A 111,623-nucleotide genomic window follows, 5' to 3' on the forward strand; every position below is an offset into this window, starting at 1 on the left:
GCGGCGACCGGCGGTCACAGCCACCGTTCCGCGACGCGGGCGTCGGCGAGCGTGTTGACGTTGACCGCGACCCGTCGGTCCCGCGTGAGCCAGGCGTCGTCGGGGCCGTCGCCGACGACGTTGACGCCCGTCGGCGCGACCTCCCGGCCACCGTCTTCGAACGTCGTGTCGTCGCTCACGCCGAGCCCGCGTTTCAGCGAGGCCGGGACCAGGACCGTCAGCGAGCCGCCGTCGTGTGCGTTGAGTACGCGGTCAACGATTTCGCCGTCGAGCAGCGGCAGGTCCGCGGCGACGGTCAGGGCCGGCCGCGAGAGCCGGTCGTCGGCCAGCGCCGCGTCGAGGTCCGCGACGTACCCCTCGCCCGGCGTCTCGATACAGGGGACGTCGAGATGAGCCTGCGTGTCCGGCGCGTTCGGCGACGTCGCGGCGACGATTCGTCCGACCGAACTCTCCCGGAGCGCACCGACGACCCGGTCGACCATCGGGACGCCGCCGACCCGGAAGAGCGGCTTCTCGGTCTCGGCGTCGAGCCGCGTCCCGCGCCCGCCACACATCACGAGAGCGTCCACGCGAGCACCCCCCAGTCCCCGAGCGGCGTGCCGAACAGTGACCACGCGGCGACGCCGACGTGGAGGGCGACGGCGCGCGTGAGTTCGTTGGCCGCCCCGAAGGCGTCGCCGCCGATACCACCCAGTCGGCGGTCGGCCCACCCCGAGAGGGCGACGGCGAGTAGCGGGCCGGTGAGCACCGCGACAGCGGTCGCCGGAACGGCGACGGCGGCGACCGGGAGCGTGACGGCGAGCGAGGCGAGAAGCCGGCGGGGGTCGTTCCCGTCAATCACCGCTGACCCGAACCCGTCGTGGCTCGGCCGGCCGACGCAGGCCAGCGTCGCCATCGAGAGCTTCGCCCCCACCTCGGCGGAAAGGACCAGCGCGACGGCGACCAGCGGCGGGAGCCCGGCCGCCGCCAGCGCGGCCAGCGCGAGCGCCAGTAGGACCGTCCCCAGCGCGAGGACGGCCCCGACGCCGACAGTCGTGTCCCGCATCACGTCGCGGCGCTCCGCCGGGTCGCCGTGGACGACGGCGGCGTCCCCGAGGTCCGCGAGCCCGTCGGCGTGGTTGACGCCGGTGACGAGGACGACGCTCCCGAGATACGCCGCGGCGATTACCGGGGCCGGGAGCAGGCCGGTGGCGAGGAACGGGACCGCGACGAGGCCGCCGACGACGTAGCCCGCCAGCGGGAACGCCGCCGGCGTCCCGACGAAGGCGTCCCACGCTCGTTCGGTGTGGCCCACCGGAAGCCGCGAGAGGAATCCCAGCGCCCCCCGGACCGCGGTCAGAACCACGCGTACACCCCCAGCCCGGCAAGCAGGTACGCCGCCGCTCCGGCGACGCCGATTCGGGTCACGCTGCGCCGGGCCGTCGCCACGTCGGGGAGCCTCCCAGCGGGGTTCAGCACGTACACGCCCGGCTTTTCGAGTCGAACGCCAAGCGCCGCGGCGGTGGTCCCCATCGGCCACCCGGAGTTCGGCGAGGGGACGCCGTCCAGCCAGGCCCGGGCGCGGGCCACCGACCGCGGCGACCCGCAGGCGAGCGCGAGCAGGAGCGCGCTCACTCGGGCCGGGAGCCACATCGCGGCGTCGTCGAGCCGCGCCGCGGGCGTTCCGACCCGCTTCGACCGGTAGCCCAGCATCGAGTCCATCGTGTTGACGGCCTTGACCCACGCCGCCGCGCCAGCGGCGACGGGAAGCGACGGCAGGCCCAGGCCCCCGGCGACGAGTCCGCCTAGGACGAACGCGGCGAGCGACGCGACGAGGCCGTCGGCGAGGTTCTCCGACGCGCTCTCGACGGCGGCGCTGCGGACCTCGCCCGCGGAGAGTGCGCTGGCGTCGCGGCCAGCGAGGGCAAGCAACCCCTCACGAGCGGTCGGGAGGTCGCCCTCGGTGTCCGCGATAACGCCACGGGCGGTCGAGAGGAGACTGCGAAGGCTCGTGGTCAGAAACAGCACGAGGCCGGCGAGCGCGACGGCCGCTAGCGGCCCGATGCTCCCGGCGAGCGCGACGCTACCGCCGACGATAGCGGCGGCTCCGAGCGGCAACGCCACTGCGGCCAGCCCCCCGACCGCCAGCGGGTGGTCCCACTCGCGGTCGACGGTCCAGACGACTCGCCCGAACCACGCGACGGGGTGAATCCGGGTCGGCGGCTCGCCGACGGCGAGTTCCAGCCCGGCGGCGACGGCCACGGCCAGCGCGCTCAGCACAGGTCGCCCTCCCGTAGCTGCTGGGCTATCGCCGGCAGCGAGCGGTCCTCCAGCAGTACCGACTGCGCGCCCGCACGGCCCGCGCCGCCGTCCGTCCGGGCGTCGTCGCCGACGTGGACGAGGTCGGCGAGCGCCACGCCGAGCGCGTCGGCGGTCTCCTCGAAGATGGTCGGGTGGGGCTTCCGCCAGCCGCAGTCGACGCTGGCGACAACGGCGTCGAAGGAGTGCCCGCTCTGAGTCTCGATGTCAGCCCGTGCGATTGTTCGCTCGACCAGCCCCGGGACGCTGCAGTTCGAACAGACGGCGACCGGCCCCCGCCGCGCTGCGGCGTCCACCGCCTCGATGGCCCCGTTGCGGACCGCTACCGGGCTGTCGAACGCGTCGAGGACGGCATCGGTCGCCGTCTCCGCGGCGACCTCGACCCCGCGGCTGGCGAGCGCCAGCCGAACGTGCTCGTCCAGCGGGGCTTCCCGGCCGCGGTCGTACTCCCGGTGGGCCGAGCGGTAGGCGTCTTCCCAGTCGTCCGGGACCCGGACCGACCGGGCTGTAAGCGACTCCGCGACGGCGTCCCACGGCTCCGACGGCCGGTCCGCCGTCACGAGCGTCCCGAACAGGTCGAACGAGAGTGCCACACCTGTGTGGTTAGTGCAAGCTCACTTGAACGGTGGGGATGGGGTCAGAGAGCGTCCGTGCGATGCGGTACTGCTGTCGGGGCGTTTTGGTGTTCAGGATCCAGCCGCCCCAGCCGAACCCGGCTGTAGCGCGACAGTCACGACGGAGCTGGCTTGCGTCATTCCAAACCGTTTATACCCAAACAGGGGTAATCCGGCGGTATGGCAAGAGAGCAGACCGAAGTTCGAGAGCTCGACGAAGGAAGCTACGTCATGATTGAGGACACGCCGTGTAAGATCAACTCCTACAGCACGGCCAAGCCGGGCAAGCACGGCAGCGCCAAGGCTCGAATCGACGCCAAGGGCGTCTTCGACGGCAAGAAGCGCTCGCTGTCCCAGCCTGTCGACGCGAAGGTCTGGGTCCCGATTGTCAACCGGAAGCAGGGGCAGGTCGTCTCCACGGACGGCAACGACGCGCAGGTGATGGACCTCGACACCTACGACACGTTCACGATGCGTGTCCCCGAAGACATCGACCTCCAGCCTGACGACGAGATCGAGTACCTCCAGTACGAAGAGCAGCGCAAGATCACACGCTCGTAACGATGCTGCCCGGTGCGGGGGCCGACCGCGAGGCGGCCGACTACGCGCTCGTCGGTGCGCCGCTGGACGCCTCGACCTCGTTTCGCCCCGGCGCGCGGTTCGGGCCACGTCGCGTCCGCCAGTTCGGTCAGCAGTTCGACGATTACGACCACCGCACCGACCAGCACTTCACTGACTGTTCCGTCTACGACCACGGCGACATCGGTCCCACGGCCGACGTCGCCGAGTACCTCACCTACCTCCAGGGAACCCTCTCAGATTTCAACAGCGAGGGGGCCGTCCCGCTCATTGTCGGCGGCGAACACACTGTCTCAGTCGCCGGTGTACGTGCGCTCGATCCGGACGTGTTCGTCTGTCTGGATGCGCATCTGGACCTGCGCGAGTCCTACGCCGGTGACGAGAACTCCCACGCGACGGTGACCCGTCACGCGCTCTCGGTGGCCGACGAGGCAATCGTGCTGGGCGCACGCACCGGCTCCGAGGCCGAGTGGGACCGGGCGAACGAGGCCGACGTGACCGTGGTGCCGCCGGAAGACGTGGCCGACTGGACGCCTGCGTTCGACGACGAGCGAGTGTATCTCTCCGTCGACATCGACGCCGCCGACCCCGGGTTCGCGCCCGGAACTGGGACGCCGGAGCCGTTCGGCCTCGAACCGCGCGAGATGCACGACGTGGTCCGGGCCGTCGCACCGCAGGCCGTCGGCTTCGATGTGGTTGAGGTCAACGACCGCGACGACGGCCAGACAGCGACACTGGCCGCAAAACTCCTTCGGGCGTTCGTGTTTGCCAACGCGGACCAGCGCTAACCCGGAATATATCCGGGCCCATGCCCGCCGTCCGCGTCAGCAGACAACTCGTTCGATATCCAGCGGAGACGCTCGCCGAACAACCGCGTCGACCGGGTCCGCGACGGCCGAGAGATTGTCCGAGTCGCCATCGAGTACCAGTAGTGCGGCCCGGCGGCCGGGTTCGATGACACCACAGTCGAGGCCAACTGCTTCGGCTCCGGCGGTCGTCGCCATCTGAAGCACCGTCCGCGAGGGGAGGTCGAACGTCTTCGCGGTGTACTCCATCTCACGGAACATAGATGGGGCATTCAGCATCACGTTGTCCGTCCCGAGCGCTACGTCCGTGTACTCCAGCAGCGTCTCAATCGGCGGCCGGCCGACCCCGAGGACGCGGTTCGCACGGGGACAGACCGCGATGGGAACGTTCTCGTCGGCCACACGCTCGAGGTGCTCCGCCTCGGCATGGACCATGTGGACCAGCAGGTCCGGCTCCAGATCTAGTGCCGGGTGGATATCGGTGGCGTCCGGTTCGCCGGCGTGGATCGCGAACGGGACTGACCGCTCCGAAGCAGCAGCCCGCTGAGCGGTGAAATCGTCGTCATTCGCGCCACTGGCACCGAACCCGTCGGCCACATCCAGCACCGCGGAGTCGTCGCTCCCGAAGATGAACGGCTCGATATCGAGTCCCTCCGCGGCCTTGCGGAGCGCACGTGCCCCGTCGACGCCGAACTCCCGAAAGTCGAGAAACCCCGCGCTGCCGGTTCGCTGCATGAACCGAAGCGTGCGGTGCATCGCGGTAATCAGCGTCTCGTCGTCGGCCGCTGCGATCTGCTGGTGTTTCAGGCTGTCGGGCGGTACCACCGCCTCCTCCAGTCCAAGACCGACGGCCGCCTCCTTCGCAACGGAGTCGCCAACGTGGGTGTGAGCGTTTACGAATGCTGGCAGAACAATGCGGTCGTGGTCGCTTTCGCGGGCCGGCGTCTCCTCGACAGCTGTGATGTACCCGTCTTCGACGACAACGCTCCCGTGGACTGGTTCGAACGACCGCCCGGCAAGGATAGTGCCTTCGATTCGCTCCATGCGATAGCGAGGTGGCGGAGCTATATGTGTCTCATGGAGGCTCTGCTCTGCTCGCCGTGAGCCACGGTACACTGATACGCCCAGAGCCGGACAGCTCGGGTATGTGTAGCGGTACCACAGTTCCCGAGAGCCGTGCGCTGTCGCCAGACGACTGGCCGCATCCGGCTGAACGCCGGTACGCGGACGCCCAGGCCCGCCTCGCCGACCACTACGACCTCGACGTTGAGTCACGAGTGACAGAGACGGAGGCAGCGGGTCGTGTTCACTACCTCGTCGGCGGGGACCCGGATGGCGACCCAGTCTTTCTGCTCCACGGCGTCGGAACGCCGGCGGCGACGTGGCTGCCGCTGTTCCCCTCGCTCACCGACGAGTACCGCGTGTACGCTCCCGACCGACCCGGACTCGGCCTTTCGGCCGCGCCGAGCTACAGGAACCGGGACCTCCGGTCGTTTTTTGTGGCGTACCTGCTGGAGCTGCTCGATGCGCTCGCTATCGACCGGCCCCACGTAGTCGGCAACTCCCACGGCGGCCTCCAGTCGTTCCTGCTCGCCCTCGACCACGACCGCGTGGACCGACTGCAACTGGTCGGTGCGCCGGGCGGCGTCTCGCGGGACTTTCCGCTCCTGTTTCGCCTGCTGACGGTTCGCGGTCTCAACAGAGTCCTGCTGTGGCTGCTTACCCGCGGCGACCCGGTGGAAAACGCGAGGCAGTCGATGCAGCGGGTCAATGTCGTCGACACCGCAGCGATACCGGGCGTGTTCTACGAACTGCTCGCCGCCGGCCAAGGTCTACCTGGGCGTCGGGAAAGCCAGCAGTCGCTGGCGACTGTACAGGGGTCGTACGGCCGCGCTCACCCCCTCTTTGACATCCGGAACGAAATTGTGCGAATAGACCGTCCGACGCAGTTCGTCTGGGGCACGGAGGACGCCTTCTGGTCACCAACCGTGGGCCGTCCTGTCGCCGAAAAGATGCCAAACGCCGCGTTCCACGAACTTCCGGGACACGGCCATACGCCGTGGCTGGAGCCCAGTGCCGAAGTCGCAGAACTGGTTCGTGCGTTCTGCGATGGACGAGAATATACAAAATAATACAGTGTAAACACCGGTCCACCCCCAGTCTTGTTTCGATTGCCATTCGCTAGTTGCCCGGCATCCGATACACCAAGCAGTCTTTTAGTAAACAGGCAATCTCTGTTGCGAGCATGGACCAGCTATCGTCGTGTTACTTCTGTGGCGGCGCCCTTGACGTTTCGCTCTCCGAATATCCGGTTATCCCGAAATCGCTGGATCCGGGCACTGAACAGCAGGGAACTGTCGTTCTCTGCTCGACGTGCCGGGAGAAGCTCGCAACTATCGTCGAACCGGCCGTCGAGGCAGCGAAGGCAGACGCCCGCGAGACAGCGGACCCGGCTGGCGATGCTGAGGCCGCCGAGCCACCGGGACTGCTGGACGAGTCTGGAACGCAGACGACCGGCGAACAGGCGACCACTGACGGCGTGGTCGAGCCGACCGATGACGGTTCGCTGCTGGGTGCCGACAGCGCGAGTTCGGCAGGACAGGAACAGTCGTCGCAGTCGGCTGAGACGGCGGCCGCGGCTACGGAATCGGATGCGACGGACACGGTTCCGCCGAACAGCACGGACACGCAAACAGCGGAGTCGGCTGAGTCGGATGACACACCGGCTACCACTGAAACCCGAGACACTGATCGCGGTACAGACAGCGACGACAGCCCCTCGCTGACGAAACTGGAGTACAACAAAGTGATGCGCTTGCTCCAGAACCGCGAGATGCCCGTCGACAGAGCGGAGATCCGCGAAGTCGCGGTCAACGCCTACGACATCGACGGTGAGCAGTTCGACGCCATCATCGATGCCGCGGTGGAGCGGGACCTCATCGGGCAGGACAAGGGCCGACTGGTCGAATCGGACGGGTAGCCAGACGCGGTAAAGAAAAGCATACCATTGGCCGTCTCGAAGCCCGCGCTATGAACGCAGGAGACATCGCAGCACGTCTCGACGATAGACTCGACATCGAGGCCTACACCGACATCGACGCCAGTCCGAACGGCCTGCAGGTCGGGCCGGCGACCCACCCGGTCGAGCACGTCGCCTTCGCGGTCGATGCGGCCGTCGAGACCATCGACCGCGCCGCCGAGGCGGGCGCTGACCTCCTCGTAACGCACCACGGCATCGTCTGGGGCGGGATGGAGCGCGTGACGGACACCAACTACCGCCGTGTCGCACCGCTGATCGACAACGACCTGGCGCTGTACGTCGCTCATCTCCCGCTGGACGGGCATCAGTCGCTTGGTAACGCCGCCGGTGTTGCTGACTTGCTGGACCTCGATACCCGTGCCCCGTTCGGGGCGATGGGTGGCGAACATATTGGCCAGCAAGGGACCCTTGCAGAGCCACAGACAGTCTCCGAACTCGCAGAATCCCTCGAAGGAAATATAGACACTGGTGGGCAGTCAGTTCAGGTTCTGGACTTCGGTCCGTCGACTGTCGAGGATGTCGCCATCGTCACCGGCAGCGGCGTCGACTGGCTGCAGGAGGCCGTCGAGGCGGACGCTGACGTACTCGTCACTGGCGAGGGGAAACAGAAGGCCTTCCACGAGGCGCGCGAGCAGGGAATCCACGTCATTCTCGCCGGCCATTACGCGACGGAGACGTTCGGCGTCCAGTCGCTCCAGACCGTCGCCGAGGACTGGGGGCTGGAGACGACCTACATCGACTGCCCGACCGGCCTCTGAGGCGATGGCCAATTCTGTTTCGTACGAGGGTATCAAATCGGATGCGGACCTTATCGCTTGGTCGCGGGCGTACTGTCAGCGAGTTCGCCGCGAGTATGGTGTTTCCGTTCGGTTCGATCTCGTCGACTGGGACGTGTCCCACCGGGCCAAGCGCCGAGCCGCTGCGGTCAAGCGACCGAAGCTGGACGACGCCGCCGTCGGCGAGCGGTACGACTGGGGCAGTCTCGACGGGAGCGACGGCCGCCCGCTCCGGTGTACGGTATCGCTGACCTGGGACGCGTTTTCGGCCTTTGACAGGGACACCTGGGAGATGACGCTGCGTCACGAACTCATCCACGTCGAACAGTACCAGCGCGACGGGACGACTGACCACGGGCACGCGTTTCGAGAACGGGCCGACCAGCTCGACACCGACGTTCACTGTCCAGCCTTCACCGACCCGAAGTACGTCCTCATCTGCGGGGCGTGTGGCTGTCTCGTCGCCCGCCGCTATCAAGACTGCAAGCTTGTCGAGCAACGCCAGCAGTACCGCTCTGACTGCTGTGGGGCCTCGCTGAAGCTGGGCTGACTACAGCAGGAACCTGATGGCCCAGAGAACGCCCATCCCGGTCACCATTGTCGCGAACACGTCCTCGGTCTGCCAGGCGACACCGGCCGCGAGCGCGCCAGCGACGAACTTGTCCGCGGCGAAACCGGTGGCATCGAGGGTCACGAACGACGGGAGGACGAGGGCAGCGAGAACGGCAGCGGGGACGAACCGCAATACCCGTTCGACGACCGGCGGAATCTCGTCGAGCCGACCGAACAGCGCGATAAAGGAGAGCCGACAGGCGTACGTCAACACGCCGATGACAGCGATTACGCCGGCGATCTCAACCGGGCCGTAGTTAGTCGCCATCAGTTCCTCCCGTGGCGGATTCCGTGAGAACGCCAGCAGTGATACCAACGCCGGACGCGACGAGCAGTCCGAGATTGAGCGGAAGCCCAGCGCCGACGACAGCGATGGCTCCACCGACGACAGCGGCAACGCCGGTCGCCGCGTCTTCGATTGCCGGAACCAATATCGCGAGGAAGACAAGCGGGATCGCGAATTCGAGGCCCCAGGCGTCGGGGACGCCAGTGCCGAGCAGCGCTCCGACAACGGTCGTGACCTGCCACACGGCCCAGAGCGTCACGGCGACGCCGAGGTAGTACCACTTCCGGTCCGCCTCGCTGTCGGACCGGTAGTTGGCGACCGACAGCGCGTACGCCTGGTCGGTCAGCACGTAGGCGAGCACCGCTTTCCACCGGCTGGTGAAATCGCGAAAGTACGGCGCGATGGATGCCGAGTACATCAGCAATCGGAGGTTGATGACGACGGCCGTTGCGACAACTACCGTCAGCGGCGCGTTCTGTCCCAGCAGTTCCAGCGCCGCGAGCTGTGATGCGCCAGCAAAGACGACCACCGATAGCCCGACTGCGGCTGGCAGTCCGAGTCCGGCGTTGACCGTCGCGATACCGGCAACGAGGCCAAACGGGATAATCCCCAGTAGAAGTGGCGCAACATCCCGAACGCCGCGCCTGAACGCAGTGGTATCCATAGCTTGCTATCCAACGCAGGGGTGTCTAAGCCCTCCGTTTCAGCCGCGGCATGTGACGACAAATCAACACATAATCCGGCCCCGCCGTGGCGAACCACGACGTTGAAACCCACCCGCGCTCGACTGCACAGCAATGAGCGACCACACCGACGAGCGAGAGACGTTCCATCACGACCCTATCGGACACGCGGAGGCCCGGGCCGGAATGACCGTCGGCGAACTGGCTGACAGCTACGGCGAAGCCGGCATCGGCGCGAGCGACATCCACGAAGCTGTCGACATCTACAGCGAGATGCTCGACGATGACGTGACGACCTTCTTCGGACTGGCCGGCGCGATGGTCCCCACCGGAATGCGGGCCATCGTCAGTGAACTCATCCGCGACGGTCACATCGACGTGCTGGTCACGACGGGCGCGAACTGCACCCACGACAGCATCGAGGCCATCGGCGGCAAGCACCACCACGGCGAGGTCACGCCCGAGGGACGGACGGAGCGCGAACACGACGAGACGCTCCGGGACGAGGGCGTCGACCGCATCTACAACGTCTACCTCCCACAGGAGCATTTTGCCCTGTTCGAGAACCATCTCCGGGACGAGGTGTTCTCGACGCTGGAAGACGAGGGCGCGGTTTCGATCCAGCGCATGACCGAGGAACTCGGCCGGGCAAACGCCGCGGTCAACGAGCGCGAGGACGTGCCCGAGGACGCCGGCGTGCTGGCGGCGGCCTACGAGAACGACGTACCGGTGTACTGCCCGGCCTTCCAGGACTCGGTGCTGGGCCTGCAGGCGTGGATGTACTCCCAGACCAGCGAGTTCACGGTCGACGCGCTTGCGGACATGACACAGATTACGGATATCGCGTACGAGGCCGACAGCGCCGGCGCGATGGTCGTCGGCGGTGGCGTCCCGAAGAACTACGTCCTCCAGACGATGCTCGTCTCGCCCGACGCCTACGACTACGCCGTCCAGTTGACGATGGACCCCTCGAACACCGGCGGCCTCTCCGGTGCGACGCTCGATGAGGCCCGCTCGTGGGGGAAACTTGAAAAGGACGCCCGGAATGTCTCGGTGTATGCCGACGCGACGATTACACTCCCACTGGTCGTGGCCGCGGCCCGTGAGCGCCACAGTACGGACGCGTGATCGCTATGGCGGAGGCGGCTACAGCCCTGATTGCCGCTGGATACGTCTACTGAGAGACATATATCCCTCATATAAACGGTCTTTCACGACCGGTCGCCAGCCGTACGTACCATGTCACAGTACATCTGTCGGCGGGCGTTTGTCGGCGGGACAGCGGCGACACTGGCAAGCGCGGGGCTCGTGGGAAGTGCAACGTCTCAGGAAACAGATGATTCTGAAACAACCAGCAACGAAGCGGACGACAGCGAGCACGGAGCGATGACTGACGAGCCGACCCTCATTGCCCACCGCGGGTTTGCCGGTGTCTACCCGGAGAACACGAAACTGGCGGTCGAGGCGGCCTCGTTCGGTGGGCCGGGAACGCAGACGGCTCACCGGCGCGCCGACATGATTGAGGTCGATGTCGTGCCAACGGCCGACGGCACGCTGGTCACTTTCCACGACAACGGGCTGGCCGAACGCGACGGCGGCGAACGTGGCCTGACAGACACTGAGGGACTCGTCTTCGAGACCGAGACCGATACCGTGACCAGCGCGACCGTTCTCGGCACTGGGGAGACGGTCCCGACGCTCGAAACAGTCATGGACTCGATTCCGCCAAGCGTTGCCGTCAATCTGGAGTTCAAAAACCCCGGCAGCGATGATCTGCGCTTTGCTGAGTCGTTGCCGGACCAGACCCTGTCGACACAGAAAGAGCTGTGGCGACCGTACACCGAGCGTGCGCTTGACCTCGCCAGCGAGTACGACAACGATATCCTCGTCTCGTCGTTCTACGAGGCCGCGCTTGCGACTGTCTGCGACTACGACGACTCGGTTCCCATCGCCTTCCTTTTCTGGGACAGCATCGAGGAGGGGCTAGAGGTCACCCGCCGTTACGACTGCGACGCGATGAACGTCCCTCGGAACATGGTTCAGGGCACGCCCTCGTTCAACGACGACGGCTACATCGAATCCGACTTAGGCGACATCGACCTCGTCGACATCGCTGCCGATGAAGACCGGGATCTGAACGTCTGGACAGTTAGTACGTGGTATCAGGCCCGGGAGCTAGTGCGGGCCGGCGTGGACGGGCTCATCTCTGATTACCCCAGCGTGCTCTCGGTTCAGGACTGACGAACGCCGATGCCGAATGTTGAAGGGGCGACCGGCCGACATCGCTAGTATGGAAGCACCGAACGGGGACGCAGGAATCTACGCCCGCGAGTCGTCGTATCTCGACCGGTACGTCCAGCTTGGAGAAGCCGGTGACCGGATCATCTCGCTATCGTTTCCGTCGCAGGCGGAGGCCGACGCTGGCAGGGACCACGCCCTGCTTGACCGTATCGACGAGTATCTTCAGGGGACCGAGGACGACTTCGCGGATGTCACCGTCGGCCTCACGGTCCCGACCGACCAGCGCACAGTGCTGGAAGCCGTCCGAGAGATTCCCTACGGTGAGGATGCCTCCGTCGCACAGGTCGCTCGCATGACTCCGGATCTGGACACTGACGACGAGGACGACCTCACGCAGGTCCGGGAAGCACTGGCCGCGAACCCCGTGCCACTGCTGATTCCGGACCATCGGGTTCGCGACGGCCCGAGTGCCGCGCCGCCGCCCGTCGAGCAGAAGCTCCGCGCTATCGAGGGGCTCTAGACCCAGAGCCGGTCGACGCCCAGCCCCTCGTGGACAATCAGTTCGAGAGCGTTGACGAGGTAGTGGGCGACGACGACCGCGAGGAAGCTGTTTGTCGCGATAAACAGGCCGGCGAGTCCCAGCCCCAGCGTGCCGGTGACGACGATTCCCACACGGCCCTGTGCGCCGTGCCCCAGCGCGAAGGCGACGGAGGCGACGATGGCCATCGCCCACGCCGGTGCGTTGAGCCCGGCTACAGGGACACCGATAGCCGCCGCCCGGAACAGCAGTTCCTCGACGAGAGCGATGACCGGCAGGACCCCACCCAGCAGTACAATCCAGCCGCCGACCGAGTCCGGGGCGAGTAGTTCCCGCAACGACTCGTCAAAGGCGACACCGAAGCCGTCGGCGAGCGCGGCGGCGAGTTCGTTGCCCACCCAGAACCCGACTCCCGCGCCGATACCGACAGCTAGGGCCGGCGGTCCAGTCGAGAGCGCGGCCGCAGTAATACCGAACGCACTGGCCGGGATTTCGAAGTAGAACGCCCCGGCGACTAGCAGGACACCGAACAGCCCCTGTGTGAACGCGACGTTGGCAAGTAACGCCCCGGTCGAGAGGTCACTCGGCGCGAGCGTGTCGCGCATCTGCCGCCGCTGGGCCGCTGCCCGCCGGGTTTCGAAACGCGGGATGGTCGGGTCTCCCTCGGGCATCGAGACGCTGTCGACTGTGGACGAGACGCCGCCGTCGGGCCGTACGGCTCCCTGTGAGAGTCGTGCGAGACCGAGCAGTGCGGTTAAAAGAAACCCCGTCAGGCCGACGAACGCGGCCCACTCGGGCATTTATTGGGGACTTGGGCTGCCGCTCTGCCGGCCGACCTCGTGGTCGAGCGCCTTGCCCGTGATGGACTTGAGGCGGTCGACCAGCGAGTCCTTCTCGGCTTCGCCGGCGAGGGCGACCTCGAGGACCTCGGAGATGTGTGAGACGGGAATGATCTCGATCATGTCCTCGTACTCGTCTTCGATCATCACGTCTTGGGTGTTCGCTTCGGGGATGATGACCGTATCGAGGCCGGACTTGGCGGCGGCCTCGATCTTGTGCGTGACGCCGCCGACCGGGAGCACGTCGCCCCGGACAGACAGTGAGCCGGTCATGGCGAGGTTCTGCTTGATCGGCACGTCCTCTATCGCGGAGATAACCGCGGTGGCGACGGTGATAGAGGCGGAGTCGCCGTCGACGCCGCCTTCACCGGCCTGCACGAACTGGATGTGGACGTCCTTCTCGGAGATGTCCTCGTCGGAGAACTTCTTGATGATCGCCGAGACGTTCTGGACGGCCTCTTCGGCCATCTCCTTGAGCTGTCCCGTAGCGATGACTTGGCCGGGACCCTGTGACGGGCTGACCTCGGCCATCACGGGGAGGACGATACCGCTGTCCTCGCCCATGACGGCGAGTCCGTTGACGCGCCCGACAACGTCGCCCTGGTTGACGGTGAGTTCGTAGTCCTTGCGGCGCTCGATGTAGTTGTCCGCGAGCTGTTGCTCGATGGACCGGGAGCGTCGTTTGGCCTGCAGCACGTCCGCGCGCTCGGTGCGTTCGCGGTCCTCGGCGCGGGCGATGTCGCCGGCGACGCGGACCAGTCCGCCGAGGTCGCGGAACTTCAGGCTGAGATGGCCTTTGCGGCCGGCGCGACGCCGGGCCTCCAAGATGAGCTCCTGGACGGCCTCCTCGGTGAAGTGTGGGAGTCGACCGTCGTTTTCGACCTCCTGAGCGACGAAGCGTGCGTACTTCCGTCGCATTTCGGGGTCGTCCTCGATGGTGTCGTCCATGTACACCTCGTACCCGTAGCCCTTGATACGGGAGCGCAGCGCGGGGTGCATGTTCTCCATCGCGTCGAGGTTCCCCGCGGCAATCATGATGAAGTCACAGGGGACGGGCTCGGTCTGGACCATCGCGCCCGAGGAGCGCTCGGACTGGCCCGTAATCGAGAACTCGCCCTCCTGGATGGCCGTCATCAGCTTCTGCTGGCTGCGGATGTCGAGCGTGTTGATCTCGTCGACGAACAGCACGCCCTTGTTGGCCTGGTGGATGGCGCCGGGTTCGACGCGGTCATGAGATGGCGTCTCCATCCCGCCGGACTGGAACGGGTCGTGGCGAACGTCGCCCAGCAGCGCGCCGGCGTGAGCGCCCGTGGCGTCCTCGAACGGCGCGGTCTTCTGGTTGGCGTTGTTGACCAGCAGGTTCGGAATCATCGCGTCGCTGCCGCGCGACCCGTAGCGGAAGGCGAGGTAGATGACACCGGCCGCGAGAATCCCCAGCAGGACTTGCTGGACGAGGATCAGGGCGTAGCCGATGACGATGGCGATGATAATCCACATGAGGAAGGTCCGCATCTGGTTGCGCTTGCGGGCCTCCTCCTTGTGGGCCTCGACAATCTGTTCCCCTTTGCCGCCGGGGACGGTGCGAACTTTCGGCTCGTTGCCGTCGTCGGGATTGTGGTAGACAAGAACGTCCTGCAGTTCCTCTCGTGGGAGCAACTGGGACATCGCCTTCGCCAGCATCGACTTCCCCGTTCCGGGGGAGCCGATCATCATCACGTGGCGGCGCTGTTTGGCCGCCTTCTTGATCACGTCACGGGCGTGGTCCTGCCCGATGACCTGGTCGACGAGTCGGTCCGGGACTTCGATGTCGGCGGTCGACTCGATGTCGAGACCGCCGAGGAGGTTCTCCTCGTCTCCCTCCAGATCGGACTCGCCGTCAACTTGGACATCGCTTCCGAGTGTCGTTTCGGACGTTTCTCCCTCGCCGCCCCATCGGTCCTCGGATGGCTCGTCGGCTGAGGGGTCAGAGGCAGGTTCGTCGGGGTCCTGTTTGGCCCCGTTGGTCGACGCCTCTTCCTCCCCAGCGTCGGATGCCTCCCGGTCGGGGTCGGGAGTCGCGTCGGTGTCGGTGTTGTCGCTCATACAAACGTTGCTAACATACTCACGGAAGGCCTGTCGACTGATATACTTTCTCCCCGTGTCGGTTGTTGCAACACCCCTGAAAACGCAGTACAGCGCCCGAATTGGGTGGGGCTGTATTCCGGCAGTACCGCGTCGTCGGGTTTATCAAACCACCACACCCACTGGGGAATATGCGTGGGTTCTACATCGGTCGCTTCCAGCCCTACCACAACGGCCATCACTCGATGGTCGAGCGCATCGCCGAGGAAGTCGATGAACTCGTTCTGGGCATCGGAAGCGCCGACGATTCACACACCACACACGACCCCTTTACCGCCGGTGAGCGGATCATGATGATCACGAAGGCCGTCGCGGAGTACGACCTGACGACCTACGTTGTCCCACTTGAGGATATCAACCGCAACGCCGTCTGGGTGAGCCACGTCGAGAGCATGTGCCCGGACTTCGACGTGGCCTACTCGAACAATCCGCTGGTCGTCCGCCTGTTCGAGGAAGCCGGCATCGAGGTCCGCCAGTCACCGATGTTCGACCGCGACCGGCTGGAGGGCAGCGAAATCCGACAGCGCATGATCGACGACGAGTCCTGGCGCGACCGAGTCCCGCCGTCGGTCGTCGAGGTCATCGAGGAGATTCACGGCATCAAGCGCCTCCAGCACGTCTCTGACAGCGACTCGCTCGAACGGTACGCCGCCGCCGACGAGTCGGTCGAGCAGTCTATCGAGGACCTCGACGACTGATGATTACGCTCAGTTCCGACTTCGGATCGCCGTACCCAGCGGCGATGAAAGGTGTCATCTGCCGGGCCACCGACGCCCGTATCGAGGACATTGCTCACGATTTTCCACGGCAGGATGTCAGAGCGGCGGCTTTCTGGCTCACGCAGACGCTCCCGTACTTCCCGCCGGCAGTCCATTGTGTCGTCGTTGACCCGGGTGTCGGGACCGACCGGGACGCACTCGTCGTTCGCGCAGGCGAGCACGCGCTCGTAGGTCCGGATAACGGCGTTCTCCTGCCGGTCGCTCGCGAACTGGCTGCAAACGAGACCGACACAGCGGACGCGTTCGAGGTGTTCACCTGGGCCTACGACGACCCGGCGAGTACGACGTTCCACGGGCGGGACGTGTTCGCGCCTGCCGCGGCGGCCGTCCACGACACCGGCGTCGACAACCTCGAAGCGCGGACAGAAACTACCCCGACCGATGACTACGTCGACCTCCGGTTTCCGGCGGCCTCTGTCGACGGGGACGACGCGACCGGTGAGGTGCTCGTCGTCGATGACTTCGGGAACGCCGTGACGAACATTCCCGGCGAGGTCCTCGCCGACCGATTCGGTGGCACAATCGAAGTCGACGGCCGCGACGCCCCGGTCTGCCGAGCCTACGCCGCCGTCGACCGGGGGCAGCGACTCGTCACTGTCGGCAGCCACGGGAACGTCGAACTCGCGGTCAACCGCGGTCGCGGCGACGAAGCGTTCGGTGTCAGTGCCGGAGATACTGTGGCCCTGTCGCTGTGAGAACGCGTTACTGCTCGGCGGTTTAGGGACGCCAAAAGATCGGTGGTGTTAAGTCTTTTAGGTCACCCTAATCGTCTGTATGCCACAGAGACGTGACTTGCTGAAGACAGTGGGGATCGCTGCGACGGGACTACTCGCCGGGTGTCCCAGCCAGGGGTCGTCAGAATCGAACACGGCGGCGGACACCGAAACGACAGAACAGGAAGCGACCGCAGGCACAGACAGTAGCGGCGAAAGCGGCGTTTCGGTCGGGCCGATGACCGCTGTCGCGACTGAGTGGAACGTCTACCGGGCGCGGCTGTACGACGCCGTCGCGCTGGGCCGGGCCGGTGCGCCCAGTGCCGGGGCGACCGTCGCACAGAACATCTTCGCCCGCTTCGAGGGCGCATCCGGTGAGTACGGTGCCCACGAACAGCTCGAATCTACGTCCAAGGCGGCATACGAGGGGTTCGAAGAGGCACTCGGCGCGGTCCAGTCATCGCTGTCCGAGGGCGACGTGTCCGGAGCCGTGTCGGCCGCCAACGAGGCGTCGGGCCATCTCCAGACGGCCCAGCAGGCCGCTGCCGGACAGCGGGCCACCAGAGTGTTGGACCTGCTCTTGCTGGGCAGTCGGGCGAGCAACGCCGCCATGGCCGGGACCCTGGGCGCTTTCGAGGGGGCCGCCACTATCGCGGAGGAGACGATGACAGCGTTCGAGGACGGGCTGGTGTACAGCCAGATCGAGGAGGCAGACGCGGAGTCGTACGAAGCCTTCGAGACGGCACTGGCCGGCATCGGGTCCGCTGCGGGCAATGAAGACGCAAGCGGCGTCACTGAACAGGCCCGTGCCGCGCTCGATGCGACCGTTTCGGGCGCGTATGCACTGGTTCAAGCGGAGTCGGTCGCCGGTGCGGGCCACCTCGCGACGATGCAGGCCCGCGGCTGGGACGCGGCTGCACTCGCCGCAGGCGGCGGCGTCGGGGCGGACTACGCCCACGCGACGACACTGAACACGTACCGGGCTCGCGTCCACGACGCCGGATGGCTGGCTCGGGCCGGCGAGACAGCCACCGCGGCAACGATGGTCGAAGACGTGTTTGCCCACTTCGAAGGCGCGGCCGCCCACGACGCCCTCGAAGAGGCGGACGGCGAGGCCTACGAAGCGTTCGAGTCCGGTCTGTCGGACCTCTCGTCGGCCATCGAGAACGAGAACACCGAGGGAGTCGCGTCGGCGGTCGAGACGGTCGACACCAACCTCGTTACCGGCATTGCGGCACTGGCCGGCGGCAACGCGCCGGTCCTCCAGTCGGGCTTCTTCAGAGCCCGCTTCGCCGACGCACGCGAACTGTACCGCCAGGGCAACGCGGAGCAGGCGGCGACGCTCGTCTCGGACCTCTTCGGCCGGTTCGAGAAGAACCAGCTGGACTTCCACGAGACGCTGGAGGAGACCAGCGAGGACCTCTATCACCGCTTCGAGGAAGAGCACCTCGCGGGGCTCCAGTCGGCCTACGAGAACGGCGAGGACGACGCGGCCGGAACCCACCACGACGGCGTCCTCGCGGCGCTGCTGGAGTTCGAGTCTGCTCACAGCGCCGCCGTTGCCAGCGGGTCCGGCGCGACATACATGGCCGGCCTCACATTCGACGCGGCGGCAACGAGTACGCTCGGGAACGCCGACCGCGCGGCGGCGACCGCGCAGGAGGCCCTTGCGTTCTTCGAGTCGGGAGCCGCCGGCTACCACGAGGCACTCGAAGATGCGAACGAAGACCTGTATCACCGCTTTGAGGACGAGGCGCTCGGGGGCGTCATCTCCGCTGCGAACGATGGCGGCGACGTGTACGCGGCCGCGAAGACGTTCTACGGCGCGGCCATCGAATCGGTGACGGCCGTCGTCGGGTCGAGCAGCGGCGAGACCGGTGCCGCGGCCGCGAGCATCGTCAGCGACGTGTTCGCGACCTTCGAGAACGCCGCGGTGCACGACAAACTCGAGAACGCAGACGCGGCGGCATACGAAGGCTACGAGGCCGCGCTGAACGACTATGTCGCCGGTCTGGAGAGCGGGTCGACCGACGGCGCGACCGCGTTCGCAGACGCCGCCCGAACTGCAGCCTTCGCCGTCGTCGGCGCTGTCGACAGCGCCCCGAGCGGTTCCGGCGGCCACGGCGGCGAGGAGTCCGAGGAGACCGAATCCTCACTGTCCGGCGGCCCGAACGTCGTCGAAGGCGTTCCGGAGGACGCCGACCACGTCGTTGACATGCAGGCCGTAGCGTTCAATCCGGAGGAACTCACCGTCAGCGTCGGCGACAAGGTCGCCTGGAAACACGCCGGTGGCGAGGCACACAACGTCGTCGCATACGAGGAGGAACTCCCGGAGGGTGCGACCTACTGGGCCTCCGGCGGGTTCGAAAGCGAGTCGGCCGCACGCGAGGGCTGGGAGAACGGGAAGGGGGCCGTTCAGTCCGGCCAGAGTTACGTTCACACGTTCGAAACGGCCGGCGAGCACGGATACTTCTGCGTGCCGCACGAGGCCGCGGGGATGGTTGGCACTGTCGTTGTCGAGGAATAACTGACACCGTATTTTTTGGCCCGCCTAGAAACCGATGGCTTTTTGTGTTTTAGGGTAGCCTAAACAATTGTATGCCGGACGAACAGGCCACATCGAGGCGGGATATCTGTCGCCGTAGCGAGTCGGGTACTGCCGTCCCTGTCGTCCGCGCAAACGCCGCCCGACGGGAGGTGAGAGCCAGGACGTGACCGGGCCTTGACCTGTCAGTCTCGACCATCTTTCGCGGCGACGACCACCGTGGGCATAGCCCGTCGCCGCGCGCCACGAGCTTTTCGTGTCTGTCCCGTGGGCGTCTCGCCCCAAGGACGCCCCATTTCAGGTCCTTTGCCGTGGACCACGCTGGAACCACTGATTCTCGTCAGCCGCCGGTAGGCGCTACGTCCGCACCGGCGTCGTCTTTTCGGACAGGCATTTTGTTTCCACCAGCCCTAGCACCGGGTATGAGCGACGAGGAACCAGTGGAGAACATCAGCGGCGGGGCCGCTGGCGGCGGCCAGTCGGCCACGTTCGACCCGGAGACGGCGGGCACGCGGGCCGAAGCCGTCGTGGACTGCCTCGGCGACCTGTACTGGCAGAAGACCTACGGCGGCCGGGACGCCTTCGAGTGTCTCGTCCGGACGATTCTCAGCCAGAACACCTCCGACAAGGCCAGCCAGCCCGCCCACAACGAACTGATGGCGCGGTACGGGGGCGGCGACGACACCGACCTCGCCCGCGCGCTGGCCGAGGCCGACCAGCCCGAACTCGCCGAGACCATTTCCTCGGCCGGGCTCTACAACCAGAAGTCCGAGCGCATCATCGCCCTCGCCCAGCGCATCTGCGAGGAGTACGACGGCGAGGCTGGCTTCGACGAGTTCGTCAGGGAGGGCGATCCCGATGAGGTTCGGTCGACGCTGCTCGACATGAACGGCGTCGGCCCGAAGACCGCCGACTGCGTCCTGCTGTTCGCGGGCGGCCGCGGCGGCGTGTTTCCGGTGGACACGCACGTCCACCGCATCGCCCGACGGATGGGGCTGGCCCCGGCAGAGGCCGACCACGAGACCGTCCGTGAGTATCTGGAACGCGACGTACCGGCCGAGAAGTGCGGCTTCGGCCACACCGCGATGATTCAGTTCGGCCGCGAGTACTGCTCGGCCAGAAAGCCGGCCTGTCTGGACGACCCCGACGCCTGTCCGCTCGCGGGCCACTGCGACCAGGTCGGCGTGTATCCGGCCTCCGGTGACGTTGTCGACCCCGCCGAGGCGGAGTGACGGAACCGAGACCGCGTTTTCAGCTTCGAGCGGCGAGTACGAATCGCCGATAGCGCGGGGACGCTGTGGCCGTCAGAAGCCACGCACAGACCGGCGCTAATCAGTCACTCGCGGTGGCCCCAGCGCTCCCCGTCGTCGGCGTAGCGGGCGCTCACGATGCGGTTGAACTGCTCGTCGGACAGCGAGATGTCGGTCGCGCCGACGTTCTCGTCGAGCTGGTCGACGGTGCGAGCGCCGACGATGGGGACGCAGGTGATGTCCGGCTGTTCGATGAGCCAGCGCAGTGCCACCTGTGCGGGCGTGGCGTCGAGTTCGTCCGCGACGGCGCGGAGTTCGTCGAGGACGTGCCAGCCACGCTCCGAGAGGTAGAAGTCCTCGAAGCGGTCGGACAGCGAGCCGCGAGCGCCCTCCGGCCCCTCGAAGGCCGTCGGGTCGTCGTCGTCCGTGCGCTCGTACTTGCCCGTGAGGAAGCCGCCGGCCAGCGGCGAGTACGGACAGACCGCCATGTTCTGGTCGGCACACACGTCGAGGTACTCCTTCACGTCGTCGCGGTAGCCGGCGTGGAACAGCGGCTGTGTCACCTCGAAGCGCTCGTAGTCCTCGACGTCGCTTTTCCAGAGCGCCTTGGTCAACTGCCAGGCGGCCATCGTCGACGCGCCGAGGTGGTGGACCTTGCCTGCGCGGACGAGGTCGTCAAGCGTCGACAGCGTCTCCTCGATGTCGCTGTGTTCGTCCCAGCGGTGGATGTAGTAGAGGTCCAGATAGTCCGTATCGAGGCGGTCGAGCGTCCCCTGAATCTGGGCGCGAATGTGCTTGCGGCCCAGACCGGAGTCGTTGGGACCGGGCTCGCCGCGGCCGTCGAAGGGGAAGTACACCTTCGAGGCGATGACGAAGTCCTCGCGGTCGTAGTCCTCCAGCCACTCGCCGATGTACTCCTCGCTGGTCCCGTTGGGGTTGCCGTAGACGTTAGCGGTGTCGATGAAGTTGATGCCCCGCTCCCAGGCCGCATCGAGCAGTTCGTGGGCCTCCTCGCGGTCGGTCTCGACGACGCCGCCGGTCTCACGGCCGAAACGCCAGGTCCCGAAACACAGCTGTGAGACCGTCGTTCCCGTCGAACCGAGTCTGGTGTACTCCATATCGGGGCCACGACGGGCGACCGGAAAAAGGGGCGCGGTCCCGGCGAAGGCCGTCCGGTACTCCTACGACCGCATCGTGGACGCCGCGACCACCAGCCCGGTCACCAGGAGAAACGCCACGAGAGAGAGGTTCGGCACAGTCAGGCCGAGTACGCGGTACTGTATCTGCGCACAGCTGACCGCTCCGAGACCACAGGTCGTCTGGCTCACCTGCAGCCAGGAGTGGTAGGCCGCGACGGCGGCTCCCGGCACCGCGAGCGGGAGCGCCGTCCGGACGACGCCGGGGCGGTCCTCGACGGCGGCGACGCCGAGGACGACCACCAGCGGGTACATGAGGATACGCTGGTACCAGCAGAGCCGGCAGGGCGTAAGCCCAAGACCCAGCGAGAGATAGAGGCTGCCGGCCGTCGCGACGGCGGCGACGGCCGTCGCCGCGGCCAGCAGGAGCCGAGGTCGGTCGAAGACGGATCGCGGTTCGGCCACATGGAAGCCAGTGATTGCTGGCGGAAAAAGCGTTCCGAGAGGCGACCCTCTCCTCGGCTCCTGCTTGGCCGGATCGCCAGCGCTCGCTTTTTCAGTCTCCCCGTCGACAGCCAGCGTATGCCCGAGGATTCGGATCCCGAGGCGAACCTCGAACAGTGGAAGTCGGCGATGCAGGAAGAGCACGCCGAGGCCATCGCGAACCCGGACCCCGACGAGTCCCATCGCATCGAGGGCGTGGCACAGGTCACGTACCGGGTGACCTTCGACTACGACGCCGGCGAGGACGCGCTCGAACGGGCAACCGCCGAGGAGGTCGACGACCTGACCGACCCGGAACTGCTCTCCTGTGCGTGTGGCGTCCGCGGGATGACCCCCGAGGAAGCCCGGGAGCACATGGCCGCCGCCGTCGAGCAGGAGTAGGCCGACGGTCTCAGTCGTGGATGGTCACGCCGGACTGGTCGACCGAGATATCGAGCAGGCTGGTCACCTCGTAGTCGGTGTCGTCGAGCGCCGACTCGCCCTGTTTCCGGAAGACGACGACGATATCCGAGATGTTCGCGCCGATGTCGTCCAGCGCCTCGCAAATGGAGGCCATCGTTCCGCCGGTCGAGAGCAAGTCGTCGACGATGAGCAGGTCGTCGCCGGCCTCGATGTCGTTGATGAACATCTCCGACTCGGAGTAACCGGTGGTCTTGTGCAGCGGGACCTCGTCGTCGAGGCCGTAGGAGCGCTTGCGGATGACCACGAGCGGGATGTCGGTCTGCAGCGAGAGCGCAGTCGCGATGTGGATACCCATCGCCTCCGGCGCGACGATTTTGTCTACGTCGAGGTCGGCCGCCCGTGTTACGCCGACGACGACCTCGCGGAGGAGTTCGGGTTCCAGCATCGGCACGCCGTTGCTGAGCGGGTGGACCAGGTAGGAGTATCCATCCTTGTCGATGATCGGGGCCTCGTGTAGCGACTCGCGGAGCTTCTCCATGCCCCCGTTACCTGAAGCGAGACAATAAACCGTTCGAGGCTCCGCCGTGGTGTGTGCCGCGATAGCGCACGAACTGCCACTCGGTCGCGGCGTCAGTCCGCCGTCGAGGTCGAACGGTCTCGTTTCGTCTCGAACGGGCTGTCTTCGATGATGTCCCGGGCGGTGTGTTCGCCGCTGATGAGACACATCGGCATCCCGATGCCGGGCGTCGTGTAGGCCCCGGTGTAGTAGAGTCCGTCCAGCCCGGCGCGGTGGCTGGGGCGGAGCGGGCCGGTCTGGAACAGCGTGTGTGCCAGTCCGAGCGCCGTCCCCTGGGGGTCGCCATAGCGCTCTGCGAAGTCGCTGACACACGCCGTCTCCTCGACGACGATGCGGTCGCGGAGGTCCACGCCGGTCTGTTCGGCGAGGTCGTCAAGAACGAACTCCCGGTATTCCTCGCGGACGTCGGGGCCGTCGTCCAGCCCCGGCGCGATGGGGACGAGGACGACCACGGCGTGGTGGCCATCGGGGGCGACCGTTTCGTCGGTCTTGGACGTGACTGAGAGGTAGTAGGCGGGGTCGTCGGGCCACGCCGGCCGGTCGAATATCTGCTCGAAGTGGTCGTCCCAGTCCGTCGGCAACACCAGCGAGTGGTGGGCCAGCGGGTCCACGTCGCCCTCGACGCCGAGATACAGCATGAACGCCGAGGGCGCGTAGGTCTGGTCGTCCCAGTGGTCCGGGTCGTGGTCGCGAACGGCTGGGTCGAGCAGATTCTGTTCGGTGTCGGCGGGATTAGCGTTGCTGACAACGATATCCGAGTCGACGACGCCGTCCTCGGTGGTCAGTTCGAACGCCCCCGCCTCGCCGGCGATGTGCTGGACCTCGGTCCCAGTCTGAATATCGACGCCGAGTTCGCGGGCGAGTGACCCGAGGCCGTCGACGACGCCGGCGATGCCGCCCTCCGGGTAGAACACGTTCATATTCAGATCGACGTGGCTCATGATGCTGTACAGCGCCGGGGTGTTGTGTGGTGCGCCGCCCAGAAACACCAGCGTGTATTCGAGCAACTGCCGGAGCTTTGGGTGGTCGATGTAGCGGCTGACGTAGTTGTCCATCGAGCCGAACAGCCGCGCCCGCGGCGCGAGCGGGAACAGGTCGGTGTCGACGTAGTCGCGCAGTCGCTCGCGGCCCTCGTAGACGACCCGGTCCATCGCCAGTTCGTAGTTGCGCTCGGCGGTGTCGAGGTACTCGGCCAGCGCGTCGCCGGCCCCGTCCTCGTAGGACTCGAACACCTCGCGGGCGTTCTCGCGGTTGGGCCGCATCGTCACGCGGTCCCCGTCCTTCCAGAACACCCGGTACTGGGGGTCCAGCCGCTCCAGTTCGTAGTAGTCGCTCGGCTCGCGGTCGAAGTGCCCGAAGAAGCGCTCGAACACGTCGGGCATCAGGTACCACGACGGGCCGGTGTCGAACCGGAAGCCGTCGCGTTCGAGTACGCCCGCGTGCCCGCCGAGACGGTCGTAGCGTTCGAGCAATCGAACGTCGGCCCCGGCGTCGGCCAGATAGCACGCAGCCGAGAGGCCGCCGAAGCCGCCGCCGACGACGGTCACCGTCCGGTCGCGAGGGAGGCCATCACGCATAGCCGGCGCTAGCGACTATGACTGAAAAAGGGTTGTCTGGATTCTCAGGACCTCACAACAGACACTGTCATGATTAATCCATCGGGCCGTTCCCAGTTCTCTGGAATCGCTTGTTTCGTTTATTGTGAGTATTTCCCTAGCTCGCGATATGGCAACGACCGGCCTGGAGGCCGTCTGGCAGCGGCATCGGGATACCGACCGCCATCCGTCGCTCCTGCTCTCTCGGGCGAGCCTGCTTGTACTCGCTGTCACGTTCGCGCTCCTCGGCGCTGCCGAGGTCAGAGTTCCGCTCCGGGCCCAGATGGTTGTGTACCTCGTCGGGATGGTCGCGCTCAATCTCCCCCACGGCGGGTACGAGCACTTCGAGAACCTCCGTCGCCGTCGCCCCTCGTTTCGCTGGCGCTACGTCGCGGTGTATCTGGCGTCCATCGGCGGGTTCGTCGGCCTGTTCCTCGCCGCGCCAGTTGCTGGACTGGCGCTGGCACTGACCGTCGCCATGGCGAAGGGTGGCCTCGGCGGCCTGCAGGTGCTAGAGGCCACGAGCGGCACTGCCCATCTCCAGACCCGGTTCCAGCGTGGTCTGGCAGCGGCTGTCCGAGGCGGCGCGGTGATGCTCGTCCCCATCGTGTTCTGGCCGGAGACGTTCCACGCGTTCAGTTCGCTGATGGTCGGCCTCGTCGAACCCGGTGCCCTCTCGTCGTACGCAGGGTCGTTCGACACAACTCGGCTCGTCATCGGGTCGGGGTACGGACTCGCCCTGACGGCGCATATCGTGCTGGGCTACGTGCGCGGCGGCGGCCGCTCCTGGCTCGTCGATGCCGGAGAGTCGCTGCTGCTTGCGGTATACTTCGCGTCTGTTCCGGTCCTCGTCGCCGTCGGTCTGTACTTCCCGTTCTGGTACTCTGCCCGGCAGGTGGCGCGAACGGCGTCCGTCGAGACGGAGCCGGTCGGCGACGAGCGCTGGGACCTGCTCGGCGGCGCGGACGCCTCGACCGTCGCACTGCGCGCCTGGGTCGTTCTCGTCGTCGGGGCGCTTGCCACCTTCGGCGTCCTCGTCGCCGTCTACTGGGCGTTCCCGAACCCGCTGGGAACGAGTGACCTGCTCCCCGGCGCCGTAGCGTTCTGGAGTATGTTCATCAGTATCGTCGCGCTCCCGCACATCGTCGTCGGGTCACTCCTCGACCGGGACCGAGGTATCTGGTACGTGCCGTGACGGCCCACTCCCCCGAAGGCTTGCGACACCGACCCGCAGATGACTAGGTTTCTGTAGCTGGCGGACACCCGGGACAGTATGTCCGAGTTCCGCCCCATCCCGACGACCGACCGCGAAGCCTGCCAGCGGATACTCCAGTACGCGTTCACGCCCGAGACAGGTCCGGTGACGCCGGACCCGGACGGCGACTGGCCGCCGTCGCTGTTCGACCAGCGAGGCCTCTACGACGGCGACACGCTTCGAGCAGTCTGCAAGCTCTACTATCTCGACACGACCGTTCGCGGCGAAGCGGCGACGGTCGGTGGCCTCGGTGCGGTCGCGACGCCGCCCGAACACCGCGGGCAGGGATACGCCGCCGACCTCTGTCGGCATGCATTGCGCGAGTACCGCGAGGCCGATGTCGGCTTCGTCACCCTCTGGCCGTTCTCGACCCCGTTCTACCGCCGCCTGGGCTGGGGGACGGCGAACACCTATCGCCGCTTCGACCTGCCGCCGTCGACGCTCCCGGACGACGACATTGCCGGACAGATGGTCACCCTCGACGCGGATGACTGGGAGCGCCTCCGCCGGGTCGAGACCGTTGCCGCCGACGGGACGGCGCTCTCACTCCGGCGTTCGGAAGCGTGGTGGCGCGAGCGGACGCTCGCTGACTGGGACGGGGACGGCGTCCCGTACTGCTACGGCTACGAACGCGACGGCGACCTCTGTGGATATCTCGTGTACACTGTCGCGGACGATGCTGCCAACACGCTCTCGGTTTCGAACTTCGCGGCCGTCGACGAGGAGGCCCGCCGCGCGCTGCTCGCGTTCCTCGGGAACCACGGCGCACAGGTCGAGCGCGTCACGCTCCAGTTACCGCCCGACGCTCCCCTCCTCCATCGCGTCGCCGACCCCGGCGCGGTCGACTGTACGGTCGAGGCCGGGCCGATGGTTCGGCTCACCGACGTCGGGTCCCTCGAACGCTTCGACTGGCCCGGGGGTGACCTCGACTGTACGCTCTCGGTCAGCGACCCGCTGCTCGACCGCAACGACGGCCTGTTTCGACTGTCCGTGAGCGGTGGCACCGCAACGGTCGATCCGCTTTCGCCTGCCGACTCGCCTGCCGACGTGACCGTCGACATCGCGACGCTCTCCCAACTGGCGGTCGGAACCCACGGCGTCGCTGCCGCTGAACGTCTGGCCGGGCTAGAGATACAGGATGCGTCCGTTCGCGATCCGCTCGCGGACGTTTTCGAGACCGAATCCGTCTATCTAGGCGAATTCTTCTGAGCGGTCGTTTACCCGGCCGACGGTGAGTCGTCAGCGCCGTTCTCGCTGATAGCAACCGTCGAGATGCGGGTGCCGTCGACGCTCGTCACCTCGAACACGTATCCGCCCGCTTGGGCGGTGTCCCCGACCTCCGGCGCGCGGTCGAGCTGACTGAGCACCAGCCCACCGATGGTTTCGACCGCGTCGCTGTCGAGGTCGACACCGAGAGCCTCACTGACTGTCGACAGCGGCACGCCGCCGTCAGCGTCGTAGCTCCCGTCGCTTTGTTTGCGGATGGCGTGTTCGCGGCCGTCCACGTCGAACTCGTCGCGCAGGTCGCCGACGACGGCCTCGACCACGTCCTCGATGGTCGCAATCCCCTCCAGCGAACCCCATTCGTCGATGACCGCGGCCATCTGCCGGCGGTCCTGCCTGAACTGCAACAGGAGGTCGTTGATAGCTGTCGTCTCCGGGACGACCGGTATCTCGCGAGCGATGTCGCCGGCAGTGGCGTTCTCGTTGCCTTCCTCACCGGCCCGCAGCACGTCCTTGACATCGATGAATCCGACGATCTGATCGCTGTCGTCGGCGTCGACCACCGGATAGCGGGTGTGTCCTTCGTCGAGAACGACCGCCCGGATATCCGACAGCGTGGCGCTGGCCGGCACGCTCACAACGTCGGGCCGCGGAACCATGACTTCCCGGACGACGGTATCATCGAGGTCGAACACGCGCTCTATCATGTCGACCTCCGCCGCGTCGATATTCCCTTCCTCGCCAGACCGAGCCAGTACCCGGCGTATCTCACGCTCGCCGAGCGTCTCGTCCGTTTCCGAGGCCGCCGGGACACCCAGCAATTGCGTAAAGGCGTTGGCCGAGCCGTTGAACACGACGATACCGGGGTAGAACAGGTAGTAAAACAGCTTCATCGGCGGTGCGAGCAGCAGCGAGAGCCGTTCAGTCCGGGCAATCGCGAACGTCTTCGGCGCGAGCTCCCCGAAGACGACGTGGAGGAACGTGATGATACTGAATCCGACTGCGAACGCCACGAGGTGGCGGAGACTCTCCGGCAGTACCGGAGCTAAGATCGGTTCAAGCAGTGCCGCGACGGCGGGCTCACCGACCCACCCCAGTCCCAGCGAGGCAAGCGTAATGCCGAGCTGGGTCACCGCGAGATAGTTGTCTAGGTCGGCCATCACCGCCTGGAGCGAGCCCGCACCGGCCCGCCCCTCGTCGGCGAGCTGTTCGACCGACGTGCCGCGAACGCGAACGAAGGCGAACTCAGCGGCGACGAAGAAGCCGTTCAGTCCCACGAGTACCAGCGCCACGAAGAGTTGCGCCGCAGAAAGCGCGAGGTTTACCATCGCACCCTCCGGGCGGGGTGCGTCGATGTGTACATACACACCCATCTCGGTCACCGTACTAAAATACTGGAATATCCGCGCCCGTACCGCGCTCACTTCTCAGCGGTACGCGGCGCGAACAGTGTCCGCGATGACACCGGGCTTCCGGTAGTGTTTGGTCACCGGAGGCACCTCCCGGTCGAGGTCGAGCATCTCGTAGACGGCAGTCATCGCCGACCGAACGGAGTACTCGACGGTGAACACCACATCCCGCGGCTGTTCGGCGTACTGTCCGAGGAACGCCAGATTGTTCGACCCGTCCGGGACGACCTCGGGCCGGTCACCGGGCTCTCGGGGCTGGAAGTGCGCCGTAATGAACGGCATCATCGCCGGGATGCAGGTCACGTCGTCGAGTAGCTCCGGGAGCCGGTCCTCGCATTGCAGGTGGTAACACAGCTCCTGGAGGATCTCACGACCGGTGCATTCGGACATCGGTTTCTTCACGTAGTTCCCCTCGCGGTCCGGGAACAGCGCGTAGCCCCAGAAGACCTTCACGTCGTCCGGCTGGTTCGCGAAGTGGGGCTGTGCGGCGACGACCGTCGACAACAGCCAGTTCGACCCGAGGTAGGTGACGAGCCCGTTACCCGGCTCCTCGTTCGTGAAATCGACGATGTGGTCGAACAGCTCGGTGTTGTGCAGGGTCACGGTGAACGACTCCCATTTCGTCTCCGTGACGTTGTCCGCGAACACCGACGGATTGCCGAACTGTGGGTTGTCCTCGGCGATGGACTTCCACAGCTCCCACGACGCGCCGGTTTCGTTCAGTTCGGGGGCCTCGTCCATCCCGCCGATAGACGACCCGTCGGTCATCGACCCGTTCGTCACGAACACGAGGTCGGACGGCTCGACGGGGACCGATTCGGTGCCGCTGTCGGTCTCACAGTAGAGCCGCTCGACGGTGCGCCCCGTCCGCGACGGGACGATGTCCATGTCCGTCACCTCGTGGCCGTACTCGAAGGAGACGCCCCTGTCTTCGAGCCAGCGCCGGAGCGGGAGAATCATCGAGTCGTACTGGTTGTACTTCGTCCGGTCGATACCCTCCATGGTGTGTAGACGCGGGAACTCGTGGAGGAACCGGTACATGTATCGCCGGACTTCGGCGACGCTGTGCCACGGCTGGAACGCGAAGATGGTCGCCCAGACGTACCAGAAGTTCGTCTCCAGGAACGACTCGTCGAACCACTCCTCGATGCGCGTGTCACCGAGTCGCGGTTCGGGCGTAAGGAGCAACCGAACTATCGACTGCCGGTGCTGGCGCGTCAGTCCGTACTCGCCCGCGTCGATTCGCTCGCCCTCGTGCATCAGCCGTGTTTTCGCGTACGAGGGGTTCGCTTCGTTGAACTCGTCCATCACGTCTTTGACCGACCGCGAATCGTCTTCGAGGGATGGAATCGTCTCGAAGAGGTCCCACGTACATTCGTACGTCGGGTAATTGAACATCCTCCCGCCCCGGATCAGGTACGCCTCGTCCGGATCGCCGGCACCGTCCATCGCGCCACCGACAACGTCCAGCTTTTCGTAGACATGGATGTTTTCGCCGGGCATGTTGCCGTCCCGTACCAGGAACGCCGCGCCGGCGAGGGAGGCGATACCGCCGCCGACGAAGTGTGCGTCGCGGTCACTGACGTGTGGGTGCTGGTGGGCAGTCATATTGAATCACCGTCATGTAATCCTACGCAACTCCCAGCCCTAACCGTTGCCAACATATGTACAGCAATTTATAAGAGGGGGTCTCTCGCCGGAACAGCGCCGCTCCGGTCGGCCTGCTGTCACTGTTCGGAGCTGGCAATCGTGTGGTCGATCAACTGGTCTGTTCCACGACGGAGGCGCTCCGAGATGGCGGACGTGGTCGCGTCGAGTTCCGCCGCGAGTTCCGACAGGTCTGCCTCGCGGGGAACGGTGAAGTATCCCTGTCGGTGGGCTGCCAGCAGCGCCTCTCGCTGTGGGGCGGTGAGTCCGTAGTCGTCGCCGCCGTGCTCCGTCTCACAGAGCCGGTGCGGGCGGAACGTGACACTGCGTGACTGACAGGCGTCCCGGAACGCTTCGAGATCCGCTCGGTCAGCGAACTGTGTGCTCACCTTCCACCCGTGCTCTGTCACGAGCGCACCCATCGGATACGTCTGCCGGTCGACGAGCTGGGTGTACATCTCGACGTAATCCGTATCGAGGACGACCCGATACCGCGACTCGACGATAGCCGAGTCCATGGCGACAAACGCCACGACCGACTCGTCGCCGAGCAATGCGGATTCGAGCGCGTCCGGTTCGACGCCCGTCGCAGAGAACACGAGTGCCGGCTCGTCGGTCGTCCCGGAAACGACGTTGTCGACGATCAGTCGGGTGTTCAGCTCAGCAGCGACCGCACATAGCGGCATATCCGCGGACTGCAACTCGAACTCACAGATGACGCTCATGTGTGTTGCTCAGCCGACCAAAATAAAGGCATACTGGGGATTCTCACTCGCCGACACCGACCAACGGCGTCGGAGCCACTCGGCGAACATGTCCGATATCTCTGCAACGTACGCGACCGGCGACTGCCTCACTGACTGCACCGGGCCGCGTTGCGGTCGAGATACGTAGCGAAACGGCAGAGAAAAGTGCGTACTGGACTGCGCCGAGCGCCAGCCCTGTTCACGCGGCTGTCGATCAGCGGTCCCGGGAGTGTTCGCCCCCGTCGACACTGACCTCAAACTCAGACAGTAGCGTCTTGAGCTGTTCGGCCTGCCCGCTCAGCGATTTGATGCTGTCGTTAATCTCCGACATCGAGGCCGCCTGCTCCTCTGCGGCGGCGGACACGCTCTGTACCTCATCAGCAGTGGATTCACTGAGGTCAGCGACTTCCTCGGTCATCGACACCGCCTCTTCAGTGCTGGCGGCCTGATCATCAGTGGTGTCGCTGATCCCCTGAACGCCGGCGTCTGTTTTGTCGGCGTACTCCGATACTTCTGTGAACGCCGCCATGACCTCTTCGACCGCGTCGATGCCTGCCTCCATCGATTCCTCAGCTACTCTGGCTTCGTCGACAGTTATCTCCGTCTGTGACTGGACATCGGTAATGAGCTGCTCTATTTCGGTCGCCGATGCCTGCGTTTCCCCGGCGAGTTCCTTGACCTCGTCGGCCACGACGGCAAACCCGTCGCCGTCTTTGTCGGCACGTGCAGCTTCGATGTTCGCGTTCAGCGCGAGCATATTCGTCTGCTCTGCGATGTCTGCAATCAGCTCGACGATGGTGCTGATTTCCGCCATTTGCTCGTCCAACTGTTCGACGTTCTCGACAGTCGTGTCGATGGCTTCCTGTACCCTGCGCGAACTTTCGAGCGCGACTCTGGCCGTGTCTTCGCCCTCTCGGGCGACGTCGGCGGTCTGATTCGAGTGTTCTGCAACCGAGTCAGCGGACGCGGCTACCTCTTCGATGGCTGCCGAAAGGTCAGTCATCTCTCCCGAGACCGTGTCCAGCATATCGCGTTGCTCGTCGGCGGCAGCCGCGATCTCCTGCACCGATTCGCTGACCTCACCACTCGCACGCTCGGCGTCAGCCGCCCCGACTTCGGCCTCCTCGCTGGCGGCTGTGACGGTATCCGCGAACTCCTGAATGTCGACGATAGTGCGCTCCCACTGTGCGAGCATATCGTTGAACGACGACGCGATAGCCGCCATCGCCTCGTTGTCGGTCTCGCTTTCGGGCAGACGACGAGTCAGGTCACCGTCTGCGCATGCTTCCATCACGTCGCTGTAGATCTCTGCTTGCTGTTCCAGTTCCGCTGCGAGCGTTTCTGCCTCTTCCTTTGCCTGCTCGGCGCGGGCACGCTCTTCCTCCGCTTCTTGCTGGGCGTCTGTTGCTTGCTCACGGGCAGCCTCAGCTTCGTCGATTTTCGAGACGAGTGCATCGCGCATACTCCCGATTGACGTGAACAACTGCCCGATTTCGTCTCGACGAGAGCTCGAAACGTTGATGTCGTACTCTCCCTGCTCGATGGCAGTGGCGGCCGCAGAGAGCTGTTGCACGGACGTCGCCGTGTTCCGGCCAATCGTACCACCGACGACGACAACACCACCGAGCGCGAGCAGAATGAACGCCAAGATATCAGTCCGAATCTGCTCGCTCAGCGCGAACGCGTTCGCCGCAGGTGTGTGTTTGATAACGACCCAGTTTGTCCCGGGGATAGTCGCGTACGCGGCAACGTGATCGGTGTCGAGCAGTTCTTCCTTTGTTGGCGAGCTGGTGAAGGTGCCCTGTTCCGTCGCTGTGCTAATCTCTGGGATGGCAGACTGCGACGTGTTCGGGATGTACGGCTGCCCGACAGCACTGGTACCTGCGTCTGAGAACAGGACTTCAGTCGAACTCGACGTGGGACGAACGACCTGTGTGAACGTGCCATCGATACCAGTGCTGAACTGCTTGCTCAGGTCGGTAGCGTCGTACTCGACCACGAGTACGTGTGTGAAGTCGGCGGCGACGCTCATCGAACTGACCACTCGTTTGTCGTTCGCGTTCGTGTACGGGTTCGACGAGACTACTGTGTCGCGGCCGATAGACCGAGTCCGGTCCACCCACGGATGGGTGTCCGATGTGACGCGCGTGCCGCGGAGCGTTTCGTCAGTACTCGCCACAATCCTTGCCTCCCCCGCCGTGCCGACAGTGGGATCTGCGAGGTGGACGGCAGCGACGCGGTCGGACTGTAGCTCATCTGCTGCGAGTCGCTCCGTGTAGGCCTGCTGGTCTTCGCGCGTCGCGTTGAAACCAAGCAGCGGATTGTTTGACGCGACGAGTACCGGCCGCTCGTTGCGCTCAACCCACTCGTTCAACAGGCCGGCTTCGGCGTTGACCTCCTGTACGAGCTGTTGTGCCGTGTCGTCTTCGAGTGTGGCAGTGGCGTTCCCCTGCACCCAGAACCCGCCGGCCGCGATAAGTACCACAATCACGAGCAATGCAACAGCGAACTTGACGAGATACGACCGAACTGGCAGCAGCGCAATAGCTTTCGCTCGCTCCAGTCCTGCTGTGTCCGAGGCCGCTTCCGCTGTCGGGTCTCCTGATTCGTCGTCACCGTTACCTGAATGTGCTGTAGATTCGTCCATACTGACTCAGATGAAGCCGTTGGCTTTGAGGTGGTCAACAACCGCCTGCTGGCTACCGACCTCGGTTGCATGGCTGTTCAGCTCTTGCATCGTCTTCGCGTCAGGGATGGCATCTGGCATCTTGTTCAGCGCCGACACCACGGCGTCCGTTGCGACATCCTCGTGAACAACACCGACCGGGTGGAAAAACGGCCAGAAGTTTCGGTCGTCATCGAGGTACACGATGTCTTCGACGGTTGTGAGCCACGCGCTGGTGCTGTACCCAAAGCTGAGGTCAGCATACCCTTCATCGACGGCCGTGCCAGCTGCCTGTGCCGACGCCGCCTCGATGAACTCCTGTTCTGTCTCCCAGCGCGCCACGTGCTCGGCCTCAAATCCGTAGTACTCAACTAAGGCATCGAAGCCATCGCTACGAGTCCTGAACCCGTCGCCAAACGCAGGTCGAATATCGTAGTTCCCGTCGTTGACGTAGCCGGCAAGGTCGCTGATTGTCTCGATACCGGTCCCTTCAATAGCGTCCTCGCGGATAAATACGGCCCACGTGTTCTGCCAGTCTGCGCGGTCGAGAATCCGGATTGGGTGCTCTGATTCCATCTCGGATTTCAACGCTTCGTACTGCTCATCAGGTGTCTCGAAGTCGGCTTCGTCGTGACTGGGCGGGTGCGTAGCCCACAGTGACCCCATGTAGTCGTAGTACGCGTGGATATCGCCTGCCTGATACGCCTCGGCGTGTGCAGCGTTCCCGCCGAAGCCGGTTTCATCCACGAGATTCGCACTCGTGTTGCTGGCGAGCAATTCGTAAGCGATGTACCCGAGGTTCAACTGCTCCGTGTAGCCTTTTGAACTTACGACGACTGACAATGAACCGTTGACGGACCCAGCGGCTTCGTCCCCGCTCTCAACTGTACTTGATTCTGTGTCTCCGCCGCTCGAACAACCGACCAGCGTGGCGGTTCCGCCAGTCGCGAGCATTCCGAGCAACCGTCGCCGGCTTCCGGTCCACGGCTGCCGTCTTTCATCTACCATTGCTCAACCTGTAGCTAATGAGAGTCAAAAAGCCGTTGCCGAGAGTATCAGTAGTGATACTAGAACAGTGTAACCGTGTATAATTTATGCCCTAGATATCGGCGAGGTCAACAGAGGGAGTCTTTTACAGGAGGGGTATCACAGTAATTGACGTGCTAAATACTGTTCATGTCTGTGTTAATCGGACTGTCAGAAGGCACTCGACAAACCGTCGTCAGCTACAGCTAACAGTTGGGAAAGCCTCGGCACTCATAGGGCTCGTCATCAGCGAGGAGTCACCCCGGTTCGGCCCTGTGAGTCGTCGTCATCGGCCGCCAGATGGTACCGCCGCCGGCGACAAGACGGTTACTCATCGTGGCCACACAGTGGAACAAACGCTAAACCCACGCGGGTCAACCAGTCGTATATGAACAGACGACGCTTTCTCACACTTTCGGGAACGGGTGTCGTCGGCGCAATCGCGGGGTGCAGTAGCGAGGCGGACAGCGCTGAATCCGTCGACAGCCACCCGGCGGCCGCCGACCTCGAAGCCCAGCCCCGCCGCGGCGAACTGGGCGGCCACGTCGTCCTGGCGTTCGAAGACCCCTCCTGTCCGACCTGCCGCCGCTTCCACGAGAACACGGTGCCGGCTATCCGGGAGAACATCGTGGGGACGGGCAAGGGCGCGTACGTCGTCCGGACGTACCCGGTCATCTACCCCTGGGGTGAGCCGGCGACGCAGGCGCTGGAGTCGACGTTCGCCCGCGACAGCGAGGCGTACTGGGCGCTGTTCGAGCACTACTTCGCCGAACAGTCGTCGTTCGGCCCGGACAACGTTCTGGACCGGACGGCGACGTTTCTCACCGAGGAGACAGCGGTCGACGGCGAGGCAGTCGCACGCGACGCGCAAGAGCGGGTACACGACGACGCTGTGCAGGCCGACATCCAGGCGGCCGAGAACGCCGGACTGGGTGAAACAACGCCGATAATTCTGCTGTTCGAGGACGGAGAGTTCGTGACGAAGGTTAACGGGAGCGTCAGCTACGACCTCATCGCCGAGGCACTGGGAGAGCGCGACGGATGAGCACCGCACGCGGCCTCCGCCTGCCAACGACGCGCGGGGACTGGCGGCTCATGGGCCGGACGGTCAGGCTCGTGCTCACGCTGCCGGTCTATGCGGCGGTCGCCGTGATCGCTGCCGTCGTCTCGCTGACGGTCTTCGTCGTTTCGCTGAACGTCCCGCTGGTGCTTGACCTCGTTATCGGTGGATCGCTCCCGCTTGCCAGCCGGCTCCGTGTACTCGCTGAACTGTATCCGTTTATCGGCACGTCGTTCAACCCGGCCCAGGGAATCCTGCTGGTCGTCGTCGCCGTCCTCACGGGTGTCGACATCGGTCTGGTGACGTACCACTTCCGCGAGCATGGGCTCGACCTCCAGCAGGGTGGCGCGGGTGTTGCGGGCGTTGTTCTCGGCACACTCGGCGCGGGCTGTGCGGCCTGTGGGTCGGCGGTTTTGCTGGGGCTGCTGTCGCTCCTCGGCGTTTCGACCTCGCTGCTGTTCTTGCCTCTCGATGGGCTGGAGTTCGCACTGCTTGCGCTCGTGGTGCTGACCCTCTCCATTTACTGGCTCGCAGAGGGGATGCGCGGCGGCGAAATCAACGGGTGTCCGGTCGACATCTGATGTGTCGCTGTGCGGTCATCCGTTCGGCTTTATCGAGGAGATATCCGTGTCAGTGAGAGAAAACGTATAGTATCGGCAGCCGAACACCCATACCGAGAAGATATGTCCGAGACGGAGTCTCAGGTGACGGCTTCGACGGAGTCCCCCGCCGAGTACGAGCACCTCCACCGGAAGCGGAAAGAGACGGCCGGGACGGTCGAACTGGCCGAAGTCGTCGACGTGTGGGTCGGTGAGAGCGAACTCGTCTGTCGGTTCCAGTTCGACTGGGCGACCGACCCGATACAGCGGCGCTACGACCTGAACAGCGACCGCGATATCGCCAAGGTCGAGCGGCTCTGTGAAGCGAACGGCCTGCAGTTCGAGCAGGCCAGTCATCTAGAAGGGTCGCTTGTCGAACTCGAATACACGGGGTCACAGTGGCTACCGCGGCCAGAGGCTGCCTACACAGACGGAGCGGGATCGGCGGTCGAGACATTCCGCGCGGAGTGGCGGTTACTGGTGGCTGAACTGGCGCAGTCGCCCGCGTTCGTCCGGCGAGGCATCGAACGCGTCCGGGAACTGTCGACGACGCAACTGATTATCGGCGTCATCCTCGTCAAAAAAGTCGCCATCATTGCGTTGCTCGCTCATCTTCTGCTGTAGCCGTTCGCCCGCCGGACGGCAGTGTGTGAGTCAGTTCCTGACTCGCCTCAGTCACTCATCACGGATCCGGAGCCAGCCGGCGTGTCCATGCCGTCGGTCCCGGTGGTCTCGAACTGCGAGAGTTCGTCGTTGAGGGTGGTGGCGTCGTCGGCGAACCGTTCCACCGAGTTGACCATCCCGGCAACGGTCTGGCCCTGCTGATCGACCGTCGTAGCCATTTCACGGGCGTCGGTTGCGGTCTCCCCGGCGATGTCGTTGATGTCGTCAATTATCCGCACGACTTCCTGTGCGCTGGTCGCCTGCTGGTCAGTCGCACGGTCGATTTCCTGAATGCCGCCGTTGACATCGACGGTGGCGTCGACCACATCTTCGAGCGTGGTAATGGTCTCGGAGATGGTGTTGCTACCGCGGTCGACAGCCTCCTCCATCGTCTCCATGGCGTCGACGGATGTGCCGACCTGGGATCGCAGCGAGCCGATGAGGTCCTCCACGTCGCCGGTGGCGGCCTGTGTCTCGGTCGCAAGCTGTTTGATTTCGTCCGCGACGACGGCAAAGCCCGAGCCCGCCTGGCCGGCACGGGCGGCTTCGATGGAAGCGTTCAGCGCGAGCATATTCGTTTCCTCGGCGATACCGTCGATGACTTCGACGATCTCGGCCATGTCCTCCGCGATATCGTCGAGTTGCTGGACCTCGCTTGCGGCGTTCGTTGAGTGATGGCGGATCTCGTCGACGGCGCTCTGAGCTTCCGACGAGGACCGCTGGGCGTCTCGGCCGAGATTCGCAGCAGTGTTGCTCTGTTCGGCGATTTCAGCCACAGATGAAGCCATTTCCTCGACGGTCGCCGAGAGGTCACTGAGTTCGCTCGCCGCGTCGTCTAGTTGCTGGCGCTGGGTTTCTGCCCCGTCGGCGATGTCGGACGCGGTGTCGGCCACGGACTGTGTCTCATCACGGACCTGCTGCCCGTCGGCCAGTACGGTTTCACTTCCGGTGGCGATACGTGTCGAGGTCGACTGGCCGCTGCCGATAGCAGTCTCCAGATCACTCAGCGTCTCATTAATCGCGGTCCCGACAGCGGCCATGGCGTCGCTCATGCTGTCGGTGTCGACACGGGCGGTCAGGTCGCCGGCGGCCGCGTCGTCGAGCGCCGTCCGGTACTGTGACGCTTTCAGTTCGAGGTGGCTGCTCAGCGCCTCCATCTCGCTGCGCTCGGCTTCTGCGGTTTCACGGGCGTCTTCGGCCGCTTCGCGAGCCTCCTCGGCACGCTCCTGAGCTTCGTTTGCTTCCTGAATGTTCCGGCCGAGTGAGGCCGCCGCCCGTTCGAGTTTCGTGTACGCGTCTCCGACCTCGTCAATCCGGTCGACGCCGAAGTCGATGTCGTACTGGCCGTTGTCGACTGCCGTCGCCTTTCGGTTTATCTCGATTATCGCGCGGTACATCTCACAGTAGCCCAGAAATCCGGTCACGGCGACGACGAACCCGATGAACACTGCGGCGGCTGTCACGGAGGAAAACAGCACGATAGCTAGTGCCGGTGCGCCCACAATCGACATCGCTGCCAGCAGGAAGACACGGGCGCTGAACGTCCGACGAAGCGGCGTCGGCAGGAACGGTTCGATTGTCATGGGCACAGTGCCGACCGCGAGCATGAGCCGACCAAGCGCGCCCGTCGAATCATCTGCGGTCGTCATCGAAACCACCTCGAAACAGGTGCCAAACAGACGACAAAAATAGGCCTTTTCGGGTGCATGTGTCACGTTCTCTCCGATCTATAAAAAGTCGCACCCTCAGAGTATCAGCGGTGAATCTCCTAGTGTTAGTTCGTTGTCGTGATTTCGACCACGTCGCGGTGGTCGAGTTCGGTGTCAGCGCCGATCTGGCGTTCGGTGCGCACGTCGTGCGCATGGAGGAACCCGTCACCGATGTCCGTGTGCAGGAAGTACGCGAAGTCCTCGGCGGTCGAGCCGTCGGGGAGGACGAAACAGTCCTGCAGGAAGGTGCCATCCTCCTGAGGTTTGCGAGCGCCGGGGAACACCGCGATAGCGCCCAGTTCCTCGAACAGCGCGGTTTCCAGCGCCTGCTGGACGCCCGTCCCGCCGAAATCGGTCACGAACTCCCGAATCTGTTCCAGCCCCGCGGCCTTCTCCTCGGGCAGGTCCGCCGTCACCTCGAAGTCCTCGTCGCCCGGCCGGTAGTCCAGCACGCCCTGCTCGTTGCCGTTTTTCAGCGCCTTCTCCGCGTGGGCGGAGACGGGCACGAACGTGAGGTGTTCGTACGCCGGGTCCTCGGTGACGGTCTCCCAGTTGTCCTGGGCCGCCTCGGTGTCCATCTTGTTCGCCGCGATGAGCATCGGCTTGGTCCGGATGCGAATCTCGCGGGCCAGCGCCTCCTTGTCCGCGTCGTCCCAGGTGTCGGGGTCCAGTTCCAGGTCCAGTGCGAGCACGACCTGCTTTATCTCGTCGGCGTTGATTTTGAACGCCGACATCTGCTCGGCGAGGTCGTCCTCGATGGCCTTGTCCTCGCCGTGGTAGCCCGAGCGGTAGCGCTCGATGCCCTTCTCCAGGATGTCGAGGTACCACATGTCCAGTTCGTCTTCGAGGAAGTCGATGTCCTCGCGCGGGTCGTGGTCCTCGGTGGGTTCCCCTTCGAGGTCCGTCTCGCCGGTGAAGTCGACGACGTGGACGAGCACGTCGGCCTCGTTGAGGTCCGTGAGGAACTGGTTCCCCAGCCCCTTTCCTTCGTGTGCGCCGGGGACGAGGCCGGCCACGTCGACCAGTTTCGTCGGGACGAAGCGGACGCCGTCCGTGCAGTAGCCGTGGTTGGGCGTGCAGGTGTGGTCGAACTCCGGGGCCGCACAGTCGACGCGGACGTAGGCCTCGCCCATCGACGGGTCGATTGTCGTGAACGGGTACGCGCCCTCGGGCACGTCGTTCATCGTCGCCGCATTGAAGAAGGTGGACTTGCCGACGGAGGGTTTGCCGACGAGTCCGATCTTGTAGCTCATTGCACCGACGAAGCGGTTTCAGCGGCTTAAACGCTGTTACACGAGCGACGAGAGCGTGTGAGTCACACGCAACGGGCGGGGTCACACCGTCCGCTCGTACACGTTCACGGGGTGTTCCTGGCCGCCGAACTCGGCCGTCCGCTCGCCGACCTTCTGGAAGTGGGCCCGGTAGAACCCGTTGCCGACCTCGTTCTCGGCCAGCACCTCGTCGCGGATTTTCCGCACGGAGAGGTCGCGCAAGTGGGCCTCGCCCCGGCGGAGCAGTTCGGTCCCGATGCCCTCGCCCCAGTAGTCCGGGTGAACGTACAGGTCGAGGTCACCGAACCCGGTCGCGTCCGTCATCCCACAGCTCATGTACGCCACTACGTCGTCGTCGGCCGTCGAGACGAACAGTCCGACCTCGTCGAGTTCAATCATCCGTTCTAGTACCGGCGGCGCGTACCCCTCCCTGAGGTGGTCGTTCACCGTCTCTGCTCCGAGGATATCATCGTACACCGCGTGCCATGCGGCCCGTGCGACCCGACGGATATCTGCGATATCCACCGATTCGGCCGGTCGGATGGCTGTCTGGAACGACATATGTGAACATGCAGCGTGAACCCTCATAGAACTGTGGTCTGTTTGACACCGAGCGGTATCCGCTGTGCCCCCCGCTTCGCGTGAGGTAATAGGGCAACTCTTATGTACACTTCTGTACGTTAGTGTTCAGTAATGGACGACAGTGAGGAGATAGCCCCAGCGGTTCAGTCGATTCTCGATGCGGCGCGGGAGCGCGGTGGCGGCGGCGACAGGGTGTCGGTGTCGCCCCGGTCGCTGTCGGACGCCTTCGACGCGGCGGCGGCCGACGGGCGAACGCCGGTTATCGCCGAAATCAAGCCCACGAGTCCGACCGCGAATGGCGAGCGGACCGACGACCCGGTCGACCTCGCCCGGCAGATGGTCGAAGGCGGTGCGGCGGCGCTGTCTGTGCTGACGGAGCCAGACCACTTCGGCGGGTCGGCGAGAACGCTCGAACGGGTCCGTGATGCCGTCGACGTGCCTGTTCTGCGGAAGGACTTCATCCTCCACGAGGACCAACTGGATGTCGTCGAAGCGGACGTGATTCTGCTCATCGTCCGCTTTCTCGAAGCCGAGGGCACTGACGACCTCGCTGATCTCCTTACGGCCGCGCGAGAGCGTGGATTTCAGGTCCTCGTGGAGACCCACACCGCGGCAGAGGTCGAGACGGCGGTCGGCGCTGGCGCGGACATCATCGGCGTCAACAACCGCGACCTCGCGGAGCTAGAGGTCGACCTCGGAACGTTCGAGTCCGTCGCGCCAGACGTCCCGGAGGGCGTCACACTCATTGCTGAAAGTGGCATACAGACAGCAGACGATGTCACGCGGATGTGCGATGCCGGTGCGGACGCCCTACTGATCGGCTCGGCGATTATGGACCACGACGCGGCGACGGACGTGGAAGCGAACACGCGGCGACTGACAGATGCGGACACTGATGCGGTTGAAACGACGACTACAGACACATGAGTACTGACGACGCACACGACCCCAAGTTCGGCGAGTACGGTGGACAGTACGTGCCCGAGGCGCTGATGCCAGCTATCGAAGAGCTGACCGACGCCTACCAGCGGTACGTGCTCGAAAACGAGGACGGCTTCATGGACGAGTTCCGGGAGCGACTGGCCGACTTCGGCGGCCGACCGACGCCGCTCCAGTACGCCGACCAGCTTTCGGCCCGGTACGACACGGACGTGTACCTCAAGCGCGAGGACCTGCTCCACGGCGGGGCCCACAAGCTCAACAACGCGCTCGGGCAGGTCCTGCTGGCGAAGTACATGGGCAAGGAGCGCATCATCGCCGAGACCGGTGCGGGCCAGCACGGCACCGCGACGGCGATGGCGGCGGCCCATCTGGACATGCCCTGTGAGATCTACATGGGCGAGACCGACATCGCGCGCCAGCGGCCCAACGTGTTCCGAATGCGAATCAATGGCTCCGAGGTCAATCCCGTGACGGTCGGCCGCGGGACGCTGAAGGAGGCTATCTCCGAGACGATGCGGGACTGGGCGACTACCGTCGAGAACACCCACTACGTCATCGGGAGTATCGTCGGCCCGCACCCGTTCCCGAAGATGGTCCGGGACTTTCAGGCAGTCATCTCTGAGGAGGCCCGTGAGCAGGTCATCGAGAAGACCGGCAGGCTGCCCGATTCGGTCCTCGCCTGCGCTGGCGGCGGCTCGAACACGATGGGCACCTTCGCCCACTTTGTTGATGATACCGACGTCGACCTCTATGCCGTCGAAGCCGGCGGCTCTTCACTGCAGGTCGACGAGGAGGAGGGCGTTGCGCCCAACTCCGCCACCCTCTCGACCGGCGACGAGGGCGTTCTCCACGGTGCGCGCACGAAGCTCCTGCAGGACTCGGACGGCCAGATCATGGAATCTCACTCCGTCTCGTCGGGGCTAGACTACGCCGGTGTCGGCCCGGAACTGGCCCACCTCGTCGACGAGGACCGCGTCACGCCCGTCAATGTCGACGACGACATCGCGCTAGAGGCGTTCCACCGCCTCTCGCAAGACGAGGGTATTATTCCGGCGCTGGAGACGGCCCACGCCTTTGGCTACCTCGAAGAGCACCACGACGAAGTCGGTGACTCTGTCATTATCAACGTCTCCGGCCGCGGCGACAAGGACCTCGAAATTGCCATCGAAGAGACCGCGAAGCGTGACCTCGATATCGCGCCGGACATGTCTATCTTCGAGCGCGTCGGCGGGGGTGGCCTCTGATGGGCCTCGAACGCGCCTTCGCCGACGAGCCTGCGTTCGTTCCGTACCTCGCAGCCGGCGACCCGAACTATGAGGCGTCGATAGAGTACGTCGAGGCGCTGGCCCGCGGCGGCGCGGATGTCATCGAACTCGGCCTGCCGTTCTCCGAGCCCATCGCGGAGGGGAAGACCATCCAGAACGCTATCGTCCGCTCGCTAGAAGCCGGGATGACGCCCGACCGCTTCTTCCAGTTCGTTGAGGACCTCGACGTGGACGTGCCGCTGGTGTGTATGACCTACTACAACCTCATCTATCAATACGGCTCAGAAGAAGGTCCCCGCCCCTTCGTCGAGACGGCCGCCGCGGTGGGCATCGAGGGGCTCGTTGTCCCGGACCTGCCCGCTGAGGAGGCCGGGCCGCTCCGAACGGCCTGCGACGAGTTCGGGCTCGATCTGGTGTTCATCGTCGCGCCAACGACGAGAGGCGACCGGCTCGAACGGATGCTCGAACAGGTGTCGGGCTACGTGTACGTGCAGGCCCGTCTGGGCGTCACCGGCGCGCGCGAGGACGTGGACGACGCCACCGAGGAGTCGCTGGCTCGCCTCTCAGACTGGGACGTACCAAAGGCCGTCGGGTTCGGCATCAAGACGGGCGACCACGCCGAGCGAATCGTGTCTGCCGGCGCTGACGGCGTCATCGTCGGCTCCGCGCTGGTCGATATCGTCGCCGAGGGCCACGAGAACGGCGATTCTGTCGGTGCGGTGGCCGACCGGCTCGAAGCGAAGGCTCGTGAACTCAAGGAGGGTGCGCTCCGGGGGGCGGCAGAACGACCGCAACCGGAACGCACATAATCGTACTTGCCACACTGTCTCATATCATGACTGCAGGAAAACGCGCACGACTCGAACGTATCGGGACAGACGACACATACGTCATCATCCCGATGGACCACGGCATCACAATGGGGGCCGTAAAGGGCCTCAAAGACATCGAATCAACGATTGACGCGGTTACCAGCGGCGGCGCAGACGCCGTCCTTACCCAGCGTGGCATCGCCGGACGGGTCCACCCCAACAAGAACGACGCGGGCTATATCACTCATCTCAACGGCTCTACTACTATCGGCCCGGACGAGCAAGACAAGCGGACCACTGGAACGGTGGAAGACGCCATCCGCGCCGGGGCCGACGCCGTCTCGTTCCACATCAACGTCGGCAGTCAGTACGAACCCGAACAGATAGAGGAACTCTCCGAACTGACGACCGAAGCCAGCCGGTACGGCCTGCCGGTGCTGGCGATGGCCTACGCCCGCGGCCCCGACATCGACTCCGAGAACGAGGACTACAACCAGTCCGTCGGCCACGCCGTCCGACTGGCCGAGGAACTCGGCGCGGACATCGTCAAGACCGGCTACACCGGCTCCGCCGAGACGTTCCAGCACGTCGTCGAGTCCACGTCGCTGCCGGTGGTCATCGCCGGCGGCTCGAAGGGCACCGACGAGGAGACTGTCCGGATGGTCCGCGGGACGATGGACGCCGGGGCCGCCGGCGTCTCGATGGGCCGTTCTATTTTCCAGCACGACGAACCGGAGAAGATCGCCCGCGCCGTCTCCGCCGTCGTCCACGACGACGCCACCACCGAAGAGGCGCTCCGCGAGGCCGGACTGGCCGTCGAGGCCTAAAAGCCAAACAGCGACCGCATTCGCGAGCCGAGACCGTCTCCGTCGCCGGCATCCGCGTCGCCCTCGGTTGGGGTGTCCGACGGCGAGTTACTGGCTTCCTGTTCCGGCGCGTCGGCACCTCGTGACTCACTGCCGTCTCGCTCTACCTCGTCGGCATCCTGCTCCCGCTCGTCCGTCGGCGCTGATTCGCTCTCCACCAGCTCACTCCCGTCGATTACCGGCATGGTTTCGGCTCCGTCTTCGATGTCTGTCTCCGAAGCGGCTGGTTTCTCGAGGTCGGTCACTTCGGCTCCATCATCCGCCGGCGGCTCGTCCTCTCTGTCCTGCTCGGCCGGCGCTGGGCCGATCAGATCGCTGTCATCCCTGATTGCTTCCGGTGGGTGGACTGTCTTGCCGCCGTCCGTTGTCCCGAGGCCGTGCCGCTGTGGTGGCTGTTCCGCTTGCCGGCTCGTCGGTTCTGGGTCGTCCGAGTCAGCTGGCTCCGCCAGAGCGGCTGCGTTTGGCGTGGTGTCGGTCGACGCCTTTTCAGTGTCAACGAGCTGTTCGGATATCCGCTTGTAGGCAATGGCGGCACCGCTGTTGGGCGCGTTCCTGACGACGGGCGTGCCACTGTCTTGGGAGTGCGGGACGGCGTCGTCTTCCGGAACGTGTCCGAGCAGTTCGACGTCGAGGAACGCAGCGATTTCATCGGCACCCGGCGACGCGCCTGTCCCAGACTTCGTGAGGAGCAGGCCTCGAACTGGCGCGTCGACCCGCTCTGCGAGTTCTTTGGTGTTCGAAACGTTCCGTATCGATGCCACCCGCGGTGTCGACACGAGCAACACGTCGTCAGCGAGCTTGAGCGGCTGAATCGTCTCCTCGCTCAGTCCCGCCGGGGTGTCCAACAGAACGATGTCGTGGTGCCACCGAAGGGTTTCGACGACGCCGGGCAGTCGGTCGAGGTCGGTGTCCGCGTACCCTTCGAGCGTCGTCCCGCTCGGCACGATTGACAGGTTCACGTCGGTTTCGTACATCGCGTCTGTGATCGACGCATCGCCGGCGAGCACGTCGTGAAACGTGGCGTCCTCGTCAGTGTCGATGTCGACATCGAGAAAATCAACGAGGTTCGCCATCGCGAGGTCCATCTCCACGACGACGGTCGAGTATCCGGCCTTCGCCAGCAGTGTACCGAGGTTGATGCTGGACGTCGTCTTTCCGACCCCCCCTTTCGCCCCGGCGATTGTGTAGACGTGGTTAGTAACCATCTGTAGCTGGGCTGTATTCTGTAGTTACTTTATTAGTAAAGCTCATTGATAAGTTTACTGGCTAACATTTAATTACGACAATCGGATGTGGATAAATAACAAGTGTCGTATTTTCTCGGTTCTAATTCCAGGAAGCCCACTCGATATCGCTTCTCGTACCCATCTCTCTTCTCTGTTCACCACTCGACAGACCCACCCGGGTTCCGCCACGTTCAAGCCTCGCCGTTGCGGACGTGGGCGTATGACTCGAAGCGTCTGGCTCAAAGCCGACAGCGAGGTCGGCGACTGGGAGACACGGAAACGCCGGATAACCGCTGGTATCGAGGCCGGCGTCGACTGGGTACTGGTCGACGAGGACGATGTCGAACGCGTCTCGGAACTCGGTGAAATAAACATCGCCGCGTTCACCAACGGGGACGTCCACGTGATGGAGGCCGAGGCGGAGGACTCAAAGGCCGATGCAACTATCGTCGGGAAAGACGGCGAGGGCGACGGCACGGTCGACCTCCCCTCTGACTTCTCCGGCTCTGCGGACCTCTCGACGCTGCGGCAGAACGGAGCCGCCCCCGACGGCGGCTACGTCCGCATCTTCGACGAAGACTACGAGGCCTTCGCCGAGGCGGTCGCCGCTGAAGCCGACTTCACCATCGTCATCGGCGAGAACTGGCAGATAATTCCACTCGAAAACCTCATCGCCCGCGTCGGCGAGGAGACGGACCTCATCGCCGGCGTCAGGACCGCCGAGGACGCCCGGACGGCCTACGAGACGCTGGAACTGGGGGCCGACGGTGTCCTGCTTGATACCGACGATGTCGACGAAATCCGCAAGACGGTGGAGGTCCGCGACGAGATGGGCCGGGAGACGCTCGACCTGGAGTACGCCGAGGTCACCGCCATCGAGCAGACTGGCTCCGCTGACCGCGTCTGTATCGACACGGGCAGCCTGATGGAACACGACGAGGGGATGCTCGTCGGGTCGATGGCTCGCGGACTCTTCTTCGTTCACGCCGAGACGGCAGAATCACCGTACGTCGCTTCCCGGCCGTTCCGGGTCAACGCCGGCGCGGTCCACGCATACGTCCGGACGCCTGACGGCGGGACGAAATATCTCTCGGAACTCCAGTCCGGCGACGAGGTCCAGATAGTCGACGCGAACGGTCGGACCCGCGAGGCTATCGTCGGTCGTGCGAAAATCGAGAAGCGCCCGATGTTCCGCGTGCAAGCCGAAACCAAGGACGGCGACCGCATCGAGACGCTGCTCCAGAACGCCGAGACGATCAAGGTCCACACCCAGAACGGCCGAACCGCCGTCACGGATCTCGAACCCGGCGACGAAATCCTCATCCACCATGAGGATACGGCGACGCACTTCGGCGAGCGGATCGAAGAGAGCATCATCGAAAAGTAAGCCGACCTTGTTCGGGGCTGACCGCAGCCGTCGGGCTACTGCTGGTCCGCCTCGACCGGTTCCAGTTGCGTCGTACACCAGTGACAGAAGTCGATGTCTTCGTCGAGTTCCTTGCCGCAGTTCGGGCACGTCGTGCCGGCGTCGACTTCTGTGGCCTGATTTTCGTTGACCGCGACCCAGTAGGCGTCGACGACGTTGAGCGTCGTGATCACAACCGAGCCGATTGTCACCTCGGTGGGTCTGGACTGATACGACGACGAGATAGCCTCTAAGCTTAGCTGGGAGACAGGGTCGATAGCGCCAGTGACGACGAAGACCACTGAGAGCATGAACAGTAACCCGAGCCACAGTAGTCCCCGCACCCACTTACGGAGGTAGAAGTGTCCCAGCCCGGGGAAGATGAACGCAAGCACCACGGCCAGCAACGGCCGCTTGCGTCCTTTGTCAGTCATACTCGGCGAATCTATCTCGCATACCCCTATATCTTCCGAAGAATCACTGTCCGGACGAAAGCCCCGTACAGGCGGCTCCCCAATCAGCCGTCGCTCTGTAGCTGTCCGACCAGCGTCCGGAGCGTTGCGAGGTCGTACTGACCCGGCGCGGTCGCGTCAGCGGGGTCGACCGGTGCATAGCCGATTCGGGAGCCGTACACCGGGGCAACGGCCCGGGAGTGGCGACCGGCCGACCCCATGCACATCGTGGCGACCTGTTCGCCCGCGGCGGTCAGCTCTCGGGTCGCCCCGAGCATCGCCAGCACGTCGTCGGGCGACTGAGCTGTGCTGGCCATCTTCCCCACGTCGCCCTGATTGCAGGCCCGGTCGAGTCGACTCACGATTGCGTCACGGTCGGGCGTCGACTCGAAGTTATGCGTCGAGACGACCACGGTCGCATCGCGGTCGCGGGCAGCGTCGGCAACGCGGCCAGCATTGTGGTCGCCGGCTCCCTCCAGCGCTGCGAGTTCGAGGTCGACAGCCGTCACGGCGTCGTGTTCGAGCGCGGCTTCGAGTGTATCGAGACGACTTGCGGTATCAGCGGCCTCGCCACCCTCCCACGTCGGTCGGTTCGTGACGAGTATCGGGAGATCGCCGTCGTAGGCGTCCAGCTGTGCCAGCGGCTCGTCGGCGAAGTCCATCCGTAACTCCAGTCCGTCAGCATCGGCTCGGGCGGCCGGCTCCACCCCGAGGTCGTCGGTGGCGGCGAGCAGGGTGAACGACTCGAAGTCCATAGGTCGGCTTCGACGGAGTCGCACAAAAAGGCGTGCTTACTCGACCGGCTCGTGGACGGCCCGAAAGCCGTCATCGGTCGCTGTGACTGCGTCAACCGCGTAGAACTGGATTCGCTGCTCCTGTTTCGTGTTGACGGCGAAGTCGTACTGCTTGGCTTCGTATCCCGGTTCCTTGCCGTCGGCGCGCCGCTGTTCCACCCACGAGCGGTGGTCGGCAAGGCGCTCCCGAGCGATGGTCCGGGAGCGCTCCGGGGCAGTGGCGACCCGTTTTTCGAGCGCCGACAGCAGGTCCGGGTCGCGGTCCACACCAACAGAGTTCCGACGGGCGAGCATCGCTGCCAGCGTCGTCGTCCCGGTCCCGAGAAACGGATCGAGTACGGTGTCGTCGTACACAGAGAACATCGAGATGAGCCGATAGGGCACCGTCAGCGGGAAGGCACCCGAGCGGTCCCGAAGCCCGTCGTCGAGGTCCTGGGTCTCGCCGGGCAACTCCCAGAGGTCGGAGAACCACTCGTTGCGCTCCTCCCAGAAATAGGCGCTTTCGTAGCGACGGTCCGCACCGGGTTCGAGGCGGCGGCGCTCCCCGTTGCGGAACACGAGGATGTGTTCGTGTTCCAAGGTCGGGTAGGCGTTCGGCGGCACCATCCCTGAACCCATGAACTTCGCGCCGCTGTTGGTCGGTTTCCGCCACAGAATATCGGGCAGCGCGCGCAGTCCGTGGTCGGTCAGCCGATCGGTTATCTCTGCGTGGTTCGGAAAGGAGCGAAATCCATCCTCCATGGATCGCGTCGCGTCCCCGACGTTGATGCAGGCGATGCCGCCGGGGACCAGCACGCGCTCTATCTCCGCCCACACTGCATCGAGCACGTCGTGCATCAGTGTGAACGCCCGGTCGCCGTCGCCGTCGTCCAGCGCCGCTCCGATGTCAGAATCCAGTTCGGCGAAGATGTCGTCCCACATCTCGATCATCGGATAGGGTGGCGATGTGACCACCAGTTCGACGCTGTCGTCGGGACAGTCGAGCGTGCGGGCGTCACCGGTTCGAACCCGGTGTGTCGTCTCCATACCGGTTCCAGCGGATGAACTGACTCTAGTCTTGCGGTTGTCGGTCGATGACTGTCACTCTGTGACTGTCGTGTCCCGTCCTGCAGTGACAACTGTAGAGACCCAGAAAGCCCCCGTACTCTCAGCTCCCGCGACTCGCTGCGCGCTTCCTCGCTCCCTACAGTCACTCGTCCAGTGCTTGCGTCGTCGGGGTTCGCTGAGAGTACGGCCCCTTTCAGTCGCACCCGATGTCAGCTGGCCAATCAGCTACGGATGGGACTGAAAGGGGCGGCCGGGGCTTTCATGCTGTTTGGACCACCAGTTACGCAACTGGACACGCTGTTTATGTCTCCATTTACGAGAGAAAACGCGTTCCGCAGAGCGATTCAGCGCGTAGTCAAATTTTATGCGACAGGCAGGTCCTGCTCGGCTTCCAGCAGTTCGTGGTAGCGGTTGCGGATGGTGACCTCGGAGATGTCGGCGACCTCGGAGACGGCGGCTTGCGTCGTCTTCTCGTTGGTCAGCAGCGCGGCGGCGTAGACGGCGGCGGCGGCGAGGCCGACCGGCGACTTGCCCGAGTGGACGCCCTGTTCCTTGGCGTTCTGGAGGAGCTGACGGGCGCGGTGTTCGGCCTCGTCGGACAGTTCCAGCGAGGAGGCAAAGCGCGGGACGTAGCTCTCGGGGTCAGCAGGACGGACTTCGAGTGAAAGTTCGCGGACGACGTAGCGGTAGGTGCGGGCGATTTCGCTTTTTTCGACGCGGGAAACCTCGGTAATCTCGTCCAGCGAGCGGGGGACGCCGGCCTGTCGCGCGGCGGCGTAGACGGAGGCCGTCGAGACACCCTCGATGGAGCGGCCGGGGAGGAGGTCCTCGTCCAGTGCGCGGCGGTAGATGACGCTGGCCGTTTCGCGGACGTTCTCGGGCAGGCCAAGCGCTGAGGCCATCCGGTCGATTTCGCCGAGGGCCTGCTTGAGGTTGCGCTCCTTGGAGTCTCGCGTTCTAAAGCGCTCGTTCCACTTGCGCAGGCGCTGCATCTTCTGGCGCTGTTTGCCCGACAGCGAGTTCCCGTACGCGTCCTTGTCGCGCCAGTCGATATTGGTCGAGAGGCCCTTGTCGTGCATCATATTCGTCGTCGGTGCGCCGACGCGGGACTTCTCGTCTTTCTCGCTGGAGTCGAACGCGCGCCACTCGGGGCCGCGGTCTATCTCATCGGACTCGACGACAAGGCCACAATCCTCACAGACTGTTTCGCCGTGTTCGTCGTCGATAACGAGCGAGCCACTGCACTCCGGGCACGCTGTGCTCTCTGATTCAGTCGACTCCGTCGTCTGTTCTTCACGTTGCTGTCGTGTCCGTGTGTGTTCACTCATTGGTTGCGAAGGCGGGTGCTCACCGGGTGGGAGACATCACAGAACCCGGAGGCAGTCGGTAACACTGTATTCGAACGAAAGTCATTAAAGCATTCCGGTATTGTCATGGAGACCACCGATACACGTCACGAAACCCACGTTTGTGCATTAGTCGCATGACCATTCATATAACAGCTGTCGGGTATTTTCGGGGTCATTTCCCACAACTCGGTTATAATTGCGTACAATAAGTAGCGCCGCCCCCCTCGTTATCACTGTCTACTGAAACGTCTCGACGACAGCGGGCAGACACCCTTCGCCGGGCTCGTAGTAGGAATTGTGATCGGCAACAGTCGTCGTGACATCGTAATCGGTGTAATTCTCGGGAGCATCTTCGGGACTCTGCACACCCTTTTCACCAACCGCTTCCGTCCACTCGGCAGCACTGAATGCAATTCCCAGCACCGCGTCGTCGTCTTTGTGGAAGTTGTTGAAGGATGTGGTGGCGTACTCGATTGGCTCACCGTATGCCTCGTCGACCTCAACGACGGATTCTCCGATAGCGCCACCCAGTAGCGTCACCGATGTGACGGCATCTTCACGGCCGCGCTCGTGAAGCGATGCCATCGCCTCGACAGCTACCTTTGCGCCAAGCGAATGCCCGATTATCCGGACTGGAAGTCCACCGCCGTCGTTGTGGTCGATAACCCACTGTGCGAGTTTCGGACCGTTCTGTTCGGCGATGGCGACACCCTCGTTCCAGCCGATGCCGTCGCCCTTGTCTGCATCCCAGGTAAATCCCACTGTGAACTGGTCGTATTCGTTCTTTTCAAGCCCGATTTGACAGGTGTAGGCGGCGTTTCTGGCATCCGTCTCCCCGAGACTCCAGCCGTGGACGAAGATGACGAGTTCCGAATCGTCGCCCCCCTGACTAGACTCCCAATCCCCGACAGTCTCGTACTCTGTTTCGGTATACTCAGACTTCAGTTTCGCGTTGTCTGTGAACTGCTCGCGTGTCGAGACGAGTGGAAACCCCGCTGGAGCCGTGTATTCTCCGTCATCACCGCCGTATTTGCCGCCTCGTACAGAGCCACTCGCACCGAGCGTTGCCACCGATGCCACGGCACCGGTCGAAGCTTTGAGGAAACTGCGTCGCGTCTGTCCGTCCAGTTCGCTCCATTGTATGCTACGTTGAAACATAGCAAAACCGCATAGATTTCGAAGTTATATAATATTAACTATTATAATTAACATTGTTAGTAAAAACGCCCTTATTTGTAATATTAATAAAGAAATACAGCGGCACGGAGACTGCTGGCTGGAAGAGAAGTCTCGGTGGAGCGCCGTTGTATCGGCCCGAGTAGCGCCAGCGCAATCCCGGTAGTACTGGGTGCTGTTGCAGGGCGCGTCAAAACGGCGATCAATCGTTCGTTTCCGGTTCGATAGCGTCCGTCGACTGGGACTCCTCGACGGCTGTCGTCAGGGAGACGTTGAGCCAGGCCATCGACGCGACGCCGCCGATGATGGTGACGATGTTCTTGACCGCGTGGTCGACGATAGCGACACCGATAGCTGCGGCGACGCCGACCGGCGTCAGCGACGCGACGATGACGGTGAACGCACCCTCGTACAGACCGACCCCGCCGGGCGTCAGCGGCAGAACTTTGGCGAGGTTCCCAACGCTGACCGCGAAGAAGCCAACGGCAACCAGTGACGGCGTCAGGCTGTAGCCGAAAGCCGCGAAGACGATCAACGCGGTAATGACGTCGAGCGTCCAGATCAGGAGACTCCCCGCACCGACGCGAGCGAAGGCTGGACCGTCGGCAGCGACTGTCTGCACGTCGCCAACGAACCCCTCGATGATGCCGGCGACGTAGTCGGCGTAGGAGTCGCTGCTCAGTCGCCCGATGACGGCCCGAACGAGGTTCCGGTCGCTCCGCGCACTGGCGACAATAGCCACCACAGCTCCGATTGCTGCAAGGCCAACACCACCAGCTACGGCCACGGCAGTCCGTCCGCTGCTGGCTGCGTCGCCGCCGACGCTATCGCCCGTCAGCGCCGTCAGCAACTGTTCGGCCGATCCCGTTACAGCCAGCCCGATCATGACGACACCAGCAAGTAACGTTATCGTCAGCAGGTCGAACACCCGCTCGACGGCCAGCGACGCGAACCCCGATGGGTACGGAATCGAACGGCGGGCCTTGATAACATACGCCCGGACCGCGTCACCGGCTCGCGCCGGGAACACGAGATTCCCGGTTTGGCTGATGAATACCGCCCCCGTCAGGAAGCGCCACCGCTCCCGGTACCCCATCGAGACGAGGATGTCCCGGTAGCGGATGCCTCGGAGCGGCCACGAGACGGCGTAGACGACGGCGCTTAGTGCGACGATCTCGGGCGCTGCCCCGGCCATCTCCGCAAGAACCCGGTCGGGGTCGAGATACTGCGTCATCAACAGCAGGGCAATGACGACAAGCATCGTCCCCGCGCCGAGCGACACCTCCCGCGTGATTCTGGGGCTGACCGACAGCTCCCAGAACGTCCGGAGTATCTGGCTGCCCATGCCGAACACGTCCCGGACGATGTCCACCTTGGAGTCCCCCTTCGGCGTCCAGTCGACGGGGAACTCCTGTACCCGGTAGCCGTTGCGCTGGGCCTTCACGAGCAGTTCTGTGTCCCAGAACCAGTGCTCGTCCTGCACGAGGGGTAATAGCGTCTCCAGTGCCCCCCGGTCGAAGGCCTTGAACCCACACTGGTGGTCCCTGAGGTCAGACCGGAGGAGCGTCCGGACGAGCGTGTTGTAGCCGAAGCTCGGAACCCCACGTTTTGCGGGTCGGTCGGCTCGGTTTTCGGGCATCCACCGTGACCCCGTCGCCACGTCGTAGCCGTCGATGCGGATGGCGTTGACGAGTTCTTCGAGATGGGACATATCCGTCGCCAGATCCGTATCGAAATACACTAGCGTCTCGCCGTCGGCCCGCTCGAAGGCGTACTCTAACGCGCCGCCGCGACCCAGGCGCTCGTCGCTGTGAATGTGTCGGATCCGACTGTCCTCGTTTGCGAGCCGCGTCGCGATTTCGGGTGTGCGGTCCGAACAGCCGTCCTCAGCGATGATCACCTCGTACGCGTCTTCGGGAAGAAACGAGGCGAGCGTCTCGAGCGTTATCGAGACCGTCTGCTCGATGGTGTCTGCCTCGTTGTAGGCAGGGAGAACGACGCTCACCTCGACCGCAGTCATACGCTCTTGGTCATCCCCGGAATGAAAAGTACTTTCCGTTCGTTACGCTGCTGGGACGGGAACGGCAGTTAGTCAGCGCCTTCTCCAGACTGGGTGGTCGCGAACCGCTCGATGGACGCGACGTCGATGTCCCTAACCGACTCGTAGGGTCTGTTTACTACCACGTCACCGGCGGTACTCCGGCCGATACCGGGAATCGCTGTAAGTTCGTCCATCGACGCGCTGTTGAGATCCAGCGGGTATGGGACGCCGGTGACCGACCGGTAGCCGTGGTCGGTGACCGCGATATCGACGACACTGCCGAGTTCGCGCTCGCCCGGAATGCCCACGAGCAGCGGATAGGTCCCCAACTGCCGGCCGAACGTCTTGCCGTCCTGATGGTACTCCAGATGCACGTCGGGGAGTACCGTCCCCGGCGGCGCGACCCGCTGGAGCATCGGGTTATCGATAGTCTCCCGGACGTCCTGTTTGTACTGCTTGAACAGCTGCTTGTGGTCCTTGGCGATGTCCGCGCCGGTGTCGGCCATGTCGGTCCCTTCGAAGGCCATCACCTGCCGGATGTTCACCCGCCGGAGCATGAGCCCCTCGTCGTAGACCCGCTGGAGGAACCGCTTGTTGTGCTCGAAGGTCTCCCGCGTTTCGCCTTTCAGGCCGTGGACGAGGTTGATTCCCGGCAGCAGTTTCGGGAGCCGGCAGGCGGCGTCGTCGCCGAAGTTGGGGGCAGTGTCTTTGTCCCCTCCCGGCCGCCAGCCAGCCACCTCGTTGACAATCTTCACTGCTTCGAAACACTGGTCGGCGGTGACGTTGAGATTGTTGTCGCTCATCACGTTCGGGTCGGCCGACTCCAGGCCGAACGCGGCGGTGTCGCCGGGCGTGTTGTGCTCGGCGATGATGCGAATCCCCTCGCGGGCTTTCTCGGGCCATTTTACGACCGTGATGGGATTCATATTGTCGAGGTGTAGGGTCTCAAGGTCCGGCGCGACCTCGCGAATACCGCCGTAGAGCCGCCGGAGGGCGTCCGGGTTGGGCGCTTCGCCGTCGCCGCCGTAGGCGAGGATGTCGGCCTGCCGACCGAGTCGGAAGTGCTTCACACCGCGGTCCGAGAGGGCGTCGACCTCGTCGACGACGCTCTCGGGCGGCCGGAAGTCCGGATTCCCGTACATCGGCTCCGTACAGAAGGAACATCGGTACGGACAGCCCCGGGAGGTCTCCATCTCGCAGATGAGGTAGTCCGGGTGGTTCGGGTGCTGTTCGACGACGAACGCGCCGGCCCGAGCCCAGCGGGTCTCCTCCTCGATATCTCGGTAGCGGTCGTTAAACCCTTCCAGACCGGACTCCACGAGGTCGAACACTGCGGCCTCGACATCGGCCATCGCCAGAAAGTCGAAATCGAGATCGTCGCGGGCCGTCTCGCTTGCGCCCTCGTTGGCCTCGCCGACGCCGAACCGGACCGGACCGCCCATGAGCGAGGTCCCCTTGGCCGTCCAGGCGAGTTCGCGCACCTCGTCAGGTTCCGCCGGTGTCCCGCCGACGTACTTGCCGGGGACGGTCATGCCGCCGACGTATACCATGAGGTCGGCGGCCTCGACGTCTCGCCAGACTGCGTTGTCCTCCCGGAGTTCGTCGATAGTGTGATACGCTATCTGCTCGCGGGGGACACCGGCATCGACGAGGGCGCCGGCGGCGTACCGCGGGTACGTCGAGATGTACGGCGGCACCCCGAAGTGTGCTGGCTCGTCGACGTAGCCGTCGACGATGGTCACGTCGAGCGTCTCGGGGTCAGTCATACCCGTCGCTTGATGTTCGATGCCTAAAACCGTGTCTGGTCGTCCGTGGCGTCTCAAAATACAGTTGGGAACACACCGGCTAAATCGCCCTGCATGTATCGGCTGGACACGCCGGTTCGGCGGGTACTCTCCGGTGCTCCGCACCCCTCGCGCTGCTACACTGATCCGTTACTGTCGCTCTGCAACCGCGGCGGCGACCAGTTCGGCGTTCCTGACGTTGGCCTTCCAGTAGGCGTCGAAGAGGTCACCGACCACCGGAACGCTCCCGACCGTCGCGTCCACCGCGATGTTCGCGAGCAGTCGGACCACGGTTCGTTTCGGGACGCCGAGCCGCACGGCCTCGGCGACGATGTACAGCGAACACAGCGCCATCGCGACGTCGCCCGCAATCGGGAGCAAGCCGAGTATCGGGTCGAGACCGACTCGAAACCTGGTGCCGGGTATGCGGACGCTCTCGTCAAGAATGTGGGCGACGGTTCGAATGCGGCCCAGCGCCGCCGGTTCCGTGTCCATAGGTGACACACGAACGGGGTCCTAATGGGTGTGTTGGCTGGGTGATACGTCCCCACTGAACCACACACCCATACGGAGCAATGTGGATTCTTTCCGACCCCGGGGGCGGCGCACACCGGTACATAGTGACAACACTCCGTATCAGTCGTCGGCGACAGCGGACGACGCGACTGAATCAGCCTGCTCGGACCCGTCGTATCGTCTCCCGAACAGCGTTGTCGCAAACAGGATCAACGGTGAGAGGAACGCGAAGAAGTAATACGGGGCGTAGGCAAGCGTTCCAACCCCGAAGACCGCAGACATGTAGACGGCACCGGCGTGCCACGGGAAGAGCGCACCGGTCGGGGTTCCGGCGGATTCGATAGCCTGCGAGAGGTCATCGCTTGTCAGGCCGTACTCGTCGTAGAGGTTCCGGAGCGTGAGCCCGGGCACGACGATGCTCATGTACTGCTGGGCCGAGAAGGCGTTGACGAAGATGGCCGAAATGCCGGTCCCGACGACCAGGCTGCGCTGGCCGCGGACAGCGGTCGCGAGGTGGTGTGCGAGCACGGCGAGGACGCCGGTCCGTTCGAGGAGGCCACCGAGACTGAGGGCCGCAACGACGACGGCAATCGTCCAGGCCGACCCCGAGATACCACCGCTGGCCAGCAGATCGTTCACGAGCGCTGTCCCCGTCTCAGGGGCCGTTCCGTCGAGAAAGACGGTCCAGGCCGCAGTGAACGACCGGCCCTGCACGAAGATGGTCGTGAAAGCACCGGCAAAGACTCCGGCGACGAGCGTCGGGAGCGCCGGGGTTCCGTACAGCGCCAGCCCGAAGGTGACAACGAGCGGGATGAGTACCAGCACCGAGAGGTCGTAGCTGCCAGCGAGTGCGCCCTGTATCTCGGCGATACGCCCGGTCGGGATTTCACCGACAGCACGCAGTCCAAGCGCAGCGTAGAGCAATACTGAGAGGCCAAACGCCAGAATCGTCCCGTTGCGCATCGCCCGGATGTGGTCATAGAGGTCGGTGTTCGTCACGGCGGCCGCGAGATTTGTCGTGTCCGAGAGGGGTGACTGCTTGTCGCCCGCGTAGGCACCCGAGAGGATGGCACCAGCAGTCATCGGGGTCGGAACACCGAGACCGGAGCCGATGCCGATGAAGGCCACACCGAGCGTGCCGGCTGTGGTCCACGACGACCCGATGGAAAACGCGACGACCATCGCAAGCAGCGCTGTCGCCGGGAGGAACACGTCCGGCGTCAGTATTGAGAGACCGTAGTACATCAGCCCGGGAATGGTGCCCGCGCTGACCCACGTCGCGATGAGTCCGTAGATGATGAACAGGATGAGAATGGCCTGCAGTCCCATCAGCAAACTGTCTGCGAGCCCCTCGTAGAGGTCGTCCCACGAGTACCCCAGCCAGTATTTACCGACTGCACCAGTCAGTACGATGCTCCAGAGTAGCGGCCCGTGTGGGGCCAGCTTCAGATATCCCGACCCGATGCCGAGGAACAGGACGACACCGAGTACAGGGACTAGCGCCTGAAGAACCCCCGGCCGGCGCTCCGACGGGATGTCCTCGTACGTTAGCGGTTCGAGAGTGAGTGATGTCACGTCTACCCCGGCCTAATAACTTGTGTGTATTAAAATGAGCGATAATATCTCTGTAGCGCATATGTGACACTATCTCTTTCAAGACTATCGGTACCAGACACCGATACAGCGGACCCAAAACGGGACTAACGCGCACCTGATTGGCAGCCATGCTGGTTGTTATTGACGGGCTCGAACGAGCGAATCACGTCTTACGGCAACGCAGTCGGACGCATCACCGGCACTGATCCGCTGTCAAAAAGGCTCAGACAGCACCAGTCTCAGTCGTCGGCGCTGACCGTTCGGTCGTCGGCCTGGGCGTGCCAGAGAGCGGCGTAATCGCCGTCGGCCGCGAGCAGGTCGGTGTGGCTACCGCGTTCGACGATTTCGCCGTCGTCCATCACGACGATGCGGTCCGCGTCCTGAATCGTCGAGAGGCGGTGAGCGATGACGAAGGCGGTGCGGTCCGCGACCAACTGTTCGATACTCTCCTGAATGCGGTCCTCCGTCTCCGTGTCTACGTCGCTGGTCGCCTCGTCGAAGATGATGATTTCGGGGTCGTTCAGCAGGGCACGGGCGATGGCGACCCGCTGGCGCTGGCCGCCCGAAAGCTTGATTCCGCGCTCGCCGATTTGCGTGTCGTACCCCTCAGGCAGGTCCCGGATAAACTCGTGGGCCTGGGCGGCCTCCGCTGCGTCACGGACCCGCTCGCGTGCCGTTTCCCATCCGGTATCCCGCGCTTCGTCGTCCGACTGCTCGGCGTCCAGCACCTCGCGGTCGCCGTAGGCGATGTTCTCAGCGACGGTCCCCGAGAACAGGTACGGCTGCTGTTCGACGATTGCGATTTCGCTCCTGAGGCTCTGGAGGCCGTATTCGCGTACGTCGACGCCGTCCACTCGGACCGCGCCGGCGTCCACGTCGTGGAATCGCGGTACCAGTTTCAGCAGCGTCGATTTTCCGGCCCCGGTGGCACCGGCCAGCCCGACGGTCGCACCGTCGGGCACGTTTAGCGACACGTCCCGGACGACCGGCGGCTCGTCGCCGTAGCCGAAGGTCACGCCGTCGAATTCCACGGCCCCGTCGACGCGGTCGGGCTCGTAGGGGTCTTCGGGGTCGGTGACTTCCGGCTCCTGCCCCAGCAGGCCGAACACGCGCTCGGCGCTGGACTTGGCGAGCTGGTACTTGTTGGCCGACTTGCCGACCCGGCGCATCGGGGAGTACAGCCGGCGGATGTAGAGGAAGAAGGCGGTGAAGGCCCCCGCCGACAGCGCCGCCTCACCCTGTGGGTTCGTGATGAAGTCCATCCCAGCGACGTACAGAATCAGGACGAACACGATGCCGGTCAGCAGTCGCAGGCCGGCGAAGAAGGCCCGGCGGATTCGCAGGGCGGCGACTTTCTCGTCGTGGTACGTCTGGCTCTGGTCGGTCACCCGCTTGCGCTCGAAGTCGTAGCGGTCGAACGCTTTGATGACCGGCGCACCGCTGAGGTTGTTCTCCAGCCGGGTGTTGAGCCGCGACACTGTCTGGCGAATCGAGCGGTACCGTGGCTCGATCCACGTGAGGAAAAAGCCGCTGGCGACGCCGATAATCGGCACCGGCGCGAGCGCGATGAGCGCCAGCTTCGGGGAGTAGGTATACAGGATAACGGCGATGCCGCCGACGGTCGCCACCACCCGGATTAGCTGGCGGAACTCCGTGTTGAGAAACGACTCCAGCCGGTTGATGTCGCTGTTGAGTATCGACATCATCCCGCCGGTCTGGTGGTTCGCAAAGAAGGACAGCGAGAGGTGCTGGAGGTGGTCGTAGGTGTCGTTGCGGAGGTCCCGCTGTATCTTCTGGGCGCTGGACTGGAGCAGGTATCTGGAGCCGAAACGCGCAGCCGACCGGATGAGATACGCGATGGCTGCGATGACGACGAGTCGCTGGAGGAAGGCGATCCGGGCGGCTTCGCCCGTGATTTCGCCGGGCGGCAACAGCCCGGCGTCGGTCAGCAGTCCCGGTTCGCCGCTGTTGAGGACGACGCGGTCGATGGCCGCAGCCACGATTATCGGCGGCACGAGGCGGGCGAATCGGGTACAGAACGCCGCCAGAATACCGATGAACAGCCGGAGCCAGTAGGACGTGGCGTAGCCGACGAGATTGACCATCGGGTGACCGTCGACGTTCTCACGGACGCCTTCGAAGCCGCCCCGGTCGTCAGACATAGACGGTAGTTGGGCCGGAAGCTGATATATGCCGGGCTTCGATCCGGAACACCGACGCCACTGCGTCGTCAGACGTAGATACAGCCTTCGCTCTGTGGGCCTGCTGCGGGCGGTCTGGCACCGTCAGCCAGCCGACCCGCCGAGACGACAGCGGCGAGCGAGTCCAGCGCGTCGTGGTTCCCGAGGTAGGTGTCGCGGTGGTCATCGACGGTGACGCTACAGGCTTCGACCGCCGCGACGTTTGCCTCCCGGCGCTGCCGGGGGTCGTCGACGTTCTTGTATCCCTCACGGTAACAGCCAAGCCAGCCAAAGGTCGCAGCGGGGTACACCTCGGCGACAAGCGTGTCGGCGTCCCAGCCCTGCATCGGCACGACGGCCGTGTCGTCGTCGGCTCGCAGTTTCCCCAGCACGTCCCGGACGCCGTAGAAGGTCATGCTGCGCGTCCGGTTCGTGTACGGACACAGTGCGCCGCGTCGGAAATCAGTCTCCCGGCGCAGGTCACGGCTCCCGGTCGCCATCTCGGCGGTGTGTCGGCAGGCCTCGGAGAGCGACCCCGGGTCGGTCGGGCCGCTCCCGCTCGCGAGCCAGTCTACGAAACCGGACCAGGTCCCGCCACACTGCGCGTCAAGTAGCGCCTGTGGTAGACTGAACGGGAAATCCAGCCCGACCGTGCTCACATCGTCGTCGGTAATGCGGTCGACGAGGCCGGCGTGGGCCGCTTCACGGTCACGACCCCACTCGTCGGTTCCGCGGTAGCACCGTTGAATTTCGAGCCCCTCGTCCGTCGGTATCGCCTCAGTGACCCAGAGCGCGTCGCCAGCGGCCGCTGCGCCGCTGAAATCCGCCCCGAGGACGCGTTCACTCATACACCCGAGTACGCCGGTGACGGTATCAATGTTGGGACTGGCTGGACGTGGTAACCCCGGCCCCGTCCGTAAGGGGTTTGTCCCCGACGGACCAACGAAATAGTATGCCAGCCACTATGGAGGTCGTCTGCACGGACGACAGCTGCGAACTCGACATGTTCGAGATGCACTACACGTACGACATGCCGGACGATGTCGAACTCGCGGCGTTCTCCTGCCCGTACTGTGGCGGGACGGACTGTCTCGACGAAGTGGAACTATGATGCGGGACATCGGCTCCTCTATCAGCGACGCGATATTCGAGAACATCGGTCGGGCCGCCGGTCGGGTGCAGGAGAACAAGCCGCTGGCCTCGGACCTGCTGGAGTCGGACGACGCCTATCTCGTCGTCTTTGACGCGCCCGGCACGACCGCGTCGGACATTCAGGTCCGGTACGTCGACGACCGCGTGGAGGTCCGTATCGACCGCTTCCGTGACTTCTACGAGGGCTTCGAGATGCGCTATCCCGGGCGCGGGCTCGCACTCGACGGGAGCGTCACGCTGCCGAGCGATGCCGCCGTCGACCCGGAGACGGCCCAGGCCACGCTCAAGAGCAACGGCACGCTCCACGTCCGCGTTCCGAAGGCCGAGGCGGACCACGATGAGGACGAGGCAACGGATGTCGGCGTTGCAACCGACGACAGCGAGAGCCACGAGGGGGCCGACGCGGAGGCAGACACCGACACGGCCGATGTCGAAGACGTGACCGAATCAGCCGACGAGAGCGAAGACGACGACGCCTGACCGACGTATATACGCCTTCTTACAACGTATTCACTCGACCCAGTCACGCGTCGGGTCGTCCAGCGCGGCGAACTCTTCGGAGCCGTCGAACCGTGTCGGGTCGACGCGATCAGGCAAGTGTTCCGAGAGCGGGCTCGGGCGATTGAGAACGTCTGCGGCGAGATAGTCGCCCATCGCCGGCGCGCGCATGAGTCCGTGGCCCTGCCAGCCGGTCGCCACCCAGAGCCCGTCGGCGACCTGTCCGGCCAACGGCGCGCCGTCCGGCGTCGCGGTACACAGGCCGGCCCAGGCTCTGTCACAGGCCGGCGTGAGTGCCGACGTTTGCTCGACGCGGTCGAGGCTCCGGGTAACGAATTCGGCGTCCGCGTCCGGGTTCCAGTCCATCGGGTCGACCTCGTGTGCGCCGTCGCCGAGCAGTAGTGCGTCGGCTTTCGGCCGCCAGTAGAACTCCCGGGTCGCGTCGTAGAACGACGGCAGCGTGGCATCGACCGGCTCAGTCACGAGGGCCTGTGCGCGATACGTTTTCAGTGCGAGCGAGACGCCGATATCGGCGACAAGGGGCTTCGTCTCCGGGCCGGCCGCGGCGACCACAGCGTCGAACGTCCGCGTCTCACTCGGCGTTTCGACGGTCGTCGGCGAGGTGAGCGAGACCGGGGTTTCCGTCTCGATGGTCGCACCGTCTGCCCGGGCCTGTTCGGCGAGGGTCGCCACCACCTCGTCCGGGTCGAGTACGCCGGCGTCGCGGGCGAGGCCGGCCACCTCGATGCCGCTGGTATCGAGTGCGGGGTAGCGGTCGCCGAGTGCCGCCGGCGTGAGCGCCTCGACCGCGACGCCGTTGCTCTGCATCTGCGCGATTTGCTCCCGGACGGCTGTGGCGTCGCTCTCGTCGCGTGCGACCCAGCCGTACGGCTGTGGCTCGAACAGGCCAAGGTCGCGGTAGCGACCGAGTGCGTCCGCGGCGACGGCGGCATCCACGTCGTCGGCGAAGGCGTCGTAACAGAGTCCGGCCGCACGGCCACTCGCGCCGCTTCCGAGAGTGTCCCGCTCAAATAGCGTGACCGATGCGCCGCGGCGAGCCAGTGCCAGCGCGGTCGACAGGCCGACGGCCCCGCCGCCGACAACGGCGGCGTTCATCTACGAAAGGAAGGGGCCGAGTCCACGCGCCGGGTAGCCGACAATCGTGTCGACGCCGATGTCGTGGAGCCGCTCGGTTCGTTCGGCGACTGTCTCGACGGAGCCGACGAGCGCGTAGTCGCGGATGGCCTGTTTGAGTACGTCTCTGGCCCGCCCCGTGGCTCGACTGTCCGTCGGCGCACCGTCGGGCAGTGCGTTCCGAACCGGACCGCGCCGGGCCGTGTAGTCGCCGACGGCGTCAAGCATCGTATCCTCGCTGTTCGAGAGTACCAGCGGGGCGTAAACGGCAATCGAACCGTCGAAGCCGGCGGTCCGGAGCGTCCGCACGTCCCGGGCCGTCGTCCGCGAGAGGAGTTCGTACTGTGTCCCGCCGACTGCCAGCGCGAGGCGCTCGATGCCCTCTGTGCCGACCCATGGATCGCTGGCGTCGTCGACGGCCGCCTGAAGCCGCGGTGCGACGGCTCGTTCAGCCTCGTCTTCCGAGAGATACGCGCTGTGGCCAGCGACCAGAACACGGCCCGCACCCGCCGGCAGCGCGTCGAACCCGCTGTCGTCGCCCAGCGGGTCGAAGCCGTCGGCCCGGACTGGCGTCGTGACGCGCACGTCAGTGGCCGACGCCAGTCGCTCGATGGTCTCGGCGTCTGGGACGTGGGCCGCCCCCTCGTAATCGATTGCAAGCGTCTCAACATCGAGGGCCGTTGCTTGGGACACGTCCACTTCCGTCGGCTTGAGCGCCACCGCGTCGATGCCGGCAGCCGCCAGTGTCGCACCGGTAAGCGTGGTCATCCAGTACGCGGTCAACGTCATGAGGCTGCAAAATCCTGTCGCTCTCGACCCCGGCACAGCCGGTCCTGCTTCACTCAGGGCCGACCTTCACTCAGCTTCGTCGCGCACGCTCGGCGGCAGATCGTCGTCGCGCTCCATGTACCGGTCAGGCTCGGGTGGCATCCGCCAGTCGGTCGCGAGTTCGAGCAACTGGACGAGCATCCGCGCCGTCGCGCCCCAGACAGTGTAGCCGTCGACGTAGAAGAAATGGAGTCGAATCTCCCCGTAGTGGGGGTGGTCACGGTGCTCTGACTCGTAGTTGTTTAGATCGGTCAGTTCCGACACCGGAAGCGTGACTATCTCCGCGACTTCTTCGTCCGAGGGCAGGTAGTCACGGTCCGGGATTCGCCCGACGAACGGGCGCACGGAGTAGCGCGTGATGGTTCTGATGTCGTCCAGCCGACCGACGACGTTGACTGCCAGCGGGTCGAGCCCGATCTCCTCGTTGGCCTCGCGAAGCGCAGTCCGCAGCAGGTCATCGTCTTCGGGTTCGCGGCCGCCGCCGGGGAACGACATCTGCCCGGGGTGGTCCGACAGGTGGTCAGCGCGTTTCGTGAACAGTATCGCCTCGCCCTCGGGTCGCGTGACGACCGGGGCGATAACGGCCGCCTCCTGTGGCTCATCGTCCACGACGACTGGCTCGTGGGCCGCGACCCGGTCGAACTGCATAGCATACGGTAGGTGACCGACCGTCTTAATTCGGGTGGCTCACTCGCTCGAAATATCAGATTTAATCGTTCGGAATTTCGGAGCGCTGGGTTCATACGTCATCGAGTCGGTCCCGGAGGCCGTCCATCTCGACGTTCTCCCAGGCTTCGATGTCGTAGCTCACGTCAAGCAGTGTCTCGACGCGGTCCGCGTTGCCGTTCTTGACTGCCATTACCGCGTCCTCTCGGAAGCGCGACTTGACAGCCTCGATGACGGCGTCACGTGCGAGGTCGCGGGCCGGCACGTCCATGATGTGCGGGAGGTCGGCCGCGCCGTCGGGCAGAGCCGGGAACGCGACCGGGCCGACTACCAGCAGCGTCTCGTCGGTGTCTGCGGCGTGGTCGCCGACGGCGACGAGGTGGTACGTGCCGATAGCACCGTCGATGGCTGCCGCTACTGCGTCCGGGTCGGCGTCGACGCCCTGCTTGAACGCGAGTTCGCCGCAGGCGTCGACGAGCTCCGCTCTGGTGAGCGAGCCAAAGAGGTCGACGACGCCAGCCAGCTCGTCCGGTTGCAGGTCCATACAGGTGACGCGGCACCGAGCGGCTTCAGCCTTTAGGCTCGGGCGGCGCTCGGTAGCCGGCCGTTGCGGTGCAGCGACACCATCGCCACGAGGACGACGAGCAACGCGATGCCCATGCCCCGAAGCAGCGTCGGAAACGTGACGCCAGTGTCGAGCAGTCGCCCGACGAGCGCGCTTCCGGGTGCCTGTAGCAGCATCATCCCTGCGCCGTAGGTGGCATAGGCGCTCGCGCGGTGGCGGTCCGGGAGCGAGCCGAGCAGGTACGCGTCCACCGCCGGGAAGATGCTGTGGATGACGTAGCCGACGACGACGCTGAACGCGGCCAGCGACCAGAACCCGGTCAGTGACGGCAACACCAGCACACAGCCGGTAAAGGCCGCAAGCATCGTCAGGAGGTACGGAATCGACGGGAGCCGGTCGGCAAGACGACCGCTGACGTAGAAGGCCGGTACCCCCGCTCCGAACGCGAGCAACAGGAGCGTCCGCCCCCGTCCGGGCGTGAGGCCGACGCTCGTGGCGTAGGTGACGTAGAAGTTGAACAGCCCGTTCCAGACCAGCCCCGCGACGCCGATGGTCGCGACGCTGGTGACGATGATATGCCACTGGGCACGCGCCGCGCCAAGGAGGTCGCGGTCTTCGCTCCCGGCGTCAGGGAGGTGGGAGCGTCTCGCGACGATAGTGAACGCGACGGTTACCACTCCCGCGGCGACGGCGATCACTTGCAGCGCGGTCCGCCACGTCCCGACAATGAGAACGAACGATATCAGCGCCGGCGCACCGACAGCGGCGAGCTGGGCGGCGACGCCGTGTTGCCCGAGCGCGCGGCCGGGCCGCTCCGGAAACAGCTCACTGACCAGCGTGTTTGCCGCGGTCAGGTAGACGCCGCTCGCAATCCCCATGGTGAACGCCCCGACGAGCAACAGCGTCGGGTCGAACGCGAGCGCGGTAAACGTCGTCCCGATTGTCAGAACGACACCGGAGCCGAAGATGACCTTCGCCCGCGATATCCGGGTCAGCAGGACGCCGGTTGGGAGCCGTGGGAGGGCGCTCCCGGCCCAGACCATCGTTGCGAGCAGTCCGAGTGTCGCATCAGAAGCGCCTGTCGTCGCCCGAATCGGTTCGATGAGTGGTGCGAAGACGACTCTCGCGAGGTTGATGCAGAACACCATCCCCAGCAGCGAGCCGAAGACGCGGCGACGAGACACGACCAGTGATAGATGGGAACACCTGAACAACGTTCCGGAACGCCGCCACGGGGTTTTTACACGCGGGTAGCACACTGGCAGGTATGGACTCAGTGAGGAAGGCCCTCCGGGCCGGCGATGTCGAGAAGGACAACTACGGGCGACTCTCCTGTACCAGTTGTGACGAGCCGCTCGCGACGGAAAACGACCCGGACGAAGTCGGGAAGGTGCGCGTCTGTCCCGAGTGCGACGGCAAGTGGAAAGAGCTCAGTTAGCTACTCGAAGACCGCGTCGAACGCGTCAGCACCGAGCGGTTCGTACCGGCCGGCATCGACGTTCTCCCGGGCGTGTTCGACCGATCCAGTACCGACCAGCGAGCAGGTCACGCCCGGCGCACTGCGTGCGAAGTTAATCGCGCGCTGTGCGCTCGTTTCGCCCGAGAGCTTCGCCGCGACGTCGTCCGGGACTTCCGCGGCCAGCTTGCCCTGCATGATGGATGCGCTGGTGAACACGTCCAGCCCGGCCTCGTGAGCGAACCACAGCGCCGACTGCGGCCCGTCCGCGCCGTCGTGGGCCTCGACAGTGAACGCGTCGGCCATCGCGACGTTGAACGGCAACTGAATCGCGCGGAGATGCGTCGCCGCGTTGCCGACTGTCTCTGCCGCCGCACGGGCACGCTCGACGACCTCGGGGAGCGAGAGATAGCTGTCGTGGTCGGCTGGTACGCGGAACGCCTCCCACGTCGCGACGCCGTAGTGTCTGATATCGCCGGTCGCCGCTCGTTTCTCCAGTTGCTCGAAGGTCGCCTCTAGCTGGTCGTACACTGCCGCGCGGGATTTCGACTTCAGTTGTGTCTCCGGATTGTGGACGTAGTAGAGATCAATTGTATCCAGTCCAAGATTCGTCAGCGACCGGTCGACCTGGTCGTCGATGTAGTCGGGCGCAATGCAGTGCTGGCCGGCAACGAGGTCGTCGCGGTCGACGATGCCGGTGTCGAGGTACTCCGACCGGACGAACGCGCCGGGGTCAGCCGGGCGCGCCCCGTCGAATGGAATGAACCCCCCTTTCGTCGCAACAGCGATTGCCTCGCGGTCAACGTCGGCCTCCTCGACGGCGTCCCCCACGACGCGCTCGGAGCGCTGGTGGCGGTAGTTTATCGCCGTATCGACGACGTTGACGCCGGATTCCAGCGCCGTGACGAGGGCGTCGTGGTAGCTCGCGTCCCGCTCGTCGGTCGGGTCGCCCAGATACGTGCCGATGCCGATGCTGGAGACGACGCCGTCGCCGAACCGGCGGTAGAAGGTGCGCGCGAACTCGTCGTGGTCGTCCCGGTACGCCCAGGTCGCCTCCCGTGTAGCCATACCAGTCGTTGGTCGGGCAGGGACAAAAGGACAGAGATACACTACGGTCGGCGACCGCTACAGTTCGCCACTCATAGCGTCGAACACTCGTTCGCGGAAGTCCTCACGGGAGACACCGTCGCTGGGTCCGAGACCGGCCATGTGCTTGATCGGGACTTTCCCGCCGCCCATCCGCGCGTGGCCGCCTCCCTCGGCCATCGGGATATTGTCGACGACGGCCTCTATCGCCCGGCCGATGTGGACGCGGTCGTCCCGCGAGCGCCCGGCGATGCGCATGGTCCCTTCCTTCTCGCCGACGACGACGACTGCCGAGACACCCTCTAACGTCTCCAGCTCGTCCGCAGCCTGTGGAATCGCGTCCGTGTTCGACACCTCGCCAACGTCGCTGAACGCGTACGGCGCGCGCACCTCTCGTTTCCCGATGGCGCGGGATTTCACGTCGAGCACTTCGGCGTCGACCTGAGGGTTCGCGATGCGGTTGAGCAAATCGCTGTCCATCCCCTCGTAGAGGAACGCAGCGGCCGCGAAGTCCTCGGACTCGCACCCGTTTGTCAGCGACCGCGTATCTGACTGGATACCGTACATCAGCCCCGTTGCCAGCGCACAGGGGATGGTTTCTGCCGGTGCTGCGTCGATATCGATACTCTCTCCGGTGTCGCTGAACTCGAACTCTAACTGATTGAAGTAGCTCGCGAAGATGGTCGCACAGGCCCCGTAGTCGGACCGGATGTCGGTGAACTCGTTGCCACTCCCGTTGCCGGGATGGTGGTCGATGACGGCAACCGGCTCGACCTCCTCGGCACCGGGGAAGCCGCGTGCCGTGTTGTGGTCGACGAGGACGACCGCCTCCTCGTCGATGTCCTCGACAGTTTCGATGTGTTCGAAAGCCAGATCCAACACCGTCTGGAAGGCCCGGTTCTCCGGACGGCGTATCTCCCCGGGGTACTGCAGCGACGCCGATGTCTCGGTGCCGGCGATGAGCTGGGTGACAGCCAGAGCAGAGGCCATCGCGTCCGGATCGGGATTCGGATGCATCAACACTGCAATCCGGTCGTAGTCCGTCAGCGTTCGACGCAGTCGTTCGCCGGGCGTTCGGTTGAGATACCGGTGCAACCAGATACCGGCACCGAGGAGGGCGAAAAGGACCACAGCGACACCAGCGATCAACAAAGGGTTCTCGCTAGCGAACGCCGCGGCGGCGTCAATCTGGCGTCCGCCGCCGGCAACGCGTGTCATACCACGCTCTTCGCCAGCCTATCAGTAATAAAGTTCGCCCCTTATACAGCTAATTTTGCCGGTATTCTCGGATAGCGGCGCGGTATCCCTCCCGAAACGTCGGGTACTCTAGTTCGTAGCCCAGTTCCCGGAGCCGTTCGTTCGAGCATCGCTTGCTCGTCTGAATACGTCGCTTTGCGGTCTCCGAGAGGCTCTCGTCGGCCAGTCGTTCCTCGGTCGTCTGTTTCGGCGGGAACGGGACGTCGCATTGCTCGGCCAGCCAGTCGGCAAAAGCCCACTTCTCGACGGGTTCGTCGTCGACGACCAGTACGACTTCTTCACGGTGCCCCTCGGTCAGCAGGTGGCGCACTGCACCGGCCGCATCGGCTCGGTGGATCATGTTCAGGTAGCCCGCCGTCACTGGTCCCTCCAGATACCGCTCCAGTCGGTAGCGGTCTGGACCGTACAGGCCGGCGAACCGAGCGACGGTTCCGTGCCCACCGTGTTCCACTGGGCGCTCGCGGGCGACCCGCTCGGCCTCGGCCAGCACTTCGGTCTTTTCGGTCTGTGGGTCCAGCGGGGTCTCCTCGTCGACCCACGCGCCGTCGTGGTCGCCGTAGACGCCGGTACTGGAGGTGTACACCAGTCTCTCGGGCGGGTCGGCCCGCGACCAGAAGTGGTCGATGGCCGTCCGGAGTCCCTTGACGTACACCTTGCGGGCGGCCTCGGCTCCCCGCCCGCCAGAGCTTGCGGCGAAGACGAGCCAGTCGGCGTCCGGCACCGCCGACAGCGACTCGGGGTCAGTTACGTCGGCCCGGACCGCCTCGAAGCCGGCGTCCTCGATAGCTGCGATGCCGTCGTCGGACCGGCGAACGCCCACGACCTCGTGGTCGTCCCGCAGTTGTCGCCCGAGTTCGAGGCCGACGTAGCCACAGCCGAGGATGGCGACGCGTTCCGTCACCGCTTTTCACCCTCGATGTAGCTGTGCAGGAGGGCATATTCCGACAGCGTCACGGGGTAGCGGCCCTCGATTTTCTGCTGGATTTCCTTCGGCTCCAGTTCGTCGTCGATGCCGGAGGCCAGCGACTCCACGTCCATCACGGCCGTCGTCATCCCCATCAGGAGGATGTCCTGGGCCTCGGCCTGCAACGCGTCGGCGTCCGGCCGGTTCGGTCCGGTCGCCAGTACGGCGACCGCTTCATCAAGCGTCCGGTCGGCGATATCGCCGTCGGCGAACGCTGTCACCGTCGCCTGATCGAGACTGGTCTCGGCGACGATCTCCTCAACCCCGACTGTCTCGACTGTCTCGGCCAGCACGGTACCGTAGGCCGCCAGTAACTCCTCGGAGGACTGCTCGCTCGCGTCCGGAAACTCGCCTCGAAGCATGGGAATCGGTATGGCCCCGGGGTATTTTACTTCGGTTATGCGGCCCGAGGTCAGGAGCCTGCGTCCGGCCACCCGCTGGATTCCTCCACGGCGTTGCCGCCCTTGTCACCGACTCCGCGCGGTTTGGGTGGGACGACGACGACAACGCCCGTGTCGGCTCGGAACGAGACACGGTCGGCGGTACCCAACCGCTCGCCTGTTCCGTCGTCGTCCACGTCGAGCGTGACGGTGTGCCCGTCACGCGCGTAGGTGGTCTGTGCCCCGGGCTCGCTCGGCGGGCCGTGACTTGCAGAGACGGCGAACCGTGCGTACTCGCCCTCGACAGTCACCCACCAGATGTTTGTCGTCGCGTACCAGGGGGCAACTGGCGGTGCCAGCGGGAGACCCGCCGGGAGCCTGTCCGTCCCGAGCCGCTTCTTCGCGAACTGCTGGACCTTCTGCTCGCCGGCACTTGCCAGCGCGCTGCTCAGTTCGGCTTTCGCAACGGAGCGCACCGCCGAGGCCGTCCCGTTTGCCGACCCCAGTGTCGGTTTGGTTGCCGGTGTATCGACCGAGAGCAGCCGCAGGCGGAGGCGGTCGTGTTCGACCCGTGTGAGGTTCAGTCGCGCACCGGCGACACGGGCGACCCGTTCCTGTGCGGAGCCGTTGGTCAGAGCCAGCGCTCGGGCCGCCGATGTGTCCCACGGCGCCATCGCGTCAGCGACGATGGCCTTGCTCTCGTCCTGTTCAGCCTCGGTGTGCTGGGAGACCGCCAGCCAGAGCGTCGTCGTCATCTCCTTGTTGGCCGCTTCGACCTCCCGCTGGAGTGTGTCGCGCTCTGAAGTGAGCGTCGCGTTCGACTCCGATTCGAGCGTCTCGTTCGCGGCCGCGAGTGTGTTCGCCGCCGTTGCGAGGCGTACCCTGTCACCGCTCTCGAACGCACCACCAACGACGGCATCGGCGGCGTCACCGTATGGGACTGTGAACACGTTTGCGTTCCGCGCCACCAGCGGATGTTCGCTCCCATCCAGCGCGCGATACCGACTCTCATCCAGTTCAGTCAGCGTCAGATACGGTGTCTGCGTGTCGACCCGTGTTCTGACTGGACCAGCCGGACCGACTGGCACCGGTCGTGACCGCGGAACGGGCGTCTCACGCGCAACCAATCCTTTCCGGAGCGCACGCAGCGATCCGTCGGTGCGTTTCGATAGCTGTGTGTCGACTCGTTCTCGATTGCTGTCACGCACCGTGGCCTGCTCGTCTAGCTCCGCCGACACCGCACTCAGATAGGTCAACCGGGCCGCGACGCGTGCCTTCTGGGCCGCGCTGTCGTAGGTTCCCGGCACGGCCGCCAGAGTGGCACGACGTTGCGCGACCCGCTCCCGGAGTTCCCGCGGGGGATTCGTCTCGAAGGTCCCGACGCGTCCGCGCTCGACGGAGACGGTCGCGTTGCGGACTGACGCCCGTAGGTCCATCAGGTCCCGATACACCCAGTTGTGCAGTTCTGGCGGTCGGTCGGCCGCCACTGTCGCCTCCGTCCGGCTCAGGCTATCGTCGACGACTCGCTCGGCCACTCCGTCCCGGCCCCCGGCGTGGCCGACGAGCCTGTCCATCGCTTTCGGCTCCACGTCGGCGAAGTTCGACCCGTTCAACGGACTTGCGCTGGCGTCGTGTGCCGTCCGGATCGAGCGATTCGGTGCCGGTGAACGGCCGTGATGGCGGCCGACGACGGCGACGGTCACGCGATAGCGGGCGGTGCTTGACGTCGTTGTGCGCTGGCGTAGTGACCCGTTCTGCCAGACGGCGGTCCGCGTGTACTGGCGCTCGACAGTTCGGCTGAACGTCTCCAAGGTATGCCAACGGTCCGGCGTTGCGACGCGACCGCTAGCGTTCCCGACTGTCTCCGTCGCGGTAGTCACCCGGTCGGCGACCAGTGTCCAGTCGGTGCCCGGCGACGGCGGCGTCCCCGGCGGTCCTCCGCCCAGTCGATGCTTGTTGGTTTCAAGCGCCACTTCGACGGTGTATGCGTCCTCAAGTGTCTCGTTGAGCGCTGACGGTTCGGTGACAGACCGGAACGCGGTGTCGGCCGTCCCGTTGACGCCGACGGTCATCGAATCGGTCGGGCTCGGACTGCCCGTGGATGTCGGGCGCGGCGGTGTCTCGCTGACCGGTCTGTACTGGGCCTGTTTGAGTACTTCAGTCGAGAGCGCTGTCCCCTGGCTACCCCGAATCAGGTCCTCGATTCCGGTCACCGCTGTTGCCTCTTTCAGCGCACGGCGACCAGCCGGGTCGCTCCGCCCGAAGGTCGACCGCTGGACGCCGAGCAATGCACCGTTCGTCGCCAGCGAGACGTGCCGGTTCGCGACGACGTTTTCGATGCCAGCGCCGCCGTACTGCGCATACCCTCTCGCCCACGCTATCGGGTACAGCCGGGCTGTCATTCGCTGGCTCAGCCCCGGCCTGTCTAGACCGTTGTTCAGACGTGTCTGGTAGGTCGACACCTGATCGTGGAGCATGAGCGCCTGCGTCGGGACGACGACAGTCGGTGAAACGCGCCGCGTCGAGACTACCGCCCCGTTGCGCCGAACTGTCAGAACGATATTCTCGACTGTCGCCCGCATCGCGGTCTTGTTCGGCCCGGCGCGTTCGACCGAGACGCGGTGTTTCGCCGCTCGGAGACCGCGAACGTTAGAAACCGCCGGCAGACTGGCGGTCACGGTCACGTCACCGCTTCGGCCGGAGACACGCTCCAGCCGGTCCGCGACACGGAGATAGGTACGGATTCTGAGCGAGTCTCGGAATGCCGCCGAGTCGTTCAGAACTCGACCAGCAGGTGTGTCAGCGGGCGTGACAACTGGGTTCGCAGCCGCCCGTTGGCCAGCCGTCGAAACGCCGTCCCGCACGGCCACCTGCGTCTCCGCCGTAGCCTGATTCAGCGCCCGTTCGACCGCCGTCTCGCTCGGGGCTGGCTCGGTGACGAACGTGGGAGCCAACGTGAGACTACTCACCAGCAGGAGAACACCGAGCAACGCGAACGGGACTCGGCCGCGGGTGTCGTCTCTCACGGCGACCACGTCCTGACAGTTACACGGACACGGCTCACCCGAACGGCACGGGCGGCGTCCGTCGGCGAGTCGTACTGCGACCGCATATCGGTTCGAAGCCGCGTGGCAAGCACCGGAGTCAGGTCGTGGTTCATCTCGACCGTCGACTGTCGCTCAACGGCAACGCTCGCCCCTGTCAGATCGGCCATGCGCTCGTATCGCGCGGCCATCAGCACATCCGATGGGTAGTCGCCACGGAGGGCGTAGCGTGACTGCGTCGGCGGGAACAGTCCGTCGACGACGCTTCGAGCCACGACCGTCGCCACGCCATCGTAGCCGTCAGTCTTCGCTGCTTCGCGGGCTGGCTCCGAGACGTTCTCCATCCCACTCGGGACGGTCACTGTCGCCGCTCGAACGTCGACGGCATCCGGCGGCCGGTCGCCGACGTGGTACTCGCTCCTGAGTGGCGCACCGGGATACGGTGCCCAGGTGACACGGACGGACGTTCGATGCCCGCGGCTGTGGAGTCTATCACGCGTCGCCCCAGCGACTCGTGACTCGAAATCCGTGCCGGCGCTCGATACCCGTTCGCCGTCCACGGTGACACCGCTCATCGCGGCCTCACCGAGTAGCTCTGCCACGGTCCCGTGACTCGTCCGCTGCTGCCGCGTCGCGTGGTCGGGCGGCCTGCCGTGATCTGACGGTGGGACGAGCAACTCATACTCGACGCTTGCGGTACTCGTCGCCAGCGTCGACGCTTGGTCAGCCGCAGGATTTGTGGTCGCCGCCGGCGTCTCGACGCCGACGCCGCTCACGAGAGTCCCTGCGGCCGCACCAATGAGCAGGAGGAATACTGTCACGTCGGCGACGGCACTCATCGCCCTGTTCATCGCCACACCCGCACCGTGAGCGTTCCGCGACGGACTGCCCCCGGTCCGATCTGTACACTCACTGTTCTGGCTTCGATGTCCGCGCTGTTCGGTGGCTTTTGGCCACCGCTCCATCGCTCGCCGGTCGTCGCCGTGATGGTCGCGTTTCCGTGGTAGTTTGCTGGCACCCCATCGAGCGCGCTGTCGAGTTTTTCCGGTCGAACGACGCCAGTCGACGAGAGCCGCTGTTCCACAGTATCGGCGGTCGGCGTGGCGATATTTCGGTCGTCGTCAAGTGTGTTGAACGCGTCGTCTACCACACCGGCATACAGCGACACGCCGAGCGTGACGGCGAAGACAGCAACGAGCGCGGCGAGCGGTTCCGTCGTCGCCCTATCCGACGATGGTGACATCGGTCCCTCCCCAGACGACGCGCCTGACGGTCACCCGGTCCGGAGCCAGTCGCCACCCGTCGTCCGCGGTCCGAGCCTGACGGGTCGCCCGACTGAACGCGTCCGGTGAGTCGTACACGGCCTCCGGTTGTTCCCCGTTCACCACAGCCTGTAGCCCGTCGGTCCGTGCCGGGACAGCCGTTCGAATCAGTCGTGCGGTGGCTGACCCGCCGTCGTTGCGGAGGCGGATTTCGCGGCCATCGAACGTCCACTCTGTAGCGACGAGTCGTCGATGTGCGACTGACCCGGGCGGGCTGGTCGTGACCTCATCGATAGTCGCGGCCGCCGCCGTCGCGTCCGGCGGCGCGGTCGTCGGGAGACCGACCACGACGCCGAGGACGGCCACGCTCACTGTTCCCAGCCCAACCCAGAGAGACAGCGTGTCGACGTGCGTTTCGAACATGGACCGTCTTGGCCGCGCTCTCCGATTTAAACACTTAGACCAGCAGCCTGGTCGCGACGACGGCGACGAGGAAGGTAGCCGTGGCCGACAGGAGCGCCAGACCGGTTCGGTACCCAACGAGCGCGCGGTCGAGGCCCCGGTGCAGACCCGTCGATAGCGCCGTCAACAAAACAGCCAGAACGAGCACGTACCAGCCGACAACCGGCCCCAGAACCGCACTCGAAACGGTAGCGAACTGCTCGCCGCCGCCCATCGACCCGGCCAGTGCGACGGTCGCACCGCCGATAAGTGGACCGAACAGCGCAGCGGTGTTCGACAGCGTTTCGGTTATCTGTGCGAGGTCCCGGCGCGTCTCGCGCTCGATGGTCCGGAGCGCGTCGAGATGCTCGCCCATCGCCGTCACGGACGTTCCCGCCGGCGGCCCGATTGTCGCGGCCGTATCCAGCAGGATTGCCGCTCGGTGGGTGCGACGGCTCGGAACGTCAGCGAGCGCCCCGCCGGGACCCAGAAACGCTCCCTCGACGCTGGTCCCGAGGTATTCCTGACGCGCGACGGCGGCCTCGATGACAGCACTTGTGGGTGTGGGCGTCTCATCGACGGCCTCGACGAGCGCGGCTTCGACTGACTCGCCGCGACCCAGCCGTCGACCGACAGCCGATAGCACGTCCGGCAGGCCTGCTTCAACGTCGGTGACGTAGTCGCGGACCTCGGCGACGGGTCTGTAGTAGCTGACGAGTGCGCTCCCGACACCAGCCCCGAGTGCGCCGATGGGAGATGCCCACGCGGCGACGAGCGCGCTGGCAAGGAGCCACCCCCCGATTCCGGCACCGATTCCGACCACAACTGACGGGAGTGCCGACGCCGGCACGTTCGGATGGCTTCGGGGGATTGTCGCCGGCGGGAACGCGACCGGTCGCCGTCCCAGAAGCCAGCAACAGGCGACCAGCAGCGCGGCGGGCATGACGACGCCGTAGGTCCCGACCAGCACAGGAGCAGTTACTGGCACACCCGCGGCAGCGGCGGCGGGCAGCAGTGACGCCATCGCCAGCGGTAGGAGGACGCCGAACGCGTACAGGCCGGTCGCCGGTCCGCGAATCGAGGCCGCAAAGGCTGCCATCTCGTCCCGCGTCCCGTCGAGGATGCGTCGCCGTGCGCGTTCGAGGACCTCGGGCCGCTCCTCGGCTGGGGCTGCGGTCGCGCTCTCGACTAGCCCGATTGCGCGTTCGAGTGCCGGGAACCGGTCGCTCCAAGTTGTCGCGAACGTTCCCAGACCGCTCCGTGGCGTGCCCGCGGCTCGCTGCCGATGGTGGTCCAGCCGTGTGGCGAGCAGCCCGTGTCCTGCCCGTCCGGCGAACGCCGCCGCCCGCTCAGCACTCGGCCATAGCGTCGCGCCGAGTACCAGCGTCATGACAAGCGAGGGTGCGGCGCCCAGCGTTCGAATCCGCTTTGCTTCCGCGGCGAACGGCACGCCGTACCGTCCCAGCGCCGCAACGCTCAGGGACAGGACGAGGACCCCGAGGCTGACGGTTGTCGCCAGCAGTCCGGTCACCGTCACAGCGACGAGCAGTGCGAGCAGGGGGCCACACACCGCAACGACGTAACTCGTCGCCAGCAGTGCCTCAGGCGGAGCCGTAACCGAGAGCAGCTGACACGCTCGCCGGTAGTCGTCTGGTACCTCGACAGTGCCCGGGTAGGCCGCAACGACCGCGGTTGTGAGCGATGCGGCTGGTGCCGTACTCGCGCCGTCACCGGAGTTGTCTGCACCGCTGGTGTCGCTCACGGCTGGCCCTCGTCTGTGTGCAGTTCGTTCTCATTTGTCTCGACAGCCACCGACTCCTCGAATCGCTTGGTTCGCGCCTCGATAGCGTCGAGCACCTCTGCATAGGGCTCGCCGGGCGCGGCGATGGACTCCACCAGACGGCTGTTACCCCGCGTCAGGCGACCGGTTGCCGTCGCTGTCGATCCGTGGCGCTCGTAGAGCATCTCGAAAGAGATATCAGCGCCATGAGAGACGATTTCCGCGACAGATTCGATACCGCGGCCGTGCGCCGATGCGGGCGGAGCCAGCGTTATCACGAGGTCCGTCGCGGCGAACGACTGGACCGGGACATCGAGGTCCGACACCAGCCGTTCGCGAACGGCTTCGGGGCCGTTGCCGTGAATCGTTCCGAGGACGGCCCCATCGCCGCCACCGACACGCATCGCCTCGTAGAGTACGCCGGCCTCCTCGCCGCGGACCTCTCCAACGGCGAGCGCGCCCTCGCCGAGCCGGAGCGCGGTCCGAAGAGCCTCTGTAGCATCGACTGATGGTCCGTCCCCGCTCGTGGTCCGAAGTGCCTGCACGTCCCGGCCGTCGGACCGCAACGACGCCGCCGGAAGTTCGGGCGTGTCCTCGATCAGGATCGTCCGGATCTCGTGGGGGAGTTCCCAGAGCAACGCCCCGAGCGTTGTCGTCTTTCCCGCACCACGGGGGCCAGCGACGAGGCAGGCCCCGCCGCGCTCCATGGCGACGGAGAGCAGTCCGGCGACGGCGGCCGGCATTGTCCCGTTGTCGACGAAGTCGGCCAACCGCCATACGTCGCTGTCGTGAGCGCGAAAGGCAAAGGCGAGGCCGTCACTGATTGGGTCACTCACACCGGCGACGCGGATCTGCCGGTCAGCCACTGTCGTCGTCGCGTCGAGCGTCGGGTTCGCTCGCGAGAACGCCCGCCCGCTCGCCCGTCTGAACGTCGACGCTAACGTGTTTGCGCCAGCTTCCGTCAGACGGACGTTCGTTCGCATGGTTTCACCGTCACAGCGCAGTCGGAGCCGGGTGTCACTTACTGGGGCTGTCGCGAACACGTCGGACACCCGCTGATCGGCGAAGATGTCTTCCAAGACCCCGAGCCCGCCCGTGTGCTTTTCAAGCACGGCACCGACCGCGGTTGCCGTCGTACTGTCACCGGCTACCGCGGCAGCTGCGTCGTACGGGTGACAGCCGCCGTCGGTGGCAGCGGTCGCGACTCGCCTGTACGCTTCGACAAGCGTCTCCATCGTGTCTGCGTCGAATCGCTGTTCGCGGGGCTCGATATGATACACCGGTAGTTGGTCGCCGTGCGTGTCGTATCGCCGAACGACGGCCTCCGTCGGGAGCGCTTGCTGGTCCCGGAGAGCCGCATCCGTCGGCGGCGTTGCCCCGACACGGGCGTCGCTAATCGTTGGCCCAGTGTATGCAGTAAGCGCCTGTTCGCTGGTGTCGAAGCCCTCGGTAGCGACAGCCAATCCGGTCTCCGCCGCCAGGTCGGCGACCGGTCCCGCTCGACCGGTTGCCTCTGCCGCGGCAGCGACGGGGTCCCGTCGGGCACGGGCTGCGAGGCGGTCGTCCAGCGAGGCGACTCTGGTCGCGAACCGGCCAGCCGCAGTGAGTACTGCCGCCGCCCGCTCGGCGTACACTCGCGCCTGTCCTGCTTGCGCTGTGACGACAGTTTCGATACCGGCCGACGAGAGTGAATCGACGACTGTCGCCCGGCAGTCAGCCGACGCGGCGAGGTCGCCGCTGCCCGGACACTCGTCAGCCGTCACCATCAGCCGCCCACCCTCGATAGCCGTTTCACAGCGACAGCCGGCCGTTGTCGATGACCCGAAGAGCCACTCACGCATGGCTACGCCTCGCTGCGGCTTCTGACTTAAACCGATGGACCCGCAGCATCCGCTGGCCATTTGACCGCGTCAGCACGAACACGAGCCGATGTGTGCCGGGTTCGTCGAGTCTGTCGGTCGCGGCTGTCGTTCGGATCGGAATGCTGACCAGCCGCTCGGTCTGTTTCCGAGACTCGACCGTCCAGGTCGCGACGCCGACACCACCCCGCTCCGCAAACTGGAGCTGACTGACGCCGGCATTCGTGTAGGTCCCTGCGGGAATTCGTATCGCCACTGTTCGCTGTGCGTCGCCGTTCGCTGTCGCGGCGTCGGTCTCGACTAGCCTCGTCAATTCGGTCCTCAGCTCGTCCACTTGACGCTCCATCGTGCCGCTGGCCGCGTCCGCTCGGGCTGTCGACAGTGCCGGGGCTGTTGCACCGACGAGTGTGGTCATGACCGCGACGGCAAGGACCAGCCGGTATATCACAGCAGCGCGCGGATGCGGCCGACGACGCCTGTATCAGGCGTCTCGTCGCTGTCGTGGTTGCTGCTGTCAGTGATGGCGGAGAAATCGGTCGCGGTGTCGGGCGCTGCATGGGCGCCGTCCGACGAACGTGGAGCGGCCTGTCCTCCCCCGGTTCGATGCTGATCGCTCCCCGCCGCCTGTGGGCTAGATGCCGACGGCGACGACAGTGCGTCGTTAAGCTGCTCCTCCAGTCGGTCAGTGGCCGCCAGCGCCGCGTCGGCGCGCTGCTCGATATCTTCGTTGACCGTGCGAACGTTCCCCATGTAGCCGCGGAGAGCCTGTGTAGCGGCTTCGAGCTCCGTCGTCCGCTCGTCGATGTCGTCGATACGCTGCTCGACGGTGTCGACCCGCTTCTCCAGCTCAGCGAGCTCCGTCACGTCCGGGAACTCCGTCGTTCCATCCGTGACCGCGCGTTCGACCGCACGGAGCCGTTCGGCCAGCGTCTCGATATCTGTCATGCTTGGCGCTGGTCCCGTGCTAGTATTTGAACGCTTGGACGGGGGACTGGGTAGTGTTTAGTTTGGAGCATTGTGCCAGCGAGCGAAACTTTGCAACCAATTTTCGGCTGTTTCCGGTTCGACGTGACTGAAGCAGTTCGAAAACGACGAGGTTCGACGCTTCAGTTCTCGAAAAATCCGTTCGACAGCGTTCCGATTTCCGTGGCGACACGTCTGAAATCGGAGGCCAGCTCGTTGAAGTGCAGTTTGGAGGTGTTGAGCGCCATCAACGAGAAAGACGGCAGTTTCGACATCGTGCTTTTGCCGCAGTTCGCGCAGGAAAATTTCCGTGAGAGCGGTCGTAGTTGTCGGAAATAACCGGACGTGAAGCAGTTCGTTCGACTGCGGATCGGCGGCGGCATACAGCCAGAATTGCTGGTTGTTGATTCGAATCACTGTTTCGTCGAGCGCGATCTGATTCGGAGATTTACCGGATTCGGGCTGTAAATCGGCTTTCTGTACCCAATCGTGGATGGCTTTTCGACTGCGTTGGACACCCAGTGAGTCGAGTAATTCGACGGTATTCGACAGTGAGAGCCCCGCAACGTGCGATTGAATACCCAACGCCATCGCTGGCTCGGGTGTCCGCTCGCGCTCCACAAAATCCAAATCAATCCAGTCTCTACTACCGCTGAGGCGGGCGATTTCTGGCATAGACCACCAAGAAATTCTCCCGCCTCACTTTTCACGCTTAACTAAACGCCGCCGGGGACTGCGGGAAATGCACCGGCCGCTGCCAGAAAGCGCTCGCCCCGCCTTACCCGCCGAGAATGAACAGCGCGAGGATGACGGAGATGAGCAGGGTTGCCAGAATCAGCAGCGCGACGACTGTGATTGACGAGAGCGCCGTGTCGTCGGAGCGGAATTTATACAGCGACATGATGGCGAACTGATGGCGTTTCGCTGTCAGCTAGCACTGTCGCAGGGCGGTTAGTTCTATCGAACGAATCACTTTACGACCATGTACGCGCTGTTGAGCAGTTCGGTTGCGCGATTGTCTCCACGGCGTCATCCTCTACCTCGGAGCCAGCGGACATTTATATCGGATGCCGCGGCCACGCCGCTCTATGGCCGATAGCGACCAGGTGAAAGCGGCACTCTCGGCGCTCGCTGCCGGTGAGGGCGACAGCGACGACAGAGGCCAAGCGACCCAAGCAGCCGACCGAGAGGGCGATAGTAGCACAGCCCGGATGGCGATCGACGAGACGGGCGGTGACGCCGGCTACCAGACAGTCATCGAGCGAGCGACTCGGGCAACCGACGATATAGACGAAGCAGTCGCCTTCGTCGAGACGGTCGGCGTCGGACAACTCGAAGCGGCCGTCGAACAGGCCGAACACGAAGTGAGCGGGCTGGCAGACGAGGGGCGGGCGGCTTTGCGAGCGTTCCGGCGATACCGGGACGCCGCAGCGGGGACAGACGATGGGTCGTAGCCACCGGGTCAACTCCAGTCCTGTTGACCACTTTCACTCCGCTCACGATACCCCTTTAGGTGGCGCTGGCTTACAGGTGGGCAAATGACACGGGTGATACACACCGGCGATACCCACGTCGGGTATCAGCAGTACAACGTCCCCGACCGACGGGACGACTTCCTCGATGCGTTCCGGCAGGTGGTCCGAGACGCCATCGCGGACGACGCTGACGCCGTCGTCCACGCCGGTGACCTGTTCCACGACCGCCGCCCAGCTTTGGCCGATATCATGGGCACGCTAAGCGTCCTCGAAGAACTCTCTGAAGCCAGTATCCCGTTTCTCGCCGTCGTGGGCAACCACGAGGCCAAGCGGGACGCCCAGTGGCTCGACCTGTACGAGTCACTCGGCTTGGCGACGCGGCTCGACGACGAGCCGACCGTCATCGGCGACACCGCCTTCTACGGCCTCGATTTCGTGCCACGCTCGCAACGCGACGACCTCGACTATGACTTCGCCGCCCACGACGCGGACAGCGCCGCGCTGGTCACCCACGGCCTGTTCCAGCCCTTCGATTACGGCGACTGGGACGCCGAAGAGATACTCACCGAGTCGTCGGTCGCGTTCGACGCGATGCTGCTCGGCGACAACCACGACCCCGGCAAACAGCGGGTCGACGACGCCTGGGTCACCTACTGCGGGTCGACCGAACGGGCGAGCGCCAGCGAGCGCGAGGACCGCGGCTACAACATCGTCACCTTCGACGACGAGGTCCGCATCACCCGGCGTGGCCTCGACACCCGCGAGTTCGTCTTCATCGACGTCGAACTGGGGCCCGAGGAGGGCGTCGAGCGCGTCCGGAGCCGCGTCGGCCAGCACGACCTGGACGACGCCGTGGTCATCGTCTCTATCAGCGGCGACGGCGACCCGGTCACCCCGGCCAGCGTCGAATCGTTCGCGCTTGACCGGGGTGCGCTCGTGGCCCGGGTCACCGATCACCGAGAGATTACGGCTGAGGAGCGAGAAACCGATATCAGCTTCGCCGACCCCGACGACGCCGTCACCGAGCGTGTCCGCGACCTCGGGCTGAGCGAGGCCGCCCACGACATCGATGAGACGATTCGCGCTTCGAAGGTCGCCGACGCGAACGTCAAAGACGAGGTCGAACGGCACGTCAGGGAGTTGCTGTCCGAGGTGTCGGACGCGCTCACGGCCGACACAGAAGCGACTGCGAGCGCAGACGCGGACGACACCGACGGCAGCACACCGGCGAACGAGGCTGACACCGACGACGACGTAGCGGCGAACGAGGCTGGCGGCACAGACAACGAGAGTCAAGCGAGCGTCGAGGAGTTCCTGTAATGGAGAGTACACGATGAAATTCCACCGGGTCAAGCTATCCAATTTCAAGTGCTACGACGATGCCGACCTGCGACTGGACAACGGCGTGACCGTCATCCACGGACTCAACGGGAGTGGGAAGTCATCCCTGCTTGAGGCCTGTTTCTTCGCGCTGTACGGCTCGAAGGCGCTGGATGAGAACCTCGGCGATGTGGTTACCATCGGGGCTGACGACTGCACTGTCGAATTGTGGTTTTCTCACGCCGGTGGCGACTACCACCTCACGCGCCGGGTCCGCGCGACCGGAGCGCAACCGACGACGGCGAAATGCGTCCTTGAGACACCCGAAGGAAACTACGAAGGGGCGCGCGACGTGCGCCGGCGAGTTACGGAACTCCTGCGGATGGACAGCGAGGCGTTCGTCAACTGCGCGTACGTCCGTCAGGGCGAGGTGAACAAACTCATCAACGCCTCGCCGGGCGACCGACAAGATATGCTCGACGACCTCCTGCAACTGGGGAAACTAGAGGAGTACCGCGAGCGGGCCAGCGACGCCCGCGTCGGGGTGGGTCGCGTGCGCGACGACAAACAAGGAGCGCTCTCCCAGCTCGACGAGCAGATTCAGGAGAAAGAGGAAAAAGACCTCCACGAGCGCCTGAACAGCCTCGAAACGAAGGAGGCGAAACTTCTGGACGAAATCGAGCACATCGAGGACCAGAAGGCCACCGCCGAGGAGACGCTCACGCAGGCCGGCTCGGTCCTCGAAGAGTACGAGGAGAAACGCGAGGAACTGTCCGCACTGGAAGACGACATCGAAGAGTTGGAGGCGACGATTACCGAGACCGAGACGGAGCGAACCGAACTCAAAGAGCGCATCAGCGACCTGCAGGACCGCCGGGAATCGCTTCAGGAGCAGCTCGCGGAGACGGTTTCCGAGACTAACCTCGACAGCTCGGAGCCGGACCCGGAGGCCGTCGCAGCACGGCTGGAGGAACTGCAGTCCCGCGACGACGACCTGCAGGGCCGAATCGAGGACCAGCGCGTCGACGCGAAAGAGCACAGCAGCACCGCAGACGCGCTCGCTGAGAGCGCTGCTGACCTCGAATCCCGGGCTGCGGACAAGCGCGAGGAAGCCGACGAACTGGAAGCAGACATCGAGGCCGCGCGGGAGTCCATCGCCGAGCGCCGGGAGCAGATCAGCGATATTGACGACCAGATCGCTGACCTCGAAGCCAGGTTCGAGGGCGCGCCGACGGACCGCGACGGGGCACAGTCGTACAAAGAATCTGTCGCCAGTGACCTTGACGACGCCCGACAGCGGGTGACAGAACTGGAGACAAAACTGGAGAGTGAGCGCGAGGCGCTGGCCGAGGCGGAGGCGCTGCTGGAGGCCGGCAAGTGTCCCGAATGTGGGCAGGACGTGGTCGAGTCACCGCACGTCGCCTCCATCGAGGAGGACCGCGAGCGGATCGCGGAGTTGGAGTCGACGCTCGCAGATGCTCGCGATGAAGTCGAAACGCTGGAGTCGAAACACGAAACGGCGACGGCACTGGTCGAGACAGCCGACGAACTGGCGACACTCGAGAACAACCGCTCGAACATCGTCCAACTGGTCGAAGAGAAGGAGGACGGGCTGGACGCGGACCGGGAGCGCATCGAGACGCTCCGCGAGGACGCGGCGGAACACGAGTCCGAGGCTGAGACGAAACGCGAGAAAGCCGCCGAAGCCCGCGAGCAGGCCGAAGACTGCCGTTCGGTCGTCGCTGAGTGCAATCAGGAGCGCCAGCAGGTCAAGCAGGCAATCAAGCATTTAGAGCGGGTCGAGGACCTGCTTGGGGACATCGACGACTGTGACGACGACATCGAACGCTTGCGCGAGAAACGCACGCAACAGGCCGAACTGAACGACCAGCGCCGCGAACAGCTCGCGGAGAAGCGCGAGCGCAAGCAGGACTTGGCCCGGTCGTTCGATGAGGAGCGAATCGACGAAGCCCGCAACGAGAAGCAACGCGCGGAACAGTACATCGAGCAGGCCGAAGAGGCGCTGGCAGAGAAACGCGAGAAACGCGACGAACTGCAAAACGCCATCGGCGGTGTCACGAACGAAATCGAGGAACTGGAGTCGCTGCGGGAGCGCCGCGACGACCTCGAAGCGACCCTGGAGCGACTCGAAACGCTGTACGAGGAGACAGAGGAGCTACAGGAGATGTACGGCACGCTCCGGGCGGAGCTGCGCCAGCGCAACGTCGAGACGCTCGAACGGATGCTCAACCAGACGTTCGATCTGGTGTATCAGAACGACTCATACTCCCATATCGAACTCGACGGCCAGTACCAGCTGACGGTGTACCAGAAGGACGGCGAGCCGCTGGAACCCGAACAGCTCTCCGGCGGCGAGCGCGCGCTGTTCAACCTCAGTCTGCGGTGTGCTATCTATCGCCTGCTCGCGGAGGGTATCGAAGGCGCAGCGCCGATGCCCCCGCTCATCCTCGACGAGCCGACGGTGTTCCTCGACTCGGGTCACGTCACGCAACTGCTCGACCTCGTCGAGTACATGCGCGACGAGGTCGGCGTCGAGCAGATTCTCGTGGTCAGTCACGACGAGGAGCTAGTCGGTGCGGCCGACGACCTCGTCCGCGTCGAAAAAGACGCCACGACCAACCGCTCGCGGGTCGAACAGGTCGAGGCGACGGTGGCGGAACTGGCCTGACCGCAGTCACGACGCTGGACGGGCCTCAGTCGCGGAGCTGCGCCAGTCCATCACTGGCCGTTTCGGTCGTGTCGTACCCTCGCTGGCCGTGGACTCTGGCCTCGGTAAGCAGGCCGGCGGCGCGAAACTCGGCCAGCAAGCCGTGCAGGTCGCTCTCGCAGAGGTCGTAGGCTGAGAGCAGTTCCGCCACGGAGAGCGGCCCGCGCTCGTCGAGTTCCACGAGCAGGCCAAGTGCCCGGTCGTCGTGGGCCGCTGTGAGGACGCAACGAGCGGCGTCGGGAACGGCCTTGGCGGCAGTTACCAGCGGTGAGTCGCCATCCACAGGTTCGAGAGCGGCGTTCGGAACGTGTCGCTGTTCGCCGGTTTCGGGGTCCCTGACCAGACTCGAATCGGTGGACTCCTTCAGCAGTAAGTACCGCGTGCCGTCGTCGTCCCGCACAGTACGCATATAGCGCTTCGTAGCCGTCCGGACCGGTTAGCCGTTATGGTCGCCCGACTCTGTGCCGTCGGACTGGGTATGTGTGGTCTCGGCTGGGTCGTCCTCGTCGTCCGATTTGCGCTCCCGCTCGAACTGGACGTACCGGAACGTTCCGTAGCCGAAGGCGATGACGCCGACGAGGAAGATGCGAACCCCGAGGTCGACCTGCCCCTCGAAGTAGGCCAGCATCGGCCCGAGCGAGAGGGCCAGCAGCGCGATGTTGAACACGATGACGAGTATGACGAACAGCCCCGTGGCCTCGCCGCTGTAATCGCTATCTGACGGTGACGGAACGTCTGGGCCGAGGCTCTCCGGGTCGAACTCCGATGGCTCGTACTCGCTTTTTTCCGAGAGGACGCCGCCGCTCTCGTTTGGGTCGTCCTCGCCGGGGATGTCCATCACACTAGCTACGACGCGTGGAGGCTAAAAGTACTTCCTGTCAGGCGATCTCCTGTAACGTGAGCGCCGTATCAGTCTGTAGCCACGCGAGCGGGTTCTCCGCGTCGTAGAACACTGTCCCCTCCTCGGTCTCGTAGGTCTCGGTCGTCTGGATGGCGTCTGGGAGCGCCGGCTCCGACCGCAGTTCTTCGGACCTATCCGCCTCGCCGTGGGGGGATGCGTGGTGCGACATTGGCCGTCAAACTTGGGTATGTTACTCGATGGCATATACTTTCTGCCTGTGGCAATACCCCGTCGACCGCCGGTGTTTTTATGCGGCATCTCGAAACAAGGCCAAGAATGAGTGACGGCACCCAGGGCACGCTGGGGGACTTCGGGGAGGACGCGGGCACAGACGACCGCCCGGTCGCCGACGAAGCGGCGGCCATCGCAGGCAACGGTGGAAGCGACGGCGGGACGAGCGTCGTCGATCTCGACGAGCGTCAGTTCCCGCCGGTCGAGGAGACCATCGAGTTCGTTGTCACGCAGGTCGACTACACCATCGAGGGCCAGGGCGACGACGAGTTCCCGGTCGTCCACGCCTTCGGGCGCACCGACGACAACGAACCGGTTCACGCTCGTGTCTTCGATTTCAAGCCGTACTTCTACGCGCCGACCGACAGCGTCACCGAAGACGAACTCCGCCAGTACGACAGCATCACCGGCTGGGAAGAAGCCGACGCGGACGGCGAGCCATACGAATCGATTCGGGGCGAGTGCCTGACGAAGATATTCGGCCAGACACCACGCGATGTGGGCCAGATACGTGACGACTTCGACCACTACGAGGCGGACATCCTCTTTCCGAACCGCCTGCTCATCGACAAGGACATCACTAGCGGCGTGCGTGTCCCCGCCCGGGAACTCGACGACGGGAGCCTGAAGGTCCACCACGAGGAGATTCAGCCGGTCGAGGCCCACGCCGACCCGCGGGTCAACACCTTCGATATCGAGGTCGACGACAGGCAGGGGTTCCCCGAAGACGGCGAGGAGCCGATCATCTGTCTCACCTCCCACGACTCCTACCGCGACGAGTACGTCGTCTGGCTGTACGAGTCCCCCGACGGTATCAACGGTCCTGAGGCGCTGGCCGGCTACGACCCGATCCGGGAGGACTTCGAGGCCGACGTGCGCGTCTTCGACGAAGAGGAGGCCATGCTGGAGGCCTTTGTGGATTACATCGTCGACACCGATCCGGACGTACTCACCGGGTGGAACTTCGACGACTTCGACGCGCCGTACTTCCTTGACCGTCTGGAAGAACTCCAGAGTTACAACCACGACTTCGACCTCCAGATCGACCGCCTCTCGCGGGTCGACGAGGTCTGGCGCTCGGGCTGGGGCGGCCCCGATATCAAGGGCCGGGTCGTCTTCGACCTCCTCTATGCCTACAAGCGCACGCAGTTTACCGAACTCGAATCCTACCGGCTCGACGCCGTCGGCGAGCAGGAACTCGGCGTCGGCAAGGAGCGCTACACCGGCGACATCGGCGACCTCTGGGAGCAGGACCCTGAGCAGTTGCTGGAGTACAACCTCCGGGACGTGGAGCTGTGTGTCGAACTCGACCGCGAGCAGGACATCATCGACTTCTGGGACGAGGTTCGAACCTTCGTCGGCTGCAAGCTTGAGGATGCGACGACGCCCGGCGACGCCGTCGACATGTACGTCCTGCACAAACTCCACGGCGAGTTCGCGCTCCCCTCGAAGGGCCAACAGGAGAGCGAGGACTACGAGGGCGGCGCGGTCTTCGACCCTATCACCGGCGTCCGCGAGAACGTGACGGTGCTTGACCTGAAGTCGCTGTACCCGATGTGCATGGTGACGACCAACGCCAGCCCGGAGACGAAAGTCGACCCCGAGCAGTACGACGGCGACACCTACCGCGCGCCCAACGGCACCCACTTCCGGAAGGAACCAGACGGCGTCATCCGGGAGATGGTCGACGAACTCCTGTCAGAACGTGAAGAAAAGAAGGCCGAGCGGAACAGTTACGACCCCGATAACCCGGAGTACGAGCGCTTTGACAGGCAGCAAGCGGCTGTCAAGGTAATCATGAACTGCTTCACACCGGACACGGATGTGCTGACGCCCGAGGGGGTCCGCAACATTCGTGACCTCGAAATCGGCGACGAGGTGTATTCGTTGGACCCCGTGACGGAGGAGATGGAGGTCAAGCCTGTCGTCGAGACACAGTCCTACCCGGACTACCGCGGCGAACTGGTCGACATCGAGACGAGCAAGATGGACTTCCGAATCACACCGAATCACCGGATGCTCGTCCGAAAGAACGAGACGAATGGTATCACTGAGGACGAGTACCAATTCGTGGAAGCCGGCGACCTCGACGACGCGACGAACTACGAACTCCCGCACGATTGGGACGGCCCCAATGGCGACACAATGCAGACCGTCGACCTGACTGAGTTTGTCGACGACTACGAAGTGTGGATACGGCCGTCGGTCCACGGCCATACGTTCGCGGCCGAAATCGGCCACTATCCGGACACAGTGCTGAAAAACGATATCGGCGAAGAAGGGTACGTCTTCGCTCCCGAGGAGTTTGAAGCTAACCGTGAGTACATCGAGTCGGTCGCTGAACGGACGTACATCCACGCCGAATCGGGCCGCAAGTGGATTCCCCGGACCTTCGACGGCGACGACTTCCTCGAACTGCTCGCGTGGTACATCACTGAGGGGAACGTCTACACCTCCGAGACGAAGCAGTTCGCCGAGAAGACGCGCGGCGCATCGACCACGGTCAAAATCGCCCAGGAAGCCATCGCCGACGGCGGGCAGTCCGACCACGCGGCAATCGGAGATCTACTTGACCGATTGGGGTTCGACTACTACGTCGACGACCAGAGCTACCAGTTTACCTCGGAACTTCTGGGCGACCTGCTCCGCGACATTTGCGGTGGAGACAGCTTTGAGAAACAGGTCCCCGAGTTCGTCTTCGACCTGAGTCAGCGTCAGAAACGGCGGTTCCTCGAGACGCTCATCGCTGGTGACGGCGACCGCCAAAAGAACTCCTGGCGGTACACGACCTCCAGCGACCGACTCCGCGACGACGTGCTTCGGCTCTGTGCACATCTCGGTCTCACCGCGAACTACAACCGAAACAGCGGCTCGTGGCGAATATACGTCACCGAAGACAGCAAGAACACGCTCCGGATGCACCGCAGCGGGTCACAGAGTACGGCCGAGGACGGTGTTTACTGCGTCACCGTCGAAGACAATCACACGCTCATGGCCGGCCGCAACGGGAAATTCCAGTTCGTCGGTCAGTCGCTCTACGGCGTTCTGGGGTGGGACCGCTTCCGCCTCTACGACAAGGAGATGGGGGCGGCGGTCACTGCCACCGGGCGCGAGGTCATCGACTACACCGACGAAGTCGTCGCAAACGAAGGGTACGAGGTCGTATACGGGGACACCGACTCCGTCATGCTCCAGCTTGGCGACGTGGGCCCCGACGACGTCGAGGGCGATGTTGAAATCACCGACGAGATGCGCGAGAAGCACCCCGAGATGGGCGACGACGAACTCGAACTTATCGCCACGACCATCCAGAAGGGGTTCGAGCTGGAGGAGACGATCAACGACTCCTACGACGAGTTCGCGATGGAGGAGCTAAACGCACAGTTCCACCGTTTCGAAATCGAGTTCGAGAAGCTCTACCGCCGATTCTTCCAGGCGGGCAAGAAGAAGCGCTACGCGGGCAACATCGTCTGGAAGGAGGGCAAGCACGTCGACGACATCGACATCACCGGCTTCGAGTACCAGCGGTCGGACATCGCGCCGATCACGAAGCGGGTCCAGAAGGAGGTCATCGACCGCATCGTCCGCGGGGAGGACGCCGAGTCGATCAAGCAGTACGTCAGCGACGTTATCGAGGACTATCAGGACGGCAACGTCAACTATGACGACGTGGGCATTCCCGGCGGCATCGGGAAGAAACTCGACAACTACGACACCGACACCGCACAGGTCCGGGGCGCGAAGTACGCCAACCTCCTGCTGGGGACGAACTTCCAGAGCGGGTCGAAACCGAAGCGGCTGTATCTGGACAGAGTGCATTCCGATTTCTTCCAGCGCATCGAGGACGAGGAGGGATTGGACCCTCAGCGGGACCCGCTGTACGGCGAGTTCCGCCGGGACCCCGACGTAATCTGTTTCGAGTACGCCGACCAGATTCCCGAGGAGTTCGAAATCGACTGGGACAAGATGTTGGATAAGACGCTGAAGGGCCCGATTGCCCGCATTCTGGAGGCGATGGATATCTCCTGGGAGGAGGTCAAGTCCGGGCAGGAACAGACTGGACTCGGGAGCTTCATGTAACCCACAGAAAGCAGGGGCTTACTGCTGCAAGAAATATTATTTCTATATACAGAAGTTGAGTTCGCAGCAATGCGAAAGCTTCATGGGTGAAACGTACCTTCTTTCGGTTGACCTAAGAGATACCTATGGCGAAACTCGAAATCAACAATCTCCACGCAGAAGTCGCAGAAGAGGACGGTGAGACGATTCTCCGCGGTGTCGACCTCGAAGTCGAGTCCGGTGAGATCCACGCGCTGATGGGTCCTAACGGCTCAGGCAAGTCCACAACGGCGAAGATCATTGCCGGTCACCCCGCCTATGAGGTAACCGACGGCGAAGTACTCATCCACCTCGAAGAGGACGAGTTCGGGGACGAGGAAATCCCGGAAGACCTCCGCACCTGGGACCTGCTCGACCTCGAACCGAACGAGCGCGCCGCGCTCGGCATCTTCCTCGGCTTCCAGTACCCGGCCGAAATCGAGGGCGTCACGATGGTGAACTTCCTCCGCACGGCCCTCAACGCCAAGCTCGAAGAGCGCGAAGAGCTGTTCGAAGACGACGACGAAGAAGAAGCCGAATCCGAGGGCGGCGACACCAACGAGGACGCTGCCGGCTACGACACCTCCCCGATGGAGGGTAACGTCGAAGAAGGCGAAATCGGCGTCGCCGAGTTCCAGGAGATCCTTCAGGAGAAGATGGAGCAGCTGGACATGGACGAGAAGTTCGCCTCCCGGTATCTCAACGCTGGCTTCTCGGGCGGCGAGAAGAAGCAGAACGAAGTCCTCCAGGCCGCGATCCTCGAGCCCTCGATCGCCGTGCTCGACGAGATCGACTCCGGGCTGGACATCGACCGACTGCAGGACGTCTCCAACGGCATCAACGCGCTCCGTGACGAGCAGGGCGCGGGCATCCTCCAGATTACCCACTACCAGCGCATCCTCGACTACGTCGAACCCGACCACGTCCACGTGATGCTCGACGGCCAGATCGCCACCTCCGGTGGCGCTGAACTCGCCGAAAAGCTCGAAGACGAGGGGTACGACTGGGTCCGAGAGGAAGCCTACGAGGCCGCGTAACGCCCTTCCGTACACAGCGATAACACTACACACACTATGAGTTCAGATCAAGACCACCTCAAAGAGACCGACACCGAGAAGCGCTTCGAGTTCAAGAAAGAGGAGAAGTCCGCCTTCGAAGCCGAGAAGGGCCTCACGGAGGAGACCATCCGGGTCATCTCCGAAGACAAGGACGAGCCCGAATGGATGCTCGAGCGCCGTCTGCGCGCGCTGGAGCAGTACAAGGAGATGCCGATGCCGGACGGCTGGCCGGGCGCACCCGACCTCTCCGAGGTCGACGTGGACGAGATCGTCCCGTACATCCGTCCCGACATCGAGACACGCGGCGGGGTCGACGACTGGAACGACCTCCCCGAGGAGATTCAGGACACCTTCGACAAACTCGGCATCCCGGAAGCCGAGAAGAACGCGCTCTCGGGCGTCGGCGCGCAGTACGAGTCCGAGATCGTCTACCAGAACATGCAGGAACGCTGGGAGGAGAAGGGTGTCATCTTCTGTGACATGGACAAGGCCGTTCAGGAACACGAAGACATCCTCAAAGAGTACTTCATGACCAAGGCCGTGCCGCCGAGCGACAACAAGTTCGCGGCGCTGCACGGCGCTATCTGGTCCGGCGGGTCGTTCGTCTACGTCCCCGAGGACACGACGGTCGACATGCCGGTCCAGGCGTACTTCCGCATGAACTCCGACGGGATGGGCCAGTTCGAGCACACGCTCATCATTGCCGAGGAGAACTCCGAGGTCCACTACATCGAGGGCTGTTCCGCCCCGAAGTACTCCGAGTTCAACCTCCACTCCGGCGGCGTCGAAGTGTTCGTCAAGGAGAACGCACACGTCCAGTACTCGACCGTCCAGAACTGGTCGAAGAACACGTACAACCTCAACACCAAGCGCGCAATCTGCGAGGCCGACGGCACGATGGAGTGGGTCTCGGGCAGCATGGGCTCGAAGGCCACGATGCTGTACCCCTCCACCGTTCTCAAAGGTCCCGGCGCGACAGACAACCACATCACCATCGCCTTCGCCGGCGAGGGCCAGGACATCGACACGGGCGCGAAGGTCTACCACAACGCCCCCGAGACGAAATCCACCATCGAATCGAAGTCCATCAGCAAGGACGGCGGCCGCACGAACTACCGCGGCCTCGTCCACATCGCCGACGGTGCCGAAGACTCCTCGACTTCCGTCGAGTGTGACGCGCTGATGTTCGACAACGAATCCACGTCGGACACGATGCCGTACATGGAGATTCAGGAGTCCAAGGTCGATGTCGCCCACGAGGCGACCGTCGGCAAGATCGGCGACGAGGACGTCTTCTATCTGCAGTCCCGCGGACTGGACGACGACGACGCCAAGCAGATGATCGTTGCCGGCTTCATCGAGCCGATCACGGAGGAACTGCCGATTGAGTACGCCGTTGAGCTGAACCGCCTCATTGAGCTTGAGATGGAGGGGTCGCTCGGATAACCATGAGTACGCAGGTACACGCCAATCTCACAGAGGCGCAGGTAGAACAGATTTCAGACGATCTCGGCGAGCCCGAGTGGCTGCTCGAGACGCGAAAGGACGCGCTCGCCGCGCTCGAGGAGCTGGAGATGCCGGATGTCATCCGGACACCGGGTCGCACCTGGACGAACCTCGACGCGCTCGACTACGAGTCGTTGGTCGACCCGCTCGATTACGCGCAGGACAAGGACCGTATTGACGCCGACGGCGTCGAAGTACTGTCCTGGAGCGAGGCGCTCGACGAGCACGCGGACCTCGTCGAGGAACACTTCGGCAGCGTCGTCGACCCGCAGCGGGACTACCTCACCGCGCTGTCGACGGCCCTGTTCTCGGCCGGCACGGTCGTCTACGTCCCCGAGGGCGTCGATGCCGAAGACGTGAAGATCCGGACGACGATGAACAGCCAGTCGCTGTTCAACTACACGCTCGTTCTCGCCGAGGAGTCCTCGTCGGTGACAATTCTCGAACGTCAGGGGACCGGCGAGACGACCGACGCTGACCAGTACTACTCCGGTATCGTCGAAGTCGTCGCCGAGGAGAACGCCTACGTCCAGTACGGCGCGCTCCAAAACCTCTCGGAAGAGACGTACAACTTCCAGGTCAAGCGCGGCCACGCCGACACATACGCCACGGTCAACTGGATCGACGGCAACATCGGCTCCCGCCTGACCAAGTCCAACGTCGAGACCCGACTGCTGGGAGACTCCTCCGAGTCACAGATTCTGGGTGCGTTCTTCGGCCACGAGGACCAGCACTTCGACATCGCGTCGCGTGTCTGGCACGAGGCCGAACACACCACCGCCGACCTCGTCACCCGCGGCGTCCTCGACGATGACGCCCGGTCGGTGTATGAAGGTGTTCAGGATGTCGGTCGTGAGGCCTGGGACACGTCGTCCTACCAGCGTGAGAACACGCTCATGCTCTCCGACGACTCCGAGGCCGACGCGTCGCCGAAGCTCATCATCAACAACCACGACACCGAGGCCTCCCACTCCGCGACGGTTGGGCAGGTCGACGCGGAGGACATGTTCTACATGACCTCTCGCGGTGTCGACCCCGAGAGCGCGAAGAACATGCTCGTCGAAGGGTTCTACGTCCCCGTGCTCGAAGAGGTGCAGGTCGACGAACTCCGCGAGGACCTCGACCAGCTGATCTACGAGCGCCTGCGAGAGTAGCGAGGTCGCGCAGCGACCCCGGTTTAGCGAGCGGGGAACGCAGCGACCCGCGAGCAGCGAGACGGTTTCGCCGTCTCTATCTCGAAAACGAGCGGGCGGACCACGCAACCAATCTTTCTGTTCAGTGGTCTCCTGAACGCGCAATCAAACCCCTCGTAACCACCGCTGTAGCCATCAGTGAACGGTCAATACACCGCGTGTCATTCTGACCGGAAAGAATATCACTTCGTTCATATGAACTGTCCGTAATGGTCCTCCGAAGATGGTTGCCCGAGCGTCCTCCGACGTGGACAGATGTTCTGGCCGGCCTTCTGATCCTCGTCTGGTTGCCACTCAACGTGGGAGACCTACAGACGATTTACTTGAGCTGGTTCCTGTTCGGATCCGTCGCCGGTTTGGTTTCGATGGGACCACTTGCCAATTCACTGATTGGAGAACGGACTGGAACGTGGTTCCGGAAAATCGGTGTGCTCGGCAGAGCCGCCTCCATTCTTGCTTTCGTCGCCATCGTCTGGTTCGTTCGAGGGCAAGTGGACCTACCAGGTAAAATCGTAACCAGTGCTATCGGTGGATTCCTGCTCTCAATTCTGGTTTACACCCTCTCATATATCCTGTCAGCAGGCGAAATAAGTGGATGGACGCGTTAGGAAGGGGCACACTGAGTCGCTTTGTCGATTCAGTATGGTTGAAACGATAACCCGTGACGGTCACTATGGCGCTCCGGAGTGGTGCGTTGCTCCTTACCGGTCGGACTTGTCCCCGCGAAGCCAGACGTAGTCACACGGGTCCAGCAGGAAGGTGACGCCGCCGTCCTCGATGTGGTAGCCGCCGTCACCGACTGCCCTCGACGTGTCGGCGTCGGGGACCTCCCACTGGAGGACGGGTTCGCGGTACTCGTCGGCGAAGTTATGGGCGAAGATGAACGCAGTGTCGCCGGCGTCGACGCGGTGGACGAGCACGTCCTTGTGGCCCGATTCGGCCAGATGGAGGTCGCCGTCGCTGAGTTCGGGGTTGCGCTTGCGGGCCGCGACGAGACGCTGGATATGTGACAGCAGTGAGTCAGGGTCGGCTTGCTGGTCGGCCACGTTGATGTGTTCGAAGCTGTACTCTTTCCCAACGACCGGCGGGTTGTAGCAGTCCTCGCGGTCGGCCGTCGAGAAGCCGCCGTTTTCGGTGTCGTCCCACTGCATCGGCGTCCGGACTGACTCTCGTTCGTCGAGCCACAGGTCCGAGCCCATGCCGATCTCGTCGCCGGAGAGGATGACTGGTGTCCCCGGATACGCAAAGAGGAGGCTGTGAGCCATCGCGATGCGGTCGTGGTCGTGGCCGAAGAGGTCCGCCAGCCGGAGCCGGTGACCCCGACCGAAAATCCACGAGGAACCGTCATCGGGGCCAAAGTACTCCCGGGCGTGTTCCAGCGCCTCGTGGGGGAGTTTCAGGAGATTCCACTCGTCGTGGTTCCGGAGGAAGTTCGCCCACTGGCCCACGCCGGAGATATCCGGCAGGACCTCGTTCGCGCGGTGGAGCGGCCAAGTGTCTCTAACGCCGACGCCGTACACCATGTGAGCGTTCAGGACGAAGTTGAACATCAGGTCAAACCCCTCGCCGTCGCCGAAGTAGTAATCGAGATGTTCGGGCTGGTCGTCGGCCTCGGCGATGAGTACGGCGTGGTCCTTTGCTGCTGTGACGACGCGTTTCAGTTCTTTGAACAGCTCGATGTCCTCGGTCGTCCCATTGTGCCCTTTCGGCAGTAGCATCGGGTGGGCGGCGTCGATACGGAAGCCGTCTGCTCCCTGGTCCAGCCAGAAGCGCATCACGTCGTGGATTTCGTCGCGGACAGCGGGGTTGGCGACGTTGAGGTCCGGCTGATGGTGATAGAACTGGTGGAAGTAGTGCTTGCCAGCGACCTCGTCGTAACTCCAGACGCCGTCCTCGCGGTCGGGGAAAATGTTGGCTGTCTGGTAAGCATCGTCGAGGTGGCTTGTCCAGAGGTAATAGTCGTGGTATTTCGAGTCGGGGTCCTCGCGGGCGCGCTGGAACCACTCGTGGTCGGTCGACGTATGGTTGAACACGAGGTCGGTGAGGACGCGGATGCCACGTTCGTGGGCGCGGTCGGTGAGTTCCCGGAAGTCTGCCAGCGTTCCCATCCGGTCGTGGACGCTGTAGTAGTCGGCGACGTCGTAGCCGTTGTCCCGGAGTGGGCTCGGATAGAACGGGCGGAGCCAGAGGCAGGTCACGCCGAGGTCTTCGATGTAATCGAGCTTCTCGATGAGGCCCTGGAAATCGCCCCAGCCGTCGCCGTTGCTGTCGTTGAACGTCTTTACGTCCAGTGTGTAGATGACCGCGTCCTTGTGCCAGCCGTGTTCGACCATCCTCATGTGTGTTATCGAGTCCCAGCCCCTGGTAGTTTCGGGTCCGTCCACGGACCGAGCCGAAGGGATGAGGATGCGCCCGGAAGTTTCGGCTCCAGACTGTTACCGAGTACGGGGGTATGAAAGACAACCTCAGTTCGACGACAGGGAACCGCTTAAGTCCGGCCCTCCCCGAACTACGTGTATGACTGGAGCACAGCGCCGAGTGGGGGTGTTACCGTGAGTCTCACACAGCCAGTGGTGTCCGATCATCAGTTGGCCCGGTTGCTACAGATCGGCATCGTCCTCGAAGAGGTCGTCGAGGCACGGGCGGCCAAGCACGCTGAGGAAACGAGCGGAGCGCACGAACAGGCGGTCCTTGACCTCCTCGCACACGCTGAGACAGAGTCAGCTGAGCACCGGCGGCAACTGGAGGCACTCATCGACGACCTCGAAGCAGATACCGTCCCGTTCGAGGAAATCGAGATGCTAGTCGAGGCCCAGTACGAAGCCGACAAGGACTTCGACGGGGTGTTGTACGACCAGCTCTGTAACGAGGAGACGGCGTACAAGTTCTACGACGATCTCATCGAAGCAATCGAGGCGTCCGACGTGACATTCACAATCGACCGCAAGCGGCTGCTTGCCGTGCTGTCGGATATCCGCGAGGACGAGGCGGAGGGAGTCGAAGACGTGACCGATCTGATGGAGGATTATCAATGAACACGCAGGCCCAGTATCTGAAAGCGATCTATCTCACGCAACAGCAGGAAGACGGTCCAGCATCCACCGGCGACGTGGCCGATATGCTTGATGTCAGTCCAGCGAGCGCTAACGAGATGATCGGCAAACTCGAAAGCCGTGGGCTGCTGAACCACGAGAAGTACAAAGGCGTGGACCTCACCGACGACGGCATCGCACAGGCTCGCGAGGCGCTCCAGAACTACTGTATCATCGAGCGGTTCCTCATCGAGGTGCTAGAGGTCGAGGAGTTCCGTGCCGAGGCAAAGCAACTGGAGGGCGTCATCGACGAAACGGTCGCTGATCGTCTCGATACGATTATCGACCGCAAACCTCAGTGTCCCGACTGTTTCGACCCCGAGGGGGATGTCTGTGGCCTGCTCGAAGTCGAGGCTGAAGTCACCAGCGACTGACCGGCCGCTCTCGAAGCGTTCAAGTGCGTTCCGTCGATTATCCTGCATACGGATCGCTCATAGTGAGTGAAGTCCCGTGGTGGTGAGCAAATCCTGTGGATTTGCGCGGTACACGGGACGGACGAAGTGAATGAAGTCCCGTGGTGTAGTGGCCAATCATAAGGGCCTTTGGAGCCCTTGACGGCGGTTCGAATCCGCCCGGGACTATCCTCTGATGAACGAACGTGAAGAGTGGGTGGCTCTCGCGGATTCGACACCCAGAAGACGATGGCTCAAGTCTTCGCGGTTCGAATCCGCCCGGGACTATTCTGTCCGAACAAACTCGTGAACAGCAGATATCCTCGGTGAGTCGAGCCCAGCGGACGAGAACATTTGAGTCCTCGCATGAATAGCCCAACGAGTGTCCCAAATTCTGACACCGAACTGTAGATTTATGATGTTCCGTGCCAACTAGTGGCATATGAAAATCAGGGAGGCAGTGTCGTCGGACCGCCCGGCTATCCGTGACGTGGCGCGTCGCTCGCTAGCGGCGTCGTATTCGCTGGGGCCGAAGGCAATTACGAGCGCTATCGAGGAGTGGTACGATGAAGAGCGTATCAACAAAATACTCACAGAGGAGAGTAATCGGCTGATTCTCGTCGCTGAGCAGGATGGGCAGGTGGTCGGTCTCTCCGAGAGCGTCCTTTCGGGGGATAGTATCGGGACGATACTCTGGCTGCACGTCGACCCAGCGTACCGCGGCGAAGGAATCGGCTCGGCATTGTTTGACGAGACCCACGGAGAGCTCCACGACCGCGGTGCCGAGACGCTCCAGGGGCGCGTGCTGGCCGACAACGTTGAAGGCAACAGCTTCTACGAGGATCGCGGCTTCGAACGCGCTGGCACGGGCGAGGTCGACATCGCTGGGCGGACCTACGTCGAGAACCTCTACACCGACGCCGAAGAGCTCGGACGCGAGCCGATAACCGACGACGGCCGGACGGTCTACGTCGACCACAACAACCACGAGTCCGGGTCGATAGCGCCGTTCCATGTGGTCCACGTCACCGAAGAGGGAAGCGACCGCTACGGGTACTTCTGCAGTAACTGTGAGACGCTGGCGAACGCGATGGATTCGATGGGCCGTATCGAATGTAGCAACTGTGGGAACGTTCGCAAACCGATGCGGTGGGACGCCGCCTATCTGTAACTACGGTGGCGACTGGTCCCCTGTGCGCTGTGACGATTCCTGTCTGTTTGCCGGGAGGAGTATCAGCTTGTAGTACAGGCCGAACAGGCACAGGGCGATACCGACGCCGACGAGCACATCAGTCACCGCGTGTTGGTTCGCCGCGTGGGTCACGATCGAGACGTCGCCGACGGGCATGTGGAGTGGCTGGAGAGGCATATATGCCGATTTATCTATTAGATGTAAAAAGCTGGACTGATGTTCCCAGCCGCTGAGAACCAGTGGCCGGGTGGCCCACAATAGCGGCCCTATCTGACACCGCGTCAGAGATAGTGATGCGTCTCTTCGGGAGACCGCGACGACGGGGTTTAGCCCGCTATCCCCATCTGAAAATGCCGGGTGTGGCAGCCGTTCTCCCTGTCGTAACGCTAAAGAGTCGAACGTACGTCTATATGTGTAAGATGACTATCGAAATCTGTTTCCGGAGGTGGTGCTGTGGGCGTCGAGATTAGGGAGTCACCTGTCTCAGCCGACGCGTTCGAGGAAATGAAGGAGTTCGTCCACGACTACCTCGCGGCGAGCGTCGAAAACGAAGAAGAGGGCGGCCGTATGCGCTGGTATCCGTGGCACTCCGCGGAGTACCGCTTCAACCACATCCTCAACGTCGTCGACATCGCGACAAAAATCGCCCGCAAGGAGGGCGCAAACGTGGACGTGACTCGCGTCGCAGCGTTGTTTCACGACATCGCGAAACTGGAAGCCGAGCAGGACCTCCACGCGGAAGCCGGCGCTCGGATCGCACGTGAGTATCTGCGGGCACATGGTGACTACCCAGAATCGTTCATCGAACAGGTCTGCGCTGCCGTCGAGGCTCACTCGTACCAAGGACCGCTTGACGACCTGCCACTGGAAGTACAGTGTCTCATCGAGGCGGACATCCTAGACAAAGTCGGCGCGAACGGGACCGCCCTGATGCTGTTGCGCATGGGCTATGAGTCCCGGACGCATATGGACGCGGCCGAGATGGTCGACCGCGTCATCGAGCGCGGCGAGGACGCGCGTGAGCGCGTCCAGAGCGACACTGCCGAGTCTATCGTCCACCAGCGGCTCAAGCGGACCCGCTGGTTCCAGGAATGGCTAACGATGGAAGTCGCCGACATGGCCGTCGAAGACGACCTCGATGAGGTGGCGACTGGGATGGGCGATTCATAGCGCCCGCAGCAGGAACAGAACGCCGGTCCCGGCGAGAACAGCGGCACTAATCCATGCGATCAGCGGTGCGAGCCGCTCGATACGCGTTCTCGCGGCGACAATTGCCGCCGGAAATCCCGTAATCCAGATGCCGATCCCGCCGAAAAACCCACCCAGCAGCACCGGGTGGCCGGTTTGTACGGTTAATGCGTTAGTCCCGACCGCGGGCACGTACGACGCCACGTCAACCACACCCGGTTCGAGGAGGCCCACGCCGACGGTGAGCCAGAAGGCGACCTGATAGGGGTTTGTCAGCGCCAGCACGAGCGCCTTGCGAAAGCCCCGGCTGTCCCCGGACGCGACCGACGAATTCCCCTCGGTAACTACTGTATTGGCCTCCTGAACTGCTCCGTACGCGAACCAGAGCATCAGGAGCCCGCCGGCACCGATCATCACTCGTCGAAGTCCCGGCGTCTCGGTGATGATCGTAGCGGCGCCGAGTACGGCGAGCACGAGGAAACAGGCGTCAGCAGTCATCGCGCCGAGGCCGGCGAAGAACCCCGCCCGCCAGCCGCGAAGCGCGCTTTCCTCGGCGATAACGGCGTTCATCGGCCCCGGCGGCGCGGCGAGCGCGAGGCCAAACAGGATTCCACCGAGCGCTGTCGGGACGAGCGAGAGCGCGCCGAGCTGGAGCAGGCCGAGTGAGTGATGCATCTATAGTCTGTGAAAACAGAGAGAAAATCCCGCAGACTTACAGCTTGCCGGCCTTCTGGAGCTTCATCAGGTCCTCGGTGTCGAGGGTCTCGCCCTCCTTGAATTTCTGATAAATCTCCTCGGCTTCCTCGCGAGCGGCTTCCTGCTTCTCCTCGCGCTGGGAGCGCTCCTGCTCCTCTTCCTTCTTGTCGAGTTCGCGGAGGCGCTTCTGGACGCGGACGAAGTCCTCGTGGTGCTGGTCAGCCGCTTCCTGGGCGTCGACGAACTCCTCGTGCTTCTCGTCGGCCTCGTCACGGATCTCGTCGGCCTCGCGGTAGGCCTCGATCATCTCGTTGTGGTGCTTCTGAGCCTCGTCAGCCAGTTCCGTGACTTTCTGGTGGTGTTTCGAGGCTTCCGAGCGGACCTCTTCCGCTTCCTCTTTGAGCTCTTCGAGGTCGCCGCCCTGGTCGAGCTTCTCCTGTTTCTCCTGGAGTTTCTCGCGCTTGGTCTCGATTTTCTCGATGAGCTCCTTCTCGTCCTCCGAGGAGAGCACTTCGGTCTGTTGCTTGAACTCGAGGTCTTCGATCTCCTCTTTGAGTTGTTCGACCGACGTGCCCTCGTCGAGCTCGAGGTCGTTTTTCAGGTTATCGACCTTGTCGAACAGCTCGTTTGCTTCTGCGTTGAGCTCGTTGCGCTTGTCCTTGTGCTCCTGGACCTGCTCGTTGAGCTCGTCGCGCTTCTCGCGGTGTTCCTGGGCTTCGTCGACCTTCTCGCGAGTCTTCGCGTTCAGGTCGTCGCGGGCGGAGGCCCGCTCGGACGCCATCTGGTTCAGCTCGTTTCGTCGGTCACGGAGCTGGCCGGCGAGTTTGATGAGCTCGCCTTTCGATTTGTTTTCGAGATCCTCTTCGGTTACTGTAACGTTCTTTGATTCGTCTATCGAGTCTGCCATTGTTGAATCCTCTATGCCATCACCGCTTCAGCACAGACAGTCGGCCCACTACTGAGGGGCTGACACCAATAACAAGGGTTCCCTCTCATGTTGGGCTGAAAGCGATACTGCCTGAACGCGGAAGCGTTCTGGTGTCTACGAATAGAGGTGGATATTGTTTAAACATTCCGGTGCATTGAATACCGCGTCAACGTCTCACACGCCATATTTCGGGGGCGAGACGGTCACTATCGTCCGTGGTTCCCTTGCATATCACGCACATATATCACTCGCTAATACGATACTCGTTCGTGACGACAGTCTGGCCGTCAGTGGCGGCGAGCGTCACGTCGTCACCGGCTGAGAGAGTAAGCGTGTCGACGGTGACGCGGGCGAACGGACCGACAGTGTGTTCGGCCTGTTCGCGGTCCCCATTGCAGTCCCATTCCACCGTGAGGTTTGCTTTTTCAGGGCGGTCATGGAGGACAACGATATCCCGCTCGCCGGGCGCTAGGTCCGAGAGTATCACCTGCGTGGGCTCGTAACAGTCGGCGAGAACACTGAATGCCGTCTTCTCGGTCCCATCCGTGGCGAGCAGACCCATACCGGCGTCACCGACGTCTCGGAGGCTGTCCACGATCATGAGCGGCGCGGCGCGGTGCCGGAGCGACTCGGCAACCTCGCGGACGACGCCGGCCTGGTACGACTGCGACGCGTCGACTCCGCCGTCGACGTGGCGGTCGTGGCAGGCGTTGTCGAACCCGGGGCTGTCGCCCGGTTCCGGCGTCCCGAGCGCCCCGGCTCCGAAGCCGGCGACGACGTCGCCGACGTCGAACTGCGAACAGAGCCACGGAAGGTCGGTTGCGTCACCGTACCGCCACCCCGGGTAGAGGGTGGCCGCGTCGGGAGCGATTCCCGGCGGGCCGACGACCGGGAACGTCGGCACGTCGTCGATGGCCTCGGCCACCGACCTGGCGTCGGACGCGTCGTAGCCGGCGCGCCAGGCGCGCCATCGGAAGCGAAGCCTGTCGAGGAATCCGGAACCCAGTCCGTCAGCGTACGGAGATACTGGCTCGTCGTGAACACCGACCGCCGCGAAACTGGGATGCTGTGCGTAGGTCGTATTGAGCCGCGCTGCGAGGGCGATTCCTCGTTCGCTGTCGAATGAACCGGGGCCAGACAGTGGAACGTCCTGCCAGAGCAGGACGCCGTGGTCGTCACAGGCGTGAGCCACTTCGGGGGGCGTTCCCTGTGCCCGAACCCGGACCAGATTTGCATTGGCGTCGACAGCCCGTGCGACATCCTCCACGGTCGGGTCCAGCAGCGTTACCCCGCGAACGGGCACGGCCTCGCCGTTGACCCGCAGGCCATCGTCGTAGGAGACGGTGCGCAGTCCTGTCGTCACCGAGTGCTCGTCGTCCCCGAGCTTCGCCCTGAGAACGTAGCGGGACTGTTCGCCGCGGTCGTGGGGCCACCACAGTGACGGGTCGCGCACGTCCATCGTGTAGGTCACTGTCGTCCGCTCGTCGTCGGTCGAGACGCGGGCCCGGTCCATCATCCCGCCGCCGCGCACGTCCCCCTCCGGCCGTAGCGAGAGGGTTATCCGGTCGTCGAGTGGCTCCTGGGTCAGGACGGTCGCCGACACCTCGACCGTCGCGTCGGTCACGTCTTCGTCCGATACCTGTGGCTGGACTGAAAGCTCGCTCACGCAGGGGTCCGGTCTGGTTTCGATGCTCGCATCCCACCAGATGCCCGGGACGCAGCGCTCCGGTGGAAGCTGGTCGGTCGCGTGCAGGCCGCCAAAGCGGTCCTCGGGCGTACGACACTCCACGACGATCCGGTACTCCTCGCTCTCGGGGAGGCGAATCCGGAGCGGCTCGAAGTAGGCGTCGTGGCTGGTGAGTAAATCGCCGTTGCACCACACGCGTGTGTGCGCGTATGTTCCACTCAGTACGAGCAGGGCGTGTGCGTCGCTCTCGTCCCGCGGGTCCGAGAACGTCGTTTCGTAGGCTACGGCCTCGGCGCCGGCGAACTGGTCGGGCCGGCCGGGCACCGATACCGGTTTCCACGCCTCCGGGGACGGCATCTCGTCGTCCGGCGCAACCGCCGCGCCGCGCCACTCCAGCGACATACCTTGTGGCCCGTTCCCCGAGGGCATATCCTTTGCCCCACGCCTTCACTTTCACTTTCACTCCGGGGATGGCTCGCTTTGACATAGGTAGCCACCTACTATCCAGATATGCTCACCGAACTGCACGAGGCGGCGACACCGACCTGCGAGGCCCAGCACTGCGAACGCTCGCTCGGCGAGCCGGCGCTGGTGTTCGAGACCGAGGCTGGCCGCCGCGAGGCGCACGAGTGCGCCTGCGGTGCGGTGACGGTTACCGTCGTCCGGTCGGAGTCGTCCCGCTGAAGTACGCCCGGCGGTGACCGGGAGGTATGACACTTGAGGAAGTGGTCCACGCACAGGGCCACGAGAACGTCTCCGGCGAGCACGCGAGCACGCTGGAAGTGACGAGCGACGACTTTCTGACACCGGCCGGTGACTGCATTCTGGCTATCGAAGCCGACCGCGTCCCCGCTGACTTCGACGCGGAGTTCGTGACAGCCTGCCAAGACGCCGACGCGACGATCACGGCGACTATCGAGGCCGGCAACTATACTGTTACCGTGACCGGAACCGGCCATCCCGACCTCTCCTTCGAGAACGACCGGAGCCACGTCCTGCGGACGAGCGACTACGTCGACGACCGCACCGTGATGGTGAACGCCGACGCGGCGGCCGGCGACGTGGACCGGGACCTTGTCGATGCGCTCGCTAGTGGCAGTGACGCGACGCTGACGCTAGCTGTTGACCCTAGCGAGTAGGGACAGTTCTGGGATCGGTCGCGCCGCTATTCGGTTTCGGCAAAAGAAAACAGGTTGTAAACGGCTTACGACGACGAGATGACGTCGTCGATACGGACGATCATCGTCGCCGCTTCGGTAGCGGAGTCGACCGCTTCGCGCTTGACTGCGGCGGGGTCGAGGATGCCGTAGTCGACGGGGTCACCGACGACGCCGGTCTGGCCTTCGCTGATGACGCCGGCGATGCCCTCGCTCTCGTGTTCGGCGCGGAGGTCGACGAGCGCGTCGATGGCGTCGAGGCCCGTGTTCTCCGCGAGTGTGCGGGGTAGCACGTCGACAGCGTCGGCGAACGCTTCGACGGCGAGCTGCTTGCGGCCCTCGATGGACGCCGCTTCGGAGCGGATGTGGTCGGCGATGGCGATTTCGGTCGCGCCTGCGCCGGGAACCACACCGCCGGCGTCGAGCGCGGCGATGACGGTGTCGAGCGCGTCGTTGAGCGCGCGTTCGAGTTCGTCGACGACGTGTTCGGTGGAGCCGCGAGCGATGACTGTGACGGACTCGGCGGTCGCGCCGCCGGTAATGAACGTCACGTCGTCGTCACCCTGCTTTTCGACGTCGACGCTGTCGGCGTGACCGAGCGCGTCTTCATCAAGAGCTTCGAGGGAGCCGACGCGCTTTGCACCGGTCGCCTCCACGATGTCCTTCGCGGTCGAGGAGCTGATGCTGTCGGCGACGAAGACGCCTTCCTTGGCGAGCTGGGAGGCGACGCGGTCGGCGACGTCCTCGGTGACGAACGCGACGTCAGCGCCGCTTTCGACGACTTCCTCGGCGTAGCCCTGCAGTTCGCTCTCTTCGGCGTCGAGCGCGGCGTTGAGCTGGTCGACGCTGGAGACGTTGTACTCGGCGTCGATGTTGCTCTCACGAACGTCGAGTTCGGTGTCGATGACCGCGATAGACGCGTCCTCGACCGAGGTCGGCATGTTGTCGTGGACGGCCGTCTCGTCGACGATGACGCCCTCGACGAGCTTGGTCGCGGAGGAGGCTGCACCCGTCTGGGTGTGGACTTCGATGTTGTCCCGGCGAACGCCGTTGTCGCTCTTGGCGTGGCGGACGGCGTCGACGACGACTTCGGCGAGTTTCTCGGCCTCGACATCACCGGTGCCCTTGCCGGTCATCGATGATTCGGCGACTTCGACGAGCGTCTCGTCGTCGAGGTCGACATCGAGGACAATCTCGTTAATCGCCTCCTGTGCGAGTTCGGCGGCGGCGGAGTACCCCTCGACGATTGTCGTCGGGTGGACGTCATCGTCGAGCAGGTCCTCGCCCTTGGTCAGCAGTTCCCCGGCCAGCACGGACGCGGTCGTCGTTCCGTCGCCCACTTCGTCTTCCTGCGTCTGGGCGACTTCGACGATCATCTGGGCCGCGGGGTGTTCGATGTCCATCTCGGAAAGGATGGTCGCCCCGTCGTTGGTGATGACCACATCACCGTCGTCGGAGACGAGCATCTTGTCCATGCCGCGGGGACCGAGCGTGGTCCGTACGGACTCGCTTACGGCCTTTCCGGCGGAGATGTTCGATGACTGTGCGTCCTTCCCGTGTGTGCGCTGGGCGTCCTCATCAAGGATGAAAAGAGGCTGGCCGCCCATGCGTCGCTGGCCAGATGACATATGTGTTGAACCTCACTTAAGACAAGGCAAGCGGTTCTATATAAAACTTTCTAACGGCGTAGACCGTTCGTCGGGCGACGGCGCGGTTGCTGTCCCTGTAATCTTGGCTGGACCTACACATCTTTTAATATGGGTCTATACACACCGTATAGTAGATGCTGGAGCTGGAGCACGGGTTCCGCGTTGTCGACGTGCACGCACGGCTGGAACCCGACGAGCAGCGCCGACCCCGAGACGGCATGGGTGACCCGGAGCAACTGGAACGGGAGATGCACCAGGCTGGCGTCGTCCGCTCCGTCGTCTTCCCCGGCGAGCGAGACGGGTCGTATCTGAAAGCGAACAACGCCGTCGCCCGGATGACCGTCGAGCGACCGATGGTCGCCTTCGCCAGAGTCAACGGCGCTCGGGACCCGGGGTCCGGCCCCGGGTCGACGCTGCGGAACCTCGCGAGTAGTCGCACGGAGGCCCACACCTCGCCGGCGGACATCGAGCAGTACGCCTACGACGACCGGTTCTACGGCTTCAAGCTCCATCCACCGACTGACGGACTACCCGATGACGAAGTCCTCGCAGAACTGGAGTCGGTGTCGCTGCCCGTTATCGTCCACGGCGGCGAAGGGTTCCCGCCCGAAACTGTCGCCGAATCGCTGCTATCGTACGATTTCCCGGTCATTCTCTCACATTTCGGCGCGCATCCACTACGGCAGGACCTGATGGAACGAGCCATCGACCTGCTGGAGACCCACGACAATCTGTATCTCGACACCAGCGCGGTCCGCTACCGAGGGCCGATGGAACGGGCGGTTCTGGAACACCCCGACCGTGTTCTCTTCGGAAGCGGCGTCCCCAGCGTCCACCCGAACGTGGCCGTCATGGAGATTCTGACACTGGATGTCCCCGAAGACGCGATGCGCAAGGTGTTCTCGAACAATCCCAACCGCGTCATCGAGGCGCTGGCACCCTGACTGCCGCGCCACTGCTCGGACCGAACGGTCGCGGCAAGGCCCGTGACTACCGCCAGTCGTACACAGTCACTGCGCGGTCCGCACGCGCGGACCGACCGTTCGGATTCCGGCGGGTCGTCCGGTCGGTCACGCGTGCCCTGACTCCGTCGACGATTCCCGACCCGACGCCGCCGAACACATCCTGTCCGTTGCCGAGCCACTGCGACGGCGTCGTCTCCCCGCGCACGACATCGACCAGCGCGTCTTTCGCGTCACCGACCGCGTGGCTGAGGAGTCGCCGCATCACTGTCGGTCGGACGTTGTAGTTTTTCACCAGTCGATACGCGAGCGAGCGGTACTTCCAGTTCCAGTCGGTCTCTGCGATGCCGCCGTCGGCCTCGAACTCGCGGCTGACACACATTTTCGTACTCCAGTCGACACCGTACTCACTGGCGGCCATCCGGTGTGCGAAGTCCCGGGCGCTGCCGACATTCAGGTACTCGTCGAATCCGTCCAGTGCTTCCAGTACCTCGGCATCGAACGCGACGTTGCCGGGGTTGAAATACGTCACGTCGCGGCCGGCTATCGTCCGTGTTTCCTCTGTTTCGGTCGTCATCCCGGCCCACAGTTGCTGGTGTGTCGGTCCGGTGATGGCCTGAGCGGTCCCCGAAAGCCCGTCTCTCACGGCGTCAGCCCAGCCGGACTCGACAGAGAGCGACTGATGGACGAGCGCGATAACGTCCCCCGTCGCCCGGTCGATCCCGGCGTTGCGGGCGACTGTCACCGAGCGGTCGGCGATTTCGACGAGAATAGACACGTCGTCACGGTCCCGGACCATCCCCGTTGTGCCGTCGGCCGACGGGCCGTTGACGACGATTACCTCCGCATCCGGAACCTGCTCGGTGAGTGCGTCCAGACAGCCGGTTAGCTCTTCCCGGCCGTTCAGCGTCGGGACCACTACCGAGAGATCCATACCTCTGGGTAGGACGGCGAAGGCGCTTAAAAGTCGCGGGAGGCGGACGCGAACTTCCCAGTACAAAAACCGGAGTGTTTGAGCGGCGGTGCGCTACACGTGGGTGTTCCAGTACGACACCGAAGCCAGCTTTTCGCCGAGCGGTGTGCCGCCAAGCGCCGTATCGAGCGAGCGGAACGAGGCGGCCAGCTCGTTCGGAATCTTCCGGTAGAACCCGTACGGAAGGAGCCAGTCGTGGTTCGCGTCGGTCAGTTCCAGTCCGGCCCCGTCTAACAGCCGGTCGATCTCCCAGCGCGAATAGAGCCGCGACCCCATCGGGAGCGCCCAGTTGTATATCGACCGGGTCGAAAACCGGTTGAACGTATCGAAGAAGACCTGCTCCTTCGAGACGCGGCGCATCTCCGCGAGAAACGCCGCAGGCGTGTCCGCCAGATGGAAAAAGCGCATCGCAAACACAGTGTCGAAATGGTCGTCCGGGAACGGGAGTCGGGCAGCGTCGCCCCGCATGAACTCCACGTGGTCGTCGACACCGGTCGCCTGTGCTTTCTCACGGCCCTGCTGGAGCATCGGTCCCGAGATGTCCAGCCCGGTGATGTTCGCGCCGCGCTCGGCCAGCATCACGGTGAACCGGCCGGTCCCGCAAGCTACCTCTAATACGTCCTTATCGGCCACAGGGCCGATTGCATCGAGGACGGCCTGCTTCTCGCGTCGATCGATCAGCCGACCACCACGGGAGAACCGCTTGGCCTCGTACTCTTCGGCCACGGTGTCAGCCTGATACCACTCCTGCCCTTTCACGGTGTATTGCTCACCCCGCGGGGGATAAAACGATACTGGAATCCCCTTTCATCGGTCGGGTTGCTTTCAAGTCAATCTGGAACCGACCACACTCCCGACCCTGAAAATTCCGGACGAATCTCCCGGTTACCGGCCGGAACCGCACGATGGCGGTTTTGTATAAGGACACATTAAACACTTCATAGAATCTGTATTGTTTGGTCATGCATATAGCCAAGTTTTACCAGTAAGTCTGGAATATCAACCACTATGAGCGCATTAACTGAAAACGCTGCACCGGCACCGTTCACCGACGAGGAGTTCCGCGACACGCTGCGTGAACTCCCGCCGAGCGCGAAGCTCGTCGCGAAGGTGCTGGAAGACGATGCTCCGTTGTCACAGGGCGATCTGGCCGAGAACTCGCTACTCCCGGACCGTACTGTCAGGTATGCCCTGAACCGGCTGGAGGAGTCTGACCTGGTAGACTCACGGTATAGTTTCACCGACGCACGCAAACAGGTTTATTTCCTCACGGTCTGACCGGCCGGCATGGACTGGCAGCGGGCCGACGTGCCTGTCCCGACACGGGCACCAACCGGCAACACGGCGGCATACGTTTGCGGCGACGAGGCGGCTCTTCTCGTGGACCCCGCGGCGACGAACGATGCGCTCGATTCGATTCTCAGTGACCGCACCCTCGCTCACATTGCGCTCACGCATCATCACCCTGACCACGCTGGTGCCGTTGCACACTACGCCAGCGAGACCGGCGCGACGGTGTGGGCGCGCCGCGGTCGGGCGAGCGCGTTCGAAGCCGCGACCGGCGTTACCCCGGACAGACTGTTCAGCGGAGGGACGACGATTCCGACCGATGCTGGCCCAGTGACCGTCATTGATACGCCGGGACACGCGCCGGAACACGTTGCCTTCGCAACAGACGGGGCCGTCGTCTCCGGCGACCTCGCCGTCGCTGAGGGCAGCGTCGTCGTCGGCGCACCTGAGGGCGACGTGCGGGCCTATCTCGCGTCGCTGCGGCGACTCCACGCCAGAAGCCCCGATGTGCTGTTACCGGGTCACGGCCCGCGTATCGAGACGCCGCGGGAAACGTGTGCGCGCCTCATCAGTCACCGACTGGAGCGCGAGCGGCGTGTTCGGGACGCTGTCCACGACGGGGCCGCCACTCCGGATGAAATCCTCGATGCCGCCTACGGGAAGGACCTCACCGGCGTCCGCGACCTGGCCCGTGCGACGGTACTGGCCCACGTCGAGAAGCTCGCTGTCGAGGGCGCTATTTCATGGGACAGCGAACGGGCCACACCGAATCAGGTGGAGTGACGCCTTTTTGCCCGTCGGCCCGCTATCAGAGCCGTGGACTCTCTCGAAACCGAACTCGAACGGGCCCGTGCCCTCGACGAGTCGGAACTGGCCGACGCAATCGAGACGATCGGGTTTGAATGTACTCGCTGTGGAGCCTGCTGCAAGGCCGAGTCAGCGTGTGGCGAGGGTGGAGAGAGTGACGGAGATGAGTCCGGCGAGCAATCCAACTCCGCCGAAACCGACGCTGAACCTCACACGGCAACGGTGTTTCCCGACGAGATCCGGCAGCTACAGGCGACCGGGGAGTACGACTTCCGCGACGTGGCCCGACCGATGCCGTACGGACTGGCGGACGGGCCGGACGGCCCCGAAGGTGAGACGTTCGAGTGGGCGCTCCAGACCGACGACTGCGGCGACTGCACGTTCTACGCCGAGGGCGACGACGGCACGGGTGCCTGTACGGTCCACGGCGACCGCCCGCTCATCTGCCGGACCTACCCGTTCAGCGTCGCGCTTGGCGGAACGAGCCAGCCGATGGGCGACGCCGTCGACGAGGCAGGGATGGTCCGGGCCCACGAATGTGAGGGCCTCGGTCGAGATATCTCCAGAGCCGACGCTGAGGAGTTGGCTGCAGCGCTCAAGGAACGCGCCGTTCGAGAACTGACGGAAGCAATCGGCGTCCGCGACAACTACCGGCCTGTCGACCAGTCAGCCGGACAGGTCGTCGTCCACGACTCCGAAGGAGCCAAGCGCCCCGACGGCAGCCCCTACGAGTAGCGTCACACATCGTCGATGATTTCGCCGACTGCGAAGTTCGACTTGACCTCGGTCACTTCGATCTTGACACGTTCGTCGATTTCGGCCCCCGGAACGATGATGACGTAGCCGCGCTCGACGCGGGCGATGCCGTCGCCCTGCTTGCCGATGTCTTCGATCTCGACGTAGCGCGTCTCACCCGGCTCGACCGGCGGTTGTGGCTGATCCGGTGGCGTATCCGCCACCGTCTCCTCGTCCGCCTCTGTCCCCTCGTCTGCGGAGATGAGTGCAACGCGGTAGGTACTGCCCGAGTCGACTGCGCCCGTCTCGACCTCTCGACGCGGGACCTCTACGACGTACCGGTCCCCCTCGTCGCGGATATCGGCACTGAACAGACACAGCAGTTGATCCGAGATTTCCAATGTGATAGACCTCCGTTCGGCCACAAAACGGCCCATTACTAAAGAACTGCCGGAGCGAACGACTGTTACCGGACAGTGACGAACACACGGTGTTTCCCGCCTGTACCAACCGACTGCCGCGTGGCCCAACTCGCGGCAGTATCCCAGCTTCGAACGAGAGAAAACCGCAAGAGGGCAAGCCCTTAACCGTCTGTACCAAATCCAATAAGGGTGTCTCGGTACTGCTAGTAACTGTACTAATGAGCGCCACCGCACAACCCACCGACAGTCCGCTTTCGGACAAGCAGCGACGTATTCTGGAGTATCTCCGTTCCAATGCTGACGACCAGACGTATTTCAAATCCCGACTTATCGGCGACGAACTCGGCCTCTCAGCCAAGGAAGTCGG

General features: G+C 64.3%; 110 protein-coding genes and 1 tRNA gene (1 of these 111 cut by a window edge). 47 read left to right on the plus strand and 64 right to left on the minus strand.

Annotated features, from left to right (window positions below):
* Positions 1–14: 14 nt before the first annotated feature.
* Genes AMS69_RS07210 through AMS69_RS07225 form a run of 4 tightly spaced genes read right to left on the minus strand, consistent with a single transcriptional unit; the run spans position 15 to position 2,891 of the window.
* Positions 15–554 (minus strand): NTP transferase domain-containing protein, encoded by a 540-nt coding sequence (locus tag AMS69_RS07210; protein ID WP_053967852.1) that lies wholly within the window; start codon positions 552–554, stop codon positions 15–17.
* A complete protein-coding gene (gene cobS, locus AMS69_RS07215; RefSeq protein WP_053967397.1) occupies positions 554–1,345 on the minus strand; it encodes an adenosylcobinamide-GDP ribazoletransferase in 792 nt (263 codons plus the stop codon). The genes AMS69_RS07210 and cobS overlap by 1 nt, the downstream gene beginning before the upstream one ends.
* Positions 1,336–2,259, minus strand: a complete 924-nt coding sequence (locus AMS69_RS07220) for a CobD/CbiB family cobalamin biosynthesis protein (RefSeq protein ID WP_053967398.1) — start codon at positions 2,257–2,259, stop codon at positions 1,336–1,338. The genes cobS and AMS69_RS07220 overlap by 10 nt, the downstream gene beginning before the upstream one ends.
* Positions 2,253–2,891 (minus strand): HAD family hydrolase, encoded by a 639-nt coding sequence (locus AMS69_RS07225; protein WP_053967399.1) that lies wholly within the window; start codon positions 2,889–2,891, stop codon positions 2,253–2,255. The genes AMS69_RS07220 and AMS69_RS07225 overlap by 7 nt, the downstream gene beginning before the upstream one ends.
* 201 nt (positions 2,892–3,092) lie before the next feature.
* Here AMS69_RS07225 and AMS69_RS07230 point away from each other — a divergent pair, with 201 nt between their 5' ends.
* Complete coding sequence (locus AMS69_RS07230; RefSeq protein WP_004515075.1) at positions 3,093–3,473, plus strand: translation initiation factor IF-5A; 381 nt, start codon at positions 3,093–3,095, stop codon at positions 3,471–3,473.
* A gap of 2 nt (positions 3,474–3,475) precedes the next feature.
* Complete coding sequence (gene speB / locus AMS69_RS07235; RefSeq protein ID WP_053967400.1) at positions 3,476–4,279, plus strand: agmatinase; 804 nt, start codon at positions 3,476–3,478, stop codon at positions 4,277–4,279.
* A 36-nt stretch (positions 4,280–4,315) separates the two neighbouring features.
* Here the strand turns inward: speB and AMS69_RS07240 are convergent, their stop codons facing one another.
* Positions 4,316–5,341, minus strand: coding sequence for an amidohydrolase family protein (locus AMS69_RS07240; protein WP_053967401.1), 1,026 nt, complete (start codon positions 5,339–5,341; stop codon positions 4,316–4,318).
* Positions 5,342–5,442: 101 nt separating this feature from the next.
* Between AMS69_RS07240 and AMS69_RS07245 the strand changes: the two genes are divergently transcribed.
* The 4 genes from AMS69_RS07245 (at position 5,443) to AMS69_RS07260 (ending at position 8,663) form a co-directional block, all read left to right on the plus strand.
* Positions 5,443–6,429 (plus strand): alpha/beta fold hydrolase, encoded by a 987-nt coding sequence (locus AMS69_RS07245; RefSeq protein WP_053967402.1) that lies wholly within the window; start codon positions 5,443–5,445, stop codon positions 6,427–6,429.
* A gap of 113 nt (positions 6,430–6,542) precedes the next feature.
* On the plus strand, positions 6,543–7,277 hold the full coding sequence (locus AMS69_RS07250) for a hypothetical protein (RefSeq protein WP_053967403.1): 735 nt from the start codon (positions 6,543–6,545) through the stop codon (positions 7,275–7,277).
* 50 nt (positions 7,278–7,327) lie between these two features.
* Positions 7,328–8,095, plus strand: coding sequence for a Nif3-like dinuclear metal center hexameric protein (locus tag AMS69_RS07255; protein WP_053967404.1), 768 nt, complete (start codon positions 7,328–7,330; stop codon positions 8,093–8,095).
* A gap of 4 nt (positions 8,096–8,099) precedes the next feature.
* Positions 8,100–8,663 carry a transcription elongation protein SprT gene (locus AMS69_RS07260; RefSeq protein ID WP_053967405.1) on the plus strand — a complete coding sequence of 188 codons (564 nt, stop codon included), beginning with the start codon at positions 8,100–8,102 and terminating at the stop codon, positions 8,661–8,663.
* Here the strand turns inward: AMS69_RS07260 and AMS69_RS07265 are convergent, their stop codons facing one another.
* Positions 8,664–8,993, minus strand: coding sequence for an AzlD domain-containing protein (locus tag AMS69_RS07265; RefSeq protein ID WP_053967406.1), 330 nt, complete (start codon positions 8,991–8,993; stop codon positions 8,664–8,666). It lies immediately after the preceding gene.
* The gene (locus tag AMS69_RS07270; protein WP_053967407.1) at positions 8,983–9,675 is read right to left on the minus strand and encodes an AzlC family ABC transporter permease; all 693 of its coding nucleotides are present in this window, start codon (positions 9,673–9,675) and stop codon (positions 8,983–8,985) included. Before AMS69_RS07270 ends, AMS69_RS07265 begins: the two co-directional genes overlap by 11 nt.
* A 133-nt stretch (positions 9,676–9,808) precedes the next feature.
* Between AMS69_RS07270 and AMS69_RS07275 the strand changes: the two genes are divergently transcribed.
* The 3 genes from AMS69_RS07275 to AMS69_RS07285 all read left to right on the plus strand — a co-directional run bounded on the left by AMS69_RS07275 (position 9,809) and on the right by AMS69_RS07285 (position 12,455).
* A complete protein-coding gene (locus AMS69_RS07275; RefSeq protein WP_053967408.1) occupies positions 9,809–10,822 on the plus strand; it encodes a deoxyhypusine synthase in 1,014 nt (337 codons plus the stop codon).
* Between the two features lie 111 nt (positions 10,823–10,933).
* Positions 10,934–11,935, plus strand: coding sequence for a glycerophosphodiester phosphodiesterase (locus tag AMS69_RS07280; protein WP_053967409.1), 1,002 nt, complete (start codon positions 10,934–10,936; stop codon positions 11,933–11,935).
* Between the two features lie 16 nt (positions 11,936–11,951).
* On the plus strand, positions 11,952–12,455 hold the full coding sequence (locus AMS69_RS07285) for an MGMT family protein (protein WP_080508807.1): 504 nt from the start codon (positions 11,952–11,954) through the stop codon (positions 12,453–12,455).
* Here AMS69_RS07285 and AMS69_RS07290 read toward each other — a convergent pair.
* Complete coding sequence (locus AMS69_RS07290) at positions 12,452–13,273, minus strand: CPBP family intramembrane glutamic endopeptidase (protein ID WP_053967410.1); 822 nt, start codon at positions 13,271–13,273, stop codon at positions 12,452–12,454. The genes AMS69_RS07285 and AMS69_RS07290 overlap by 4 nt on opposite strands.
* The gene (gene lonB, locus AMS69_RS07295) at positions 13,274–15,394 is read right to left on the minus strand and encodes an ATP-dependent protease LonB (protein ID WP_053967411.1); all 2,121 of its coding nucleotides are present in this window, start codon (positions 15,392–15,394) and stop codon (positions 13,274–13,276) included.
* 170 nt (positions 15,395–15,564) lie between these two features.
* Between lonB and AMS69_RS07300 the strand changes: the two genes are divergently transcribed.
* The 4 genes from AMS69_RS07300 (at position 15,565) to AMS69_RS07315 (ending at position 20,702) form a co-directional block, all read left to right on the plus strand.
* Entirely contained in the window at positions 15,565–16,131 is a 567-nt protein-coding gene (locus AMS69_RS07300) for a nicotinamide-nucleotide adenylyltransferase (RefSeq protein ID WP_053967412.1), read from the plus strand.
* Positions 16,131–16,907, plus strand: coding sequence for an SAM hydrolase/SAM-dependent halogenase family protein (locus tag AMS69_RS07305; protein WP_053967413.1), 777 nt, complete (start codon positions 16,131–16,133; stop codon positions 16,905–16,907). Before AMS69_RS07300 ends, AMS69_RS07305 begins: the two co-directional genes overlap by 1 nt.
* A gap of 79 nt (positions 16,908–16,986) precedes the next feature.
* A complete protein-coding gene (locus tag AMS69_RS07310; RefSeq protein ID WP_053967414.1) occupies positions 16,987–19,452 on the plus strand; it encodes a DUF5059 domain-containing protein in 2,466 nt (821 codons plus the stop codon).
* Positions 19,453–19,892: 440 nt separating this feature from the next.
* A complete protein-coding gene (locus tag AMS69_RS07315; protein ID WP_053967415.1) occupies positions 19,893–20,702 on the plus strand; it encodes an endonuclease III domain-containing protein in 810 nt (269 codons plus the stop codon).
* Between the two features lie 104 nt (positions 20,703–20,806).
* On the opposite strand, the gene AMS69_RS07320 is transcribed toward AMS69_RS07315, so the two are convergent.
* Both AMS69_RS07320 and AMS69_RS07325 read right to left on the minus strand, forming a co-directional pair.
* Positions 20,807–21,838, minus strand: coding sequence for an aldo/keto reductase (locus tag AMS69_RS07320; RefSeq protein ID WP_053967416.1), 1,032 nt, complete (start codon positions 21,836–21,838; stop codon positions 20,807–20,809).
* A gap of 63 nt (positions 21,839–21,901) precedes the next feature.
* The gene (locus AMS69_RS07325; protein WP_053967417.1) at positions 21,902–22,321 is read right to left on the minus strand and encodes a disulfide bond formation protein B; all 420 of its coding nucleotides are present in this window, start codon (positions 22,319–22,321) and stop codon (positions 21,902–21,904) included.
* A 117-nt stretch (positions 22,322–22,438) separates the two neighbouring features.
* Between AMS69_RS07325 and AMS69_RS07330 the strand changes: the two genes are divergently transcribed.
* The gene (locus AMS69_RS07330) at positions 22,439–22,741 is read left to right on the plus strand and encodes a hypothetical protein (protein ID WP_053967418.1); all 303 of its coding nucleotides are present in this window, start codon (positions 22,439–22,441) and stop codon (positions 22,739–22,741) included.
* A gap of 10 nt (positions 22,742–22,751) precedes the next feature.
* On the opposite strand, the gene hpt is transcribed toward AMS69_RS07330, so the two are convergent.
* Complete coding sequence (gene hpt / locus AMS69_RS07335) at positions 22,752–23,300, minus strand: hypoxanthine/guanine phosphoribosyltransferase (RefSeq protein ID WP_053967419.1); 549 nt, start codon at positions 23,298–23,300, stop codon at positions 22,752–22,754.
* A gap of 92 nt (positions 23,301–23,392) precedes the next feature.
* Positions 23,393–24,916, minus strand: coding sequence for a phytoene desaturase family protein (locus AMS69_RS07340; protein ID WP_053967420.1), 1,524 nt, complete (start codon positions 24,914–24,916; stop codon positions 23,393–23,395).
* A 148-nt stretch (positions 24,917–25,064) separates the two neighbouring features.
* On the opposite strand from AMS69_RS07340, the gene AMS69_RS07345 reads away from it, so the two are divergent.
* Entirely contained in the window at positions 25,065–26,129 is a 1,065-nt protein-coding gene (locus AMS69_RS07345; protein WP_053967421.1) for a Brp/Blh family beta-carotene 15,15'-dioxygenase, read from the plus strand.
* A 78-nt stretch (positions 26,130–26,207) separates the two neighbouring features.
* Positions 26,208–27,398, plus strand: coding sequence for a GNAT family N-acetyltransferase (locus tag AMS69_RS07350; protein ID WP_053967422.1), 1,191 nt, complete (start codon positions 26,208–26,210; stop codon positions 27,396–27,398).
* Between the two features lie 8 nt (positions 27,399–27,406).
* On the opposite strand, the gene AMS69_RS07355 is transcribed toward AMS69_RS07350, so the two are convergent.
* The 5 genes from AMS69_RS07355 to AMS69_RS07375 form a co-directional block, all read right to left on the minus strand.
* Entirely contained in the window at positions 27,407–28,786 is a 1,380-nt protein-coding gene (locus tag AMS69_RS07355; protein WP_053967423.1) for a hemolysin family protein, read from the minus strand.
* A gap of 54 nt (positions 28,787–28,840) precedes the next feature.
* Positions 28,841–30,430 (minus strand): oleate hydratase, encoded by a 1,590-nt coding sequence (locus AMS69_RS07360; protein WP_053967424.1) that lies wholly within the window; start codon positions 30,428–30,430, stop codon positions 28,841–28,843.
* A gap of 119 nt (positions 30,431–30,549) precedes the next feature.
* Complete coding sequence (locus AMS69_RS07365; RefSeq protein ID WP_053967425.1) at positions 30,550–31,194, minus strand: helix-turn-helix domain-containing protein; 645 nt, start codon at positions 31,192–31,194, stop codon at positions 30,550–30,552.
* Between the two features lie 235 nt (positions 31,195–31,429).
* Entirely contained in the window at positions 31,430–33,862 is a 2,433-nt protein-coding gene (locus AMS69_RS07370; protein WP_053967426.1) for a methyl-accepting chemotaxis protein, read from the minus strand.
* A 6-nt stretch (positions 33,863–33,868) separates the two neighbouring features.
* Complete coding sequence (locus AMS69_RS07375) at positions 33,869–34,888, minus strand: glycine betaine ABC transporter substrate-binding protein (RefSeq protein WP_238378357.1); 1,020 nt, start codon at positions 34,886–34,888, stop codon at positions 33,869–33,871.
* Positions 34,889–35,294: 406 nt separating this feature from the next.
* Between AMS69_RS07375 and AMS69_RS07380 the strand changes: the two genes are divergently transcribed.
* From AMS69_RS07380 to AMS69_RS07390, 3 genes are all read left to right on the plus strand, one after another.
* Positions 35,295–35,951, plus strand: a complete 657-nt coding sequence (locus AMS69_RS07380; RefSeq protein ID WP_053967428.1) for a DsbA family protein — start codon at positions 35,295–35,297, stop codon at positions 35,949–35,951.
* Positions 35,948–36,547 carry a hypothetical protein gene (locus AMS69_RS07385; RefSeq protein ID WP_053967429.1) on the plus strand — a complete coding sequence of 200 codons (600 nt, stop codon included), beginning with the start codon at positions 35,948–35,950 and terminating at the stop codon, positions 36,545–36,547. The genes AMS69_RS07380 and AMS69_RS07385 overlap by 4 nt, the downstream gene beginning before the upstream one ends.
* Before the next feature lie 102 nt (positions 36,548–36,649).
* Positions 36,650–37,189, plus strand: coding sequence for a hypothetical protein (locus tag AMS69_RS07390; protein WP_053967430.1), 540 nt, complete (start codon positions 36,650–36,652; stop codon positions 37,187–37,189).
* Positions 37,190–37,236: 47 nt separating this feature from the next.
* Here AMS69_RS07390 and AMS69_RS07395 read toward each other — a convergent pair whose 3' ends face one another.
* The 3 genes from AMS69_RS07395 to AMS69_RS07405 all read right to left on the minus strand — a co-directional run bounded on the left by AMS69_RS07395 (position 37,237) and on the right by AMS69_RS07405 (position 40,769).
* Positions 37,237–38,877, minus strand: a complete 1,641-nt coding sequence (locus tag AMS69_RS07395; RefSeq protein ID WP_053967854.1) for a methyl-accepting chemotaxis protein — start codon at positions 38,875–38,877, stop codon at positions 37,237–37,239.
* 125 nt (positions 38,878–39,002) lie between these two features.
* Positions 39,003–40,190, minus strand: a complete 1,188-nt coding sequence (locus AMS69_RS07400) for a redox-regulated ATPase YchF (protein WP_053967431.1) — start codon at positions 40,188–40,190, stop codon at positions 39,003–39,005.
* An 81-nt stretch (positions 40,191–40,271) separates the two neighbouring features.
* Complete coding sequence (locus tag AMS69_RS07405; RefSeq protein WP_053967432.1) at positions 40,272–40,769, minus strand: GNAT family N-acetyltransferase; 498 nt, start codon at positions 40,767–40,769, stop codon at positions 40,272–40,274.
* A 132-nt stretch (positions 40,770–40,901) separates the two neighbouring features.
* Here AMS69_RS07405 and trpC point away from each other — a divergent pair, with 132 nt between their 5' ends.
* Genes trpC through AMS69_RS07425 form a run of 4 tightly spaced genes read left to right on the plus strand, consistent with a single transcriptional unit; the run spans position 40,902 to position 44,636 of the window.
* Positions 40,902–41,717 carry an indole-3-glycerol phosphate synthase gene (trpC, locus tag AMS69_RS07410; RefSeq protein WP_053967433.1) on the plus strand — a complete coding sequence of 272 codons (816 nt, stop codon included), beginning with the start codon at positions 40,902–40,904 and terminating at the stop codon, positions 41,715–41,717.
* Positions 41,714–42,976, plus strand: coding sequence for a tryptophan synthase subunit beta (gene trpB / locus AMS69_RS07415; protein WP_053967434.1), 1,263 nt, complete (start codon positions 41,714–41,716; stop codon positions 42,974–42,976). The genes trpC and trpB overlap by 4 nt, the downstream gene beginning before the upstream one ends.
* Positions 42,976–43,806 (plus strand): tryptophan synthase subunit alpha, encoded by an 831-nt coding sequence (gene trpA, locus AMS69_RS07420; RefSeq protein ID WP_053967435.1) that lies wholly within the window; start codon positions 42,976–42,978, stop codon positions 43,804–43,806. Before trpB ends, trpA begins: the two co-directional genes overlap by 1 nt.
* A 26-nt stretch (positions 43,807–43,832) precedes the next feature.
* Positions 43,833–44,636, plus strand: a complete 804-nt coding sequence (locus AMS69_RS07425; RefSeq protein WP_053967436.1) for a 2-amino-3,7-dideoxy-D-threo-hept-6-ulosonate synthase — start codon at positions 43,833–43,835, stop codon at positions 44,634–44,636.
* Here the strand turns inward: AMS69_RS07425 and AMS69_RS07430 are convergent.
* Positions 44,633–45,880, minus strand: coding sequence for a P-loop NTPase (locus AMS69_RS07430; RefSeq protein WP_053967437.1), 1,248 nt, complete (start codon positions 45,878–45,880; stop codon positions 44,633–44,635). The two genes, AMS69_RS07425 and AMS69_RS07430, sit on opposite strands and share 4 nt — an antisense overlap.
* Before the next feature lie 241 nt (positions 45,881–46,121).
* Here AMS69_RS07430 and AMS69_RS07435 point away from each other — a divergent pair, with 241 nt between their 5' ends.
* On the plus strand, positions 46,122–47,288 hold the full coding sequence (locus tag AMS69_RS07435) for a 3-dehydroquinate synthase II (protein ID WP_053967438.1): 1,167 nt from the start codon (positions 46,122–46,124) through the stop codon (positions 47,286–47,288).
* A gap of 35 nt (positions 47,289–47,323) precedes the next feature.
* Here AMS69_RS07435 and AMS69_RS07440 read toward each other — a convergent pair whose 3' ends face one another.
* From AMS69_RS07440 to AMS69_RS07490, 11 genes are all read right to left on the minus strand, one after another.
* Complete coding sequence (locus AMS69_RS07440) at positions 47,324–47,740, minus strand: DUF6677 family protein (RefSeq protein WP_053967439.1); 417 nt, start codon at positions 47,738–47,740, stop codon at positions 47,324–47,326.
* 83 nt (positions 47,741–47,823) lie between these two features.
* On the minus strand, positions 47,824–48,513 hold the full coding sequence (locus AMS69_RS07445; RefSeq protein WP_053967440.1) for a type I 3-dehydroquinate dehydratase: 690 nt from the start codon (positions 48,511–48,513) through the stop codon (positions 47,824–47,826).
* Positions 48,514–48,549: 36 nt separating this feature from the next.
* Entirely contained in the window at positions 48,550–49,578 is a 1,029-nt protein-coding gene (locus AMS69_RS07450) for a DNA-methyltransferase (RefSeq protein ID WP_053967441.1), read from the minus strand.
* Between the two features lie 383 nt (positions 49,579–49,961).
* Entirely contained in the window at positions 49,962–50,927 is a 966-nt protein-coding gene (locus AMS69_RS07455; RefSeq protein WP_004591241.1) for a transcription initiation factor IIB, read from the minus strand.
* Between the two features lie 258 nt (positions 50,928–51,185).
* A complete protein-coding gene (locus AMS69_RS07460) occupies positions 51,186–52,106 on the minus strand; it encodes a DUF726 domain-containing protein (protein ID WP_155119940.1) in 921 nt (306 codons plus the stop codon).
* Positions 52,107–52,326: 220 nt separating this feature from the next.
* Complete coding sequence (locus AMS69_RS07465; RefSeq protein WP_053967442.1) at positions 52,327–54,144, minus strand: flippase-like domain-containing protein; 1,818 nt, start codon at positions 54,142–54,144, stop codon at positions 52,327–52,329.
* A 68-nt stretch (positions 54,145–54,212) separates the two neighbouring features.
* Positions 54,213–55,931, minus strand: coding sequence for a radical SAM protein (locus tag AMS69_RS07470; RefSeq protein ID WP_053967443.1), 1,719 nt, complete (start codon positions 55,929–55,931; stop codon positions 54,213–54,215).
* Positions 55,932–56,099: 168 nt separating this feature from the next.
* Positions 56,100–56,444 carry a DUF4112 domain-containing protein gene (locus AMS69_RS07475; RefSeq protein WP_053967444.1) on the minus strand — a complete coding sequence of 115 codons (345 nt, stop codon included), beginning with the start codon at positions 56,442–56,444 and terminating at the stop codon, positions 56,100–56,102.
* Positions 56,445–56,585: 141 nt separating this feature from the next.
* Positions 56,586–58,040, minus strand: coding sequence for an arginine/ornithine antiporter ArcD (gene arcD / locus AMS69_RS07480; protein WP_053967445.1), 1,455 nt, complete (start codon positions 58,038–58,040; stop codon positions 56,586–56,588).
* Between the two features lie 260 nt (positions 58,041–58,300).
* Positions 58,301–60,223, minus strand: a complete 1,923-nt coding sequence (locus AMS69_RS07485) for an ABC transporter ATP-binding protein (RefSeq protein ID WP_053967446.1) — start codon at positions 60,221–60,223, stop codon at positions 58,301–58,303.
* A gap of 68 nt (positions 60,224–60,291) precedes the next feature.
* Positions 60,292–61,089, minus strand: coding sequence for a DUF429 domain-containing protein (locus AMS69_RS07490; protein WP_053967447.1), 798 nt, complete (start codon positions 61,087–61,089; stop codon positions 60,292–60,294).
* Positions 61,090–61,193: 104 nt separating this feature from the next.
* Between AMS69_RS07490 and AMS69_RS20575 the strand changes: the two genes are divergently transcribed.
* The gene (locus AMS69_RS20575) at positions 61,194–61,352 is read left to right on the plus strand and encodes a DUF7559 family protein (RefSeq protein WP_004517194.1); all 159 of its coding nucleotides are present in this window, start codon (positions 61,194–61,196) and stop codon (positions 61,350–61,352) included.
* The gene (locus tag AMS69_RS07495) at positions 61,349–61,873 is read left to right on the plus strand and encodes an Hsp20/alpha crystallin family protein (protein WP_080508808.1); all 525 of its coding nucleotides are present in this window, start codon (positions 61,349–61,351) and stop codon (positions 61,871–61,873) included. The genes AMS69_RS20575 and AMS69_RS07495 overlap by 4 nt, the downstream gene beginning before the upstream one ends.
* A gap of 30 nt (positions 61,874–61,903) precedes the next feature.
* Here the strand turns inward: AMS69_RS07495 and AMS69_RS07500 are convergent, their stop codons facing one another.
* From AMS69_RS07500 to AMS69_RS07520, 5 genes are all read right to left on the minus strand, one after another.
* Positions 61,904–63,007: an NAD(P)/FAD-dependent oxidoreductase gene (locus AMS69_RS07500; protein ID WP_053967449.1), complete on the minus strand. Its 1,104-nt coding sequence runs from the start codon at positions 63,005–63,007 to the stop codon at positions 61,904–61,906.
* The gene (locus AMS69_RS07505; protein WP_053967856.1) at positions 63,008–63,793 is read right to left on the minus strand and encodes a DUF7388 family protein; all 786 of its coding nucleotides are present in this window, start codon (positions 63,791–63,793) and stop codon (positions 63,008–63,010) included.
* 87 nt (positions 63,794–63,880) lie between these two features.
* The gene (locus AMS69_RS07510) at positions 63,881–64,501 is read right to left on the minus strand and encodes an NUDIX hydrolase (protein WP_053967450.1); all 621 of its coding nucleotides are present in this window, start codon (positions 64,499–64,501) and stop codon (positions 63,881–63,883) included.
* Positions 64,502–64,592: 91 nt separating this feature from the next.
* Entirely contained in the window at positions 64,593–65,063 is a 471-nt protein-coding gene (locus AMS69_RS07515) for a DUF7109 family protein (RefSeq protein WP_053967451.1), read from the minus strand.
* 32 nt (positions 65,064–65,095) lie between these two features.
* Complete coding sequence (locus tag AMS69_RS07520) at positions 65,096–66,232, minus strand: MFS transporter (protein WP_053967857.1); 1,137 nt, start codon at positions 66,230–66,232, stop codon at positions 65,096–65,098.
* A gap of 119 nt (positions 66,233–66,351) precedes the next feature.
* Here AMS69_RS07520 and AMS69_RS20580 point away from each other — a divergent pair, with 119 nt between their 5' ends.
* The gene (locus tag AMS69_RS20580) at positions 66,352–66,522 is read left to right on the plus strand and encodes an HVO_0758 family zinc finger protein (protein ID WP_004517187.1); all 171 of its coding nucleotides are present in this window, start codon (positions 66,352–66,354) and stop codon (positions 66,520–66,522) included.
* Here AMS69_RS20580 and AMS69_RS07525 read toward each other — a convergent pair whose 3' ends face one another.
* The 14 genes from AMS69_RS07525 to AMS69_RS21055 form a co-directional block, all read right to left on the minus strand.
* Positions 66,523–67,608, minus strand: coding sequence for an aldo/keto reductase (locus AMS69_RS07525; RefSeq protein WP_053967452.1), 1,086 nt, complete (start codon positions 67,606–67,608; stop codon positions 66,523–66,525). It abuts the gene before it with no gap.
* A gap of 57 nt (positions 67,609–67,665) precedes the next feature.
* The gene (locus tag AMS69_RS07530; protein ID WP_053967453.1) at positions 67,666–68,844 is read right to left on the minus strand and encodes a DHH family phosphoesterase; all 1,179 of its coding nucleotides are present in this window, start codon (positions 68,842–68,844) and stop codon (positions 67,666–67,668) included.
* 49 nt (positions 68,845–68,893) lie between these two features.
* Entirely contained in the window at positions 68,894–69,784 is an 891-nt protein-coding gene (locus AMS69_RS07535) for an SDR family oxidoreductase (protein WP_053967454.1), read from the minus strand.
* Positions 69,781–70,209 (minus strand): DUF5791 family protein, encoded by a 429-nt coding sequence (locus tag AMS69_RS07540; RefSeq protein WP_053967455.1) that lies wholly within the window; start codon positions 70,207–70,209, stop codon positions 69,781–69,783. Before AMS69_RS07540 ends, AMS69_RS07535 begins: the two co-directional genes overlap by 4 nt.
* A 50-nt stretch (positions 70,210–70,259) precedes the next feature.
* Positions 70,260–73,262, minus strand: coding sequence for a DUF7286 family protein (locus AMS69_RS07545; RefSeq protein WP_053967456.1), 3,003 nt, complete (start codon positions 73,260–73,262; stop codon positions 70,260–70,262).
* Positions 73,250–74,110: a DUF7284 family protein gene (locus tag AMS69_RS07550; RefSeq protein ID WP_053967858.1), complete on the minus strand. Its 861-nt coding sequence runs from the start codon at positions 74,108–74,110 to the stop codon at positions 73,250–73,252. Before AMS69_RS07550 ends, AMS69_RS07545 begins: the two co-directional genes overlap by 13 nt.
* A gap of 8 nt (positions 74,111–74,118) precedes the next feature.
* Positions 74,119–74,514: a DUF7285 family protein gene (locus AMS69_RS07555; protein ID WP_053967457.1), complete on the minus strand. Its 396-nt coding sequence runs from the start codon at positions 74,512–74,514 to the stop codon at positions 74,119–74,121.
* Positions 74,495–74,956 (minus strand): DUF7283 family protein, encoded by a 462-nt coding sequence (locus AMS69_RS07560; RefSeq protein ID WP_053967458.1) that lies wholly within the window; start codon positions 74,954–74,956, stop codon positions 74,495–74,497. Before AMS69_RS07560 ends, AMS69_RS07555 begins: the two co-directional genes overlap by 20 nt.
* Positions 74,957–74,990: 34 nt before the next feature.
* Positions 74,991–76,736 carry a type II secretion system F family protein gene (locus AMS69_RS07565; RefSeq protein ID WP_053967459.1) on the minus strand — a complete coding sequence of 582 codons (1,746 nt, stop codon included), beginning with the start codon at positions 76,734–76,736 and terminating at the stop codon, positions 74,991–74,993.
* Positions 76,733–78,595: an ATPase, T2SS/T4P/T4SS family gene (locus AMS69_RS07570; RefSeq protein ID WP_053967460.1), complete on the minus strand. Its 1,863-nt coding sequence runs from the start codon at positions 78,593–78,595 to the stop codon at positions 76,733–76,735. The genes AMS69_RS07565 and AMS69_RS07570 overlap by 4 nt, the downstream gene beginning before the upstream one ends.
* Positions 78,588–79,061: a DUF7311 family protein gene (locus tag AMS69_RS07575; protein WP_053967461.1), complete on the minus strand. Its 474-nt coding sequence runs from the start codon at positions 79,059–79,061 to the stop codon at positions 78,588–78,590. Before AMS69_RS07575 ends, AMS69_RS07570 begins: the two co-directional genes overlap by 8 nt.
* Entirely contained in the window at positions 79,058–79,558 is a 501-nt protein-coding gene (locus tag AMS69_RS07580; RefSeq protein ID WP_053967462.1) for a DUF7310 family coiled-coil domain-containing protein, read from the minus strand. The genes AMS69_RS07575 and AMS69_RS07580 overlap by 4 nt, the downstream gene beginning before the upstream one ends.
* Positions 79,559–79,615: 57 nt before the next feature.
* A complete protein-coding gene (locus tag AMS69_RS07585) occupies positions 79,616–80,251 on the minus strand; it encodes an IS6 family transposase (protein WP_053967463.1) in 636 nt (211 codons plus the stop codon).
* A 103-nt stretch (positions 80,252–80,354) separates the two neighbouring features.
* Positions 80,355–80,477 (minus strand): hypothetical protein, encoded by a 123-nt coding sequence (locus AMS69_RS21055; RefSeq protein WP_274378001.1) that lies wholly within the window; start codon positions 80,475–80,477, stop codon positions 80,355–80,357.
* A gap of 187 nt (positions 80,478–80,664) precedes the next feature.
* On the opposite strand from AMS69_RS21055, the gene AMS69_RS07590 reads away from it, so the two are divergent.
* From AMS69_RS07590 to rad50, 3 genes are all read left to right on the plus strand, one after another.
* Complete coding sequence (locus tag AMS69_RS07590) at positions 80,665–81,030, plus strand: hypothetical protein (protein ID WP_053967464.1); 366 nt, start codon at positions 80,665–80,667, stop codon at positions 81,028–81,030.
* A gap of 84 nt (positions 81,031–81,114) precedes the next feature.
* Positions 81,115–82,371 (plus strand): DNA double-strand break repair protein Mre11, encoded by a 1,257-nt coding sequence (gene mre11 / locus AMS69_RS07595; protein WP_053967465.1) that lies wholly within the window; start codon positions 81,115–81,117, stop codon positions 82,369–82,371.
* A 13-nt stretch (positions 82,372–82,384) separates the two neighbouring features.
* Positions 82,385–85,060, plus strand: coding sequence for a DNA double-strand break repair ATPase Rad50 (gene rad50, locus AMS69_RS07600; protein WP_053967466.1), 2,676 nt, complete (start codon positions 82,385–82,387; stop codon positions 85,058–85,060).
* A gap of 25 nt (positions 85,061–85,085) precedes the next feature.
* Here rad50 and AMS69_RS07605 read toward each other — a convergent pair whose 3' ends face one another.
* The 3 genes from AMS69_RS07605 to AMS69_RS07615 are packed head-to-tail and all read right to left on the minus strand — an operon-like array spanning position 85,086 to position 86,169.
* Positions 85,086–85,508: a DUF7346 family protein gene (locus AMS69_RS07605; protein WP_053967467.1), complete on the minus strand. Its 423-nt coding sequence runs from the start codon at positions 85,506–85,508 to the stop codon at positions 85,086–85,088.
* A gap of 27 nt (positions 85,509–85,535) precedes the next feature.
* The gene (locus tag AMS69_RS07610) at positions 85,536–85,937 is read right to left on the minus strand and encodes a DUF7322 domain-containing protein (RefSeq protein ID WP_053967468.1); all 402 of its coding nucleotides are present in this window, start codon (positions 85,935–85,937) and stop codon (positions 85,536–85,538) included.
* A gap of 40 nt (positions 85,938–85,977) precedes the next feature.
* The gene (locus AMS69_RS07615) at positions 85,978–86,169 is read right to left on the minus strand and encodes a DUF7331 family protein (protein ID WP_004517169.1); all 192 of its coding nucleotides are present in this window, start codon (positions 86,167–86,169) and stop codon (positions 85,978–85,980) included.
* Positions 86,170–86,276: 107 nt separating this feature from the next.
* On the opposite strand from AMS69_RS07615, the gene AMS69_RS07620 reads away from it, so the two are divergent.
* The 5 genes from AMS69_RS07620 to AMS69_RS07640 all read left to right on the plus strand — a co-directional run bounded on the left by AMS69_RS07620 (position 86,277) and on the right by AMS69_RS07640 (position 94,694).
* Positions 86,277–90,311, plus strand: coding sequence for a DNA polymerase domain-containing protein (locus tag AMS69_RS07620; protein WP_053967469.1), 4,035 nt, complete (start codon positions 86,277–86,279; stop codon positions 90,309–90,311).
* A gap of 125 nt (positions 90,312–90,436) precedes the next feature.
* The gene (locus AMS69_RS07625; protein WP_053967470.1) at positions 90,437–91,366 is read left to right on the plus strand and encodes an ABC transporter ATP-binding protein; all 930 of its coding nucleotides are present in this window, start codon (positions 90,437–90,439) and stop codon (positions 91,364–91,366) included.
* 36 nt (positions 91,367–91,402) lie between these two features.
* Positions 91,403–92,833: a Fe-S cluster assembly protein SufB gene (gene sufB, locus AMS69_RS07630; protein ID WP_004517166.1), complete on the plus strand. Its 1,431-nt coding sequence runs from the start codon at positions 91,403–91,405 to the stop codon at positions 92,831–92,833.
* A 2-nt stretch (positions 92,834–92,835) separates the two neighbouring features.
* Complete coding sequence (gene sufD, locus AMS69_RS07635) at positions 92,836–94,047, plus strand: Fe-S cluster assembly protein SufD (protein WP_053967471.1); 1,212 nt, start codon at positions 92,836–92,838, stop codon at positions 94,045–94,047.
* Between the two features lie 248 nt (positions 94,048–94,295).
* On the plus strand, positions 94,296–94,694 hold the full coding sequence (locus AMS69_RS07640; RefSeq protein WP_053967472.1) for a hypothetical protein: 399 nt from the start codon (positions 94,296–94,298) through the stop codon (positions 94,692–94,694).
* A 93-nt stretch (positions 94,695–94,787) separates the two neighbouring features.
* On the opposite strand, the gene AMS69_RS07645 is transcribed toward AMS69_RS07640, so the two are convergent.
* Entirely contained in the window at positions 94,788–96,419 is a 1,632-nt protein-coding gene (locus tag AMS69_RS07645; RefSeq protein WP_053967473.1) for an alpha-amylase family protein, read from the minus strand.
* Positions 96,420–96,638: 219 nt separating this feature from the next.
* On the opposite strand from AMS69_RS07645, the gene AMS69_RS07650 reads away from it, so the two are divergent.
* From AMS69_RS07650 to AMS69_RS07665, 4 genes are all read left to right on the plus strand, one after another.
* Positions 96,639–97,121 (plus strand): hypothetical protein, encoded by a 483-nt coding sequence (locus tag AMS69_RS07650; RefSeq protein ID WP_053967474.1) that lies wholly within the window; start codon positions 96,639–96,641, stop codon positions 97,119–97,121.
* Entirely contained in the window at positions 97,118–97,552 is a 435-nt protein-coding gene (locus AMS69_RS07655) for a metal-dependent transcriptional regulator (protein WP_053967475.1), read from the plus strand. Before AMS69_RS07650 ends, AMS69_RS07655 begins: the two co-directional genes overlap by 4 nt.
* 134 nt (positions 97,553–97,686) lie before the next feature.
* Positions 97,687–97,759: transfer RNA gene (locus AMS69_RS07660), tRNA-Gln, on the plus strand.
* 253 nt (positions 97,760–98,012) lie between these two features.
* Positions 98,013–98,741, plus strand: coding sequence for a GNAT family N-acetyltransferase (locus tag AMS69_RS07665; RefSeq protein WP_053967476.1), 729 nt, complete (start codon positions 98,013–98,015; stop codon positions 98,739–98,741).
* Here the strand turns inward: AMS69_RS07665 and AMS69_RS07670 are convergent, their stop codons facing one another.
* Positions 98,742–98,939: a hypothetical protein gene (locus AMS69_RS07670; protein ID WP_053967477.1), complete on the minus strand. Its 198-nt coding sequence runs from the start codon at positions 98,937–98,939 to the stop codon at positions 98,742–98,744.
* Between the two features lie 276 nt (positions 98,940–99,215).
* On the opposite strand from AMS69_RS07670, the gene AMS69_RS07675 reads away from it, so the two are divergent.
* On the plus strand, positions 99,216–99,932 hold the full coding sequence (locus AMS69_RS07675; RefSeq protein WP_053967478.1) for an HD domain-containing protein: 717 nt from the start codon (positions 99,216–99,218) through the stop codon (positions 99,930–99,932).
* On the opposite strand, the gene AMS69_RS07680 is transcribed toward AMS69_RS07675, so the two are convergent.
* From AMS69_RS07680 to AMS69_RS07690, 3 genes are all read right to left on the minus strand, one after another.
* The gene (locus AMS69_RS07680) at positions 99,927–100,625 is read right to left on the minus strand and encodes a LysE family translocator (RefSeq protein WP_053967479.1); all 699 of its coding nucleotides are present in this window, start codon (positions 100,623–100,625) and stop codon (positions 99,927–99,929) included. The two genes, AMS69_RS07675 and AMS69_RS07680, sit on opposite strands and share 6 nt — an antisense overlap.
* Before the next feature lie 37 nt (positions 100,626–100,662).
* Positions 100,663–101,553, minus strand: a complete 891-nt coding sequence (locus AMS69_RS07685) for a coiled-coil protein (protein ID WP_053967480.1) — start codon at positions 101,551–101,553, stop codon at positions 100,663–100,665.
* Positions 101,554–101,818: 265 nt separating this feature from the next.
* A complete protein-coding gene (locus AMS69_RS07690; RefSeq protein WP_053967481.1) occupies positions 101,819–103,663 on the minus strand; it encodes a hydrolase in 1,845 nt (614 codons plus the stop codon).
* A 108-nt stretch (positions 103,664–103,771) separates the two neighbouring features.
* On the opposite strand from AMS69_RS07690, the gene AMS69_RS20585 reads away from it, so the two are divergent.
* Positions 103,772–103,945: a hypothetical protein gene (locus AMS69_RS20585; RefSeq protein ID WP_170083003.1), complete on the plus strand. Its 174-nt coding sequence runs from the start codon at positions 103,772–103,774 to the stop codon at positions 103,943–103,945.
* 26 nt (positions 103,946–103,971) lie between these two features.
* Positions 103,972–104,400: a DUF371 domain-containing protein gene (locus tag AMS69_RS07695; RefSeq protein ID WP_053967482.1), complete on the plus strand. Its 429-nt coding sequence runs from the start codon at positions 103,972–103,974 to the stop codon at positions 104,398–104,400.
* Between the two features lie 65 nt (positions 104,401–104,465).
* On the opposite strand, the gene thsA is transcribed toward AMS69_RS07695, so the two are convergent.
* Positions 104,466–106,025: a thermosome subunit alpha gene (gene thsA, locus AMS69_RS07700; protein ID WP_053967483.1), complete on the minus strand. Its 1,560-nt coding sequence runs from the start codon at positions 106,023–106,025 to the stop codon at positions 104,466–104,468.
* 176 nt (positions 106,026–106,201) lie between these two features.
* Between thsA and AMS69_RS07705 the strand changes: the two genes are divergently transcribed.
* A complete protein-coding gene (locus AMS69_RS07705) occupies positions 106,202–107,011 on the plus strand; it encodes an amidohydrolase family protein (RefSeq protein ID WP_053967484.1) in 810 nt (269 codons plus the stop codon).
* A gap of 46 nt (positions 107,012–107,057) precedes the next feature.
* Here AMS69_RS07705 and AMS69_RS07710 read toward each other — a convergent pair whose 3' ends face one another.
* Together AMS69_RS07710 and AMS69_RS07715 are read right to left on the minus strand one after the other, a co-directional pair.
* Entirely contained in the window at positions 107,058–107,963 is a 906-nt protein-coding gene (locus AMS69_RS07710) for a glycosyltransferase family 2 protein (RefSeq protein ID WP_053967485.1), read from the minus strand.
* 93 nt (positions 107,964–108,056) lie between these two features.
* The gene (locus AMS69_RS07715; protein ID WP_004517150.1) at positions 108,057–108,761 is read right to left on the minus strand and encodes a class I SAM-dependent methyltransferase; all 705 of its coding nucleotides are present in this window, start codon (positions 108,759–108,761) and stop codon (positions 108,057–108,059) included.
* 249 nt (positions 108,762–109,010) lie between these two features.
* On the opposite strand from AMS69_RS07715, the gene AMS69_RS07720 reads away from it, so the two are divergent.
* From AMS69_RS07720 to AMS69_RS07730, 3 genes are read left to right on the plus strand one after another with little or no spacing between them, the layout of a single operon-like run.
* The gene (locus AMS69_RS07720; protein ID WP_005537824.1) at positions 109,011–109,280 is read left to right on the plus strand and encodes a MarR family transcriptional regulator; all 270 of its coding nucleotides are present in this window, start codon (positions 109,011–109,013) and stop codon (positions 109,278–109,280) included.
* 9 nt (positions 109,281–109,289) lie between these two features.
* Entirely contained in the window at positions 109,290–110,075 is a 786-nt protein-coding gene (locus AMS69_RS07725) for an MBL fold metallo-hydrolase (protein WP_053967486.1), read from the plus strand.
* Between the two features lie 33 nt (positions 110,076–110,108).
* Entirely contained in the window at positions 110,109–110,834 is a 726-nt protein-coding gene (locus tag AMS69_RS07730; RefSeq protein WP_053967487.1) for a YkgJ family cysteine cluster protein, read from the plus strand.
* 2 nt (positions 110,835–110,836) lie between these two features.
* On the opposite strand, the gene AMS69_RS07735 is transcribed toward AMS69_RS07730, so the two are convergent.
* Positions 110,837–111,235: a TRAM domain-containing protein gene (locus tag AMS69_RS07735; RefSeq protein ID WP_053967488.1), complete on the minus strand. Its 399-nt coding sequence runs from the start codon at positions 111,233–111,235 to the stop codon at positions 110,837–110,839.
* A 239-nt stretch (positions 111,236–111,474) separates the two neighbouring features.
* On the opposite strand from AMS69_RS07735, the gene AMS69_RS07740 reads away from it, so the two are divergent.
* Positions 111,475–111,623, plus strand: partial view of a DUF7123 family protein gene (locus tag AMS69_RS07740; RefSeq protein ID WP_053967489.1) — the 5' portion only. The gene runs 94 nt beyond the window's last position; only the first 149 of its 243 coding nucleotides appear in the window; its start codon is at positions 111,475–111,477; its stop codon lies beyond the right edge, outside the window.

This window comes from Haloarcula rubripromontorii, assembly GCF_001280425.1.
Classification (GTDB): Archaea; Halobacteriota; Halobacteria; order Halobacteriales; family Haloarculaceae; genus Haloarcula; species Haloarcula rubripromontorii.

Excerpts from the sequence above, each read along its gene's own strand:
- AMS69_RS07210 (WP_053967852.1), bottom strand. The coding sequence starts at position 554 with ATGTGTGGCGGGCGCGGGACGCGGCTCGACGCCGAGACCGAGAAGCCG.
- AMS69_RS07230 (WP_004515075.1), top strand. The coding sequence starts at position 3,093 with ATGGCAAGAGAGCAGACCGAAGTTCGAGAGCTCGACGAAGGAAGCTAC.
- speB (WP_053967400.1), top strand. The coding sequence starts at position 3,476 with ATGCTGCCCGGTGCGGGGGCCGACCGCGAGGCGGCCGACTACGCGCTC.
- AMS69_RS07240 (WP_053967401.1), bottom strand. The coding sequence starts at position 5,341 with ATGGAGCGAATCGAAGGCACTATCCTTGCCGGGCGGTCGTTCGAACCA.
- AMS69_RS07245 (WP_053967402.1), top strand. The coding sequence starts at position 5,443 with ATGTGTAGCGGTACCACAGTTCCCGAGAGCCGTGCGCTGTCGCCAGAC.
- AMS69_RS07250 (WP_053967403.1), top strand. The coding sequence starts at position 6,543 with ATGGACCAGCTATCGTCGTGTTACTTCTGTGGCGGCGCCCTTGACGTT.
- AMS69_RS07255 (WP_053967404.1), top strand. The coding sequence starts at position 7,328 with ATGAACGCAGGAGACATCGCAGCACGTCTCGACGATAGACTCGACATC.
- AMS69_RS07260 (WP_053967405.1), top strand. The coding sequence starts at position 8,100 with ATGGCCAATTCTGTTTCGTACGAGGGTATCAAATCGGATGCGGACCTT.
- AMS69_RS07265 (WP_053967406.1), bottom strand. The coding sequence starts at position 8,993 with ATGGCGACTAACTACGGCCCGGTTGAGATCGCCGGCGTAATCGCTGTC.
- AMS69_RS07270 (WP_053967407.1), bottom strand. The coding sequence starts at position 9,675 with ATGGATACCACTGCGTTCAGGCGCGGCGTTCGGGATGTTGCGCCACTT.
- AMS69_RS07275 (WP_053967408.1), top strand. The coding sequence starts at position 9,809 with ATGAGCGACCACACCGACGAGCGAGAGACGTTCCATCACGACCCTATC.
- AMS69_RS07280 (WP_053967409.1), top strand. The coding sequence starts at position 10,934 with ATGTCACAGTACATCTGTCGGCGGGCGTTTGTCGGCGGGACAGCGGCG.
- AMS69_RS07285 (WP_080508807.1), top strand. The coding sequence starts at position 11,952 with ATGTTGAAGGGGCGACCGGCCGACATCGCTAGTATGGAAGCACCGAAC.
- AMS69_RS07290 (WP_053967410.1), bottom strand. The coding sequence starts at position 13,273 with ATGCCCGAGTGGGCCGCGTTCGTCGGCCTGACGGGGTTTCTTTTAACC.
- lonB (WP_053967411.1), bottom strand. The coding sequence starts at position 15,394 with ATGAGCGACAACACCGACACCGACGCGACTCCCGACCCCGACCGGGAG.
- AMS69_RS07300 (WP_053967412.1), top strand. The coding sequence starts at position 15,565 with ATGCGTGGGTTCTACATCGGTCGCTTCCAGCCCTACCACAACGGCCAT.
- AMS69_RS07305 (WP_053967413.1), top strand. The coding sequence starts at position 16,131 with ATGATTACGCTCAGTTCCGACTTCGGATCGCCGTACCCAGCGGCGATG.
- AMS69_RS07310 (WP_053967414.1), top strand. The coding sequence starts at position 16,987 with ATGCCACAGAGACGTGACTTGCTGAAGACAGTGGGGATCGCTGCGACG.
- AMS69_RS07315 (WP_053967415.1), top strand. The coding sequence starts at position 19,893 with ATGAGCGACGAGGAACCAGTGGAGAACATCAGCGGCGGGGCCGCTGGC.
- AMS69_RS07320 (WP_053967416.1), bottom strand. The coding sequence starts at position 21,838 with ATGGAGTACACCAGACTCGGTTCGACGGGAACGACGGTCTCACAGCTG.
- AMS69_RS07330 (WP_053967418.1), top strand. The coding sequence starts at position 22,439 with ATGCCCGAGGATTCGGATCCCGAGGCGAACCTCGAACAGTGGAAGTCG.
- hpt (WP_053967419.1), bottom strand. The coding sequence starts at position 23,300 with ATGGAGAAGCTCCGCGAGTCGCTACACGAGGCCCCGATCATCGACAAG.
- AMS69_RS07340 (WP_053967420.1), bottom strand. The coding sequence starts at position 24,916 with ATGCGTGATGGCCTCCCTCGCGACCGGACGGTGACCGTCGTCGGCGGC.
- AMS69_RS07345 (WP_053967421.1), top strand. The coding sequence starts at position 25,065 with ATGGCAACGACCGGCCTGGAGGCCGTCTGGCAGCGGCATCGGGATACC.
- AMS69_RS07350 (WP_053967422.1), top strand. The coding sequence starts at position 26,208 with ATGTCCGAGTTCCGCCCCATCCCGACGACCGACCGCGAAGCCTGCCAG.
- AMS69_RS07355 (WP_053967423.1), bottom strand. The coding sequence starts at position 28,786 with ATGGGTGTGTATGTACACATCGACGCACCCCGCCCGGAGGGTGCGATG.
- AMS69_RS07360 (WP_053967424.1), bottom strand. The coding sequence starts at position 30,430 with ATGACTGCCCACCAGCACCCACACGTCAGTGACCGCGACGCACACTTC.
- AMS69_RS07365 (WP_053967425.1), bottom strand. The coding sequence starts at position 31,194 with ATGAGCGTCATCTGTGAGTTCGAGTTGCAGTCCGCGGATATGCCGCTA.
- AMS69_RS07370 (WP_053967426.1), bottom strand. The coding sequence starts at position 33,862 with ATGGACGAATCTACAGCACATTCAGGTAACGGTGACGACGAATCAGGA.
- AMS69_RS07375 (WP_238378357.1), bottom strand. The coding sequence starts at position 34,888 with ATGGTAGATGAAAGACGGCAGCCGTGGACCGGAAGCCGGCGACGGTTG.
- AMS69_RS07380 (WP_053967428.1), top strand. The coding sequence starts at position 35,295 with ATGAACAGACGACGCTTTCTCACACTTTCGGGAACGGGTGTCGTCGGC.
- AMS69_RS07385 (WP_053967429.1), top strand. The coding sequence starts at position 35,948 with ATGAGCACCGCACGCGGCCTCCGCCTGCCAACGACGCGCGGGGACTGG.
- AMS69_RS07390 (WP_053967430.1), top strand. The coding sequence starts at position 36,650 with ATGTCCGAGACGGAGTCTCAGGTGACGGCTTCGACGGAGTCCCCCGCC.
- AMS69_RS07395 (WP_053967854.1), bottom strand. The coding sequence starts at position 38,877 with ATGACGACCGCAGATGATTCGACGGGCGCGCTTGGTCGGCTCATGCTC.
- AMS69_RS07400 (WP_053967431.1), bottom strand. The coding sequence starts at position 40,190 with ATGAGCTACAAGATCGGACTCGTCGGCAAACCCTCCGTCGGCAAGTCC.
- AMS69_RS07405 (WP_053967432.1), bottom strand. The coding sequence starts at position 40,769 with ATGTCGTTCCAGACAGCCATCCGACCGGCCGAATCGGTGGATATCGCA.
- trpC (WP_053967433.1), top strand. The coding sequence starts at position 40,902 with ATGGACGACAGTGAGGAGATAGCCCCAGCGGTTCAGTCGATTCTCGAT.
- trpB (WP_053967434.1), top strand. The coding sequence starts at position 41,714 with ATGAGTACTGACGACGCACACGACCCCAAGTTCGGCGAGTACGGTGGA.
- trpA (WP_053967435.1), top strand. The coding sequence starts at position 42,976 with ATGGGCCTCGAACGCGCCTTCGCCGACGAGCCTGCGTTCGTTCCGTAC.
- AMS69_RS07425 (WP_053967436.1), top strand. The coding sequence starts at position 43,833 with ATGACTGCAGGAAAACGCGCACGACTCGAACGTATCGGGACAGACGAC.
- AMS69_RS07430 (WP_053967437.1), bottom strand. The coding sequence starts at position 45,880 with ATGGTTACTAACCACGTCTACACAATCGCCGGGGCGAAAGGGGGGGTC.
- AMS69_RS07435 (WP_053967438.1), top strand. The coding sequence starts at position 46,122 with ATGACTCGAAGCGTCTGGCTCAAAGCCGACAGCGAGGTCGGCGACTGG.
- AMS69_RS07440 (WP_053967439.1), bottom strand. The coding sequence starts at position 47,740 with ATGACTGACAAAGGACGCAAGCGGCCGTTGCTGGCCGTGGTGCTTGCG.
- AMS69_RS07445 (WP_053967440.1), bottom strand. The coding sequence starts at position 48,513 with ATGGACTTCGAGTCGTTCACCCTGCTCGCCGCCACCGACGACCTCGGG.
- AMS69_RS07450 (WP_053967441.1), bottom strand. The coding sequence starts at position 49,578 with ATGGAGACGACACACCGGGTTCGAACCGGTGACGCCCGCACGCTCGAC.
- AMS69_RS07455 (WP_004591241.1), bottom strand. The coding sequence starts at position 50,927 with ATGAGTGAACACACACGGACACGACAGCAACGTGAAGAACAGACGACG.
- AMS69_RS07460 (WP_155119940.1), bottom strand. The coding sequence starts at position 52,106 with ATGTTTCAACGTAGCATACAATGGAGCGAACTGGACGGACAGACGCGA.
- AMS69_RS07465 (WP_053967442.1), bottom strand. The coding sequence starts at position 54,144 with ATGACTGCGGTCGAGGTGAGCGTCGTTCTCCCTGCCTACAACGAGGCA.
- AMS69_RS07470 (WP_053967443.1), bottom strand. The coding sequence starts at position 55,931 with ATGACTGACCCCGAGACGCTCGACGTGACCATCGTCGACGGCTACGTC.
- AMS69_RS07475 (WP_053967444.1), bottom strand. The coding sequence starts at position 56,444 with ATGGACACGGAACCGGCGGCGCTGGGCCGCATTCGAACCGTCGCCCAC.
- AMS69_RS07485 (WP_053967446.1), bottom strand. The coding sequence starts at position 60,223 with ATGTCTGACGACCGGGGCGGCTTCGAAGGCGTCCGTGAGAACGTCGAC.
- AMS69_RS07490 (WP_053967447.1), bottom strand. The coding sequence starts at position 61,089 with ATGAGTGAACGCGTCCTCGGGGCGGATTTCAGCGGCGCAGCGGCCGCT.
- AMS69_RS20575 (WP_004517194.1), top strand. The coding sequence starts at position 61,194 with ATGCCAGCCACTATGGAGGTCGTCTGCACGGACGACAGCTGCGAACTC.
- AMS69_RS07495 (WP_080508808.1), top strand. The coding sequence starts at position 61,349 with ATGATGCGGGACATCGGCTCCTCTATCAGCGACGCGATATTCGAGAAC.
- AMS69_RS07500 (WP_053967449.1), bottom strand. The coding sequence starts at position 63,007 with ATGAACGCCGCCGTTGTCGGCGGCGGGGCCGTCGGCCTGTCGACCGCG.
- AMS69_RS07505 (WP_053967856.1), bottom strand. The coding sequence starts at position 63,793 with ATGACCACGCTTACCGGTGCGACACTGGCGGCTGCCGGCATCGACGCG.
- AMS69_RS07510 (WP_053967450.1), bottom strand. The coding sequence starts at position 64,501 with ATGCAGTTCGACCGGGTCGCGGCCCACGAGCCAGTCGTCGTGGACGAT.
- AMS69_RS07515 (WP_053967451.1), bottom strand. The coding sequence starts at position 65,063 with ATGGACCTGCAACCGGACGAGCTGGCTGGCGTCGTCGACCTCTTTGGC.
- AMS69_RS07520 (WP_053967857.1), bottom strand. The coding sequence starts at position 66,232 with ATGGTGTTCTGCATCAACCTCGCGAGAGTCGTCTTCGCACCACTCATC.
- AMS69_RS20580 (WP_004517187.1), top strand. The coding sequence starts at position 66,352 with ATGGACTCAGTGAGGAAGGCCCTCCGGGCCGGCGATGTCGAGAAGGAC.
- AMS69_RS07525 (WP_053967452.1), bottom strand. The coding sequence starts at position 67,608 with ATGGCTACACGGGAGGCGACCTGGGCGTACCGGGACGACCACGACGAG.
- AMS69_RS07530 (WP_053967453.1), bottom strand. The coding sequence starts at position 68,844 with ATGACACGCGTTGCCGGCGGCGGACGCCAGATTGACGCCGCCGCGGCG.
- AMS69_RS07540 (WP_053967455.1), bottom strand. The coding sequence starts at position 70,209 with ATGCTTCGAGGCGAGTTTCCGGACGCGAGCGAGCAGTCCTCCGAGGAG.
- AMS69_RS07550 (WP_053967858.1), bottom strand. The coding sequence starts at position 74,110 with ATGAGTGCCGTCGCCGACGTGACAGTATTCCTCCTGCTCATTGGTGCG.
- AMS69_RS07555 (WP_053967457.1), bottom strand. The coding sequence starts at position 74,514 with ATGTCACCATCGTCGGATAGGGCGACGACGGAACCGCTCGCCGCGCTC.
- AMS69_RS07560 (WP_053967458.1), bottom strand. The coding sequence starts at position 74,956 with ATGTTCGAAACGCACGTCGACACGCTGTCTCTCTGGGTTGGGCTGGGA.
- AMS69_RS07570 (WP_053967460.1), bottom strand. The coding sequence starts at position 78,595 with ATGCGTGAGTGGCTCTTCGGGTCATCGACAACGGCCGGCTGTCGCTGT.
- AMS69_RS07580 (WP_053967462.1), bottom strand. The coding sequence starts at position 79,558 with ATGACAGATATCGAGACGCTGGCCGAACGGCTCCGTGCGGTCGAACGC.
- AMS69_RS07585 (WP_053967463.1), bottom strand. The coding sequence starts at position 80,251 with ATGCCAGAAATCGCCCGCCTCAGCGGTAGTAGAGACTGGATTGATTTG.
- AMS69_RS21055 (WP_274378001.1), bottom strand. The coding sequence starts at position 80,477 with ATGTCGCTGTATAAATTCCGCTCCGACGACACGGCGCTCTCGTCAATC.
- AMS69_RS07590 (WP_053967464.1), top strand. The coding sequence starts at position 80,665 with ATGGCCGATAGCGACCAGGTGAAAGCGGCACTCTCGGCGCTCGCTGCC.
- mre11 (WP_053967465.1), top strand. The coding sequence starts at position 81,115 with ATGACACGGGTGATACACACCGGCGATACCCACGTCGGGTATCAGCAG.
- rad50 (WP_053967466.1), top strand. The coding sequence starts at position 82,385 with ATGAAATTCCACCGGGTCAAGCTATCCAATTTCAAGTGCTACGACGAT.
- AMS69_RS07605 (WP_053967467.1), bottom strand. The coding sequence starts at position 85,508 with ATGCGTACTGTGCGGGACGACGACGGCACGCGGTACTTACTGCTGAAG.
- AMS69_RS07610 (WP_053967468.1), bottom strand. The coding sequence starts at position 85,937 with ATGGACATCCCCGGCGAGGACGACCCAAACGAGAGCGGCGGCGTCCTC.
- AMS69_RS07615 (WP_004517169.1), bottom strand. The coding sequence starts at position 86,169 with ATGTCGCACCACGCATCCCCCCACGGCGAGGCGGATAGGTCCGAAGAA.
- AMS69_RS07620 (WP_053967469.1), top strand. The coding sequence starts at position 86,277 with ATGAGTGACGGCACCCAGGGCACGCTGGGGGACTTCGGGGAGGACGCG.
- AMS69_RS07625 (WP_053967470.1), top strand. The coding sequence starts at position 90,437 with ATGGCGAAACTCGAAATCAACAATCTCCACGCAGAAGTCGCAGAAGAG.
- sufB (WP_004517166.1), top strand. The coding sequence starts at position 91,403 with ATGAGTTCAGATCAAGACCACCTCAAAGAGACCGACACCGAGAAGCGC.
- sufD (WP_053967471.1), top strand. The coding sequence starts at position 92,836 with ATGAGTACGCAGGTACACGCCAATCTCACAGAGGCGCAGGTAGAACAG.
- AMS69_RS07640 (WP_053967472.1), top strand. The coding sequence starts at position 94,296 with ATGGTCCTCCGAAGATGGTTGCCCGAGCGTCCTCCGACGTGGACAGAT.
- AMS69_RS07645 (WP_053967473.1), bottom strand. The coding sequence starts at position 96,419 with ATGGTCGAACACGGCTGGCACAAGGACGCGGTCATCTACACACTGGAC.
- AMS69_RS07655 (WP_053967475.1), top strand. The coding sequence starts at position 97,118 with ATGAACACGCAGGCCCAGTATCTGAAAGCGATCTATCTCACGCAACAG.
- AMS69_RS07665 (WP_053967476.1), top strand. The coding sequence starts at position 98,013 with ATGAAAATCAGGGAGGCAGTGTCGTCGGACCGCCCGGCTATCCGTGAC.
- AMS69_RS07670 (WP_053967477.1), bottom strand. The coding sequence starts at position 98,939 with ATGCCTCTCCAGCCACTCCACATGCCCGTCGGCGACGTCTCGATCGTG.
- AMS69_RS07680 (WP_053967479.1), bottom strand. The coding sequence starts at position 100,625 with ATGCATCACTCACTCGGCCTGCTCCAGCTCGGCGCGCTCTCGCTCGTC.
- AMS69_RS07685 (WP_053967480.1), bottom strand. The coding sequence starts at position 101,553 with ATGGCAGACTCGATAGACGAATCAAAGAACGTTACAGTAACCGAAGAG.
- AMS69_RS07690 (WP_053967481.1), bottom strand. The coding sequence starts at position 103,663 with ATGTCGCTGGAGTGGCGCGGCGCGGCGGTTGCGCCGGACGACGAGATG.
- AMS69_RS20585 (WP_170083003.1), top strand. The coding sequence starts at position 103,772 with ATGCTCACCGAACTGCACGAGGCGGCGACACCGACCTGCGAGGCCCAG.
- AMS69_RS07695 (WP_053967482.1), top strand. The coding sequence starts at position 103,972 with ATGACACTTGAGGAAGTGGTCCACGCACAGGGCCACGAGAACGTCTCC.
- thsA (WP_053967483.1), bottom strand. The coding sequence starts at position 106,025 with ATGGGCGGCCAGCCTCTTTTCATCCTTGATGAGGACGCCCAGCGCACA.
- AMS69_RS07705 (WP_053967484.1), top strand. The coding sequence starts at position 106,202 with ATGCTGGAGCTGGAGCACGGGTTCCGCGTTGTCGACGTGCACGCACGG.
- AMS69_RS07710 (WP_053967485.1), bottom strand. The coding sequence starts at position 107,963 with ATGGATCTCTCGGTAGTGGTCCCGACGCTGAACGGCCGGGAAGAGCTA.
- AMS69_RS07720 (WP_005537824.1), top strand. The coding sequence starts at position 109,011 with ATGAGCGCATTAACTGAAAACGCTGCACCGGCACCGTTCACCGACGAG.
- AMS69_RS07725 (WP_053967486.1), top strand. The coding sequence starts at position 109,290 with ATGGACTGGCAGCGGGCCGACGTGCCTGTCCCGACACGGGCACCAACC.